Source organism: Streptomyces ruber, assembly GCF_014648075.1.
GTDB lineage: Bacteria > Actinomycetota > Actinomycetes > Streptomycetales > Streptomycetaceae > Streptomyces > Streptomyces ruber.
Map to the genome: position 1 here is coordinate 1 of NZ_BMQK01000001.1, position 109,457 is coordinate 109,457.

107 protein-coding genes, 1 tRNA gene, 3 pseudogenes and 1 riboswitch (1 of these 112 running past the window's edge) are annotated in these 109,457 nt (G+C 72.1%); of the genes and pseudogenes, 65 read left to right on the forward strand and 46 right to left on the reverse strand.

The features are described 5' to 3' along the window. Nucleotides 1-149: 149 nt before the first annotated feature. The 4 genes from IEZ04_RS00005 to mshD all read right to left on the reverse strand — a co-directional run bounded on the left by IEZ04_RS00005 (nt 150) and on the right by mshD (nt 3,489). Entirely contained in the window at nt 150-1,142 is a 993-nt protein-coding gene (locus tag IEZ04_RS00005; RefSeq protein ID WP_189214509.1) for an ABC-2 membrane transporter-related protein, read from the reverse strand. Next, entirely contained in the window at nt 1,139-2,035 is an 897-nt protein-coding gene (locus IEZ04_RS00010; protein ID WP_189214510.1) for an ABC transporter ATP-binding protein, read from the reverse strand. Before IEZ04_RS00010 ends, IEZ04_RS00005 begins: the two co-directional genes overlap by 4 nt. After that, entirely contained in the window at nt 2,032-2,433 is a 402-nt protein-coding gene (locus IEZ04_RS00015) for a GntR family transcriptional regulator (RefSeq protein WP_189215319.1), read from the reverse strand. Before IEZ04_RS00015 ends, IEZ04_RS00010 begins: the two co-directional genes overlap by 4 nt. A gap of 129 nt (nt 2,434-2,562) precedes the next feature. Continuing rightward, nucleotides 2,563-3,489, reverse strand: coding sequence for a mycothiol synthase (mshD, locus tag IEZ04_RS00020; protein WP_189214511.1), 927 nt, complete (start codon nt 3,487-3,489; stop codon nt 2,563-2,565). Nucleotides 3,490-3,683: 194 nt separating this feature from the next. Here mshD and IEZ04_RS00025 point away from each other — a divergent pair, with 194 nt between their 5' ends. Continuing rightward, the gene (locus tag IEZ04_RS00025; RefSeq protein WP_189214512.1) at nt 3,684-5,504 is read left to right on the forward strand and encodes a bifunctional metallophosphatase/5'-nucleotidase; all 1,821 of its coding nucleotides are present in this window, start codon (nt 3,684-3,686) and stop codon (nt 5,502-5,504) included. Between the two features lie 71 nt (nt 5,505-5,575). Here IEZ04_RS00025 and IEZ04_RS00030 read toward each other — a convergent pair whose 3' ends face one another. From IEZ04_RS00030 to IEZ04_RS00055, 6 genes are all read right to left on the reverse strand, one after another. After that, nucleotides 5,576-7,645, reverse strand: coding sequence for a pectinesterase family protein (locus IEZ04_RS00030; protein ID WP_189215320.1), 2,070 nt, complete (start codon nt 7,643-7,645; stop codon nt 5,576-5,578). Between the two features lie 126 nt (nt 7,646-7,771). Further along, nucleotides 7,772-11,179: a protein kinase domain-containing protein gene (locus IEZ04_RS00035; protein ID WP_189214513.1), complete on the reverse strand. Its 3,408-nt coding sequence runs from the start codon at nt 11,177-11,179 to the stop codon at nt 7,772-7,774. Between the two features lie 138 nt (nt 11,180-11,317). Then, on the reverse strand, nt 11,318-11,557 hold the full coding sequence (locus IEZ04_RS00040; protein WP_189214514.1) for a hypothetical protein: 240 nt from the start codon (nt 11,555-11,557) through the stop codon (nt 11,318-11,320). Next, the gene (locus tag IEZ04_RS00045; protein ID WP_189214515.1) at nt 11,554-11,880 is read right to left on the reverse strand and encodes a DUF6247 family protein; all 327 of its coding nucleotides are present in this window, start codon (nt 11,878-11,880) and stop codon (nt 11,554-11,556) included. Before IEZ04_RS00045 ends, IEZ04_RS00040 begins: the two co-directional genes overlap by 4 nt. Before the next feature lie 96 nt (nt 11,881-11,976). After that, nucleotides 11,977-12,264, reverse strand: a complete 288-nt coding sequence (locus IEZ04_RS00050; RefSeq protein ID WP_189214516.1) for a hypothetical protein — start codon at nt 12,262-12,264, stop codon at nt 11,977-11,979. Then, nucleotides 12,261-12,584, reverse strand: a complete 324-nt coding sequence (locus IEZ04_RS00055) for a hypothetical protein (protein WP_189214517.1) — start codon at nt 12,582-12,584, stop codon at nt 12,261-12,263. Before IEZ04_RS00055 ends, IEZ04_RS00050 begins: the two co-directional genes overlap by 4 nt. 127 nt (nt 12,585-12,711) lie before the next feature. Between IEZ04_RS00055 and IEZ04_RS00060 the strand changes: the two are divergent. Then, nucleotides 12,712-13,521 (forward strand): annotated as a pseudogene (locus tag IEZ04_RS00060) (helix-turn-helix domain-containing protein). Then, nucleotides 13,518-13,712 carry a DUF397 domain-containing protein gene (locus IEZ04_RS00065; protein ID WP_189214518.1) on the forward strand — a complete coding sequence of 65 codons (195 nt, stop codon included), beginning with the start codon at nt 13,518-13,520 and terminating at the stop codon, nt 13,710-13,712. The pseudogene IEZ04_RS00060 and the gene IEZ04_RS00065 overlap by 4 nt, the downstream one beginning before the upstream one ends. On the opposite strand, the gene IEZ04_RS00070 is transcribed toward IEZ04_RS00065, so the two are convergent. Continuing rightward, nucleotides 13,699-14,703, reverse strand: coding sequence for a helix-turn-helix transcriptional regulator (locus IEZ04_RS00070; RefSeq protein ID WP_189214519.1), 1,005 nt, complete (start codon nt 14,701-14,703; stop codon nt 13,699-13,701). The genes IEZ04_RS00065 and IEZ04_RS00070 overlap by 14 nt on opposite strands. A gap of 133 nt (nt 14,704-14,836) precedes the next feature. Between IEZ04_RS00070 and IEZ04_RS00075 the strand changes: the two genes are divergently transcribed. From IEZ04_RS00075 to IEZ04_RS00085, 3 genes are all read left to right on the forward strand, one after another. Beyond that, nucleotides 14,837-15,304 (forward strand): VOC family protein, encoded by a 468-nt coding sequence (locus IEZ04_RS00075; protein WP_189214520.1) that lies wholly within the window; start codon nt 14,837-14,839, stop codon nt 15,302-15,304. A gap of 90 nt (nt 15,305-15,394) precedes the next feature. Next, nucleotides 15,395-16,432: an aldo/keto reductase gene (locus IEZ04_RS00080; protein WP_189214521.1), complete on the forward strand. Its 1,038-nt coding sequence runs from the start codon at nt 15,395-15,397 to the stop codon at nt 16,430-16,432. A gap of 27 nt (nt 16,433-16,459) precedes the next feature. Continuing rightward, entirely contained in the window at nt 16,460-17,587 is a 1,128-nt protein-coding gene (locus IEZ04_RS00085) for a winged helix DNA-binding domain-containing protein (protein ID WP_189214522.1), read from the forward strand. Here IEZ04_RS00085 and IEZ04_RS00090 read toward each other — a convergent pair. The 5 genes from IEZ04_RS00090 to IEZ04_RS00110 all read right to left on the reverse strand — a co-directional run bounded on the left by IEZ04_RS00090 (nt 17,562) and on the right by IEZ04_RS00110 (nt 22,996). Next, nucleotides 17,562-19,043, reverse strand: coding sequence for a sensor histidine kinase (locus IEZ04_RS00090; protein ID WP_189214523.1), 1,482 nt, complete (start codon nt 19,041-19,043; stop codon nt 17,562-17,564). The two genes, IEZ04_RS00085 and IEZ04_RS00090, sit on opposite strands and share 26 nt — an antisense overlap. Then, nucleotides 19,040-19,780 carry a response regulator transcription factor gene (locus IEZ04_RS00095; protein WP_189214524.1) on the reverse strand — a complete coding sequence of 247 codons (741 nt, stop codon included), beginning with the start codon at nt 19,778-19,780 and terminating at the stop codon, nt 19,040-19,042. Before IEZ04_RS00095 ends, IEZ04_RS00090 begins: the two co-directional genes overlap by 4 nt. 156 nt (nt 19,781-19,936) lie before the next feature. After that, complete coding sequence (locus tag IEZ04_RS00100) at nt 19,937-21,001, reverse strand: S1C family serine protease (RefSeq protein ID WP_189214525.1); 1,065 nt, start codon at nt 20,999-21,001, stop codon at nt 19,937-19,939. 94 nt (nt 21,002-21,095) lie between these two features. Next, nucleotides 21,096-22,118: a LacI family DNA-binding transcriptional regulator gene (locus tag IEZ04_RS00105; RefSeq protein WP_189214526.1), complete on the reverse strand. Its 1,023-nt coding sequence runs from the start codon at nt 22,116-22,118 to the stop codon at nt 21,096-21,098. A 92-nt stretch (nt 22,119-22,210) separates the two neighbouring features. Next, the gene (locus IEZ04_RS00110) at nt 22,211-22,996 is read right to left on the reverse strand and encodes a response regulator transcription factor (protein ID WP_189214527.1); all 786 of its coding nucleotides are present in this window, start codon (nt 22,994-22,996) and stop codon (nt 22,211-22,213) included. Nucleotides 22,997-23,700: 704 nt separating this feature from the next. Between IEZ04_RS00110 and IEZ04_RS00115 the strand changes: the two genes are divergently transcribed. The 7 genes from IEZ04_RS00115 to IEZ04_RS00140 all read left to right on the forward strand — a co-directional run bounded on the left by IEZ04_RS00115 (nt 23,701) and on the right by IEZ04_RS00140 (nt 28,258). Continuing rightward, nucleotides 23,701-23,955 (forward strand): MoaD/ThiS family protein, encoded by a 255-nt coding sequence (locus tag IEZ04_RS00115; protein WP_189214528.1) that lies wholly within the window; start codon nt 23,701-23,703, stop codon nt 23,953-23,955. Nucleotides 23,956-23,963: 8 nt separating this feature from the next. Continuing rightward, nucleotides 23,964-25,367, forward strand: a complete 1,404-nt coding sequence (locus tag IEZ04_RS00120; RefSeq protein ID WP_189214529.1) for a single stranded DNA-binding domain-containing protein — start codon at nt 23,964-23,966, stop codon at nt 25,365-25,367. Nucleotides 25,368-25,506: 139 nt separating this feature from the next. Next, complete coding sequence (locus IEZ04_RS00125) at nt 25,507-26,241, forward strand: LmeA family phospholipid-binding protein (RefSeq protein WP_189214530.1); 735 nt, start codon at nt 25,507-25,509, stop codon at nt 26,239-26,241. Nucleotides 26,242-26,484: 243 nt separating this feature from the next. Next, nucleotides 26,485-26,568 (forward strand): putative leader peptide, encoded by an 84-nt coding sequence (locus IEZ04_RS35900; RefSeq protein WP_350807544.1) that lies wholly within the window; start codon nt 26,485-26,487, stop codon nt 26,566-26,568. Between the two features lie 157 nt (nt 26,569-26,725). Continuing rightward, the gene (locus IEZ04_RS00130; protein ID WP_189214531.1) at nt 26,726-27,565 is read left to right on the forward strand and encodes a sulfurtransferase; all 840 of its coding nucleotides are present in this window, start codon (nt 26,726-26,728) and stop codon (nt 27,563-27,565) included. Between the two features lie 45 nt (nt 27,566-27,610). Further along, complete coding sequence (locus tag IEZ04_RS00135) at nt 27,611-27,898, forward strand: DUF1416 domain-containing protein (RefSeq protein ID WP_189214532.1); 288 nt, start codon at nt 27,611-27,613, stop codon at nt 27,896-27,898. Nucleotides 27,899-27,997: 99 nt separating this feature from the next. Then, on the forward strand, nt 27,998-28,258 hold the full coding sequence (locus IEZ04_RS00140) for a DUF3099 domain-containing protein (RefSeq protein ID WP_189214533.1): 261 nt from the start codon (nt 27,998-28,000) through the stop codon (nt 28,256-28,258). 26 nt (nt 28,259-28,284) lie between these two features. On the opposite strand, the gene IEZ04_RS00145 is transcribed toward IEZ04_RS00140, so the two are convergent. Continuing rightward, complete coding sequence (locus tag IEZ04_RS00145; RefSeq protein ID WP_189214534.1) at nt 28,285-28,647, reverse strand: DsrE family protein; 363 nt, start codon at nt 28,645-28,647, stop codon at nt 28,285-28,287. Nucleotides 28,648-28,933: 286 nt separating this feature from the next. On the opposite strand from IEZ04_RS00145, the gene IEZ04_RS00150 reads away from it, so the two are divergent. The 3 genes from IEZ04_RS00150 to ygfZ are packed head-to-tail and all read left to right on the forward strand — an operon-like array spanning nt 28,934 to nt 30,953. After that, a complete protein-coding gene (locus IEZ04_RS00150) occupies nt 28,934-29,509 on the forward strand; it encodes a heme-binding beta-barrel domain-containing protein (protein ID WP_189214535.1) in 576 nt (191 codons plus the stop codon). 15 nt (nt 29,510-29,524) lie between these two features. Next, nucleotides 29,525-29,974 carry a Fur family transcriptional regulator gene (locus IEZ04_RS00155; protein ID WP_189214536.1) on the forward strand — a complete coding sequence of 150 codons (450 nt, stop codon included), beginning with the start codon at nt 29,525-29,527 and terminating at the stop codon, nt 29,972-29,974. Nucleotides 29,975-29,984: 10 nt separating this feature from the next. After that, nucleotides 29,985-30,953, forward strand: a complete 969-nt coding sequence (gene ygfZ, locus IEZ04_RS00160) for a CAF17-like 4Fe-4S cluster assembly/insertion protein YgfZ (RefSeq protein ID WP_189214537.1) — start codon at nt 29,985-29,987, stop codon at nt 30,951-30,953. Between the two features lie 25 nt (nt 30,954-30,978). Here ygfZ and dtd read toward each other — a convergent pair whose 3' ends face one another. After that, nucleotides 30,979-31,404, reverse strand: a complete 426-nt coding sequence (gene dtd / locus IEZ04_RS00165) for a D-aminoacyl-tRNA deacylase (protein WP_189214538.1) — start codon at nt 31,402-31,404, stop codon at nt 30,979-30,981. A gap of 269 nt (nt 31,405-31,673) precedes the next feature. Between dtd and IEZ04_RS00170 the strand changes: the two genes are divergently transcribed. From IEZ04_RS00170 to IEZ04_RS00200, 7 genes are all read left to right on the forward strand, one after another. Next, nucleotides 31,674-32,351, forward strand: a complete 678-nt coding sequence (locus IEZ04_RS00170) for an RsiG family protein (RefSeq protein WP_229820735.1) — start codon at nt 31,674-31,676, stop codon at nt 32,349-32,351. Between the two features lie 400 nt (nt 32,352-32,751). Next, on the forward strand, nt 32,752-33,732 hold the full coding sequence (locus IEZ04_RS00175; protein ID WP_189214540.1) for an asparaginase: 981 nt from the start codon (nt 32,752-32,754) through the stop codon (nt 33,730-33,732). 442 nt (nt 33,733-34,174) lie between these two features. Next, nucleotides 34,175-35,089: a winged helix-turn-helix domain-containing protein gene (locus IEZ04_RS00180; protein WP_189214541.1), complete on the forward strand. Its 915-nt coding sequence runs from the start codon at nt 34,175-34,177 to the stop codon at nt 35,087-35,089. A gap of 216 nt (nt 35,090-35,305) precedes the next feature. Next, entirely contained in the window at nt 35,306-36,187 is an 882-nt protein-coding gene (locus IEZ04_RS00185; protein ID WP_189214542.1) for a GntR family transcriptional regulator, read from the forward strand. An 83-nt stretch (nt 36,188-36,270) separates the two neighbouring features. Beyond that, complete coding sequence (locus IEZ04_RS00190; protein ID WP_189214543.1) at nt 36,271-37,134, forward strand: winged helix-turn-helix domain-containing protein; 864 nt, start codon at nt 36,271-36,273, stop codon at nt 37,132-37,134. Then, nucleotides 37,083-37,925, forward strand: a complete 843-nt coding sequence (locus tag IEZ04_RS00195; protein ID WP_229820737.1) for an HAD family hydrolase — start codon at nt 37,083-37,085, stop codon at nt 37,923-37,925. Before IEZ04_RS00190 ends, IEZ04_RS00195 begins: the two co-directional genes overlap by 52 nt. An 11-nt stretch (nt 37,926-37,936) precedes the next feature. After that, on the forward strand, nt 37,937-39,067 hold the full coding sequence (locus IEZ04_RS00200) for a phosphotransferase family protein (protein WP_189214544.1): 1,131 nt from the start codon (nt 37,937-37,939) through the stop codon (nt 39,065-39,067). Between the two features lie 241 nt (nt 39,068-39,308). On the opposite strand, the gene IEZ04_RS00205 is transcribed toward IEZ04_RS00200, so the two are convergent. Beyond that, a complete protein-coding gene (locus IEZ04_RS00205) occupies nt 39,309-40,169 on the reverse strand; it encodes a nitroreductase/quinone reductase family protein (protein WP_189214545.1) in 861 nt (286 codons plus the stop codon). 703 nt (nt 40,170-40,872) lie between these two features. Here IEZ04_RS00205 and IEZ04_RS00210 point away from each other — a divergent pair. From IEZ04_RS00210 to IEZ04_RS00225, 4 genes are all read left to right on the forward strand, one after another. Then, a complete protein-coding gene (locus IEZ04_RS00210) occupies nt 40,873-41,208 on the forward strand; it encodes a YidB family protein (protein ID WP_189214546.1) in 336 nt (111 codons plus the stop codon). Nucleotides 41,209-41,527: 319 nt separating this feature from the next. Continuing rightward, a complete protein-coding gene (locus tag IEZ04_RS00215) occupies nt 41,528-42,064 on the forward strand; it encodes a helix-turn-helix domain-containing protein (protein ID WP_189214547.1) in 537 nt (178 codons plus the stop codon). A 136-nt stretch (nt 42,065-42,200) separates the two neighbouring features. Further along, the gene (locus IEZ04_RS00220) at nt 42,201-42,866 is read left to right on the forward strand and encodes a hypothetical protein (RefSeq protein WP_189214548.1); all 666 of its coding nucleotides are present in this window, start codon (nt 42,201-42,203) and stop codon (nt 42,864-42,866) included. Between the two features lie 148 nt (nt 42,867-43,014). Then, nucleotides 43,015-43,353 carry a DUF2516 family protein gene (locus tag IEZ04_RS00225; protein ID WP_189215322.1) on the forward strand — a complete coding sequence of 113 codons (339 nt, stop codon included), beginning with the start codon at nt 43,015-43,017 and terminating at the stop codon, nt 43,351-43,353. A gap of 122 nt (nt 43,354-43,475) precedes the next feature. Here the strand turns inward: IEZ04_RS00225 and IEZ04_RS00230 are convergent, their stop codons facing one another. The 3 genes from IEZ04_RS00230 to IEZ04_RS00245 form a co-directional block, all read right to left on the reverse strand. Further along, nucleotides 43,476-44,996, reverse strand: a complete 1,521-nt coding sequence (locus tag IEZ04_RS00230; RefSeq protein ID WP_229820824.1) for a PP2C family protein-serine/threonine phosphatase — start codon at nt 44,994-44,996, stop codon at nt 43,476-43,478. An 851-nt stretch (nt 44,997-45,847) separates the two neighbouring features. Then, nucleotides 45,848-46,978, reverse strand: a complete 1,131-nt coding sequence (locus tag IEZ04_RS00240) for a C40 family peptidase (protein ID WP_189214549.1) — start codon at nt 46,976-46,978, stop codon at nt 45,848-45,850. Between the two features lie 275 nt (nt 46,979-47,253). Next, the gene (locus tag IEZ04_RS00245) at nt 47,254-48,108 is read right to left on the reverse strand and encodes a class I SAM-dependent methyltransferase (protein WP_373296228.1); all 855 of its coding nucleotides are present in this window, start codon (nt 48,106-48,108) and stop codon (nt 47,254-47,256) included. Between the two features lie 351 nt (nt 48,109-48,459). Between IEZ04_RS00245 and mshA the strand changes: the two genes are divergently transcribed. Both mshA and IEZ04_RS00255 read left to right on the forward strand, forming a co-directional pair. Then, on the forward strand, nt 48,460-49,806 hold the full coding sequence (gene mshA / locus IEZ04_RS00250) for a D-inositol-3-phosphate glycosyltransferase (RefSeq protein WP_189214550.1): 1,347 nt from the start codon (nt 48,460-48,462) through the stop codon (nt 49,804-49,806). A gap of 32 nt (nt 49,807-49,838) precedes the next feature. Further along, entirely contained in the window at nt 49,839-50,333 is a 495-nt protein-coding gene (locus tag IEZ04_RS00255) for a type III secretion system chaperone family protein (RefSeq protein ID WP_189214551.1), read from the forward strand. A gap of 2 nt (nt 50,334-50,335) precedes the next feature. On the opposite strand, the gene IEZ04_RS00260 is transcribed toward IEZ04_RS00255, so the two are convergent. Continuing rightward, on the reverse strand, nt 50,336-51,169 hold the full coding sequence (locus tag IEZ04_RS00260; protein WP_229820739.1) for a helix-turn-helix domain-containing protein: 834 nt from the start codon (nt 51,167-51,169) through the stop codon (nt 50,336-50,338). Between the two features lie 49 nt (nt 51,170-51,218). Here IEZ04_RS00260 and IEZ04_RS00265 point away from each other — a divergent pair, with 49 nt between their 5' ends. Next, complete coding sequence (locus IEZ04_RS00265; protein ID WP_229820741.1) at nt 51,219-51,668, forward strand: DUF2000 domain-containing protein; 450 nt, start codon at nt 51,219-51,221, stop codon at nt 51,666-51,668. Between the two features lie 131 nt (nt 51,669-51,799). Here IEZ04_RS00265 and IEZ04_RS00270 read toward each other — a convergent pair whose 3' ends face one another. Then, nucleotides 51,800-52,168 carry a hypothetical protein gene (locus IEZ04_RS00270; protein WP_308429757.1) on the reverse strand — a complete coding sequence of 123 codons (369 nt, stop codon included), beginning with the start codon at nt 52,166-52,168 and terminating at the stop codon, nt 51,800-51,802. Nucleotides 52,169-52,644: 476 nt separating this feature from the next. Here IEZ04_RS00270 and IEZ04_RS00275 point away from each other — a divergent pair, with 476 nt between their 5' ends. After that, nucleotides 52,645-53,901: an NsdA family TPR-like regulatory protein gene (locus IEZ04_RS00275; protein WP_189214554.1), complete on the forward strand. Its 1,257-nt coding sequence runs from the start codon at nt 52,645-52,647 to the stop codon at nt 53,899-53,901. Nucleotides 53,902-54,010: 109 nt separating this feature from the next. On the opposite strand, the gene IEZ04_RS00280 is transcribed toward IEZ04_RS00275, so the two are convergent. Together IEZ04_RS00280 and IEZ04_RS00285 are read right to left on the reverse strand one after the other, a co-directional pair. Further along, the gene (locus tag IEZ04_RS00280; RefSeq protein ID WP_189214555.1) at nt 54,011-55,282 is read right to left on the reverse strand and encodes an MDR family MFS transporter; all 1,272 of its coding nucleotides are present in this window, start codon (nt 55,280-55,282) and stop codon (nt 54,011-54,013) included. Nucleotides 55,283-55,438: 156 nt separating this feature from the next. Then, complete coding sequence (locus tag IEZ04_RS00285) at nt 55,439-55,816, reverse strand: VOC family protein (protein ID WP_189214556.1); 378 nt, start codon at nt 55,814-55,816, stop codon at nt 55,439-55,441. A gap of 89 nt (nt 55,817-55,905) precedes the next feature. On the opposite strand from IEZ04_RS00285, the gene IEZ04_RS00290 reads away from it, so the two are divergent. The 4 genes from IEZ04_RS00290 to IEZ04_RS00305 all read left to right on the forward strand — a co-directional run bounded on the left by IEZ04_RS00290 (nt 55,906) and on the right by IEZ04_RS00305 (nt 59,984). Further along, nucleotides 55,906-56,367 (forward strand): MarR family winged helix-turn-helix transcriptional regulator, encoded by a 462-nt coding sequence (locus tag IEZ04_RS00290; protein ID WP_189214557.1) that lies wholly within the window; start codon nt 55,906-55,908, stop codon nt 56,365-56,367. Between the two features lie 104 nt (nt 56,368-56,471). Beyond that, a complete protein-coding gene (locus tag IEZ04_RS00295) occupies nt 56,472-57,233 on the forward strand; it encodes a phosphoglyceromutase (RefSeq protein WP_189214558.1) in 762 nt (253 codons plus the stop codon). Between the two features lie 386 nt (nt 57,234-57,619). After that, on the forward strand, nt 57,620-59,416 hold the full coding sequence (locus IEZ04_RS00300) for an ATP-binding SpoIIE family protein phosphatase (protein WP_229820743.1): 1,797 nt from the start codon (nt 57,620-57,622) through the stop codon (nt 59,414-59,416). Between the two features lie 334 nt (nt 59,417-59,750). Next, nucleotides 59,751-59,984 carry a YozE family protein gene (locus tag IEZ04_RS00305; RefSeq protein WP_189214560.1) on the forward strand — a complete coding sequence of 78 codons (234 nt, stop codon included), beginning with the start codon at nt 59,751-59,753 and terminating at the stop codon, nt 59,982-59,984. Nucleotides 59,985-60,224: 240 nt separating this feature from the next. Here IEZ04_RS00305 and IEZ04_RS00310 read toward each other — a convergent pair whose 3' ends face one another. Together IEZ04_RS00310 and IEZ04_RS00315 are read right to left on the reverse strand one after the other, a co-directional pair. After that, nucleotides 60,225-60,689: a GNAT family N-acetyltransferase gene (locus tag IEZ04_RS00310; RefSeq protein ID WP_189214561.1), complete on the reverse strand. Its 465-nt coding sequence runs from the start codon at nt 60,687-60,689 to the stop codon at nt 60,225-60,227. 52 nt (nt 60,690-60,741) lie between these two features. After that, nucleotides 60,742-61,980 carry an erythromycin esterase family protein gene (locus IEZ04_RS00315; RefSeq protein ID WP_189214562.1) on the reverse strand — a complete coding sequence of 413 codons (1,239 nt, stop codon included), beginning with the start codon at nt 61,978-61,980 and terminating at the stop codon, nt 60,742-60,744. 58 nt (nt 61,981-62,038) lie between these two features. Here IEZ04_RS00315 and IEZ04_RS00320 point away from each other — a divergent pair, with 58 nt between their 5' ends. The 3 genes from IEZ04_RS00320 to IEZ04_RS00330 are packed head-to-tail and all read left to right on the forward strand — an operon-like array spanning nt 62,039 to nt 63,409. After that, nucleotides 62,039-62,869, forward strand: a complete 831-nt coding sequence (locus tag IEZ04_RS00320) for a TioE family transcriptional regulator (RefSeq protein WP_229820745.1) — start codon at nt 62,039-62,041, stop codon at nt 62,867-62,869. Then, nucleotides 62,866-63,129 carry a hypothetical protein gene (locus tag IEZ04_RS00325; RefSeq protein ID WP_189214564.1) on the forward strand — a complete coding sequence of 88 codons (264 nt, stop codon included), beginning with the start codon at nt 62,866-62,868 and terminating at the stop codon, nt 63,127-63,129. Before IEZ04_RS00320 ends, IEZ04_RS00325 begins: the two co-directional genes overlap by 4 nt. A 1-nt stretch (nt 63,130) precedes the next feature. Further along, nucleotides 63,131-63,409, forward strand: coding sequence for a hypothetical protein (locus tag IEZ04_RS00330; RefSeq protein ID WP_189214565.1), 279 nt, complete (start codon nt 63,131-63,133; stop codon nt 63,407-63,409). Between the two features lie 534 nt (nt 63,410-63,943). On the opposite strand, the gene phoU is transcribed toward IEZ04_RS00330, so the two are convergent. Then, nucleotides 63,944-64,618, reverse strand: coding sequence for a phosphate signaling complex protein PhoU (phoU, locus tag IEZ04_RS00335; protein WP_189214566.1), 675 nt, complete (start codon nt 64,616-64,618; stop codon nt 63,944-63,946). 461 nt (nt 64,619-65,079) lie between these two features. Here phoU and phoR point away from each other — a divergent pair, with 461 nt between their 5' ends. Together phoR and phoP are read left to right on the forward strand one after the other, a co-directional pair. Beyond that, nucleotides 65,080-66,333, forward strand: coding sequence for a two-component system sensor histidine kinase PhoR (gene phoR, locus IEZ04_RS00340; protein ID WP_189214567.1), 1,254 nt, complete (start codon nt 65,080-65,082; stop codon nt 66,331-66,333). 5 nt (nt 66,334-66,338) lie between these two features. Further along, nucleotides 66,339-67,010 (forward strand): two-component system response regulator PhoP, encoded by a 672-nt coding sequence (gene phoP, locus IEZ04_RS00345; RefSeq protein WP_466437636.1) that lies wholly within the window; start codon nt 66,339-66,341, stop codon nt 67,008-67,010. Between the two features lie 466 nt (nt 67,011-67,476). Here phoP and IEZ04_RS00355 read toward each other — a convergent pair whose 3' ends face one another. Continuing rightward, nucleotides 67,477-68,157: a copper chaperone PCu(A)C domain-containing protein gene (locus tag IEZ04_RS00355; RefSeq protein WP_189214568.1), complete on the reverse strand. Its 681-nt coding sequence runs from the start codon at nt 68,155-68,157 to the stop codon at nt 67,477-67,479. A gap of 761 nt (nt 68,158-68,918) precedes the next feature. Here IEZ04_RS00355 and IEZ04_RS00360 point away from each other — a divergent pair. The 6 genes from IEZ04_RS00360 (at nt 68,919) to IEZ04_RS00385 (ending at nt 75,634) form a co-directional block, all read left to right on the forward strand. Then, the gene (locus IEZ04_RS00360) at nt 68,919-69,401 is read left to right on the forward strand and encodes a CarD family transcriptional regulator (RefSeq protein ID WP_010472787.1); all 483 of its coding nucleotides are present in this window, start codon (nt 68,919-68,921) and stop codon (nt 69,399-69,401) included. 401 nt (nt 69,402-69,802) lie between these two features. After that, nucleotides 69,803-70,573: a 2-C-methyl-D-erythritol 4-phosphate cytidylyltransferase gene (gene ispD, locus IEZ04_RS00365; RefSeq protein ID WP_189214569.1), complete on the forward strand. Its 771-nt coding sequence runs from the start codon at nt 69,803-69,805 to the stop codon at nt 70,571-70,573. Then, nucleotides 70,563-71,072: a 2-C-methyl-D-erythritol 2,4-cyclodiphosphate synthase gene (ispF, locus tag IEZ04_RS00370; protein ID WP_189214570.1), complete on the forward strand. Its 510-nt coding sequence runs from the start codon at nt 70,563-70,565 to the stop codon at nt 71,070-71,072. Before ispD ends, ispF begins: the two co-directional genes overlap by 11 nt. Before the next feature lie 169 nt (nt 71,073-71,241). Continuing rightward, nucleotides 71,242-72,642, forward strand: a complete 1,401-nt coding sequence (cysS, locus tag IEZ04_RS00375) for a cysteine--tRNA ligase (RefSeq protein ID WP_189214571.1) — start codon at nt 71,242-71,244, stop codon at nt 72,640-72,642. Nucleotides 72,643-72,767: 125 nt separating this feature from the next. Beyond that, nucleotides 72,768-73,709: a 23S rRNA (guanosine(2251)-2'-O)-methyltransferase RlmB gene (gene rlmB / locus IEZ04_RS00380; RefSeq protein WP_189214572.1), complete on the forward strand. Its 942-nt coding sequence runs from the start codon at nt 72,768-72,770 to the stop codon at nt 73,707-73,709. A 77-nt stretch (nt 73,710-73,786) separates the two neighbouring features. Next, nucleotides 73,787-75,634, forward strand: a complete 1,848-nt coding sequence (locus IEZ04_RS00385; protein ID WP_229820746.1) for a DoxX family protein — start codon at nt 73,787-73,789, stop codon at nt 75,632-75,634. A 97-nt stretch (nt 75,635-75,731) separates the two neighbouring features. On the opposite strand, the gene IEZ04_RS00390 is transcribed toward IEZ04_RS00385, so the two are convergent. The 3 genes from IEZ04_RS00390 to IEZ04_RS00400 form a co-directional block, all read right to left on the reverse strand. Then, complete coding sequence (locus IEZ04_RS00390) at nt 75,732-76,463, reverse strand: nucleotidyltransferase family protein (RefSeq protein WP_189214573.1); 732 nt, start codon at nt 76,461-76,463, stop codon at nt 75,732-75,734. A 167-nt stretch (nt 76,464-76,630) separates the two neighbouring features. Continuing rightward, nucleotides 76,631-77,098, reverse strand: a complete 468-nt coding sequence (locus IEZ04_RS00395; protein ID WP_189214574.1) for a hypothetical protein — start codon at nt 77,096-77,098, stop codon at nt 76,631-76,633. A gap of 219 nt (nt 77,099-77,317) precedes the next feature. Beyond that, nucleotides 77,318-78,454: an ABC transporter ATP-binding protein gene (locus IEZ04_RS00400; protein WP_189214575.1), complete on the reverse strand. Its 1,137-nt coding sequence runs from the start codon at nt 78,452-78,454 to the stop codon at nt 77,318-77,320. A 312-nt stretch (nt 78,455-78,766) separates the two neighbouring features. Between IEZ04_RS00400 and IEZ04_RS00405 the strand changes: the two genes are divergently transcribed. From IEZ04_RS00405 to IEZ04_RS00420, 4 genes are all read left to right on the forward strand, one after another. After that, nucleotides 78,767-78,840: transfer RNA gene (locus IEZ04_RS00405), tRNA-Thr, on the forward strand. 85 nt (nt 78,841-78,925) lie between these two features. Next, nucleotides 78,926-79,585 carry a PadR family transcriptional regulator gene (locus tag IEZ04_RS00410; protein ID WP_189214576.1) on the forward strand — a complete coding sequence of 220 codons (660 nt, stop codon included), beginning with the start codon at nt 78,926-78,928 and terminating at the stop codon, nt 79,583-79,585. Next, entirely contained in the window at nt 79,582-80,592 is a 1,011-nt protein-coding gene (locus tag IEZ04_RS00415; RefSeq protein ID WP_189214577.1) for a hypothetical protein, read from the forward strand. Before IEZ04_RS00410 ends, IEZ04_RS00415 begins: the two co-directional genes overlap by 4 nt. A gap of 32 nt (nt 80,593-80,624) precedes the next feature. Then, entirely contained in the window at nt 80,625-81,506 is an 882-nt protein-coding gene (locus tag IEZ04_RS00420) for an aminoglycoside phosphotransferase family protein (protein WP_189214578.1), read from the forward strand. A 33-nt stretch (nt 81,507-81,539) separates the two neighbouring features. Here IEZ04_RS00420 and IEZ04_RS00425 read toward each other — a convergent pair whose 3' ends face one another. Beyond that, nucleotides 81,540-82,514: a zinc-binding dehydrogenase gene (locus IEZ04_RS00425; protein WP_189214579.1), complete on the reverse strand. Its 975-nt coding sequence runs from the start codon at nt 82,512-82,514 to the stop codon at nt 81,540-81,542. Nucleotides 82,515-82,648: 134 nt separating this feature from the next. Between IEZ04_RS00425 and IEZ04_RS35735 the strand changes: the two are divergent. After that, nucleotides 82,649-82,747, forward strand: a pseudogene (locus IEZ04_RS35735) (pentapeptide repeat-containing protein); the annotation flags it as partial. On the opposite strand, the gene IEZ04_RS00430 reads toward IEZ04_RS35735, so the two are convergent. Beyond that, on the reverse strand, nt 82,747-83,247 hold the full coding sequence (locus IEZ04_RS00430) for a hypothetical protein (RefSeq protein WP_189214580.1): 501 nt from the start codon (nt 83,245-83,247) through the stop codon (nt 82,747-82,749). The pseudogene IEZ04_RS35735 and the gene IEZ04_RS00430 sit on opposite strands and share 1 nt — an antisense overlap. Nucleotides 83,248-83,254: 7 nt before the next feature. Here IEZ04_RS00430 and IEZ04_RS00435 point away from each other — a divergent pair. Beyond that, nucleotides 83,255-84,725 (forward strand): annotated as a pseudogene (locus tag IEZ04_RS00435) (M1 family metallopeptidase). An 84-nt stretch (nt 84,726-84,809) separates the two neighbouring features. On the opposite strand, the gene IEZ04_RS00440 reads toward IEZ04_RS00435, so the two are convergent. Further along, nucleotides 84,810-85,385: a TerD family protein gene (locus IEZ04_RS00440; protein ID WP_189214581.1), complete on the reverse strand. Its 576-nt coding sequence runs from the start codon at nt 85,383-85,385 to the stop codon at nt 84,810-84,812. A 270-nt stretch (nt 85,386-85,655) separates the two neighbouring features. On the opposite strand from IEZ04_RS00440, the gene arfB reads away from it, so the two are divergent. Beyond that, complete coding sequence (arfB, locus tag IEZ04_RS00445; protein WP_189215327.1) at nt 85,656-86,093, forward strand: alternative ribosome rescue aminoacyl-tRNA hydrolase ArfB; 438 nt, start codon at nt 85,656-85,658, stop codon at nt 86,091-86,093. Between the two features lie 12 nt (nt 86,094-86,105). Here the strand turns inward: arfB and IEZ04_RS00450 are convergent, their stop codons facing one another. Further along, on the reverse strand, nt 86,106-86,672 hold the full coding sequence (locus IEZ04_RS00450) for a flavin reductase family protein (RefSeq protein WP_229820749.1): 567 nt from the start codon (nt 86,670-86,672) through the stop codon (nt 86,106-86,108). Between the two features lie 509 nt (nt 86,673-87,181). Here IEZ04_RS00450 and cdgB point away from each other — a divergent pair. Both cdgB and IEZ04_RS00460 read left to right on the forward strand, forming a co-directional pair. Next, nucleotides 87,182-88,921: a diguanylate cyclase CdgB gene (cdgB, locus tag IEZ04_RS00455; protein WP_189214582.1), complete on the forward strand. Its 1,740-nt coding sequence runs from the start codon at nt 87,182-87,184 to the stop codon at nt 88,919-88,921. A 162-nt stretch (nt 88,922-89,083) separates the two neighbouring features. Continuing rightward, a complete protein-coding gene (locus tag IEZ04_RS00460; protein ID WP_189214583.1) occupies nt 89,084-90,034 on the forward strand; it encodes a CBM35 domain-containing protein in 951 nt (316 codons plus the stop codon). A gap of 16 nt (nt 90,035-90,050) precedes the next feature. Here IEZ04_RS00460 and IEZ04_RS00465 read toward each other — a convergent pair whose 3' ends face one another. The 3 genes from IEZ04_RS00465 to IEZ04_RS00475 form a co-directional block, all read right to left on the reverse strand. Then, nucleotides 90,051-90,977 (reverse strand): 1-phosphofructokinase, encoded by a 927-nt coding sequence (locus tag IEZ04_RS00465; RefSeq protein WP_189214584.1) that lies wholly within the window; start codon nt 90,975-90,977, stop codon nt 90,051-90,053. Nucleotides 90,978-91,160: 183 nt separating this feature from the next. After that, nucleotides 91,161-92,291: an N-acetylglucosamine-6-phosphate deacetylase gene (nagA, locus tag IEZ04_RS00470; protein ID WP_189215329.1), complete on the reverse strand. Its 1,131-nt coding sequence runs from the start codon at nt 92,289-92,291 to the stop codon at nt 91,161-91,163. A gap of 218 nt (nt 92,292-92,509) precedes the next feature. Next, a complete protein-coding gene (locus tag IEZ04_RS00475; RefSeq protein WP_229820750.1) occupies nt 92,510-93,457 on the reverse strand; it encodes an ROK family protein in 948 nt (315 codons plus the stop codon). A 113-nt stretch (nt 93,458-93,570) separates the two neighbouring features. Here IEZ04_RS00475 and IEZ04_RS00480 point away from each other — a divergent pair, with 113 nt between their 5' ends. The 3 genes from IEZ04_RS00480 to otsB all read left to right on the forward strand — a co-directional run bounded on the left by IEZ04_RS00480 (nt 93,571) and on the right by otsB (nt 96,145). Beyond that, nucleotides 93,571-94,839, forward strand: a complete 1,269-nt coding sequence (locus IEZ04_RS00480; RefSeq protein ID WP_444545447.1) for an extracellular solute-binding protein — start codon at nt 93,571-93,573, stop codon at nt 94,837-94,839. A 73-nt stretch (nt 94,840-94,912) separates the two neighbouring features. After that, nucleotides 94,913-95,167 carry a DUF3263 domain-containing protein gene (locus IEZ04_RS00485; RefSeq protein WP_189214587.1) on the forward strand — a complete coding sequence of 85 codons (255 nt, stop codon included), beginning with the start codon at nt 94,913-94,915 and terminating at the stop codon, nt 95,165-95,167. 105 nt (nt 95,168-95,272) lie between these two features. Continuing rightward, nucleotides 95,273-96,145, forward strand: a complete 873-nt coding sequence (gene otsB / locus IEZ04_RS00490; RefSeq protein ID WP_189214588.1) for a trehalose-phosphatase — start codon at nt 95,273-95,275, stop codon at nt 96,143-96,145. Between the two features lie 55 nt (nt 96,146-96,200). Here the strand turns inward: otsB and IEZ04_RS00495 are convergent, their stop codons facing one another. Both IEZ04_RS00495 and IEZ04_RS00500 read right to left on the reverse strand, forming a co-directional pair. After that, on the reverse strand, nt 96,201-97,637 hold the full coding sequence (locus IEZ04_RS00495) for an alpha,alpha-trehalose-phosphate synthase (UDP-forming) (protein ID WP_189214589.1): 1,437 nt from the start codon (nt 97,635-97,637) through the stop codon (nt 96,201-96,203). 130 nt (nt 97,638-97,767) lie between these two features. After that, nucleotides 97,768-98,724, reverse strand: coding sequence for a glucosyl-3-phosphoglycerate synthase (locus IEZ04_RS00500; protein WP_189214590.1), 957 nt, complete (start codon nt 98,722-98,724; stop codon nt 97,768-97,770). 157 nt (nt 98,725-98,881) lie between these two features. After that, a riboswitch (SAM riboswitch) is annotated at nt 98,882-99,054 on the forward strand. Nucleotides 99,055-99,071: 17 nt separating this feature from the next. Here IEZ04_RS00500 and thrC point away from each other — a divergent pair. From thrC to IEZ04_RS00525, 5 genes are all read left to right on the forward strand, one after another. Further along, on the forward strand, nt 99,072-100,403 hold the full coding sequence (thrC, locus tag IEZ04_RS00505) for a threonine synthase (RefSeq protein ID WP_189214591.1): 1,332 nt from the start codon (nt 99,072-99,074) through the stop codon (nt 100,401-100,403). A gap of 53 nt (nt 100,404-100,456) precedes the next feature. Then, entirely contained in the window at nt 100,457-100,732 is a 276-nt protein-coding gene (locus tag IEZ04_RS00510; protein ID WP_189214592.1) for a ubiquitin-like small modifier protein 1, read from the forward strand. A 442-nt stretch (nt 100,733-101,174) separates the two neighbouring features. Beyond that, entirely contained in the window at nt 101,175-101,378 is a 204-nt protein-coding gene (locus IEZ04_RS00515; RefSeq protein WP_037653356.1) for a cold-shock protein, read from the forward strand. A gap of 347 nt (nt 101,379-101,725) precedes the next feature. Continuing rightward, the gene (groL, locus tag IEZ04_RS00520) at nt 101,726-103,348 is read left to right on the forward strand and encodes a chaperonin GroEL (protein WP_189214593.1); all 1,623 of its coding nucleotides are present in this window, start codon (nt 101,726-101,728) and stop codon (nt 103,346-103,348) included. A gap of 295 nt (nt 103,349-103,643) precedes the next feature. Continuing rightward, entirely contained in the window at nt 103,644-104,774 is a 1,131-nt protein-coding gene (locus IEZ04_RS00525; protein WP_189214594.1) for an NADH:flavin oxidoreductase, read from the forward strand. Nucleotides 104,775-104,804: 30 nt separating this feature from the next. Here IEZ04_RS00525 and IEZ04_RS00530 read toward each other — a convergent pair whose 3' ends face one another. The 3 genes from IEZ04_RS00530 to IEZ04_RS00540 all read right to left on the reverse strand — a co-directional run bounded on the left by IEZ04_RS00530 (nt 104,805) and on the right by IEZ04_RS00540 (nt 107,627). Next, nucleotides 104,805-105,389: a hypothetical protein gene (locus tag IEZ04_RS00530; RefSeq protein ID WP_189214595.1), complete on the reverse strand. Its 585-nt coding sequence runs from the start codon at nt 105,387-105,389 to the stop codon at nt 104,805-104,807. 124 nt (nt 105,390-105,513) lie between these two features. Then, nucleotides 105,514-106,497: an N-acetylmuramic acid 6-phosphate etherase gene (gene murQ / locus IEZ04_RS00535; RefSeq protein ID WP_189214596.1), complete on the reverse strand. Its 984-nt coding sequence runs from the start codon at nt 106,495-106,497 to the stop codon at nt 105,514-105,516. Nucleotides 106,498-106,709: 212 nt separating this feature from the next. Continuing rightward, nucleotides 106,710-107,627 carry a MurR/RpiR family transcriptional regulator gene (locus tag IEZ04_RS00540; protein ID WP_189214597.1) on the reverse strand — a complete coding sequence of 306 codons (918 nt, stop codon included), beginning with the start codon at nt 107,625-107,627 and terminating at the stop codon, nt 106,710-106,712. A 57-nt stretch (nt 107,628-107,684) separates the two neighbouring features. Here IEZ04_RS00540 and IEZ04_RS00545 point away from each other — a divergent pair, with 57 nt between their 5' ends. Both IEZ04_RS00545 and IEZ04_RS00550 read left to right on the forward strand, forming a co-directional pair. Next, entirely contained in the window at nt 107,685-108,068 is a 384-nt protein-coding gene (locus tag IEZ04_RS00545) for a DUF8819 family protein (RefSeq protein ID WP_189214598.1), read from the forward strand. Continuing rightward, nucleotides 108,065-108,358: a DUF4031 domain-containing protein gene (locus IEZ04_RS00550; protein ID WP_189214599.1), complete on the forward strand. Its 294-nt coding sequence runs from the start codon at nt 108,065-108,067 to the stop codon at nt 108,356-108,358. Before IEZ04_RS00545 ends, IEZ04_RS00550 begins: the two co-directional genes overlap by 4 nt. Here the strand turns inward: IEZ04_RS00550 and IEZ04_RS00555 are convergent. Further along, on the reverse strand, nt 108,355-109,457 hold the 3' portion of the coding sequence (locus tag IEZ04_RS00555; protein ID WP_229820752.1) for a GNAT family N-acetyltransferase. 10 nt of this gene lie beyond the right edge of the window; 1,103 of the gene's 1,113 nt are visible here — the last part of the coding sequence; its start codon lies beyond the right edge, outside the window; it ends in the stop codon at nt 108,355-108,357. The genes IEZ04_RS00550 and IEZ04_RS00555 overlap by 4 nt on opposite strands.

Here is a 109,457-nt window from a genome sequence, read left to right on the forward strand (position 1 = left end):
CCACCCCCCAGGTCATTGGTTCGACAGGGGGGAACAGTCATGCCGGGCCCGGAGGCCAGCGGCCCTCTTGCAGGACCGCGAAAAACATAACGGGGGGTACGTCCCTCCCCCGTGGAGGAACGTACCCCCCGCGCGCACGGGCGCCGCCGTCAGGCCGTACGACGGCGGAGCAGGGCGAACGCGGCGACCGTGAGCGCGGCGGCGACGGCCAGGACGATGCCGGTCTCGACGAGCTGGAGTGGCCAGAAGTGGGAGGCCGGGTGGTAGTCGCGGTAGAAGCCCACGATGTCGTGCCGGGCGAGGCAGGCGGCGTCGTCCACGCAGAGCGGGTCCTCGACGCGGGCGCCGGTGGAGGTGAGGGCTCCGTCGCCCAGCACCATGTCCGTGTCCCTGTAGGGCGGGTAGCCGTCCGTGCCGGTCAGCGTCTTGACCGGCCACAGGTGGGGGCGCAGGTCGCCGAGTACGTACAGGGCGGCGAACAGGCTCACGAGGGCCGTGACGAGCGCGGGCAGGGCGCGCCGCGCGAGCAGTCCGGCGAGGGCGCCGACGGCCAGGGCGAGCAGGGCGTAGGCGGTGAGCAGGGTGCCGTTGGCGATGTAGACGTTCTCCTGGTGCCACTGTCGGCCCACCGACTGCCACAGCGTGCCGTTGGCGGACCAGACCGTGCGGTGCAGCAGGGTGAGGGCGACCGTACCGGTGACGAGGAGCGCGGCCGGCACGGCGAGCTTGGCCGCGAGCCAGCGGGCCGGCGAGACCGACTGGGTCCAGGCGAGGGCCGCCGTGCCGTTCTCCAGCTCGCGGCCGATCAGTGCCGCGCCCGCCCAGGCGGCGGTCAGCAGTGGCGCGAGGCTCAGCAGGCCGGTGGCGAGGGCGGACACCGTGTCGTAGCGGTTGATGGCGGAGCCCGGCTGGAAGTGGCACGAGTCCACGCCGGGAGCGGTGCAGCTCTCCGGTTGGTACAGGTGCCACATTGCGTCGCCCCCCGGCCCGTACATCCACAGCAGCGCCCCGGCGGCCACGACGAGGAGCAGCACCCAGAACCACAGGGCCGAGCGGTGCAGGCGCAGCGTCGTGCGGACCAGGCCCCGGAAGGCGGTGGGCGGAGTGTCCACGGTCGTCGTCTGCACGGTCGTCGCGGTCATGCGGCGGCCTCCTCGGGGGCGTCGGTCAGGGTGAGGGCCGGGGCGTCCGGTGCGCGGAGGTGGGCGAGGACCAGTTCCTCCAGCGTCGGTTCGCTGCTCGTCAGGCCCGCGCCGACCGGGCCGCGCGGGCGGACGAGCGCGGTGAGCTGACGGCCCGTCACACGTGACTCGACCACCGTGTGCGGGGCGAGGTCGCCGTGGGGACCGGTGACGAGGGCGTGCGCGGCGAGCAGGTCGTCGACGGGGCCCGCGAGCCGGACCCGGCCGCCGCCGAGGAGCAGCAGGTGGTCGCAGGAGCCCTCCAGCTCGGCGATCACGTGCGAGGACATCACGACGGTCGTGCCGTGCTCGGCGGCGTCCGCCATCAGGGCGCCCATGAGCTGGTGGCGCGCGAGGGGGTCCAGGTCGGCCATCGGCTCGTCCAGGAGCAGCAGTCTGGGCCGCTTGCCGAGGGCCAGGGCGAGGGCGACGCGGGTGCGCTGGCCGCCGGAGAGGGTGCGGACCTTGGCGTCCGGGGCGAGGCCGCCGTCCGCGACGATGCGCCCGGCGGTGGCCGCGTCCCAGCGCCGGGGGTTGAGGTCCCGGCCCATGCGCAGGGTCTCGGCGACGGTGAGCTGGGGGTGCAGGGGCTTGTCCTGGGCGACGTACGCGATCTGCTCGCGGGCCGCCGCCGGGGTCGTGCCGAGCACGGTGACCGTGCCCTCGGTGGGCCGCAGCAGTCCGGCCGCGAGGGCGAGCAGGGTCGACTTGCCCGCGCCGTTCGGCCCGGCGAGCGCGCACACGCGTCCCGTCGGCAGCCGGAAGTCGCACCCGTGCAGCGCCCGCCTGCTCCGTCTGCCCCGCCCACCGAACGTCCTGCCCAGTCCGGCCGCCTCGATGGCGGTGTCGGTCATGTCGTGTCCCCCTTGCCGTGGTCGTGCGGGAAGTGCTGGTCCAGTACGGAGGTGAGGAGCGCCGCCACGTCGTCCCGTTCGAGTCCGGCAGCGCGGGCCCGGTCCGCCCAGGCGTCGAGCTCCGCGCGGAGCGGGGAGTCGGCCGGGGCGGAGCCCAGGGACCTCCGTACGAAGGTGCCGAGGCCGCGGCGGGCTTCGACGAGGCCCTCGCGCTCCAGCTCCCGGTAGGCCTTGAGCACGGTGTTCGGATTGATCGCGGTGGCCTCCACGACCTCGCGGGCCGTGGGCAGCTTGTCGCCTGGCCGCAGCAGGCCCAGGCGCAGGGCCTGTTTGGTCTGCTGGACGATCTGTACGTAGGTGGCGACGCCACTGCGTCTGTCGATGCGGTACTCGACCACTCGCTCCACCACCCTTTCACTAATTGAGTAGTGAAAGGGTGGTGCAAGGGAGGGGGCGGGGTGGTGCAAGGGAGGGGGCGGCGTCAAGCTCGCCGTCCCCTCGGGGGTGTTCGCGGTATTCCGTACCGGTCAGCTCTCGGTGCGGTACATCAGGTCCGTCTCGTGCGTGACGAAGCCGAGCCGCTCGTACACGGTCACCGCGGCCTTGTTGTCCGCGTCGACGTACAGCATCGCGGTCGGCAGGCCCCGGCCGGCCAGGTGGCGCAGGCCGATGGTGGTCAGGGCCCGCCCGAGGCCGCCGCCCTGGGCCTCGGGGCGCACGCCGACCACGTACACCTCGCCGAGTCCCTCCTGCTCGTGCACCTTGGTCCAGTGGAAGCCGATCACCTCCCCGCCGCGCTCGGCGAGGAAGAAGCCGGCCGGGTCGAACCACGGCTCCGCCTTGCGGTCGTCGAGGTCGCGCTGGGTCAGGGAGCCCTGCTCGGGGTGGTGGGCGAAGGCCTCGGCGTTCACCGCGAGCCAGGCGGCGTCGTCCTTGCCGGGGACGAAGGCGCGGACCGTGACGCCCTCGGGCAGCGCCGGCTCCGGCGGGTCGAAGCCGTCCAGCGGGCGGCGCATCTGGCGCAGCTCGCGGAACAGGGTGAGGCCCAGGACCTGCGCGAGGTGCCGGGCGGCGGGGTGCCCGCCGTGCGCCCAGACCCGTACCCGCTTGCCGGACTCGGCGAGCAGCGCGGCGCCGAGGGCCCGCCCGTGGCCGCGTCCCCGGTGGGCGGGGTGGACGACGAGCTCGGCGGCCGGGGCCTCCACCGGGTCGGTGTCCTCCAGCTGGGCGTAGCCGACGAGGGTGTCGTTCGAGGTGAGCAGCAGGTGCCGGACGCCCGCCCGCGCGCCGCCGCGCAGCTGGAGCCGGCCCTGCTCGGACACCGCCATCTGACCGTCGGCCCCGGCCGCCTCCGTGAGCAGGGCGGACACGGCCTCGATCTGGTCGGCGCTCGGCGTGGTGAGGCTTTCGATGCTGCGGGCGGGGCCCTGGGGAGCGGTGTCGTGGCTGGTCATGACTATGAGGGTAGGCCCGGTGGGGTGCGCGGGGACAGCATGGGGATGCGCCCGGGCGCGGTGACCGTCCCCGGTGGTCACCCGTCCGTAACCCGGCACCCCCTGTCGCGCTACGCGCGTTGACCTTAGGCTGCGCCGGACGGGTCCTTACGCCCCGTTCGCTCATCGCACACTCGTATCCTCCAGGGGAGCAGATGTCAGCCGCCACACCTCGCCCGGAACGCCGCGGACGGCGTACGCGCCGCCTGCTCGCCGGGGCCGCCGGTATCGCCACCGTCGGCGCCCTCGTCGCCGCGCTCCCGGCCTCCGCCGGTGAGACGAAGGCGCACGGCCACGGCAAGCCCGGTCCCGCGTGGCCCGGCCGCTACCAGGACGTGCAGCTGCTGTCCTTCAACGACCTGCACGGCAACCTGGAGCCGCCGTCCGGCTCCTCCGGGCGCGTCACGCACCGGCACGAGGACGGCACGACGGAGACCGTGGACGCGGGCGGCGTCGAGTACCTGGCGACGCACCTGCGCGAGGCGCGCAAGGGCAACGGGTACTCGGTCACCGCGGCCGGCGGCGACATGGTCGGCGCCTCCCCGCTGCTGTCGGGCCTCTTCCACGACGAGCCCACCATCGAGGCGCTGAACAAGCTGGACCTCGACGTGACGAGCGTCGGCAACCACGAGTTCGACGAGGGCGCCAGGGAACTGGCCCGGCTGCAGAACGGCGGCTGCCACCCCACCGACGGCTGCTACGAGAAGAAGAGGTTCAAGGGCGCCGACTTCCCGTACCTCGCGGCGAACGTGCTGGACGAGAAGACCGGGAAGCCCGTCCTCAAGCCGTACTGGGTGTGGAAGAAGAACGGCGTCAAGGTCGGCTTCATCGGGGTCACCCTGGAGGACACGCCGGGCGTCGTCTCCGCCGAGGGCGTCAAGGGCCTGAAGTTCAAGGACGAGGTCGAGACGATCGACAGGTACGCCAAGGAGCTGGAGCGCCAGGGCGTCAAGTCGGTCGTCGCGCTGATCCACGAGGGCGGCCAGCCCGCCTCGTCGTCGTACAACTACGACTGCGACTCCCCGGGCGCCGGCGACGGCATCTCCGGGCCGATCGTGGAGATCGCCAAGAACATCACGCCGAAGGTCGACGCGCTCGTCACCGGCCACACGCACAACGCGTACGTCTGCACGATCGACGACCCGGCGGGCAAGCCGCGCACGGTCACCTCGGCCGCGTCCTTCGGCCGTCTCTACACGGACACGACGCTGACGTACGACCGCTGGACCGGCGACATCGCCCGTACGTCCGTGAAGTCCGCGAACCACGTGGTCACCCGGGACGTCGAGAAGGCGCCCGACATGACCCGGCTGATCGACAAGTGGAGCGAACTCGCCGCCCCGATCGGCAACCGCGCCATCGGCCACATCTCGGGCGACATCGGCAACTCCGGTACGGAGTCCCCGCTCGGCGACCTGATCGCGGACGCGCAGCTCGCCTACGGCAAGGAGCTGGACCCGGAGACCGACCTCGCGCTGATGAACCCGGGCGGCATCCGGGCCCCGCTCACCTACGCGGCCTCGGGCGCCGAGGGCGACGGCGTGGTGACCTACGCGGAGGGCTTCACGGTCCAGCCGTTCGCCAACACGGTGAACCTGCAGACCTACACGGGCGCCCAGCTCGTGCAGGTGCTCAAGGAGCAGGTGAGCGGCTCCAACGCGGCCTCGCCGAAGGTCCTCCAGGTGTCGGCCAATCTGACGTACACCCTCGACCTGACGAAGTCGGGCGCCGACCGGGTGGTCACCGACTCGATCCGGCTGAACGGTGAGCCCGTCGACGAGACGGCCACCTACCGGGTCGCGATGAACAGCTTCCTCGCGGGCGGCGGCGACGGCTTCACCACGCTGGGCGCGGGCACGGACCCGCTGGTCGGCGCGGACGACCTCACGGCGCTGGAGCGGTACCTGCTGGCGAACTCCTCGGCGGACAGCCCGCTGGCGCCTCCGGCTGCGGACCGGATCACGATCGTCGGCTGACGGCGACATGACGGCGAAGTCCCCCGCCTCCGGAAGGAGCGGGGGACTTCGCCGTACTCGGGTCCCGGGGGTCAGGACGCCGTCGGCGTCCAGTCCCCCAGCCAGACCGCGACCTCCTGGCCGGCGGCCTGCGAGTCCGTCAGGTGCGGACGGTTGCTGCTCGCGGCGCCCGAGCCGGGACCGGTGTTCCGGTACTCGGCGAACCGGTCGTCCTTCCACGAGAAGCCGCTCATGTCGGTCCACGGCGTGGACTTGATCGCGGCGCTCAGCGTGCTCTCGCGGACGGTGGTCTGCGGGTCCAGCGCGGCGTCGCCGCCCGCGTGCCAGGGACGGCCCAGGTAGAAGCTGGACGCGGACACGTCGCCGTTCACGGTGGACCGGTTGATCAGGAAGCCCTTGCGGTTCGCGGCCGTGCTGGGCGCGGTGACGTACCCGCCGGACGACCCGTCCCAGCGCTTCTTCAGCGTCAGGACCGACCGGTCGATCACCGCGGTGGCCCGCCCGAAGACGAAGTCGACGTTGCCGGTGACGTACGAGTTGGTCAGGTAGACCCGGCCCGGCCTGTCCTTGGCCGCGGTGTCCAGGAGCAGGGTGTCCTGGTCGCCGTTGACGATGACCGAGTCGAGGAACACCTTGTCGGCGGCGGTGCGCAGGGCGACCGCCTGGTGCCCGCTCAGGCTCTGGTTCCTCGCCTCGTCGAAGTCGTTGGTGATGGTGAGGTTGCGGGCCTGGAAGTCGTCGGCCTCCACGGCGACGGTGGCGCTGCCGCTGGTGCCGTACGTGCCCGAGCCGTCGGGCTTCTGTGTGCCGGCCGCGTTGTTGTACACGATCACCGTGTCGTTGCGGCTGCCGCCGGTGCCCCGGATGGTGACGTGCGGCTTGTTCGAGGGCACCTTGACCAGCTCCCGGTAGGTGCCCGGCCTGACGGCGATCACCACGCGGGAGGGGTTGTTCGCGGGCACGGCGTTCACGGCGGCCTGGACGGTCGTGTACTGGCCGCTGCCGTCCTTGGCGACGGTGAGGGTGGTGGCCGAGGCCGCGGCGGCGGTCGTACCGATGGTGCTGCGCGGTCCCGTACCGGACCTGACGACCGACGGCACGTCGGCGGCCGCGTCGAGCGTGTAGTCGTAGTACGACTTCGGATCGAAGGCGGTGCCGCCGCTCTCGTTGCGCCCGCTGGTACCGGAGAAGACGTTCCCGCGCTGTACGAGGGCCGCGGTGCCGTCCTTCTGCACGGGGTTCCTGAAGCCCTGGAAGTAGGAGTTCTCCAGGACCATCTTCGTGCGGCCGCGCGCGTAGTTGCCGTACGAGGAGTTGATGCCCGTCCCGGCCACGTCCTCCAGGTAGTTGTTGTAGAGGTGCGCGTGGGCGATGTTGTCGGCCGAGGGGTTGCGCTGCTCGACCTCCTGGAACCAGTTGTGGTGGATGGTCAGGTCGGCGGTGACGTTCTCCGTCCAGCCGATGCCGAAGGCCTTGTTGTTGTTGCTCAGCCGGTTCCAGGACACGGTCACGTACGTGGTGTCCTTGCGGCTGTCGATCAGCCCGTCGGCCATGCTCCGCAGGTTGTTGTGGTCGATCCACACGTGGTGGGCGCCGTCCATCTGGACGGCGTCGAAGTCGTGGTCCTTGTCGTTCCAGGTGCCCTGGTACGTGTCCCGGATCGTGAGGTTCCGGATGATCACGTTGTGGACGCCCTCGCCGAGGAAGAACCCGCCGCCGACGATCTGCCCCGAGGTCCCCGAGCCCACGATCGTCTTGTCGGAGGCGACCCTGATCTCCCGGCCGACCGGGTTGATGTCGATGGCCGCCGCGACGACGATCACGTACGGCTCGGCGGCGGTCGCGTACTTCTCCAGGTCCGCCTGGGTCCTCACGGTGACGGTCCGGCCGCCCCGCCCGCCGTACGTCCCGTCCTGCCCCAGGGCGTCGACCGACGCGAAGCCGTCGGCCACGTCGCTCGCCCACGCGGGCGCCGCGGCGACGGCGGCCGCGGCGGCCCGCGCCTGCACGCCCTCCTCGACGACTCCCGACACGTCGCCGGACGCCGGCGTCGCGGCGAGGACCAGCGCCAGCGGGACGCCGGCCATCAGGGGGGCGGTGCTCCGTCTGCGGTGCAGTGTCCTGCCGCGGATCTCAGTCATGCGCGCCATGCGCCGAACTCCGTTCCGTGCGGGGGGATGGGGGCCCGTGGTGCGGGGCGGGCCGTCCCTTGGTGGGAGCCGGGCGCGGAAAGGTTGCCGGGCTCGGGAAGAGGAGTCCGGGGCGCGTCAGGTGCAGACCGGGGCGACGGTCTGGCCTTGCAGGTACGTGGACCGTTCCTCGTCCGTGAAGTCGCGCCGGAGGGCCGCGCAGATCCTCTGCTCCGCCTTCCGCACGTCGAAGTGGCGCACGGTCCACAGCCGCACGGTCCTGTCCCAGCCGCCGGCGGCGAGCGTGGTGCCGTCGGGGCTGTACGCCACCGAGGTCACGGCGTTGGTGTGGCCGGTGAGTGTGGTGCGGAGGGTGCCGGTGGCCGCGTCCCACAGCCGTACCGTTTGGTCGTCGCTGCCGGTGGCGAGGGTGGAGCCGTCGCGGCTGTACGCCACCGAGGTCACGGCGTTGGTGTGGTCGGTGAGTGTGGTGCGGGTGGTGTCGGTGGCCGTGTCCCACAGTCGCACCGTCTGATCCTCGCCGCCGGTGGCGAGTGTCCTGCCGTCGGGGCTGTACGCCACCGCGAGTACGAAGTCGGCGTGACCGTTGAGGGTCCTGCGAAGGGTGCCGGTGGCCGTGTTCCACAGCCGTACCGTGCGGTCCTCGCCGCCGGTGCCGAGGGTGGCGCCGTCGGGGCTGTACGCCACCGCCCTCACGGCGCCGGTGTGGCCGGTGAGGGTGGTGCGGAGGGCGCCTGTCGCGGTGTTCCACAGCCGTACGGTCCTGTCCCGGCCGCCGGTGGCGAGTGTTCTGCCGTCGCGGCTGTAGGCCACCGCGAGCACGGCGTCGGTGTGGCCGGTGAGGGTGGTGCGGAGGGCGCCGGTGTCCCTGTCCCACAGCCGTACGGTCCTGTCCCGGCCGCCGGTGGCGAGGGTGGTGCCGTCGGGGCTGTACGCCACCGCGAGCACCGGACCGGTGTGACCGGTGAGGGAGGCGCGGGGGGCGTTCGCGGTCAGGTCCCACAGCCGCACGGTCTTGTCCCAGCCGCCGGTGGCGAGGGTGGTGCCGTCGGGGCTGTAGGCCACCGCGAGCAGGGAGCCGGTGTGGCCGGCGAAGGTGGTGCGAGGGGTGCCGGTGGCCGCCTCCCACAGCCGTACCGTCTTGTCCGCGCTGGCGGTGGCGAGGGTGGTGCCGTCGGGGCTGTACGCCACCCGGTTCACGGCGTTGGTGTGGCCGGTGAGCGTGGTGCGGAGGGCGCCGGTGGCCGCGTCCCACAGCCGTACCGTCCTGTCGTCACTGCCGGTGGCGAGGGTCTTGCCGTCACGGCTGAACGCCGCTGAGTTCACGTTGTCGGTGTGGCCGGTGAGCACTCTGCGGGTGGTGCCGGTGGCCGTGTCCCACAGCCGCACCGTTCTGTCCGCGCTGCCGGTGGCGAGGGTCCTGCCGTCACGGCTGAACGCCACCGCGTAGATGATGTCGGTGTGGCCGGTGAGCACTCTGCGGGTGGTGCCGGTGGCCGTGTCCCACAGCCGCACCGTCCGGTCGTTGCCGGCGGTCGCGAGTGTCCTGCCGTCGGGGCTGAACGTCACCGTGTTCACATCGGCGGTGTGGCCGGTGAGGACGCGGCGGGTGGTGTCGGTGGCCGTGTCCCACAGCCGCACCTTGGCGTCCTTGCTGCCGGTGGCGAGGGTACGGCCGTCAGGGCTGTACGCCACCGCGTACACGCGGTCGGGGTAGCCGGTGAGGGTCCGGCGGAGGGTGTCGGTTGCCGTGTCCCACAGGCGCACCGTCCTGTCGTAGGCGGCGGAGGCGAGAGTCCTGCCGTCGGGGCTGAACGCCACGTTGAACACCGTGTCGGTGTGGCCGGTCAGGCGGTGCCGGAGGGGGAGCTCCGCGGCTGCGTACAGGCTGGCGGCGGCTTGGGCGGTGGGACTGGTGCGGTAGGCCTGGATGGCCAGGAGGGAGGCCAGGTCCGGGTTGGTGCCGATCAAGTCGTCGGACTGGACGACGAGTTGGTGCGACAGCCGTGACTGTGCCTCGTGCTGCGCGTCCACCGCGGTGTGCCGGAGCCACAGCGCGAGTCCGGTCGCGATCAGCGTCAGGACGAGCGCCCCGGCCAGGACCGCGTTGAGGCGGCGGGCGCGGCGCCCCCGGCGGGTCTCGGCGGCCTGGCTGGCCTGCAGGAACGCCTGTTCCACCGGGTCCGGGCGCAGCCGGGCGGGGGCGGCGGCCGCCCAGCCCAGGGCGATGCGCAGGGCGGTGCCGCGCTCCAGGTCCTCCGGACGCCGTCCGTGGTGCTGCCAGGTGCGGGCGGCCCGGCCGAGGCGGCGGTGGACCTGGAGGGCGGTGCGGTCGGTGTCGGTCCACTGGCGCAGCCGGGGCCAGGCCCGCAGCAGCGCGGCACTGACCGGGCGGAGGACGGCTTCCTCACGGTCGAGCACGTCCGCGTCGGCGAACACCGTGAGCACCTGACGTACGCGGTCCTGTTCCTCCGCCGGGCGGCCGGCCAGCAGTTCGTCGGGGTGGGCGGTGCGGACGCCGTCGTGGGAGCCGTCCGCGGCGCTGCCCGGGACGACGAGACGCAGCCACACCTCCCGGGCCGTCGCCCGCGCCTCGGGGGACAGGGACTGGTAGGCGGCCTCGGCCGCCTCGCCGAGATCCGGCACCGAGTCCGGCACCACGGGAGGGGCCCCGCGGGCCGCGGCACTGGCCCCCGCCCGCAGCGCCTGGAGGGTGTCGTGGTCGACGCCGAGCAGGCGCAGCAGCAGGGCGGCGGCACTGGGCCGGTCCTCGGGCCGCTTGGCCAGCGCGACGTCGGCCAGTGGCTGCAGGAGCGGGGGGAGGGCGGTGAGATCGGGGTGGTGTTCCATGGCGCGGACGACGGTCTCGCCGAGGTTCTCGCCGCGGAACGGTTCGGTGCCGGTCGCCGCGTACAGCACCACCGCGCCCCAGGCGAACACGTCGGCCGCGGGGTTCGCGGGCCGGCCCAGCAGGGTCTCCGGGGCGAGGTAGCCGAGGGTGCCCATGATGGCGCCGGTGTCGGTGAGCGTCGCCTCGGTGATCCGGGCGATGCCGAAGTCGATGACGCGCGGGCCGTCCGGGCCCAGCAGCACGTTGCTCGGCTTCAGGTCCCGGTGCACCACCCCCGCCCGGTGGATCGCGGCCAGCGCGGTGGTCACCCCGGTCGCCAGCCGCACCAGGGCGTCCCCCGCGAGCGGACCCGCCGCCCGCACCGCCGAGTGCAGGTCGGGGCCGGGCACGAACTCACTGACGATGTACGGACCGTCCGCCTCCGTGTCGGCGTCCAGCACCCGGGCCGTACAGAACGACGCCACCCGCTGCGCCGCCCGCACCTCCTTGGCGAACCGGTCCCGCGCCTTCGGCCCCGAGGCGACCCACGGGTGCAGCACCTTCACCGCCACCCGCGCCCCGGCCGGGTCGTACGCCTCGAAGACCACACCCTGCGCGCCGGACCCCAGCCGGGCGGCCAGCCAGTACGGCCCGACGTGCTGCGGATCCTCAGGGAGCAGACTTCGGCGTCCCATCACAGACCCCTCCGCCCCGGGTCGCGGGGCTGTACTCACCGTCCCACAACCGCTCCGGGCACGCACGGACTCGGCAGCACGTTCGGACGGGTGGCCCACGAGACGGCCGGGCGGTGCCTGCCGGAGTGGACAACGTGATCAGAGAGCCACCAGGTCAATGACGTTGATCACCACATGGCGGTTGGACACGACGTAGGTGATGAAGCCGCCCTCGAACGACGCCGACCAGCTGTTGTCCCGGTTGCTGAGCGCGGGCGTGCCGAACGGGTTGAGGCTGAGGCGCTTCTCCAGCGCTTCGAGCGAGGCACGGCGGGGCGTGCTCAGGGCGGCCCTGCGCCGGGCCGCGCGCTCGACGTATCTGGTCGCGTACGGGTTCATCCCGACCTGCCGGCGTCGATGGGCCGGTTGTCGGAGTCGTAGGCGTGACCGTCCGCGTCGCGGAAGAGCATGCCCTCGGTGTCGCCGTCGGTCATCCGCCTGACCGTCTGCTCCACCTCGTCCAGATAACCGGGCGTCGCACAGGCGCAGGCGAAGGGGAACCACCGGTCGGTCACGGAGTCGAGCGCCGGCCGGTCGAAGTCCGCCGCCGCGCTGAGCCAGTCCTGTTCGAAGGCCCGCAACCAGTCGGGCCGCCGTTGCAGGGCCGCGCGGATCGCCTCGGGCGTTCTCTCGCAGGAGCTCGGATCCACCTCGTGGGCCATGATCGGTTTCTCTTCTCCGGCGGGGGGCGGTGTGGCTGGACCGGAGGTACACGGTAGAGCGTGATGGGTGCCTGCTGGAGGACGACAGCGGCGGTGTCACCGTTCGTCTCCTGGGACGCGCTCGCCCCGGCTGACCGAGATCCGGATGACGTCCTCCAGGCACTCCGTCGCCCTGGTGAGCGCGAAGCGCATCGCCCGCTCACCGGCCTTGGGATCGGCGAGTACGGCTCTGGATCCTGCGAGCACCTGCTCGCCCGAGGCGAGCTGGGCCGCCTCCACGTCGTCGGCGAGCCGGGACAGGGTGCCGTCGCCGCCGTCGGAGCTCAGGTAGCAGGGTTTGCCTTCGGGTGTGGTCCAGGGCAGCAGGCGGAGATTCGTGGTCATGCGGAGACCTCCATCCCGTGGATGTGGCGGGGGCGGGGCCCGACGTCGATGCCGTGGGCGGCCGGCCAGAGGGCCTGGCGGCGCCGGCGTTGCAGCTTGCGCTCGCGGCGCTCGTCCGGGGTGAGGAGGTAGGGGCGTACGAGGGGGGTGTCCCACTCCTGCGGTTGTGCGTCGCGGGTGGCCTGTGGATGTACGGGCGGGGAGCAGGCCGGGGACGGGGCCGGTACGGCGTCGGCCCGGTGGCGTCCCTGGGCGGGCAGCAACGCCCGCAGGAGGAACAGCAGGACGAACTCGCAGGCTTCGGCGAGGCGTACGCGCATGGGTGTTCCCTGCTCGGTGCCGTGACAAGCGGCGATTACGGTTTGTGCTCCGATCGTCACTGGTGGCACGTACGCTGCGGAAGAGGTCCGGTGTTGTCTGGCGCGCCAGGCAACGGGGAGGGGTGACGTGGGGGAAAAGGTTGACGATGGGCTTGCTGGACTGGGGCGGGCGCTTCGATATCTGCGGGAGAAGGCGGGGAAGTCGCTTGGGCAATTGGCTCAGGAGACGTCCTACGACAAGAGCTATCTGAGCCGTCTGGAGTCCGGGCAGCGGCTGGCGAAGATGTCGGTCATGGAGGAGCTTGATCGGTTCTATGGGTCGGGCGACCTGCTGGTTCAGCTCTGGAAGGTGGCGCGGCACGACGCTTACAAGGACCAGTACAAGCAGTACATGCGCCTTGAAGCCGAGGCGCGGATCGTGCACGTGTTCACGTTGGGGTTTCCTGGGCTGTTGCAAACCGAGGACGTCGCTCGAGAGGCGTTGTCTGGAGCTCAGGCAACGGGTGAGACCGACGAGGCGGTTGACGAACAAGTGGCCGCGCGCATGGGTCGGCAACTGATCCTGCACCGCAATTCGGCGCCAACCGCCCGCTTCATCATCGATGAGTCTGCTTTCCGGCGCCGCTTTCCCACCGCGAAGACCTGGGAGGAGCAACTTCTGCACATCGAAGCCGCCGGTCTGTGCCCCAACGTCACTGTTCAAGTGCTTCCGTTCGCCGCTTAACCGCACCACATGGAGGGATCACTGACCCTGTTGTGGCTCAAGGACGGGGATGGTGTTGCCTACAAGGAAGGCAACACCGGTGGCGAGTTGTTGGACGATTCGGGAGACGTCATCTCCCATCGCCTGTCCTACGATCGGCTCAGAGACATGGCGCTGCCCCCGTCGGACTCACTGACGTTCATCCGGGGCATTCTGGAGGAGTTCAGGTCATGACCCACACCCCTGACCTCAGTGCTGCTGTGTGGCGCAAGTCGAGCTACAGCGACGGGGGAGCCAACAACTGCGTCGAGGTCTCCGACGGCCACCCCGGCATAGTTCCCGTCCGCGACAGCAAGGTTCCCGGAGCACCCCCGCTGATTTTTCCCACCGCCTCCTGGTCCGCTTTCGTGCTCATGGCGAAGTAGCAGTGGACCCCCTCGCCGTACGCAGGAAACGGCTGCCGAGCTGAGCGAAGGCATCCATGAGTTCCGGCGGCCCGACCACCTCGATCTCGGCGTCGTACTTGGCAAGAGCTGAGGCCAGGCCCGTCCAGGACCATGACCCGAGGGTGAGCCGGCAGCGGCCGTCGTCTAGCTCCTCGACCAGGCCCTCGCGGGTATAGAGGGACACGGTGGCGGCGTCCAGGCCTAGGATCACCGTCCCCCGGCACGGCCAATCCCCGGAGTCGTCGGTGGAGCCGCGGAAGACGCCGGTGACGTAGGTGGTGATGTCGCCGCCGGGAAGCTCGCGCCGGGTGAACCGGGGGCCGGTGGGGGTGCGTGGGGTGATCCGGTCGGCGCGGAAGGTGCGCCAGTCCTGCCGGTCGAGGTCGAAGGCGATGAGGTACCAGCGCCCGTCCCACGTGATGACGTGGTGGGGTTCGACACGGCGCGGCGACTCCTCGGTCGTCTGCCCGCTGCCGCTGACGTAATCGAAACGCAGGACCTCGCGGGCGTGCACGGCGGCGCTGACCGCGAGCAGCACGTCGCTGCCGACCGCGGCGGACGGCCGGGTGGTGGGCGGTTCGACGGCGGTGACCCGCAGGGCGTCGATGCGGTGGCGCAGCCGGGCGGGCATGACCTGGCGGATGGTGTGCAGCGCCCGCGCGGCAGGTTCGGCAAGGGTGTCGTCCGGCCGGGTCGCGGTGACCCGCAGGGCGACGGTGAGTGCGGCGACCTGTTCGTCGTCGAACAGCAGTGGCGGCAGCTCGGTGCCGGCGCCGAGCCGGTAGCCGCCGTCGGGTCCCTTCACCGCGTCGATGGAGTAGCCGAGCTCGCGGAGGCGGTCGACGTCGCGGCGCACGGTGCGCAGGCTGATGCCGAGGCGGCCGGCCAGCAGGGTGCCGGGCCAGTCGCGGCGGGTCTGCAGCAGTGACAGCAGGGTCAGCAGTCGGGCAGATGTCTTCGGCGGCGGCATGGAGCCGATTCTGCCCCGAGTAGGTGCCACAACCTGGCACCTACCCCTGCGAATCTTGCTCTCGAACCGGCCGGCACCGCGCGTGCCGGGCGGACGACCACGAGCAATCCCCCCTGGAGTCACAGGAGTCACCATGGCTTTCGCCACCACCGCCCACCTCAACTTCCGGGGCGACGCCCGCGAGGCGCTGGAGTTCTACCGGTCCGTCTTCGGCGGCCGGCTCACCGCCGTCACCTACGGCGACTTCGGCATGCCGAGGGAGCTGCCCGACGCCGACAAGATCGTCTTCGGTGAGGTCGTCGCCGACGACGGCTTCCGCGTCATGGCCTACGACATCCCCAGCCAGGCCGGTGCCGAGGCGGGCCCGGCCGGCACCACCCGGCGCGAGCACGGCATGACGCTGACCCACGAGCCGTTCTTCCTGTCCGTCCGCGGTGACAGCGCGGAGGAGGTCGGCGAGCTGTGGAAGAAGCTGTCCGAGGGCGCCACCGTCGTCGAGGAGTACGGGCCCGCGCAGTGGGCGCCGGCCTTCGGGATGCTGACCGACCGGTTCGGCGTCACCTGGGTGCTGGACGTGGCCGCCGAGTACAGCGCCGGCTGACAGGGCGTTCCTCCAAGGGGTGCACGCCACTGCGGGTGGCGTGCACCCCGGGCCCCCAGCCTCCCAGCCTCCCAGCGAAGGAACCTCCCCATGCGCACGCGCCCCTTGGGCCGCACCGGCATCCACGTCAGCCCCTACTGCCTGGGCACCATGATGTTCGGCCCCGCCGGTAACCCCGACCCCGACGACTGCACCCGGATCATCCACCGGGCGCTCGACGCCGGCATCAACTTCATCGACACCGCCGATGTCTACGGCGGCCACGGCGAGACCGAACGCATCGTCGGCAAGGCACTGAGGGGCCGCCGTGACGACGTCGTGCTCGCCACCAAGTTCAACGGGCCGATGGGCACCGACCCCAACCGGCGCGGCAACTCCCGCCGCTGGATCGTCACCGCCCTCGAGGGGTCCCTGCGGCGCCTGGGCGTCGATCACATCGACCTCTACCAGGTCCACCACCTCGACCACGAGACCGACACCGAGGAGACCCTCGCCGCCCTCACCGACCTGATGCGCGCCGGCAAGATCCGCGCGATCGGCCACTCCAACATGCCCGCCTCCGAGATCGTCGAGGCGCAGTGGGCCGCCGAGCGGCGCGGACTCGCCCGCTTCCGCACCGAACAGCCGACCTACTCGATCCTCAACCGCGGCATCGAACGCGAGATCCTCCCGGTCTGCGCGCGCCACGGCCTCGGCACCCTCGTCTGGAGCCCCCTGGCCATGGGCCTCCTCACCGGCCGCTACCGCAAGGGCGCGAAGCAGGAGATCTCCGGCGCCCGTATGCACTGGGTGCCCAGGCACATGACCGACGAGCGCAAACTCGACGCGGTCGAGCGCCTCCTTCCGATCGCCGAAGAGGCCGGTCTGCCGCTCACCCACATGGCCGTCGCCTTCGCCATCAGCCACCCCGCGGTCACCTCCGCCATCGTCGGTCCACGCACCACGGCCCACCTCGACGATCTGCTGGCCGGTGCCGGAACCGCCCTGGGCGACGATGTCCTCGACCGGATCGACGAGGTCGTCGCGCCCGGCACCGACCTCGGCACCATCGACGTCGCCCACGTGCCGCCGTCCCTCACCGAGCCCGGGCTGCGCCGCCGCCCCACCGGAGAACGCACGGCCGCCTGAATCCCCGGCCCACAGAACGGATCACCCGTGACCGCCCGCCTCAGCCCCCGGGCCCTCAACCGCGCGACCCTGGCCCGTCAGTTCCTGCTCGACCGCACCGGCGCCGGCCTCCCCGATACCGTCACCCACCTCGGCGGACTGCAGGCCCAGGAACCCCAGGAGCCGTTCGTCGGACTCTGGTCCCGGGTACGGGACTTCGACCCCCACGAGCTGTCGCGCCTGCTCGAACAGCGGACGCTCGTCCGTCTCCACCTCATGCGCCGCACCGTGCACCTGGTCACCGCCGACGACGCGTGGCACTGGCGGCCCCGCCACCACACTCTGCTCCGCCAGCGCACCCTCGGCACGTACCGCCGCGACCTCGCCGGCCTCGATCCGGACGTCCTCGCCGCACGGGCCCACGACCTCATGGCCGACGGCCTGCCCCGCTCCCTCGGCGACATCGGCCGGGCCCTCGCCGCGCACTGGCCCGGCATCCGGCCCCGGGTCCTGGGCGAATCCGCCGTGGCCGCACTCGTCCCCACTGTCCAGCTCCCGCCGCGCGGCACCTGGCGCAGCAAGGCCGGAGCGTCGTACCTGCCCCTGTCCACCTGGCTCGCCCGTACCGACCCGCCCGCCCCCGGCGGCGTCGACGCCGAACTCGTCCGCCGGTACCTGCGCGCCTTCGGTCCCGCCACCAGCACTGACCTGCGCGCCTGGTGCGGCCTGGCCGGCCTGCCGGGGGCCGTCGCCGCCCTCCGCGATGCCGGCGAGCTGATCAGCTTCCGCGACGACCGGGGCCGCGAACTGCTCGATCTCCCCGACGCCCCGAGACCCGACCCGGACACCCCCGCCCCCGTACGCTTCCTGCCCGCCTTCGACAACGCCGTCCTCGGCTACCACGACCGCACCCGCCTCATCGACGACACCCACCGCGGCCTCTCCGTCGCCGGTGAACGCCTCGTCCTCGTCGACGGCCGGGTGGCCGCCACCTGGACCACCGACAACAGCACTGGCACCGTCACCGTAAACCCCCTCCGCCCCCTCACCCCCGCCGACCACACCGCGATCAACAACGAGGCCGACCGCCTCGCGGCCTTCCTACGGGAACCCGTCCGTCCGTGGCACGACGCGCAGGGAGCCGTACCCCCTAAGGAAGCTCCGGCGGTGCCGTAGGCGCCCCCGGCAACCGCACCGTCGCCACCGTGCCGCCCCCCTCCGCGCGCGCCAGCGCGACCTCACCTCCCGACTGCCGCACCGTCCTCGCCACGATCGACAGCCCGAGGCCCGAACCCGGAAGGGCCCGCGCGCTGGGTGAGCGCCAGAAGCGGTCGAAGACGTAGGGGAGGTCCTCGGCGGGGATGCCGGGGCCGTGGTCGCGGACGGTCAGGACGCCCTCCGTGAGGGACACCTCGACCGTCCCGCCCTCCGGGCTGAACTTCACCGCGTTGTCCAGGATGTTGACGATCGCCCGTTCCAGGGCCGCCGGTTCGGAGCGGACGTACCAGGGGGCGAGGTCCGCCGTGATCGTCAGTTCCGGGCCGCGCAGGCGGGCGCGGCGCAACGCCGACTCCACCGTGTCCACGAAGTCCACCACCTGGACGCGGTCGCCGTGCCGGTCCGTGTCCGAGTCGGAGCGGGACAGTTCCTGGAGGTCTCCGATGAGCGAGGCCAGTTCGGTCATCTGGGCCTTCACCGAGGCGAGCAGCGCCTTGCGGTCCTCCGCCGGGATCGCCCGGCCCGTCTCCTCGCTGCGCGCCAGCAGCTCGATGTTCGTGCGCAGGGACGTGAGGGGGGTGCGGAGCTCGTGCCCCGCGTCCGCGATGAGCTGTTGCTGGAGCTCGCGGGAGTTCGCCAGCGCGCTCGTCATGGAGTTGAAGGACCGGGACAGGCGAGCGATCTCGTCCTCCGCCTCGTCCTCCACCGGGATACGGATGGTCAGGTCCTCCGTGCGTGCGATGTGTTCGGCGGCCTCGGTCAGCTTGTCGACGGGACGCAGGGCCGCACGGGCCACCACCAGACCGGTCGCGCCCGCGCCCACGACCCCGATGCCGGAGACGAGGAGGAGCAGCAGGGCCAGGTCGTTGAGGGTGTCCTGAGTGCCGGTCAGCGGCGCGGCGATCACCAGGGCGTACCCCTCGACCGGCACCGCACCGTTCAGGGGCTGGCCGGCTGTCAGGGGCATGGTGAGCACCCGTACGGGATTGCCGTCGCTGTCCGTGCCGTTGCGGAACACGGCCGTCTCGTGCTCGGAGTCGCCGGCGATCCGCTTGTCGTCGCCGGTGACCTCGACCGAGCCCGCCGAGTCGACGAACACGCAGACGGCGCCCTCCGCGTCGACCACCTGGTAGTACATGGACCTGGCCTGCGGGCCGAAACCGTTGTCGCTGCCGGACTGACCGGACGGGGTCTGGGGACAGTTCCGGAGCAGGTTGCTGATCTTGGACGTGGGCAGCGGCTGTTTGGCCGCTCCCTGCAGATCGTCCCCGATCTCGTCGTACAGCTTCTGCTGCACCACGAACCAGCAGCTCACCGACACCGCCGCCACCGCGAACGCCACCGCCGCCGCCACCAGCAGCGACAGCCGGGCCCGCAGGGGCAGGGAGCTGTACCGGCGGACGAGTTTCCTCACTCCGCGCCGCCCGAGCGCAGCACGTAGCCCACGCCGCGCACCGTGTGCACGAGCCGGGGCTCGCCGCCCGCCTCGGTCTTGCGGCGCAGGTACATCACGTACACGTCGAGGGAGTTCGAGGACGGCTCGAAGTCGAAGCCCCAGACCGCCTTCAGGATCTGCTCGCGGGTGAGCACCTGGCGCGGGTGCGCCATGAACATCTCCAGGAGCGTGAACTCGGTGCGTGTCAGCTCCACCGGGCGGCTGCCGCGCGTGACCTCCCGGGTCGCCAGGTTCATGGTCAGATCGCCGAAGGCCAGCACGTCCTCCGGCGGCGCCCCCCGGTCCGCGGCCCTCGCCGCCGCGTACGTGCTGCGCCGCAGCAGCGCGCGGATCCGGGCGAACAGCTCGTCCAGCTCGAACGGCTTGACGAGGTAGTCGTCCGCTCCCGCGTCCAGACCGGTGACGCGGTCGCCGACCGTGTCGCGCGCCGTCAGCATCAGGATCGGCGTCAGGTCGCCCGCGCCGCGGATCCGGCGGGCGGCGGTCAGCCCGTCCATGCGCGGCATCTGGATGTCCAGGACGACCAGGTCGGGCCGGTACGCGGCGGCCTTCTCCAGCGCGTCCGCGCCGTCCACGGCCACCTCGGTGCCGTACCCCTCGAAGGCGAGGCTGCGCTGGAGTGCTTCGCGCACGGCCGGCTCGTCGTCGACGATCAGGATGCGCTGGGGTTCACGGTCGCCTTCGGCGGGGCTCATGGTGGTGTCGTTCCTCGGGTGCGCGGGGACATGTGGACGGGGCGGGCGGGCACGGGGCGGGCGCCTCCGGCCTCAGCCTCGCACGTCCGGCGGCCCGGCAGCAGGGACCCCCGGACGGTACGGCCCGTACGGACGGCCCGTTCGGACGGACGATGCTCAGCTGTCCGCGCCGCCCGCCCGCAGCGTGCTCAGGTCCGACTTCACGGTGTTGATCGGAATGGCGAAGCCGAGGCCGACGCTGCCCGCGGAGGCGGAGGACGACGAGCCGCTCGCCGAGTACATCGCCGAGTTGATGCCGATGATGTTGCCGTTCATGTCGATCAGGGCGCCGCCGGAGTTGCCCGGGTTGAGGGAGGCGTCCGTCTGGAGCGCCTTGTAGGTGGTGGTGGAGGAACCGGTGTCGCCGTTGAACTGGCGGCCGCCGAACTCGAAGGGCCATCCGCCGCCCTGCTGTTGCTGCTGCCCCTGGCTCTCGTCCGTGGAGACGGTCACGTCCCGGTCGAGGGCGGACACGATGCCGCTGGTGACGGTGCCGGTCAGACCCTCGGGGGAGCCGATCGCCACGACCTCGTCGCCGACCTGGACGTCGTCCGAGTCGCCGAGGGAGGCCACCGTCAGGCCGGAGGCGTTCTCCAGCTTGATCAGGGCCAGGTCCTTGGCGCTGTCGGTGCCGACGACCTGCGCGGAGTACTCCTTGCCGGCGTCGGTCGTGACCGTGATCGAGGAGGCGCCGGAGACCACGTGGTTGTTGGTGATGATCTCGCCGTCGGTCGTGATGATCACGCCGGACCCGGTGGACGCACCGGCGTTCGAGGTGGCGCTGATCTCCACGATGCTCGGGCTGACGGCCTTGGCGACCCCGGCGACGGTGCCCTTCTCGCTGGTCGGGACCACGCTGGTGGTGCGGCTGGAGGCGGCGGCGACCGTGTCGTTGCCGGTCAGCTCCTGGATGCCGTAGGCGGTGCCGCCGCCGATGGCGGCGGCCACGATCGCCACGGCGGCGAGCAGGGCCACCGGACCGCGGGCGCGCTTCCTGGGCTTCGGAGCCGGTTCGTGTCCGACCGGCGCCGCGTCCGGCTCGTACGCCGGCGGGGGCGGCCACTCCGGGTTGACGGGAGCGACGGGAGTGGCGGCCGTTACGGGAGTGCAGGTGTGCTGTGCGTGTCCCTGGGGGTACTGCTGCTCGTACTCGCCGCTGCGGCGGAAGCTGCTCTCGGTCATGTCCATGAGCCTCGCGCCCGACCATGAGAGCTTCCTGAGCGAGAGCTGAGAAGCCCGAAAGAACCTCGTTCGCCCGATAGGAAGACGTACGGTCCTACCGGCACCCGCACGAACGCCGGACCACCAGCCGCGACGGGAACAGCTTCACCCGCTCCCGCCGGGAGCCCGCCACCCGCAGCCCGTCGTCGAGCACGAGGTCCACCGCCGCCCGGGCCATCGCCGGACGGTCCGTCCCGACCGTCGTCAGCGGCGGGTCCGTCAGCCCGGCCTCCTTGACGTCGTCGAAGCCGGCGACCGCCAGCTCCCCGGGCACGTCGATGCGCAGCTCGCGCGCCGCGCGCAGGACGCCGATCGCCTGGTCGTCGGTGGAGCAGAAGATCGCGGGCGGCCGGTCGGGACCGGCCAGCAGCTCCAGGGCGATCCCGTACGCGTCGTACCGGTTGTACGGCGCCTGGAACAGACGCCCCTCCGTGGGGATGCCCGCCTCCCGCATCGCGCGCCGCCACCCCTCGACGTGGTCGGAGACGGGGTCGCCGACCAGCGGGGTCTCCGCGACACCGCCCATGCAGGCCACGTACGGGTGCCCGTGCTCCAGCAGGTGGCGCACCGCGAGCTGGGCGCCGCCGATGTCGTCCGTGACGACCGCGACGTCGTCCATCGCCTCGGGCCGCTCGTGCAGCAGGACCACGCGGGCGTCCCAGGCGTCTATCTCGGCGGCGGCGTTGTCGGACAGGGCGTGGCTGACGAGGATCAGCCCGGAGACCCGCATTCCGAGGAAGGCCCGCAGGTAGTGGACCTCGCGCTCGGCGATGTAGTCGGAGTTCCCGACGAGGACCATCTTGCCGCGCTCGGCGGCCGCCTGTTCGACCGCGTGGGCCATCTCCCCGAAGTAGGGCTGGCGCGCGTCCGGCACGATCAGGCCTATGAGCTCGGTCCGCCGCGACGCCATGGCCTGGGCCACCCGGTCCGGCCGGTAGCCCAGCTCCTTGATCGCGGCGAGGACACGCTCGCGCGTGGCCGGGGCGACCGGCCGGGGTCCGTTGTTGATCACGTAGCTGACGACGGCGGTCGACGTCCCCGCCAGCCGCGCCACGTCGTCCCGAGTCACCTTGGCCACGCGCGGAGTCTACGCGGATTGCAATGCTCTGGGCAGGGCGTACCGGTTCCTCGTACGCGCCCGGTGCGCCCCCGCGCGGGGAGCGCGGGGCGCTAGGCCTCCGCGCGCACCCCGGCGGCGTCCGCCGCGGCTGTCTCCTCGGCGGGGGCGGCCTCGGACTGCCGCTGAGCGGACGCGGCCTTGGCCTCTCCCGCGGAGCGGTCCCCCTTCTCCGGGGTCACGAAGCGGTAGCCCACGTTCCGCACGGTGCCGATCAGCGACTCGTGCTCGGGGCCGAGCTTGGCCCGCAGCCGCCGTACGTGCACGTCGACGGTCCGCGTGCCGCCGAAGTAGTCGTAGCCCCAGACCTCCTGGAGCAGCTGCGCGCGCGTGAAGACGCGGCCCGGGTGCTGGGCGAGGTACTTCAGGAGCTCGAACTCCTTGAAGGTCAGGTCGAGCACGCGGCCCTTGAGCTTGGCGCTGTACGTCGCCTCGTCCACCGACAGGTCGCCGTTGCGGATCTCCATCGGCGAGTCGTCGTTGACGATCTGCTGGCGGCCCATGGCGAGCCGCAGCCGGGCCTCGACCTCGGCGGGACCCGCGGTGTCCAGCAGCACGTCGTCGATGCCCCAGTCGGCGGTGACGGCCGCGAGGCCGCCCTCCGTGACCACGAGGACGAGCGGGCAGCCGGGCCCGGTCGACCGCAGCAGCTGGCACAGGCTGCGCACCTGCGGGAGATCGCGGCGGCCGTCGATCAGGATGACGTCGGCGCCGGGGGTGTCGACCAGGGCCGGGCCCTCGGCGGGGGCCACGCGCACGTTGTGCAGGAGCAGGCCGAGGGCGGGGAGCACCTCCGTCGACGGCTGGAGGGCGTTGGTCAGCAGCAGCAGAGAGCTCATCGCGCCCCTCCCCCGTGCGTGCGGCCTCGCTCGGGCATCCGGGTCGTCGTCGGTTCGTGCACGGTTCGCTCGCCCATAACGTTCGGTTCCTCCTCGGTCCCTGCGATGGGGCACCTCCCACGCCCAGGAAGGCGGTGGGGGAGTCTGCGGCACTGCTTCGTACGGTGCGAATCCCGCGCCCCGGGGACCCGCCGCGCCACGAACACGCCGTACACCTGCGGTTTCCCGCGTCGTATACAACGCTTCCGAAAGCACAAAAGGACCCGGAGGCAACGTTGCCCGAGTCCTTCGCCCAGCAGAATAGCCCACATGAGCACTGGTCCGGCAGGTCATATGACGTCGCGGCCCGTCGATCCGCGCTCCGGGACGGGCGGGCGCACGCCGCCGCGGAGGTTTCCGCGCACGTACGACGGGGTGTCGCGCGCCGTCGTATACGAGCCGGGTTCCCTCGTATACGACCCCTGAACGCCATCCTCGCGTCACCCGGTGTTCGTGGTCCCACGCGACTCCCCGGGCGCATGAGGGGCGCACGGATGCGTATCGGGGCGCGCACACAGTCTCGCGGCGTCCGGTGCGTCCCGCTTTCGTACGGTGTTCGATCGCCGTTCGGTCCCCGGGCCCCCTTGCGCGGCGCGGGCGGCTAGCCTGGCGGTGTTCACAGCGCGTACCGGCACCGGTGTGCGTCACGACGATCGAGGGACGAGATGGCAAAGGGCACGGTGCGGTACTGGGCCGCGGCCAAGGCCGCCGCCGGGACCGCCGAGGAGCCTTACGACGCGGGCACGCTCGCCGAGGCGCTGGACGCGGTCCGCGAGCGACACCCGGGCGAACTGGTCCGCGTGCTGCGGCGATGCTCGTTCCTCGTCGACGGCGATCCCGTGGGCACCCGCGGGCATGAGACGGTACGGCTGGCCGAGGGCGGCACGGTCGAGGTGCTCCCCCCGTTCGCAGGAGGGTGAACCAGACCATGAGCAACCAGCCCCACGGCTCCTCCTACGAGGGGTACGACCCGTACCGGCAGCAGCCCGGTCAGCAGCACTCCGCCCAGCAGCAGCCGGCCCAGTCCGCCTGGCAGTACGCGGAGGCGCACGACCAGCAGTACGCCCAGGAGTGGTCGGGCCAGACCTGGGAGACCCAGGTGCAGCCACCGGTCCCCGCGGTGGACGCGACGGAGACGGCCTACCTGCCGCCCCAGCAGTACGGGCAGCAGCAGCCCCATGCCTCCCAGGGCTACGGCACCGACCAGTGGCAGCAGTACGCCGCGCAGCAGCAGCCGCCGCACCCGCAGGCCGGAGCGCAGCACGTGCAGAGTTACGGCGGGCCCCAGGGGTACGCGCAGCCCCAGCCCCAGACGCACGGTCAGCCCCAGACGCACGGCCAGCCCCAGACGCACGGCCGGCCGCACGCGCAGGGCCGTCCTCAGCCGCACGCCCAGCCCGCCATGCAGCCGCAGCACCAACAGCACCAACAGCACCTTCAGCAGCACCAGCCACATCAGCCGCAGACCCAGTCCCAGACCCAGCCCCAGCCGTCACCCGCCCCCGCCGCGGCTGCCGCCGCCGAGGAGGAGCAGGAGCCCTCGTACGGTCCCGCGACCCTCACCGGCAACGCCCGGATCACCGACGCCCAGCGCGCCCGCGCCGAGGGCCGGTCGCCGATCATCGATCCCGGCATGCAGCCGGCGCTGCTCACCGCCGTCCTCGGGGCCCTGCTCTCCGTGACGGCTGCGGTCGGCGAGTTCGCCCTGGTCGTGCCGCTGGTGATCCTGCAGGCGGTGACCGCGGCCGGCTGGTTCCGGCTGAACGGGATGTGGCCCGCCCGGCAGGGCATCGCCCTGGCCTTCGCCGGCGCGCTGACCGCCGACGTGGCCCTGCTCGCGGCCGGCCGGGAGAACGCGCCGGCCGCCATCCTCGGCACCCTCGGCGTGTGGGTCCTGCTGGCGCTGGTGCTCCAGCTGCGCAGCCACGCCGACCCTGACGAGCGCATGTACGGCCTGACGGCGACGGTCGCGTCGGCGGCCCTGTCGATCATCGCCGCCGGGCACCTGGCGGCCGAGCCCGACGCGGTGACGGCGGGCGCGGCGGCGGTGGCCGTGGCCATGGTGGCCCGCGCCCTGCCCCTGCCCACCGCGGGCTCCGTGGTCCTGGCGCTGCTGGCCGGTGCGGGCACCGGGACCGCGGTCGGCTCGATGACGGACCTGGGCGGGCAGGGCGCCCTCCTGGGACTGGGCGCGGCCGTGTGCGCCCTGGTCGGCCATCGCGTCGCCGCCTACGACTACCCGTCCCGCTTCGTGCACTTCACCGCCGGTGTCGCCCTGCCCCTCGCGGCGGCGGCGCCCGCGGTCTACCTGCTGGGCCGCGCGCTGGGATAGGCGCGGTGCGCTCACTGTGTGATCGACGACTCCCCGGTGGGCGCCGTGTTCCGGGCCCCGCCGGGCTAGGGTCACGGGCAGCGGCCGGCCACATGGGTGGCCGACCACGGAGCAGCGGAGAACGGGGCGGAGCAGGGACATGCGGGCACTGCGCACATTGATCATCGTCGTCGTGGTACTCGGCGGCCTCTTCGTGATCGCGGACCGCGTCGCGGTCAACTTCGCCGAGAACGAGGCCGCCGACAGACTGCGCGCCAACGAGGGCCTGGCGAGCACACCGGACGTGTCCATCAAGGGCTTCCCGTTCCTGACCCAGGTCGTGGGCGGCGAGCTGGACGACGTCGAGGTCGGCATACCGGACTACGAGGCGTCCTCCGGCGACGGCGGTGACACCGTCCGGATCACCGGGCTCAAGGCCGACATGCGCGGCGTCGTCTTCTCCGGGGACTTCAGCTCGGCCACCGCCCGCTCGGCCACCGGCAGCGCCACCATCCCGTACGACGAACTGCTCAAGGCCGCGCAGTCCGAGCCCACCGAGATCGCCCCCGGGGTCACGGCGCGGGTGGTCGGCCTCTCCGACGGCGGCAACGGCAAGATCAAGATCGAGCTCGACGGGACCGTCCTCGGCGTCGACCTGCCCCGGCCGGTCTCCGTGCTCAGCTCGGTCGCCGTCGAGGACGGCACCGTCCGGCTGCGCGCCGACTCCCTGCCGAACCTGGGCGCGGACCTGGGCGAGGAGTCGGTCCGCTCGCTCACCGACTTCCAGCAGGCCATCGACCAGCTCCCCGGCGGCATCCAGCTCGACAAGGTCGAGGGCGCCGCGGACGGCGTGAGGATCACGGTGAAGGGTTCGGACGTCAAGCTGGCGGGGTAGTACGCCCCGTCGAGTGAGGTGAACGTCCCGGCCCGGGCGGCGAGCCGCCGTCCGTAAGGCGAGACGCGGCCGTCCGTACCGCGGTTGCGGCGGCCGGTACGCCCGTCCGGGAGTCCGGCGGGACGCGCCGACCCGCACGAGCCCGGGCCGATCCCGATCGGAAGTCCCGCATCGTGGACGATCCTGTCTCACCATCCGAACCATCGGTGACACGCCCGCCCGTCCGTCCTTACGATCGGGCACATGAAGCAGCGACAGGCGGACCTCACGAAGCGGCGGGCAGTAGACCTGTGCCGCGTCGCCGCCATGCTCTGTCGCGCCGTCTGACGGGAGCGTCGGCTCCCGTTCCCCGGGCCCTGGTCCGTTCCGTTCCGGACCTCCAGAGCCGCCCCGTGCGCCGTGTCGCCGCCCGAGGGCCCGAACCGCGCACCCTTCCTCTTCGTTCACGCACAGCCCCGCCGCAACTGCCCCGGAGGAGAAAAGCATGAGCCGCAGCGACGTCCTGGTCGACGCCGACTGGCTGCAGGACCACCTGGACGACGAGAACCTCGTCGTCGTCGAGGTGGACGAGGACACCACCGCGTACGACAAGAATCACATCAAGAACTCGATCAAGCTCGACTGGACCAAGGACCTGCAGGACCCGGTCCGCCGCGACTTCCTCGACCAGGAGGGCTTCGAGAAGCTCCTCTCGGCCAAGGGCATCGCCAACGACAGCCTGGTCGTCCTCTACGGCGGCAACAACAACTGGTTCGCGGCCTACGCCTACTGGTACTTCAAGCTGTACGGCCACGAGAACGTCAAGCTCCTCGACGGCGGCCGCAAGAAGTGGGAGCTGGACGCCCGCGAGCTGGTCGAGGAGGTGCCCGAGCGCGCCGCCACCCAGTACAGGGCCAAGCCGCAGGACACCTCGATCCGCGCCTTCCGTGACGACGTCGTCGCCGCGATCGGCAACCAGAACATCGTCGACGTGCGCTCGCCCGACGAGTTCTCCGGCAAGCTGCTCGCCCCGGCCCACCTGCCGCAGGAGCAGTCGCAGCGCCCCGGCCACGTGCCGACCTCGCGCAACATCCCGTGGTCGAAGAACGCCAACGACGACGGCACCTTCAAGTCCGACGAGGAGCTCAAGGCCCTCTACGAGGACGAGCAGATCGACCTCTCCAAGGACACCATCGCCCTGTGCCGCATCGGTGAGCGTTCCTCGCTGACCTGGTTCGTGCTGCACGAGCTGCTCGGTGTCGAGAACGTCAAGAACTACGACGGCTCGTGGACCGAGTACGGCTCCCTCGTGGGTGTGCCGATCGAGCTCGGCCCGGCCAAGTAAGCAACCCGCCCCCGGCCAGAACCCGTCAGACCCCTGGAGAGACACATGTGCGGAGCGAAGCCCGGCGGCCCGGACGCCTCGACGATCAAGCCCGGTGAGACCACCATCCAGGGTCAGGTGACCCGCGACGGCGAACCGGTGACCGGCTACGTCCGGCTGCTGGACTCGACCGGTGAGTTCACCGCCGAGGTGCCCACCTCGGCGACCGGACAGTTCCGCTTCTACGCGGCCGAGGGCACCTGGACCGTGCGGGCCCTCGTCCCCGGTGCCACGGCGGACCGCACCGTGGTCGCCCAGCGGGGCGGCCTGGCGGAGGTGGCGATCGCCGTCTGACGGCGACCGCCGGCAGGCGACATCCGCAGGGCCGCGTGCACGGGCCGGACACCCGTCGCCGCGGCCCTGCGGCGTGCGTACGGGCCTACGCTGGAAGGCATGTACGCACAGCGTCGGCACGTGTACTTCGCCATGATGGGGATCTGCCTGACGCTCTTCGTCCTGGGCGGCGCCGTCGTGCGCCTGTGGTCGGTCCCCCTGGCCGTCGGCATGTGCGTGGTGGCCATGGTCATCCCCCCGCTGGCCGCGATCGTGGCCAACCGCAGAGGCCCCGAGGACCGCTGGTGGGACGATCCCTCCGGTGATCCGGGATCCGACGAGTGGTGGGACGAGCTGGACGGCAGGAAGCGGCGCCGGTAGCCGGGAGCGGCCGGCCCGGTACCGGCTCAGTACACGAGCGCCTGGGTGCCGTCCGCCATCGCCTCCTGCACGAACACCTGGGCGCCCGCGATCCGCACGCCCTTGATGACGTCCCCCTCCGTGATGTCGCGACGGGCCGCGCACTGCGTGCACAGGGTGACGCGACCGCCGGACAGGAGCGAGTCGAGCAGATCGGGCAGCGGGGCGGCGTGCGGAAGGTCGAACTCGGCGGCACGCCCCGGCAGCGCGAACCAGGCGGACTCACCGGTCAGCCACAGGGACACCTCCACCCCGCTGGCCACGGCCACCGCCGCCACGGTGAACGCCTGCGAACAGCGTTCGGGAGCGTCCGCGCCGGCCGTCACCTTGATCACGAGCTTCTTCGCCATGCCGGAATGGTAGTCCGCGCGGTGATCCGTCCGGTGGCCGCGGAGCCGTCTGCCCGGCTGAGCCCCACCTCACGGAGAAACCCGGACCCCCGCCGCGTAAGCTGGGGCCCGGCCCCGTGTACGTGGAGACACCGCTACACCCGCTCAATCGAGGAGCACCCCGTGGAGATCTTCTTCGAAGTCCTGCTGGTCCTGGTCGCCGTCGGCGTCCTCGCCTTCACCGGACTGGCTGTGAAGAAGCTGTACCAGGGCCAGCTCTGACCCCCATCGAGGAATTTCCGAACTCATGATCGAGATCCCGTCCGACCTGCACAAGGACCTCGTCCCGCTCGCCTTCCTGCTCGGGAACTGGGCCGGCGCGGGCGTGCACGACTTCCCCGGCGACGAGAAGTGCAACTTCGGCCAGGAGGTCACCTTCACCCACGACGGCCGGGACTTCCTGGAGTACCACTCGCACACGTGGGTCCTCGACAAGGACGGCAACAAGGTGCGTCCGCTGGAGACCGAGTCCGGTTTCTGGCGCATCGACGCCGAGCGCAAGGTCGAGGTCACGATGGTCCGTGACGACGGCGTGGTCGAGGTCTGGTACGGCGAGATGGCGGACAAGAAGCCGCAGATCGACCTGGCCACGGACGCGGTGGCCCGGACGGCGGCCTCCGGCCCGTACAGCGGCGGCAAGCGGCTCTACGGGTACGTCAAGAGCGACCTCATGTGGGTCGGCGAGAAGCAGACCCCCGAGGTCCCGCTGCGCCCCTACATGTCGGCCCAGCTGAAGAAGGTCGTCACGCCCGAGGAAGTGGAGCGCTGGGCCAAGGCCCTCCCGGACGACATGCCCGACGACGGGATCGCCTTCTTCAAGTAGCCCTAGACTTCCAGTGTGGTGAGCACCGACTGGAAGAGCGACCTCAGGCAGCGCGGCTACCGGCTGACGCCTCAGCGTCAGCTGGTCCTGGAGGCCGTGGACACCCTGGAGCACGCGACCCCCGACGACATCCTCGCCGAAGTGCGGAAGACGGCGTCGGGGGTCAACATCTCCACCGTGTACCGCACGCTGGAGCTGCTGGAGGAGCTCGGGCTGGTCTCGCACGCCCATCTGGGGCACGGTGCGCCCACCTACCACCTCGCGGACCGGCACCACCACCTGCACCTCGTCTGCCGCGACTGCACGAACGTGATCGAGGCCGATGTCGAGGTGGCCGCCGAGTTCACGGACAAGCTCCGCGAGACGTTCGGTTTCGACACCGATCTGAAGCACTTCGCCATCTTCGGCCGGTGCGAGGAGTGTGCCCGCAAGGCTTCGGCCGGGGATTCAACTACCAAGTCGTAGGCTTGCTCCCATGAAGAGCCCCCTGCTGTCCCTGCCCGGCGCCGTCCCCGCCGAAGGCGTGGACGAAGGCGTCGCCGCCCACTACGGCGATCTGTTCCGCGAGCAGCGCGCCCTCGCCGACGGAAGCGGTTTCGTCGACCTCTCCCACCGGGGGGTCGTGACCGTCACCGGCGAGGACCGGCTCAGCTGGCTGCACCTGCTGCTCACCCAGCACGTCAGCGATCTCCCGGCGCACCAGGCCACCGAGGCGCTCGTGCTGTCCGCCAACGGTCACGTCGAGCACGCGCTGTACCTCGTCGACGACGGGCAGACCGTCTGGGCCCATGTGGAGCCCGGCACGCAGGGCGCGCTGGTCGCGTACCTGGAGTCGATGAAGTTCTTCTACCGGGTCGACGTGGCCGACCGCACGGACGACATCGCGGTCGTGCACCTGCCCGCCGGGTCCATCGCCGAGGCCCCCGAGGGCGTCGTCGTCCGCGAGACGCCGTACGGCCGTGACCTCTTCCTGCCCCGCCAGGACCTGGAGTCGTACGCGGCGGACGCCGGCCCGGCCGCCGGGCTGCTCGCGTACGAGGCCCTGCGCGTCGAGCACCACCGGCCCCGTCTCGGCTTCGAGACCGACCACCGGACCATCCCGCACGAGCTGGGCTGGATCGGCACCGCGGTGCACCTGCAGAAGGGCTGCTACCGCGGCCAGGAGACCGTGGCCCGCGTGCAGAACCTGGGCAAGCCCCCGCGCCGCCTGGTCTTCCTGCACCTGGACGGCAGCGAGGTGCACCTGCCCGCGCACGGCACGGAGATCCGCGTCGCCGGTGAGGGGGAGGCCGAGGGCCGGAAGATCGGCTTCGTCACCACGTCCGTACGCCACCACGAGCTCGGCCCGGTCGCGCTCGCGCTGGTCAAGCGCAACGTCCCGGTGGACGCGCGCCTGCTGGCCGGGGACACGGCGGCGGCGCAGGAGGTCGTGGTCGAGCCGTAGGGCCAGCGGTCCCGCCTCGCCGCCGTCAGACCTCGATCAGCACCGTGAACGGGCCGTCGTTCGTCAGCGACACCCGCATCTGCGCGCCGAACCGGCCCGTCGCCACCGTCGCGCCGAGCGCGCGCAGCCGGGCGACCACCTCGTCCACGAGCGGCTCGGCGACCTCGCCGGGCGCGGCGGCGTTCCAGGTGGGGCGGCGGCCCTTGCGGGCGTCCCCGTACAGCGTGAACTGGCTGATGACGAGCAGGGGCGCGTCGATGTCGCTGCACGACCTCTCGTCCTGCAGCATGCGGAGCGACCACAGCTTGCGCGCCAGCCGGTCCGCCTTCTCCTTGGTGTCCTCGTGGGTCACGCCGACGAGGACGCACAGTCCCTCGCCGTGGATCTCCCCGACCGTCTCGCCGTCGACGACGACGCTCGCGCCGTCCACCCTCTGCACCACCGCTCGCATGGGGACCATGATGCCGTGAGATCCGGTGTCACCCGTTCGGGGGGCAGGGCGGGGGTCGGCGTGAGCGCCGGTGCGCGCCGCGCACAATCGTTTCGCCTCGGCTGTTACCGCTGGACCGCGAGGATGGTCGTTCTTAATATCCTCAACCGGCCATCTGGGCCGATCAAGGGCACTCGGTCACATAGCGTCCACTTCTGGTGGCACCATGCGGGTGTTGCGGTGCCCGCCTGACGCGGACCGCGCCGGTCGAGGGGACGGTTGACACCAGCATGAGCACTTCGAGGGCGAGCACGACGAGTACGACCAGTCCGACGAGCACGTCGAGTACGTCGAGTACGACTGGGAGCGCGGGCTTGGGCGCGGGGGTGTGGTCCGCGGAGTGGGTGGCCGCGGGAGCACCCCGCCCGCCCGCTCAGCGCACGGACAGCACGCCCCTGCCCTCCCGCCCCCCACGCCCCTGCCTGTCCGGGCTCCGGCTGTCCGAACTGCGGGTGCTGCGCCGGAACGCCCAGCGGGACGAGGCCGACCTCAGCTATGTGCGGCGGCTGCTGCAGGGGCGCATCGACATCCTGCGCGCGGAGCTGTCCCGACGGGGCGGCCGGGCGGGCGGTCCGGCGGCGCCCGTGGGCCTGGTCGACCGGCTCCCGGAGATCCTCCGGGACGCGCCCGCCCGCCAGCGCTCCTCCGTCCGCCATGTGACGGTGGGCACACCGCGCAGCGAGGAGTGCCGGGCGCTGGCCGCCGAGATGCTCGGCGAGGTGGAGCTGTCCGACCTCAAGGCCCGTACGGACGAGGAGCTGACCGCCGGACTCGTCCGGCTGGCCCGCTACGAGCGGCAGATCTCCCGCCGGCGGCAGCAGCTCCAGCGCACGGCGGACGACTGCAGCGCGGAGATCGCACGCAGGTACCGTGAAGGGGAAGCACAAGTAGACGACCTGCTCATGTGACAGTCCACGTGACAGCCGTGACATCAGTGTCGGCCGTATCGGTCGTACCAGCCGTGCCGGCCGCACCGCGGCCCGTGCCGGCCGGGGGAACGGGGAGCCGCCTCGTTCCGCTCGCCGGCGGGACGCGGCCCGCCGGCCTCACCGGGCCGACGGACCACGCGTCCCGGCGCTGCGGGTACTCCGTATCGACGGTACGCGGGGCCGCGGTCCCGGTTCCGCGGATCGGTGCCGCCGGTTCCGCGGATCGGTGCCGCCGGTTCCGCGGAACCGGACCCCCGGTCCCGCGGACCCGACGGACGGCGCCGATGTCACGGACGTCACCTCCGTCACCGCGGTGCCGGACGGGAGATCCCCGGCCGGGTCCAGGGAGCGGGTCCCCGTTCCGGAAGGCCAGCCGCCGATGACCGCCGCCCCTGCCACGACCCCTGTCATACCTCCCGCCGCACCTCCCGTCCTCGCCGAGGTCGTCCGCTCCGGATTCGTCGAGGGACGGCACCGGGGCAGCCTGGTGCTGCTGGCCGCGGACGGCTCGGTGGAGCTCGCGCTGGGGGACGTGACGGCACCCGTCTTCCCCCGGTCCGCCAACAAGCCGATGCAGGCGGCGGGCATCCTGCGGGCCGGCCTGGACCTCGCGGGCGAGCGTCTCGCCCTGGCCGCCGCCAGCCACTCCGGGGAGCCCTTCCACCGGGACCTCGTGCAGAAGATGCTCGCCGAGCGGGGGCTCACGCCGGCGCAGCTGCAGTGCCCGCCGGACCTGCCGCTGGACACGGAGGAGGCGGAGACGTACCTGGCCTCGGGCGCGGCCCGCGACCGGGTCACCATGAACTGCTCCGGCAAGCACGCGGCGATGCTCGCGGCCTGCGTCCTGAACGGCTGGCCCACCGAGACCTACCTGGACCCCGGCCATCCCCTCCAGCGGCTGATCCACTCCGTGGTCGAGGAGGCGGCGGGCGAGCCGGTCGCGGCGGTGGGCACGGACGGCTGCGGGGCGCCCCTGATGGCGATCGGCCTCACCGGGCTCGCCCGCGCCTTCCGCTCCTTCGTCCTCGCGGCCCCCGGCTCCGCCGAGCGCCGCGTCGCGGACGCCATGCGGGCCCACCCCGAGTACGTCGCCGGCACCCGGCGGCACGACACCTGGCTGATGCGCGAGGTGCCGGGGGCGCTGTCCAAGATGGGCGCCGAGGCCGTGCAGGCGGTGGCGCTGCCGGACGGCCGGGCGCTGGCGGTCAAGGTCGACGACGGCGGTACCCGGGCGCTGCGCCCGGTCCTCGCCCGCGCCCTCGCCCTCATGGGCCTGGACGCGCCGGTGGTCTCCCGGATCGGCGCCGTGCCGCTGCTGGGCGGCGGCCGGGAGGTGGGGGAGATCAGGGCGACGTTCTGAGCGCGCCCGTCCGCGCCGGGACGTGCGAGGAGGGCGCCGCCTGACGGGCGGCGCCCTCCTCGCGTCGTCGTGCTCCTTCCGTGCGGGTCGCTGACGGGCGGTGCCCGGGCCGCCGTTGTCCCCCGGCGGCGCGGGCACCACCGCGCTGATCCGTAGCCGCGATGACGCGGCCTGCAGGCTCCCCTTGTTCAGTTGTGCGGTCCCGGTCGTGCGGACCTTCAGTTGTCACCGTGTGAAGTTGTCCCCGTATGCGGTTGTGGCTGTGCTGGGGGCCGGCCGGGCTCCCCACCTCCCTCCCGTGGGGAGCGCGGTTACCAACCCTCGGTAAGTCTGACCATGTTGCCGGAGTTGGCGACCAACTCCTTCTTGGTTATCTCCTCCGGGAGTCGTCTCATAACCACCTTCCCATCAACTGCCGCAAGATGGCGCGAAGTTGTAGGGTTTGGTCGTGGAGCCGGAACGCACCGCCGTCAACGGGCGGAAGAGGGCACAACGGCCACAGTGGTCTCACCGCGAGGTGGCCGACGAGCTGCGCAGCCGGATCAGGACCGGCGTGCTGCGGCCGGGGCAGCGCATGCCCACGCAGGCCAAACTGGCCGACGAGTTCGGCGTCGAGCGGGGCGCCGTACGGCAGGCGCTGCGCATCCTGCAGTCGGAGCGTCTGCTGACCAACGTTTCCAAGGGCAGCCCCGCCACCGTGGCGGCGAACCCGGGGGAGGCCCTGATCGGGCCCGAGACCCCGCCGCAGCCCACGATGGTGGCGCTCGCTCCCCGTATCTCGGCGGCCTTCGCCGCCGAGCACGTACGGATCGACGCGCTGTGCCTGACGTCCGTCTCGCTGACGCTCGCCATGGGGGAGTCGTTGCGCGAGATTCACGCGGGACGTACAGAACCGGCCAGGGTCGACGTCCGGGTGCTGCTGCCCAGCCGCGAGATCGATCTCGCCTTCCCGACCCCGACCTCGGTGGACCCCTCGGCCGACCGCCGGCTGCAGCGCCGCTGGCTCGCGCAGCGCAACGCCCAGGGGCAGGTGCTCCGGCACAACCTGCTCACCCTGCGCGCGACGCACGGCATCGACGTCCACGTCACCTTCCGGGCGCTGCCCTTCACTCCGCCGGTGAAGCTGTACCTGCTGGGCGGCTCGGAGGCGCTGTTCGCGTACTACACCGTGCAGCGGCGCGAGCGGGAGGTGGACAGCGAGAACCTGGAGACGTACGACGCCGAGGGCATGCAGTCGATGCTGTTCGCCTTCGAGCGGACGGCGAGCCTGCGGGACAGGGCCTTCGTGGAGCAGTCGCAACTGTGGTTCGACGCGCTGTGGGAGACGATCAGCACCGAACTGACGCTTTCGGACTGACCGGCCCCCGGACGGCGTTCGGCTGGTCGTACGAGGCCGGTCGTACGACCGGGGCGGTCACCGCCACGGCGAGGGCCACGGTGCCGACCGAGCTGCACAGCGGTCCGCCAACTCAAGGAAGTTGGCAGCCAACCTCTCGCAGGCCGTGCCCAGTTGGTCGTGCCGCGGAAACGGCCAGGGAGCAAGTCAACCGCGTCGCAGGGGGGTTGTACCGTCGTGGCCGTGACCCAGGAGAACGCCGCGGCGAACGGCCGCAGGAGACTGTCGCCCCAGGAGATCGCCGACATCCTGCGCGACCGCATCCGCACCGGCGGCCTCAGGACCGGCGAACGCCTGCCGACCCAGGCCGAGCTCGCGTCGGAGTTCGGCGTGGAGCGCGGCACCGTCCGCCAGGCCCTGCGCTCGCTCCAGGCGGACGGGCTGCTCAGCAACGTGAGCAAGGGAAGCCCGCCGCGCATCGCACCGCGCACCCCCGCCGGGACCGGACCACAGCCGACACCGGTCGGGCTGGCACCGCGCCTCACCGAGGCGTTCGCGGCGCCGCACGTACGGATCGACGCGGCCTGCCTCACGGCCGAGACCCTGATGCTCGCCCTGGGCGAACCGGTTCGCCTGATCCACGAGGGCAGCCTGCGTCCCCGGTCGGTCGACGTCCGAATACTGCTGCCCTCGCGCGACATCGACCTGGCGTTCCCGGTCCCGGTGGACCGCGGCGAGGAGAACCACGCCCCGGTCCACCGGCGCTGGCTGGCCCAGCGCAACGCCCAGGGCCAGGTCCTCCAGCACAACCTGGTGTCCCTGCGCTCCTCCCACGGCATCGACGTCCGGGTGTCCTTCCGCGCGCTGCCCTTCACCCCGCCGGTGAAGCTGTACCTGCTCAACGACGCGGAGGCGCTGTTCGCGTACTACCGCCTGACCCGGCGCGAGGAGGAGACGGACGGCGGGACACTGGAGCTGTACGACGCCCTGGGGCCCACGTCCCTGCTCTTCTCCTTCGCCAGGGCGGCCGGGGAGAGGGACGCCGCGTTCGTGGACGAGTCCCGGAAGTGGTTCGACGCCCTCTGGGACACCATCACCACGGACCTGACGCTGGCCTAGGGGCTCCGCGGGAGTTGGCCGCCAACCGACGTACAGTTGCCGGAAGTCGGCAGCATCCGGCCGGGACCCGGGAGAACGTGGACGTGAACGGCAGCACGGAGCGACCCTCCCAGAGGATCGCCGACGCCCTGCGGGAGCGCATCCGGACGGGCGAGCTGAGGGCGGGCGACCGGCTGCCCACCCAGGCCGAGCTGGCGGAGACGTACGGGGTCGAGCGCGGTGCCGTACGGCAGGCGCTGCGCCTCCTGAAGCGGGACGGCCTGCTCGGCGAGGCCTCCCGAGGCAGGCCGCCGGAGATCGCCGCGCCGCACCGTGCCCTCCGCGACCCCCGGCAGCCGGGGCCGGCGGCGGTGACGCTCTCCGACCATCTCAGGGCGGCGTGCGAGCAGCCGTACGTGCGGATCGACGCCGTCTGCTTCACGGCGGAGACGCTCATGGAGGCGCTGCACTCGGTGCGGCTGCACGCCCAGGCGGGCCGGGTGCGGCCCGACTCCGTCGAGCTGCGCTGTCTGCTGCCCGACCCGGAACTCACCCCGGCCTTCCCCGTGCCGGTCGACGGGGACCCGGAGAAGGCCGCGGAGATACACCGCGAGCTGGCCGCGCAGCGCACGTCCCAGGCCCGGGTGATCGACCTGACCATGCGGCGGATCCGCGCCGAGAGCGGCATCGACGCCCGGGCCGTCCTCCGGTTGCTGCCGTTCACCCCGCCGGTCAAGCTCTTCGTGCTGAACGGCCGGGTGGCGCTGCTCGGGTACTACCGGGTCGGCAGGCACACCAAGCACCTGCCGAGCGGCGAGGCCGAGGTGTACGACGCCTGGGGCAAGCAGTCGCTGCTGTTCCGTTTCGAGGGGGAGGCGGCCGGGCGGGACACGGCGTTCGTGGAACAGTCGCAGATTTGGTTCGACGCCCTCTGGGAAACGATCGCCGGGGAATCGACACTCACCTAGTGGATTCCGAGACGATGGACGCCGGGCCGGTGCCGGACACCGCCGGGCGGGTGCGCGGCGCCGCCGGGCCGGTGACGGAGCCGGGTGAGGAAGTCCGGCGGCTGCTGCGCCGGGTGCGGCACGTGGTGTTCGACTTCGACGGCCCGATCTGCTTCCTCTACCCGGGCCGTGCGGCGGAGCGCATCGCCAGGGCGCAGGCGGAGTGGCTGAGGGAGCGCGGACTGTACGGGCTCCTCACCGAGGAGGAACGCGCCCACCCGGACCCGTACCTGGTGCTGAGCGCCGTGGCGGGCCGTCACCCCGGCAGCGACCTGGTGGCCGAGCTGGAGGAACGGCTCACCCGGCAGGAGTTGCGGGAGGTGCCGAAGGCGTGGCCCACCCCGTACGCGGACGTCCTGATCCGCACCTGGGTGGCCCTGGGGGTCCGGCTGGCCATAGCCACCAACAACTCCGAGCGCCCGGTGCTGTCGTACCTCGCCGACCGGGGGCTCACGGCCTGCTTCGCCCCGCACGTCTACGGCCGCACCAAGGACCTCCGCCTCCTCAAGCCCCACCCCCACACCCTGCACCGGGCGCTGAACGCGCTGGGGGCCTCCCCCGGGGCGGCGCTGATGATCGGTGACACCCCGTCGGACTTCGCCGCCGCGCGGGAGGCGGGCATGGCGTTCGTCGGCTACGCCCCCAACGAGCGAAGGGAGCACCGGCTGCTGACGGCGGGCGTGCCGCGGGAGTGGCTGGTCGGTTCCCTGGAGGTCCTGCTGCGGGCGGTGCGGGGCGCGGCTTCGCCCTAAGGTGACCGATCATGGCACCACCCCGGCCCCACGCGGCCCTCGCGCCACTGATCCGCCTGCTCGCGGAGGTACGACGCCGCCGCCCCGGGGGAGTCACCGTCGCCGGGCACCACCACCGCAACTATGTCATCGCTCTGGGGCAGCCACTGGCGCGGCTGCTCGGCGAGGAGTCCGGCGCGGTGCGCGCCAAGTTCCGTACGCCCCTGGGAACGGGCGGCACGGGAGACGTCCTGCCGCGGCTCTGGCGGCGCGAGTCGGACGTGCTGGCCGCGCTCGCGGAACGGCTGGGCGCGGCGGTGCCCCGCTGCCTCGCCGACTTCGGCGGCTGGTCCGTGCACACCTACGTCGAGGGACGCCCCCTCGCGGCGGAGGCTCCGGCGGGCCGGCCCGTGGGCGAGGCGCGCCTCGCCGCGTTCGCGGACTTCTTCGCCCGGGTGGCGGGCGTCCCGGCGGACGGCCTGCCGGGCCTGCCGGCCGACTGGCCGGCGGACGGGGACACCCACGGCTTCCTGCGCCGGCTGGCCGGCTTCGCGGAGGGCGTGCACCAGCGGAACCGCCCCCGCTTCGGGGCGCTGTTCGACGCGGTCGGAATGCCGCGCGACGCGGTGGCCCGGTTCCTGACGTCCGTGCCGCGCCTCGCCGAGCGGCCGTTCGCGCTGCTCCACACGGACGTGCACCGGGCCAACGTGGTGATCACGGGACGGGCGGGGGCCGAGCGCCTCGTCGTCATCGACTGGGAACTCGCGCTGTACGGGGACCCGCTGCACGACCTGGCCACCCATGTCGTCCGCATGGACTACGACGCGTACGAGCAGACCACGATGATCCGCTTCTGGGAGGACGCGATGCACGCGGCGGATCGTCCCGGTACGACCGCGGGCATGGCCCGTGACCTGCCCGTCTACCGTGACTTCGAGTACGTGCAGTCGGTGTACCCGGACCTCATGCGCGCGGCGCTCGCCCTTCCGGCGGTGCCCGTACCGGACGACTACACGCGCGCCGCGCGCCGTGTGTGCCGGGCGCTGGACCGGGCGTGGAAGCCCCTCGCGCTGGACGGTGCGCCGGTGGACCGGCGCACCGCGGAGGAGGCGCTGCGGGCCTGGCACAGGACGGACCGGACACGGGAACCGAGGGGCAGGTGAGGAAGAGCCGAGGAAGGACCGAGGAACCGAGGAAGGACCGAGGAAGGACCGAGGAAGGACCGAGGAAGGACCGAGGGAGGACCGAGGGGACGTTACGAGAAGGCGACGGTTTCATGACCATGCACGCACCTTCTTGATCGTTTCCATGGCTAACGTGAGGTCGCCGGTGAGCGGCGGACTCTCCCGGGCCCGTTCCCTCCCCCCAGGGCCCGCCGCCGCTCACCGGTGACGCCCGTGGGACCTAGCTCGTGACGGAGTCCAACACGGGTATCAACTGCTCCTCCTCGTACGTCAGATGGGCCTCCAGCTCGACGGCCAGCCGCTCGGCCTCCCGGCGTACGCGTGCGGGGTCGGCGACCCCGGACGCGGCGTCGGCGACCACCCGCCGCAGGTCCTCCAGGAGCTCGGCGATCCGCTCGTGTTCCTCGCGGAGACGGTCGAGGGCGGGGGCCAGTTCGGGGTGACGGCCGGCGAGGAACGGGAACAGGCCGGCCTCCTCGCCGGTGTGGTGGTTGTGCAGGCCCTGGCACAGGGTCAGGCAGTTGATGCGCAGCTGCGCGCCGAGCGTGCCGCCGCCCCTCTCGTCCGCCAACTCGTCCCTGATCAACGACAGTTCGCGACGGAAGGCGTCGTGGACGACCTTCACGGCCTCGCCCACGGAGCCGGCGTTGACGTTCGGGGGACCGTCCTTCGGCAGCTCCCGCAGCGCGACCACGGGAATGACGCGCTCGGTCTTCCGCTGGTACTCGGCCCACCCCGGATCGCTCTCCACGGCCCGCGCGAAGGCCCGGTCACGGTCCTCCCCGGTCAGTACGACGGCCTCGGCCTCGTACGTGAAAGCGCCACTCTCCACGGTCACGCGCGGGTGGGCGAGCAGGTTGCGGTACCAGTCCGGGTGCCGGGGCGATCCACCCGCGGAGGCGATGACCAGGACCTGTCCGTCGAGGTCGGGGAGGTAGCCGACGGGGGTCGTGTGCGGGGTGCCGGTACGGGCACCGGTGGTGGTGAGCAGGAGCAGCCGGCCACCCTCGAAGGGGCCGCCGACCCGTCCGTGGTGGGCGCGGAACTCGTCGATGACATGCTGGTTGAAGGGGTTGGGCATTCTCGGCTTTCTTTTCGCGGGGCGGTGAGGTGACGCCGTATCCCGTGTGTGTTTCCGGGCAGGGGTGAATAGCGAATTGACGCAGATGTCCGCCCGCCGGGACAGGGCGTCGAAATGGTGCGCGCATGGTGCGCGCATGAGGTGAACCTGCTGGCCAGGACGGCGGCGACAGCGCACGCCGGGCGTCCGGCAGAACCAGCGGAACCGGCAGAACCGGCAGAACCGGCAGAACCGGTAAAGGGAACAGCGGAGAATCAGAAGGCGGGCCTCTGGCCCGCGCCCGCCTCACTCGGAGGCCGGGCAACCAACTCGCTCACGGCACAAGGCCGACCCGGCAGTCATGGGAAAACCGTAAGGCCATGCGAATGAAGAAATCAAGGAAGGCGGTGTGTCGAATTGTCGATGTCCGGTCTCGCTGCAAGTAGGGCAGGGCGGTGCTCTGACCTGCATGCCTCGGAATGAGCGAGACGGCATGCATCCGCCCGTCTCGCTTCACCTGGGGAACGCGGCCCGGATGGCTCGCCGTCGCACCGCAACCAGTGCAAGGCTCACGCGGATGGTGTGACCGCCGAGCCCGCCTGTCCGTGCTGGTGCCGCTTGGCTTGTTCCCCCGTAGCGGCATTCTGTGTTCTGCCACGATCACGCTGAGCCGCAGCCCAACCAGATCGTCGTGGACGTTGGGCAAGCGGAAGGGGAGCTGACCATGGCCGAGGCGCAGGATGAACTCGCCCGTCTTTTGGTCCACCTCACGGATCAGGGGCTGGGTGATCAGGTCGAGTCGTGGATCGACCCGTCGGCGGACAACGAGGGGGTGTCCGCAGCCCAGCTGCAGGCGGCGCTGCCGGCGCAGGTCTTCACCGAGGTGGCCGGGAAACAGGGGATGACCGCTGCCCAGGTGGCCGCCGAGTTCGCCGCGTTCCTGCCCGAGTTCATCGACTCCCTCACTCCCCGGGGAGACCTGCCTGCGGATGACGAGTTCGACGACTTCCTGGCCCAGTGGGGCTTGGCCTTGGAGCAGTCGGTCTCGGCTTGCCGCTGACGAGCACCCTCCCGGTCGAGCCGCTGCCGCAAGTGACGTGCGTGCCGCTGCGGGTCCAGGTCTCCGGGACTGCCCATGGGCAGTCCCGGAGACCTCCCATTTTTTCAGGGGTCACGACAGCAGCCGAGGGGCGGCACCCGGCAACGCAGGTGCCGGGTGCCTCGGATTGACAGAGGCACACGACCAGATGCCCCACATGGACCGAGACTGCCTCCCCTTGGGAGAGGCGGGACAGTCGAGCGGAGCGGGGCGGCCCGTTCCGGCACACTCCTGCAAGCGGTCGCTTGCAAAAGTTAGCGGGGCGGGGCATGGTGGAGGCATGGCATCGCTCAACGTCGGCAATCTCGGTGAGTACCTCCGCGAGCAGCGGCGCAACGCGCAGTTGTCGCTCAGGCAGCTCGCCGACGCCGCGGGGGTGTCCAATCCGTACCTGAGCCAGATCGAGCGCGGGCTGCGCAAGCCCAGCGCGGAGGTGCTGCAGCAGGTCGCGAAGGCGCTGCGGATCTCCGCCGAGACGCTGTACGTGCGCGCCGGCATCCTCGACGCCGAACGGGACAGGGAAGAGGTGGAGACGCGCGCCGTCATACTCGCCGATCCCACCCTCAACGAGCGTCAGAAACAGGTGCTGCTGCAGATCTACGAGTCCTTCCGCAAGGAGAACGGGTTCGGGATCGCGGAGCCGGCGGCGGACGAGGACGTGCAGGGCGCCAGACGCGACGCTCAGGATGCTCAGGGCGCGCAGCAGACGGAGGGCGTGCGCACGGGCATACGCGCCGTCCGGGACACCGGCACCGACGGCCCCGGCCCCCGCACGGACGACGGGAGCGATGCCGGTCCGCAGCAGACGGCCAGCTGACCCGACGACGTACAGGGCGGCACGGCGGTCGCCGCGCACCCTTCGAGAACTCCCAGCTCTGAACTCCCAGCTCTGAGAATTCTCAGCTCAGCTCTGAAAACCCTCAGCCGAAAGCCGAACCGGGAGGACCATCACCATGGCCATCACCGACGACCTGCGCAAGACCCTCAGCGACCCGACCCCGCTCTACTTCGCCGCCGGCACCGCCGACCTCGCCCTCCAGCAGGCCAAGAAGGTGCCGCACCTGGTCGAGCAGCTGCGCGCCGAGGCCCCGGCCCGCTTCGAGGCCGTGCGCAACACCGATCCCAAGGCCGTCCAGGAGAAGGCCAGCGCCCGGGTCAGGGAGACCCAGGAGAAGGCCGCGGCCCGCGTCAAGGAGACGCAGGAGACCATCCAGACCAAGGTCGGCGAGTTCCTCGGCACGCTGGACACCGACCTGAAGAAGCTCGGCGAGACCGCCCAGGACCTGGCGCTGCGCGGTGTCGGCTTCGCCGCCGAGTACGCGGTCAAGGCCCGGGAGACCTACGAGAAGGTCGCCGAGCACGGTGAGCAGACCGTGCGGCACTGGCGCGGCGAGGCCGCCGACGAGATCGAGGAGCTCGCGATCGCGGTCGAGCCGGAGGCGAAGCCGGGCGAGGTCAAGGAGGAGGAGAAGCCGGCCGGGGCCGCCGAGGTCAAGGCCGTGCCCGCCCCCGCCAAGAAGCCCGCCCCGGCGGCGAAGAAGGCCCCGGCCGCCAAGAAGCCGGCCGACAAGCCGGCCGACAAGCCGGCTGCCAAGAAGACCACTCCGTCGGCCAAGTGACCGGGGAGCGGTAGGCGCACACCGGAGTACTCCGAGTGCCGAGGGGTACGTGGGGCACTTCCGGGGACGGGCCGGGGCACTTCAGGATGTCCCGGCCCGTTTCCCGGGTACGGTGGCCGTAAGACGACACGATCGGGTGGTGGGCATTGTGCTCCTGACGGCATTCGGCGGCCTCATGTGGCTGCTCTTCACCGCCATTCTGGTGCTTGCTGTGGTGGCGCTGGTGATGGCCGCACTGGCGCGCGATGACGCGTATCGCGCCGCCGACAAGCAGACCAAGACGTTCTGGCTCGTCATCCTGGGCGTCACGGTCGCCGTGAACGTCTTCGTACCGTTCATCTTCCTGCAGATCGCGGGCCTCATCGCGACGATCGTCTTCTTCGTCGACGTCCGGCCCGCGCTCAAGCAGGTCTCCGGCGGCGGTCGCAGCGGCCGCCGCGGCTCCAGCAGCGACGGACCGTACGGGCCGTACAACGGCGGGCGCTAGCCGCTGCCGCGGCCACCGCGGCGCAGCGCGCGGCACGTGTCGACGACCGGGTCACCGCCCGCGGGCGGTGACCCGGTCGTCGTCGCGGTTCCGCCCCCGGTCACCAGCCGGCGCTGTGACGGTCACCGGTCGAGCAGCAGTACCGCCACGTCGTCCGTCAGCTCGCCGCCGTTGAGGTCGCGGGCCTCGTTCACGGCGGCCCGCAGCAGTTCCTCGCCGTGCAGTCCCCGGGCGAGCAGGCGGTGGACCAGGTCGACCATGCCGTCCTGGCCGAGGCGGTCGCCGCTGTCGCCGACGTGGCCCTCGATCAGGCCGTCCGTGTAGAGCATCAGGCTCCAGGAGGCGCCCAGCGCGATCTGCGTACGCGGCCAGCGGGCGTCCGGCAGGAGGCCGAGGGCGGGGCCGTTGTCCTCGCTCGGCAGCAGTTCGGCCACGGGGACCGCGTCCTCCGGCCGGCCGCCGGGGCGGACGATCAGCGGGGCCGGATGACCGGCCAGACACAGACCCGCGCTGCGGCCGTCCGGTGTGATGTCGACCGTGCAGAGCGTCGCGAAGATCTCCTCGCTCTGCCGCTCGTGCTCCAGGACCTGCTGCAGGGTGGAGAGCAGCTCGTCCCCGCACAGCCCCGCGAACGTCAGCGCCCGCCAGGCGATGCGCAGCTCCACGCCGAGCGCGGCCTCGTCGGGCCCGTGCCCGCAGACGTCGCCGATCATGGCGTGCACGGTGCCGTCCGGGGTGCGGACGGTGTCGTAGAAGTCACCGCCGAGGAGGGCGCGGGAGCGGCCCGGGCGGTAGCGGGCGGCGAAGCGGAGCGGGGAGCCCTCCAGCAGCGGGGTGGGCAGCAGTCCGCGTTCCAGGCGGGCGTTCTCCTGGGCACGCAGCCTGGACTCGGTGAGCCGGCGCTCGGCCGTGTCGGAGCGTTTCCGCTCCACGGCGTAGCGGATCGCCCGGCTCAGCAGGCGGGCGTCCAGCTCGTCGCGGAAGAGGTAGTCCTGGGCGCCGACGCGCACCGCCTCGGCGCCGCGCTCGGCGTCACCGGACGCGGTGAGCGCGAGGACGGCGTGCCGGGGCGCGAGCCGCAGGACGTGCTTGAGCACGACCAGCTCGTCGGCGTCGGCGTCGGCGTCGGCGTCGGTGGGGGACGGCTGCGTACGGGCCGGGCCGGCGGACCGTTCCGCGCCCGGGGCCGGGGTGGGCAGCGCGAGGTCCAGGAGGATGCAGTGGACGTCGTCGGTGAGCAGCCGCTCCGCCTCGGTGAGGTTCCGGGCGGTCCGCACCTTGATCGGCTTGCCCGCGGAGTCGAGCAGCTCGGGCACGCTGAGCGGCCCCGAGGGGTCGTCCTCGATCAGCAGCACGGTGAGGTTGGTGCCGCTGTCGGCGGGAACGGCGCCCCGGGCACCCACGCCCGCCCCCGCGTCGGCCCCACGCGCACGTCCACCCGGCGGCCGCGCGGCGGTCCCGGACGGGGCACCCCCCGGGCTCCCGCCCTGCCCGTACGGGCTGCCGACCGGCCGTACGACCGGGCCGGCCGGGGCCCCGGCCGACCTCCCGTCCCGACCAGGACCGGCGGGATCGGCGGGATCGGCGGGATCGGCGGGATCGGCGGGATCGGCGGGATCGGCAGGGCCACCGTCCGGGGGCATGGGCTGCTCGGCCGGGTCACCGGGTGCGGTCGGGTTTTCGTCGGTACCGGTCGGGTTCTCGTCGGTACCGGTCGGGTTCTCGCCGGTACCGGCCGGGTTCCCGGCCGGGCCGTCGACACGCGTGGCAGGGGTCCCGCCGCGGGCGGCAGGGCTCCCGCCACGCGCCGCCGGGCCGTCGCCCGGGTCCCCGCCTCGTGCGTGCGGGGTGCCGACCGTATGCGCGGCTGATCCGGCCGGCACGCCGACCGGGCTGCCGGCGGGCCCGGCGGAGTGGTCGGTCAGGTCGCCGGGCCGTTCGGCCGGGCCGTCGCCCGGGGGTTCCGCGGGCGGGGCCGGCGGGGCTCCCGGTGGCTGTTCGGGCGGGGCGCCGGGTGTCGGTGCGGCGGGCGCCTGACCACTCTCCACGGCCGGGATCGCCCTCTGCCGCGGTACGGGTACGGGCATCGTCTTGGGTTCCTTCCCTCCCCCCGAGGGCACGGTGGGCCGAAGGACGTCGATCCACCGACGGGGACCATAGCGTCAGGCGGCGCCGCCGCGGAACGACCCGCGGCGAGCCGACTGGCATTCGGCCACCGGCATATGCCGCAAGCCAGCACGCACTTGGACACGGCCCGGAGAGGCGAGGGATGAGGAATGTCACGCGCCCGGGCGCCCGGCGGCGCGCGAGGGCGTGCCGGGCGTCACGTGGGGCGGGTCACGTGTGACTGTCGTTGATTCGGGATGAGTGAGAGGCGTCTGTGAACGCCCCGCTCGGGAGGGAGCGGCCGGGGCGAGGGCTGCCCGCCTCCCCCGGCGCCGTACTCCGTCGCGCCCCCGGCGTACGCGGCGTGCGCGGTGTGTCGATGGCCGGTTCACGCGTCCGGCCGTACGACCCCCAGTATCGGCATGGAGCCCGCCCCCGCGGTCGTCACCGACCGCCCCGGACGCGGGGCGTGGACGATCGTGCCGTCGCCCACGTACAGGGCCACGTGGCTCGCGTCCTTGTTGTAGACGATCAGGTCGCCGGGGCGTATGTCCGCGATGTCGACGCGCTCCAGCTGCTTCCACTGCTGCTGCGAGGTGCGCGGGATGGCCACACCGGCGGCGGCCCAGGCCTGGGAGGTCAGACCGGAGCAGTCGTACGTCGCCGGCCCCTCGGCCCCCCACTCGTACATCTTGCCGATCTGCTCCGTCGCGTACTCGACCGCCTTCATGCCCGGTGCCGTGGCCGTGCCGGTCCCGTCGTCCAGCACGCCGGAGCGCAGCCACGCGGCCTGCGCCTTGCGGGCGGCCGCCTCCTCCAGCTGCTTCAGCCGCTCCTTCTCCTCCTTCGCCAGCCGGGACTCCAGCTTCTCGGCCGCGGTGATCTGTTTCTCGATCTCCTTCTGGGCCTCTGCCTTCGCCCTGCGGTCGGCCTCCAGCTCCTTCTGCTGCACGGAGGCGTCCTTCGCGTACTGCTCCAGGTCCTCCTGCGCACGTTCCTGCTCGACGAGCAGACCCTCCGAGGCGTGCTGCCCCTGGCGGACGCGCCCGGCGCTGTCCAGGAACTCCTGCGGGTTCTCGCTCAGCCAGAGCCGCACCTCGGGCGGGAGCCCCGTACCGCGGTACTGGGCCCGGGCCGCGGCACCCATGAGGTCCTTCAGCCGGTCCAGTTCCGCCCTGCCCCGGACGATCTCGCGGTTCAGCTCCGCCACCTCGGCGGACTGCTCCTCGGCCTTCTCCGCGGCGGCGTTGTACGCGTCCGTGGCCACCGCCGCCGCGTGGTACAGGGCGTCCAACTGCCGCCGGACGGCCTCCAGTTCCTCGTCGTCGACGGTCACCGGGCCGGTCGGGTCCGCGGTGCCCGTGGCGCCCGCGGTGTCCCTGGGGGACGACGCGCCGGGGGCGGGGACCGGCTGAGGTTTGGCCTGGCTCGCGTACGCGATGCCCGGTGCGCCCAGCACGGTCACCGCGCAGACCAGGGCCACGGCCGCCGTGGTCGCGTTCCGCTTGCGGGTTCCCATCCCCTTGCCCCCAACCTGCCAACTGGCGACGCGTCAGATTAACTCTCGGTAACTTGTGAACGTGCGAGGAAGCGTGTCACGCCGCCGCGCCGTACGACAGAGGGGTACGGGAACTCTGCCCGCCCTTCCCCTCCCGACAGCCCGCAGGACGCCCCCGGTTGTCCCGGACGTCTTCCCCGGCTTCCCCCGGAGCTCTTTCCGCCGATGTGACGCGTGACTCCGGGGCGGCGTTCCCCGCGGGCGCACCCGGAGGGGGCCCGAGGCCCGGAACGGGCTCATCCGCGCGGCGCCAACGCCTCCCACGCCACGGTGACCTCGCCCTGGCGCCAGCGTGCGCCCCCGTCGAGGACCGGCCAGTCGGCGGTCAGGTCCCGTACCGCCCGGATCCACCGCTGGCGTGCCCCGTACGAGGCGTACGGGGCGGCGGCCGCCCAGGCGCGGTCGAAGTCGCGGAGGAAGGCGTGTACCGGCTCGCCTGGGACGTTGCGGTGGATGAGCGCCTTCGGCAGGCGTTCGGCGAGGTCGGAGGGGCGGTCCAGGGAGCCGAGCCGGGTGGCGAAGGTGACCGTGCGGGGGCCCTCCGGGCCGAGCGCGACCCAGACGTGCCGGCGGCCTATCTCGTCGCAGGTGCCCTCCACGAGCAGTCCGCCCCGGGAACGCCCGGCCGCCGGGGCGAGCCGGGCGCACAGCCGCTCCCAGACCGCGGCCACCTCGTCCTCGTCGTACTGGCGCAGCACGTTGGCCGCCCGGATCAGCGTCGGCCGGCCCGCCACCGGCACCTCGAAACCGCCGTGCCGGAAGACCAGGCCCTCCCGCTCGTACGGCAGCGCCGCAGCGACCCGGGCGGGCTCTATCTCGACGCCGACGACGCGGGTCCGGGGCGCGACCGTGCGCAGCCGCAGGAGCAGTTCGACCGGGGTCCAGGGAGCCGCCCCGTACCCGAGGTCGACGGCCAGCGGGTCGGCGGCGCGGCGCAGTTCGGCGCCGTGCACCGCCGCGATCCAGCGGTCCATGCGGCGCAGCCGGTTGGGGTTCGTGGTCCCGCGCGTCACCGTGCCCACGACAGGGGTCCCCCGGCCCGGACCCGAGCGGAGCCGGGAGTGGGGGAGGGACGCTGCGCGGCTTGCCATGCCTACGAGGGTAGGCGGCGGCCCGCGGCCCCCGTGCCGGGGCGGCGGCGGCCTGGCGCCCGGTGGCCGGGGTAGACGGTGATCCGTGACGGCCGCGACCACTCGTACGGATCCCGCGGACACCCCTGCGGACAACCGCTGCGGACACCCCCGCGAACACCCCCGAAGTCGAACTATTGAGCGATCTCCGTAATAATTCAGCAAAGTGGAAATGGAGCGGACCGTTCCGGTGTTCCCCCTCCTCGGAGGGGACCGTGCGCCCTCCGACCGGCACGCCCGCCTTCAGCGCCCGCACCAGGACGCAAAATGTCCACAGAGGACGCAAGGCGCCCGTACAAGGAGGAACGCCACGTGAGCCAGTACGTCAGCAGGCTCGGGCGTCGCTCTCCGGCGGCGTCCCCGCGGCTCCGGCTGCCGTCCCGCAGGCCCCGCCGCGTCGCCATGCTCTCCGTGCACACCTCGCCGCTGCACCAGCCCGGCACGGGCGACGCCGGCGGCATGAACGTCTACATGGTGGAACTCGCCCAGCGTCTCGCCGCGATCGACATCGAGGTCGAGATCTTCACCAGGGCCACCACGGCGGCCCTCCCGCCGTCCGTCGAACTAGCCCCCGGCGTCCTCGTCCGGCACGTCGACGCGGGCCCGTACGAGGGCCTGGCGAAGGAGGACCTGCCCGCCCAGCTCTGCGCCTTCACACACGGCGTGATGCAGGCGTGGGCGGGCCACCGCCCCGGCTACTACGACCTGGTCCACTCGCACTACTGGCTGTCGGGCCACGTCGGCTGGCTCGCCGCCGAACGCTGGGGCGCCCCGCTCGTCCACGCCATGCACACCATGGCCAAGGTGAAGAACGCCTCGCTCGCCGAGGGCGACACCCCCGAGCCGGCCGCCCGCGTCATCGGGGAGACGCAGATCGTGCGCGCGGCCGACCGCCTCATCGCCAACACCGCCGAGGAGGCCGCCGACCTGGTGCGCCACTACGAGGCGGAACCCGCCAAGGTCGCCGTGGTCCACCCCGGCGTCAACCTCGACCGCTTCCGCCCCGCGGACGGCCGCGCCGCCGCCCGCGCCCGCCTCGGCCTCCCGCAGGACGCGCTGATCCCCCTCTTCGCGGGCCGCATACAGCCCCTCAAGGCCCCCGACATCCTCCTCCGCGCGGTCGCCGTACTCCTCGGCGAACGCCCGGAACTGCGGTCGAGGATCCTCGTCCCGGTCGTGGGCGGCCCCAGCGGCACCGGCCTCGCCAAGCCCGAGGGCCTGCAGAAGCTCGCCGCCCGGCTCGGCATCGCCGATGTCGTCCGCTTCCGGCCGCCCGTACGGCAGGACGAGCTCGCGGACTGGTTCCGGGCCGCGTCCGTCCTGGTCATGCCGTCCTACAGCGAGTCCTTCGGACTGGTCGCCATCGAGGCGCAGGCGGCCGGTACGCCGGTGCTCGCGGCCTCGGTCGGCGGCCTCCCCGTCGCCGTGCGCGACCAGAAGACCGGTTTCCTCGTCGACGGACACGATCCCGTGCGCTACGCGCGCGTGCTGCGCCGTTTCGCCGACCACCCGGAGCTGGCCGGCAGCATGGGCGCGGCGGCGGCCCGGCACGCCCGGTCCTTCGGCTGGGACGCCTCCGCCGAGGCCACGGCGGACGTCTACGCGGAGGCCGTCCAGTCCCACCGCCGCAGGCGCCGCGCGGGCGCCCACCGGGGCTGATCCGGCCGGAACGGCTGACGTACGCTCCCTGCATGGCTGACGCAGCGTCGATCATCGAGCGGTTCCTCACCGAGGCGGACCTCGAATGGGAGAACCCCGCCCCCGGCTCCTACGCCGTGAAGCTCCCCGGCACCCGGAAACTCTCGACGACCGTCTCCCTCATCGCGGGCAGGCACTCGCTCTCCGTGAACGCCTTCGTGATCCGGCACCCGGACGAGAACGAGGAGGGCGTGCACCGCTGGCTGCTGGAGCGCAACCTCAGGCTGTACGGCGTCGGTTACGCGGTCGACCCGCTCGGCGACGTGTACGTGGTGGCGAAACTCCCCCTGTCCGCCGTCACCCCGGAGGAGATCGACCGCCTGCTCGGCTCCGTACTGGAGGCGGCCGACGGCGCCTTCAACACCCTCCTGGAACTCGGCTTCGCGTCCGCGATCCGCAAGGAGTACGCGTGGCGGGTGTCCCGCGGGGAGTCGACGCGCAACCTGGAGGCGTTCGCCCACCTGACGCGCCCCGCCGCGGACGACTGAAATCACCGGACGGCGGCGGTCCGCGCGTACCGCCCGGGCGGCACCCCCACCAACCGCTTGAAGTGCCGGGTGAGGTGGGCCTGGTCGTAGAAGCCGGTCGCGGCGGCCACCTCGCCCGGCGGCACCCCGTCGAGCAGCAGCCGCCGGGCGCGGTCGACCCGCCGTGACGTCAGGTACTGGTGCGGCGCGATCCCGAAGGCGGCGCCGAAGGCCCGTACGAGGTGCGCGGGGTGCGCGTGCACGAGCGCGGCGGCCTCTTGCAGGGTCACGCCCTGTGTGACGCGCTCGTCGAGCAGCTCACGGAGCCGTCCGGCCAGCGGGCGGCCGCCGGACGGCGTACCCGGTGAAGCACCGCCGTGGTCACGGGGCCGCAGATGCCCCCGCAGCCGTTCCCCGACGAGCGCCAGCCGGCTCTCCGCCTCGAACGCGTCCCCGGGGTGCGCGAGCGCTGCGTGCAGCTGCCCCACCCGCCGCCGCAGCAGCGGATCGCGCAGGTCGGGCCCGTCGACCGCCGCCCCGACGAGACCGGCGTCGAGCACGGTGGAGTCCAGGTACAGCACCCGCTTACGGAACCCCGCCTCCGTGACCGGCGACCCGTTGTGCGGCACGTGCGGCGGCAGCAGCGACACCGTGCCGTACGGGGTGCCGTGCTCGTGCCGGTCCAGGTCGTACCGCACGGCACCGTCGTCGACGATGAGCAGGGTCCAGGCGTCGTGCACGTGCATGGGGTACGCGTACGCGGTGTAGTGCGCGTGGAAGACCTCGACGACGCCCGGGACGCGGGGGCGCCAGGCGGTGACGTCGCGGATCTCCTTGCGACCCTGAGGCACACGCATGCGAAAAACGTACAAGACCCCCGCGCGGGGCGACCGGCAGTCTCGAGGCATGAGCACGACGACGCCCCCCGACAGCGCCCCTGCCCCCGTCCGCTTCGACACCAAGATCGCGGTCCTGCTGCGGGACGACCTGGAGACCTGGCAGCGCCTCAACGTGACCGCCTTCCTGGTGAGCGGCCTCGGCCCGCAGCTCCCGGAGGTGATCGGCGAACCGTACGAGGACGCGGACGGCGTGGCCTACCTGCCGATGTTCCGCCAGCCGGTCCTCGTCTTCCAGGGCACCAAGGAGACGCTGCGGACCGCCCACGCGCGCGTACTGTCCCGCGCCCTCCCGCGCGCGGTGTTCACGTCGGACCTCTTCACCACGGGCCACGACGCCGACAACCGCGCGGCGGTACGCGCTGTACGGACGAACGACCTGGACCTGGTGGGTCTGTCGGTGTACGGCCCGCGCAACGCGGTGGACAAGGTGCTGAAGGGGGCGCGGATGCATCCGTGAACCTTCCGCTGCGCTGCGCGGAGAGGGGGCACGGACGCACCCGTGACTTCTGCTGCGCGCTGCGCGCCGCGCGGAAGCCGCGGAGAAGTCGGCGGGGCGGCTGCGAGCGACACCGCAGCCGCCCCGCCCGGTCATTCCCCGCCGCCCGTCCGGGCCCCGCGGCTCTCCGCGATGCGCAGACTGTCCCGCAGGGCTTCGGTCAGCCGGGCGGTCAGGTAGCGCAGCTCGGGCATCCCGATCTCCGCGTTCCTCTCCAGCAGAGCCTCGGAGTGCCCGATGAGCCGGTGCCCCATCTCGATCTGCGTGACCTCGACCGCGTCGGCCCTGCGGGAGAGGTGACCGCCGTGCCCGTCGGTGAGGAGGTAGGCCGGCTTGCCCTCGGCCGACGCCCACGGCAGAAGCCGAACGACGGTCCCGGCCCGGGACTCACGCGCCTCACGCGCCTCGCATTCCTGGCACCTCTCGCAGCTCTTGCACCTCTCACACCTCTCGCACCTCATACGGTCACCTCCACACCGTGGATGCGCCGGGGGCCCACGTCGACCCCGTACGTGGCGAGCCAGAGGGCGCGGCGGCGGTGGCGTTGCTGTCGGCGGAGTTGCTTGTGGTGGGCGAGTTCGGCGGGCGTGAGGAGATAGGGGCGGACGAGGGGAGATGCTTCGCCGGGGAGGAGATACGGCGGGGGAGAGACCGGTGGGCGCGGGGGAGTGGTCCGAATGGCCTCCCCGCGTACGCATGGAGGAGCCGACGCCCTCGGCGCTGCCCTGTGCCGGCCCCGCGACGGCAGCAGCAGCCTCAGCAGCCAGATGAGAGGGAGAACGATAAAGTCCGGCATGTCTACCTGCTTCCTTCAGGTGGGCCATGCCCCCGGGCCGCATGCGACGCGGTCGCGGGGGTCCGTTGCGTGTCAACCATCGGGTGATTGCCCGCTCGTTCCCATCCCGGAGCGCTATAGGGCCGCCCTATATTGCGCGACATGGGGGACTCCGACATGCGCCTTTGGTCTCATCCGCGACTCGTCGCGGCAGTCACGAACGAGGACTGGGGTGCGGCCTTCCGCGCCTACCGGCACCTCACAGGCACGAGCCAGATGAAACTCGGTGAGCGGGTCGGGCTCGTTCAGCCAGACGTCTCCGACATCGAGCGAGGCCGCCGCCGTGTGACGTCCACCGAGGTCAGGAAGCGCATCATCGCCGGGCTCGGCATCCCGGACGAGCTGCTGACCTGTCCCGGGTCCCCGTCGCACAGGCCGCCGGTGCCGGTCCCGTCCATGGCGCAAGCAGGTACCGCACCGGACGAGGAACTGCTCACCCGCGTGACCAACACCGTCAACGGTCAGCAGCGCGTGGACACGGTCACGCTCGACTGGCTGGACCGGCTCCTGGCCGAGCACAGGAGAGCCGAGGACTTCATCGGTTCCAGACCGCTCGTCGACATCATGCGTCAACAGCTCCGTACGGTGGTCGACATCTACGCGGGTGCCAGAGGGCCCCTGGAGCAACGCGTCGTCCGGCTCGCGGCCGAACACGCCCAGTTCCTCGCCTGGATGGCACAGGACCAAGGCAGCTCCGCCGCCGCGCTCGCCTGGTACGACCGCTCCCACGAGTGGGCGCTGGAGGCCGGGGACGCGGACATGGCGGCGACGACCCTCAGCATGAAGGCGCACATGGCCTGGTCCGGTGGGAGGGGCGCCCGATGCGTGCGGCTGGCCGAAGCAGCTCGCTGGTCCGCTCCGGGTGCCTCACTCGGCGTGCAGGGCATGGCGGCACAGATGGAAGCACGGGGACACGCCCTGCTGCGTGACGAGAACCGGGCACACAGGCTGCTGGACGAGGCCCAGGCCCTGATCGGCCGAGCCGGCGAGAAGCCCGAGGACGAGCCGCCGTGGATGTACTTCTACGACGAGACGTGGTTCACCCTGCAAAGGGGCATGGCCGCCTTGCACCTACGTGACTGGCGAGGAGCAGCACAGCGACTCTCCGCGGGCCTGGACGCGTTGGCGGAGAACTACCGGCGCGATCGGACCTGGTACGGCTCCTGCCTGGCCCACGCGCTCGCGGGCGGCGGAGAGCCCGAGCAAGCACTGGCAGTGGCCCTGGACACCGTCCCTGACGCCGCCGAGGTCGGGCGCCCCCACGCCTGGGACGAACTGCACGTCACGGCTGCGGTCCTGCTGCGGCTGGGTGCGCCGGAAGGGCACGCGTTGGCCGATGCCCTGCGGCAGCACGACTGATACGACCGACACGGCTGACCGTGGGTAACGCGCTCATGCACCAGGGACTCGGCCTTGCCGTCCGCTTGTCGTTGATCGTGAGGCGCGCGGAATCGCCGCGACCATGCGATCAGACAGCACTGACCTCTGACTTCCCCGTCGTCGCCGGACGACCGTCCGCAGACACGGGTTCCTCCTGCTCCCGCGGCAACCCCCGCATCAACACCCAGTACCCCGCCCCCGCCACGCTTCCGACGACCGCGCACAACCCCCACAGCCACTCCGCCCCCCACCGGTCGATGACGAACCCGGACATCAGCGGGGCGACCAGCGCCGCAACGGACCAGGACATGGAGTACATGCCCTGATAGCGCCCGCGTCCGTGCGTGGGCGACAGCCGCACGACCAGCCCGGTCTGCGTCGGCGCGTTCACGATCTCGGCCAGCGTCCACACGCACACCGTCAGCGCGAAGACCCCGACCGACCCGGCGAAGGCGGTGAGCCCGAACCCGTACCCGGCGAGGAGTGACGACACGACGAGCAGACGACGCGGATCACGGTGCTCGATGAACCGCGTGACGGGGATCTGCAGGGCGACGATCAGCACACCGTTGACCGCGACGGCCAGCCCGTAGTCGGCGGGCGTGAACCCGGCAGCGCCCATCGCGACCGGCAGCCCGATCGAACCCTGCTGGAAGATGAGTGCGACGAGGAAGGACAGCCCGACGACGCTCATGAACCGCCCGTCGCGCAGCACGGTGCCCAGCCCGACCCCGTCCCCGGATCGCTGCTTGTCCGCGACCGGCGCGGGCCGCGACTCCGGCAGCTTCACGAACACGACGATCGCGCAGGCCATCGTCATTCCCGCCTCGATCAGGAACCCGGCGAGATAGCTGACCTCGGCGATGAACCCCGCCGCCATGGACGAGATCGCGAACCCGAGGTTGATCGCCCAGTAGTTGAGGGAGAACGCCCGCACCCGGTCCTCGGGCCGCACGATGTCCGCCATCATCGCCTGCACGGCGGGCCGGGACGCGTTGCTGGCCGCGCCGACCAGGAACGCGACGGCGGCGATGGCGACGGGATCACGCATGAAACCGAGCAGCGCGACGGAGATGGCCGTCGACGCCTGCGCGACGAGCAGCGTGGGCCGCCGCCCGAGCCGGTCGGCCATGACCCCGCCGGCGAGCGAGGAGATCACCCCGCCGAGCCCGTGCAGGGAGGCCACCAGACCGGCGTACGAGGCGGAGTAACCGCGGTCGAGCGTCAGGTACAGCGCCATGAACGTGGCGACGAACGCCCCGAGCCGGTTCACGAGCGTGCTGGTCCACAGCCACCAGAACTCACGCGGCAGCCCGGAGACGGTCTCCCGGACGGCGCGTCTCATGGCGGTGACTGGCATGAAGGTCCCCCAGGGTGCGTGTAAGCGGCTGCGGCAGCGAGCACACCTTACGAGGAGGTCCGGCGCTCAGGCCACTCAATTAACGGCAGTGGTCGACCAGACAGGAGGGCGCAGTGGCAGGGGGTGCAGCTGTCGCCCGGGACGAAGCGGTGGCGATCAGTCCCCGTGCACGGTGAGCCGGTAGCCCTCGGGGCCGGTGAAGGAGAACGTCGGGCCGAACGGACCGTCCTGCACGGGGCTGACGTCCTGCGTGCCCGCCCGTACCAGTTGCTCGCGCAGCGCCCTCGCGTCCGAGGCGCGCAGCCACAGCGCCACGCCCAGGCCGGGACGTGCGTCGCCGGTGAGGTCGGTGCCCGGCAGGGGCTCGCGGACGGCGAACGGGATCGGGCTGGTGGTGAAGACCACCGCCCCGGGCGGTGAGGCCGCGGCCCGGCGCAGCCCGAGGTGCTCCTCGAAGAAAGCGGCCGCGGCAGGCACGTCCTGTACCTGCAGGGCGACGAAGTCGGGCCCTTCGACGGTGGCGGTGGCGGACATGGTTCCTCCAGAAGGCGATGCCGGAAAGATGTCAGGACTTTGACATGTGGACTGTAGGTCCGCGGGCTCGCGCATGTCAAAATGCTGACATGGAAGATCGTGTACCCGTGCCCTCGCCCCATCCGGCCCAGGACATCACCGAACATGTGGGGTACCGCCTCAAGCGCGCCGCCGCCGCTCTGCGGAGCGCCATGGACAAGGCCCTGCGCGAGCACGACCTCACCGTCCCGCAGTACTCCTGCCTCGAACTCCTCGACGAGCAGCCGGGCCTGTCCAACGCGGACCTGGCCCGAGGCACCTTCGTCACCCGCCAGTCCGCCAACGTCGTCCTGCGCGGACTGGAAGACGCCGGTCTCGTCACCCGGGCGGCCACCACCGACCACGGCCGCGCGCTGCCCGTCCACCTCACCGTCGTCGGTCAGCAACGCCTGCACGCCGCACGCGGCGCCGTCTACGCCATCGAGGAACGCATGATCGAAGCACTCCCGGCGCGGCGCCTGGCAGCCTTGCTCACCGATCTCGACGCCATGGCCGAAGCCCTCGACGAGTGAGACCGCGGGCCCCACAGTGGTCCGCGAACCGCGCGCCGCGCGGGCCGGTGGACGCCCTGGCCCGCCCGCGCGGTGAACGAGAGGGTTCCATTACGCTCAGGAGCATGGCCGACGCACCGTACAAGCTGATCCTCCTCCGCCACGGCGAGAGCGAGTGGAACGCGAAGAACCTGTTCACCGGCTGGGTGGACGTCAACCTCAACGAGAAGGGCGAGAAGGAGGCGGTCCGCGGCGGTGAGCTGCTCAAGGACGCCGGCCTGCTGCCCGACGTGGTCCACACGTCCGTCCAGAAGCGCGCGATCCGCACCGCCCAGCTCGCGCTGGAGGCCGCCGACCGCCACTGGATCCCGGTCCACCGCTCCTGGCGCCTGAACGAGCGCCACTACGGTGCCCTCCAGGGCAAGGACAAGGCGCAGACGCTCGCCGAGTTCGGCGAGGAGCAGTTCATGCTGTGGCGCCGCTCGTACGACACGCCCCCGCCGCCGCTCGACACCGACGCCGAGTACTCCCAGTTCCACGACGCGCGCTACGCGACCCTCCCGCCGGAGCTGCGCCCCCGCACGGAGTGCCTGAAGGACGTCGTCCACCGCATGCTGCCGTACTGGTTCGACAGCATCGTCCCCGACCTCCTCACCGGCCGCACGGTCCTGATCGCCGCCCACGGCAACAGCCTCCGCGCCCTGGTGAAGCACCTGGACGGCATCTCCGACAAGGACATCGCCGGCCTGAACATCCCCACCGGCATCCCGCTGACCTACGAGCTGGACGCCGAGTTCAAGCCCCTCAACCCGGGCGGCACCTACCTCGACCCGGAGGCCGCGGCGGCGGCGATCGAGGCGGTCAAGAACCAGGGCAAGAAGAAGTAAGTTTTTTGATCATGCCCCTGAGCTGCGCATACGGCGCGTCTCAGGGGCATTTTCACGGCCTGGGCCCTCTCTGGGCCCTCAGGCCCCCGAGTCCTGCGGCCGGATCGCTCGCCTGAAGGGCGGTCCTTCGGGCGGTCGGAACCGACACCCTTCGCGCGAATTCGGAAACGTTTCACCAAGTTGCGGTCAAGACCGTGTTGGCCCCGGCCCGCCGGGGGACAGTGGCGTGATCGGATCGGGTCATTACTACCTGCGTGGTCGAGATGAAGCTCACTGATCGGCGCATCGCTGCCTCGCACGACAGGAAGCAGCGCATGACCGCCGCTCCCGGGGCGGGACGGTCGCTCCCACCGCCTTGTCTTCTACCTCTGTCGCTGGGAATCTGCGTGCTGATCGCCGCGCTGGACGTGCTGGTTGGCGCCCGGCCACAGGTCATCGCGCTGCTGGTGCTCGGCCCGCTGCTGGCCAGTGCCTGGCTTGACGTCCGGCACAGTGTGCTGGTCGGCGGCTGGGCCGCACTGTCCGGCTTGGTGGCCGGCCTGCTGGACGGCACCTTCCTGACGGTCGGCTTCACCGTGCGGTGGTGCGGGCTGCTGCTGGGCTGTGCGCTCGTTGTCCATGTGGCGCGGCGCCGTGCCGCGGCTGAGATGGCGCTCAGATCACTGGACCTGGCCCGCCGGGTCACCCGGGGCGACCACGACCTCGCCGCTCTGGTGGAGTCCTCGCACGACGCGATCCTGGCGACAACCCTGGACGGACGCATCACCTACTGGAACACCGCCGCCCAACAGCTGTACGGCTACACGCCGCAGGAGGCCATCGGCGCCCACGTGTCCATGCTGGCACCGCCGGAGCGCGGGCACGAGACCGCGATGCTGCTGCGCCGGCTGAGCCGCGGTGAGAGGATCGAGCACTTCGAGGCCCGGCGCGTCTCCCGCACCGGGCGGCGGATTCACGTGGATCTCACCCTGTGGCCCAACCGCACGCCCAATGGCCGGCTCATCGGTGCCTACGCCATCGCACGGGATCTCGAGCAGAAGCGGGCCGCGGCCGAACTCGCCCAACTGTACGAGGAGCAGCGGCACGTCGCCCTGACCTTGCAGCGCAGCCTGATGGGTGTCCCGCCGAAGGTGCCCGGGATGCCCACCGCCCACCGCTATCTGCCCGCCACCCAGGGCCTGGGGGTCGGCGGCGACTGGTTCGACCTGGTGCCGCTGGGCGCCCGCCGGGTCGGTGCCGTGATCGGGGATGTCATGGGGCGCGGCCTGGAGGCGGCCGCCGTCATGGGCCGGCTGTACTCTGCCGCCCATGCGCTGGCCAAGAGCGGGCTCCCGCCGTGGCAGGTGATGCAGACCCTGGACGCCGTCGTGGCTGATCTGCCCGACCAGTTCATCACCTGCTGCTATCTGGAGATCCATCCGGATGCCGGTGAGGCCACCGTCTGCTCCGCCGGCCACCTGCCGGCACTGCTGGTCGCTCCCGACGGCAAGGTCCGCACCCTACCGGTGCCGGTGAGTGTGCCGCTGGGCGTGGGCGCGATACCACACCAGCAGGTCACCGTCGCCCTGCCGCCCGGCTCCACCCTCGCCCTGTACACCGACGGCCTGGTCGAATCCCCTGGCCATGACATCGACACCCGACTGGACGCCCTCGCGACGGCGCTGGGTGCGGCGCTGGCCACCACGCCGGACCTGGAGCAGGCCGCCGACCAGGTGCTTGCCGCCTTGCTGCCCGGGCCCGCCAAGCACGACGACGACGTCACCCTCCTGCTCACCCGCCTCCCGCAGGCCCCGCTGGCCACCGCCGGACGCGAACTGGATGCCACACCCGCCGCCGTGCCCGCAGGGCGCGCCTTCCTCACCGACACCCTGACCGCCTGGCACCTGGCCGGCATCGCCGACGACGCCTGCCTGCTGGCCTCCGAGATCCTCACCAACGCCGTCTGCCACGCCGCGGGCCCGATCCGGCTGCTGCTGCGCCGCACCGAGTACGACCTCACCATCGAGGTGACCGACCGCAGCCCGCACCTGCCCCAGCCGCGGCAGATCAACACCGCCGACGAATCCGGCCGCGGCCTCGCCCTCGTCGACGCCCTCGCAGCCGCCTGGGGCACCCGCCCCGCCGAGGACGGCAAGACCGTCTGGTTCACCCTGGCCACAAGCAACCACAGTGCGGAGGCGTAGGCCGCCCCCTGCGAAGCGTTGCTACGACTGCGGCTCGTCTTCCTCCGGTCCTGCGTCCATGACCACCCACTGCACCGGCCGGCCCGGCGGCCCTACGAGTGAGTACTTACGTCCGTGATCTGCAACTTCAGTGAGCGGGTCCGCTTGTCGCGTCGCTTGTCGTCCCTCTTGTCGTGCGGCTTGTCGCTTGTCTTGTCTTGTCGCTTGTCGGATCCCAGGGCATAACCGGTTCTGGGCGTCTGCGCACTGGAAGCGTCTTAGTCCCTTGGGACGCGCGGCTGTAGGCCGCTCCCCACTGGGGTCGGCCCCGACCCGGCGGCGGAAGGATGCGCACATGCTCAAGCCGAAGAGCTTCACCGCATGGCTGAAGACCCAGGTCGATCAGCGCAGCGCTATCGGGGACCTGGCCCGGGACGTCTCCGCTGATCCTGATTGGCCCTCACGCAAGGGACTGTCGGGCCAGCGTGACTACTTCGAAGAGTGCGGCGCCATCCCCGCGACTGTCGGGGCACTGGAACGTGCGTGGGTGCAGCACGAGGCGTACCGGGCGGCTCAACAGGATGCCTGAGCGGCTGAGGCTGGGCCCTCTCTGGGCCCTCCGACGACGACCAACGACGACAGACAACGCCGCTGACGACGGCCCGACCGCAGGTCAGGTGAGGTACCCGACCCGCTGACCAGGGGCAGAAAACGGGCCCGCCAGACCCAGGGCAAGAAGAAGTAAGCCCAGATGAAGAGGCCCCCACCCGCGGATCAGCCATCAGGGAGGGGGCTCTTCCGTTTCTGCCGTGCTCATCGAACGGTGGGCTCAGGCGAAATCCTCGGCGAGCACCATCATGATGTGCTCATGCTCGCCGTGTCGCATGATCCCGGTACGGCGGAAGCCGTGTTTCTCCAGCAAGCGCACCGAGCCGGTGTTCCCGGCGAAGGGATCGGCGTGCAGGGGGCGGATCCTCTCCCGCTCCATGAACAGTGCCAGCGCCCGGGTGCCGATACCCCGCCCCCAGTACTCCCTGCCGAGCCAGTACCCGATGAAGCGCCGCCCCTCGTCCCACCATGCCACCGCGTTGCCCGCCAGCTCTCCGTCCACGGTGACGGCCTGTACGAAGACGGTGGAATCCCCAAGGACCTTCGTCGTCCAGTGGGCCATGAAGGCATCCCGCTCCCGGGGCGGGAACTTCGACCGCTGCACGGCCTCAGGATCGTGCTCCTGAGCGAAGAACACCTCCAGATCGGCCGGTTCGACGTCTCGTAAACGCACCTGATCACTCATGCCGACGGAGTCTGCCCCCAGCCACTGACACTCCCGGGGCCGCCAGGTCCGTTCAGGAAACGTCCTTGACGAACACGACGCCGTCACTGTCCGCCAAGTGAGCCGGATCGAGCGGGGCGTAGCCGAACCAGGGGGACACGCGGGGCGGGGGAAGCGGGTCGCCCAGGGCGGTGGCCAGGCGCCGGGCGTCGATCAGGCAGCGGTCCTGCGGGAGTGCGTACAGGAAGCCCTCCACGGTGTCCGGCGGGGGCGTGTCCACCCCCTGGTGGCGGATCGTGCCGAGGGCCGTGACCATGTAGGCGTACTCCTCGCCGAGTCGGGTGCTCAGCAGTGCGCCGGCGCTCCACCACTCCGCCGGTCCCTGCCACATCCGGATCCTCCTCTTGCCCCGTTGGAGGTGGGAGTTGTGGGCGTGCACGAGCGCCGGGCCCCGGGCGGCGACGGCGAGGAGGTTGTGGGCCATCATCTGGTCCCGCACGGTCAGCAGCCGGGTCATGCGGGACGGCGAGGTGTCGGCCATCCCGTGGTGGTAGCGGAGCAGCCCGGTCGCGGTGCGTCCGTACAGGCACGCCCGTTCCCAGTCGTCCCGCGAGGTCGCAGTGATCAGGTGCGGTGCCTGTGCGTCGAGCAGTGTCACCAGGTCGTCGGCCAGCAGCCGCAGTTCGCGTGCCTCCGCCGACCGGCCCACGGAACGGGACGGGTCCGTCATCGCGGAGGGATCGGTCCACCGGCTGTCGGTGCCGAGCAGGCGGTCGAGCGTTTCCCGGGTGCAGGCGAGCAGGTCCGCGTCCACCCGGGCGGCGAGGTAGCCGTGGAGTGCGGTGAGGGCCTGGCGGGGGCTCGCGGCGCCCGTGATCTCCAGGGGACCGTCGACACCGGCGAAGCGGAGCCGCTCGGACGCTGGCCGGCCGTCGTTGTGGGCGCGCATCCAGCGCACCAGCTCGCGGTTGGCGGCGGAGGCGCCCCAGCCGTGGCTGAAGCCGTGCTCCATGACCTCGTCGAGCGTCACCGTGTCCGTGTCTGCAGTGGCGTAGGTGACGTAGTCGTCCACGAGCAGGCCCCTCATGCAGTCGCTCTCGATCGCGATCGTCCGGTAGCCCTCCTGCTCGACGAGCTGCCGGAACAGTTCGTTGCGCAGGTCGAGCAACGTGTCCTCGCCGTGGGTGGGCTCACCCAGGGCGAGCACGCGCGGCCGGGTCGGGAGTAATCCCATGACGGCGGCGGCCTCGACGGCATGAACGGTGTGAGCGGTGTGAGCGGTGTGTGGGGTGTCCGCGATGTCAGGAGCCATGCCTTCGACGGTATCGTTGAACCTTCGGTTGAGACTTGTGCGCGAGCTGGGCGGGGAGATGCGGACTGCGAGCGGGAGACACTCTCAAAAGGGCGTGCGGCTGAGGCCCGTCGATCTCGCCCGTGGGCACGGCCTGTCCACGCAGGCGGTCAGGAACTACGAGGAGGCCGGCATCCTCCCGGCCGCCGACCGCACCCCCAGCGGCTACCGCACCTACACCCCGCTGCACGCGCTGGCCCTGGGCACGTTCCTCGCCCTGGTGCCCGGCCACGGCCACCGGACGGCGACGTCGATCATGCGGGCCGTGAACCGGGGCGCGGTCGACGAGGCGTTCCGCGTCATCGACGAGAGCCACGCCCAGCTCCTCGACGACCGGCGGACCCTCCAGGCCGTGGAGAGCGCCCTCCGTGACCTGGAATCCACCGCCACGCCCGAGTCCGTCTCAGCCCCCGGACCCACCGCGGCCCCCGGACCCGGCGACACGTTCATCGGCCCCCTGGCGCGGCAGCTCCACATCCGGCCCGCGACGCTGCGCAAGTGGGAGCGCGCCGGGCTGGTACGCCCGCGCCGCGACCCGCTGACCGGGTACCGCGTGTACGACGAGGCCGACGTACGGGACGCCCGGCTGGCCCACCAGCTCCGGCGGGGCGGTTACCTGCTGGAACAGATCGCCCCGCTGATCGCCCAGGTGCGGGCGGCCGGCGGACTGGAGCCGCTGGGGGACGCGTTGCGTGACTGGCACGGTCGGCTGTCCGCCCGTGGACGGGCGTTGCTGGCCGGGGCGGCGGAGCTGGAGGCGTACCTCCGTGAGCGCGAACGCGAACGCCAGCCGGCGCCCGTGCCGCGCGCAGCAGCCAGCCACCTATCCCAGAGCAGGGGCACGCCGTGACCGGGGCGGACGGGGCCACGGCGGTCAACGCCATCCCGGTCGGTGGGCAGGCGGCGTCCGTCGCCATGTTCGCCCTGGCGGCGGCGCAGGCCGTCATGATCATTGACAGGTTCGCCGATCTGGTGAAGGCGTTCGACGCGACCATGATCGGCATCGCCTTGCTCGGAGCGGCCATGTCCGGAGCGATCGGCGGCTTCTCGGCGGCTGACGGCTTCCCCGAGGCCGACTCCGCCTCCTACGACAACCGATTGGTCTCCTGAGATGCCCTTCGCTGGTTCGAACGACACCCTGGAGCGGTTCCTCAACAACGCCCGGCTGTTCAGTTTGATGATCGTGCCGGTGTACCTGATCTTTCTTTTCAATTTCACGAGGGAGGAGGGCTGGCGCTGGAGCTTCCTGGCGTTCTGCGTCCTGCCGCCCGCCGGCGCGGTGGCGGGCTTCCTGGGGAAGCGGGACGTCCGGCCGAAGCTGGCTGCGCTGGCACTGGTCCTGGCGATCGCCCCGCTGCCGCTGATCGGGGCGCTGGAGACGTTGTTCTAGGACCTCGACGCGGCGTACGGGTCCCGAGAGGAAGCCGCTGAGCGTGACGCCGCGTCGGCGGGCCAGTCATGTTCGGCGGCTTCCTTGCTGGTGAAGGGTCCTGGAACTTCCCGGGACCCTTCACGACGTACACCGTCAGCCGCACTGACAGGGCCCGCCCGACTGGCAGCCGCAGCCGCAGCCCGAGCCGCAGCCGCAGGCGCTGACGAGGGGCAGTGTCCTCGCCTCGGCCGGCTGCTGTGTCTCGCGTGATTGGGTGGGGTCGGGGGTGGGGATGGGGAGTTCGGCCATGGTTCCTCCTCGGAACGCGGGACGCGGAACGTGGTCCCTACGCCCATGGAATGCCCGTTCGGCCGGGAGCGGGAACGGCGCGTGCGGCGGCGCACGGAGGCTTCCCCGCATCGCGATCGGCCACCGGCATCCGCCTGCTCGCCCCCGGCCGCTCCCGGCTCGCCCCTGGCCCGCTCCCCTCCCGCTCGCCCTCGGTCGGCTGGATCCCGGCTGGATCCCGGCTGGATCCCGGCTGGATCCCGGCTAGATCTCCGGCTGGATGTCCGGCTGGATCTCGTCCGCGTGCTCACCCGTCACCAGGTACACCACCCGCTTGGCGACCGACACCGCGTGGTCGGCGAAGCGCTCGTAGTAGCGGCCCAGCAGGGTCACGTCGACCGCCGTCTCGATGCCGTGCCGCCAGCGGTCGTCCATCAGGTGCTGGAAGAGGGTGCGGTGCAGCAGGTCCATCTCGTCGTCGTCCTGCTCCAGCTGCAGGGCCAGGTCGACGTCCTTGGTGACGATGACCTCGGCGGCCTTCGCCATCAGGCGCTGGGCGAGCTGGCCCATCTCCAGGATCGTGGCGTGCAGGTCGTGCGGGACCGCGCGCTGCGGGAAGCGCAGCCTCGCCAGCTTCGCCACGTGCTGGGCCAGGTCGCCCGAGCGCTCCAGGTCCGCGCTCATCCGCAGCGACGTCACGACGATACGGAGGTCCGTGGCCACCGGCTGCTGGCGGGCCAGCAGGGTTATCGCGCGCGCCTCGAGCTCGTGCTGGAGGTCGTCGACCTTCTTGTCGGCCTCGATCACGTTCTCCGCGAGCTTCAGATCGGTGTCGAGGATCGCCGTCGTGGCGCGCCCGATCGCCGATCCGACCAGCCGGGCCATCTCGACCAGGCTCTCACCGATCGAATCGAGTTCCTCGTGGTAGGCGTCACGCATGCTGGGGTCCCTCTTCCTCTTGTCCTCGTGCGTCGCTTCCGGGGCTTCCACATTCCCGGCCGACGGTCTTCCTTGTTCCCGGGCAGGGGGGTCCTGAGTCTGTGGTGCGACCGGCGAACCGCCGCTCCCGCAGGACCGGTCACCGTGTCCGGCGCGCTCCCGGCGCTCCGGGTACGACCGGCGCCCCCTGGGCCACGACCGGCGCTCCCGCCCCCCGCCGGTACAGTGCCGGTGCCGGGCGCCGACGACAGGTCGGACAACAAGTCGGACGACAGGTCCGACGACGTCACGTCCCCTCCGGCCCTCTGGCCCCCACGGTCCCACGTTCGGCCCTGTGCGCGTCCGTTTCCGGCATCCCGAATGAACCACTTCTGGCTGCAAGGTGAACTCTGGGCGACGAGTGCTTCAGCTCCCACACGGATGGCTGTGGACGGGCTCGATCTCGTGCCTAACCTGGATGCATGGACGTGAACGCGGCGGTCGCCGCAGTCGCAGCGATCGCCGGAGTGCTCACCGGTGTGATCGCCGTGCTGGCGTTCCGCTTCAGCGAGCGCGAACAGCGACGTCCGACCCGGTCCTCGCTGCACACCGACCCGGTGCTGCCGCCCGGCGTCGACACCGTGCTGTCCGTGCTCCGCTCCTCCGCCGTCGTGCTCGACGAGGCCGACTCCGTCGTGAAGGCCAGCTCCGCCGCCTACGCCCTCGGGCTGGTGCGCGGCGGGCGGCTCTCCGTCGAGCCGATGCTGCAGATGGCCCGGGACACCCGCAGGGACGGGGAGATACGGCAGGTCGAGCTGGACCTGCCCCGGCGCGGCACCGGTCGCGGCGAGGCCCTCGCCGTGTCCGCGCGCGTCGCCCCGCTCGGCTCCCGGCTGGTCCTGCTGCTGGTGGAGGACCTGACCGAGGCCCGCCGCATCGAAGCCGTACGACGCGACTTCGTCGCCAACGTCAGCCACGAGCTCAAGACACCGGTCGGCGCGCTCTCCCTCCTCTCCGAGGCCGTCATGGACGCCAGCGACGACCCGGAGGCCGTGCAGCGCTTCGCCGGACGCATGCAGATAGAGGCGACCAGGCTGACCAACCTGGTGCAGGAGCTCATCGACCTGTCCCGGGTGCAGAACGACGACCCCCTGGAGGACGCCGAGCCGGTGCGCGTCGACGAACTCGTCGCCGAGGCCATCGACCGGTGCCGCCACCAGGCCGGTACCAAGCAGATCACCATGGCGGCCGGCGGGACGGCGGACCTGCACGTGTGGGGCAACCGCGGCCAGCTCGCCGCCGCCCTCGGCAACCTCGTCGAGAACGCCGTCAACTACTCGCCCGCCCGTACCCGCGTCGGCATCGCCGCGCGCCGGGTGGCCGCACCGGGCGGCGAGCTGATCGAGCTGGCGGTGACCGACCAGGGCATCGGCATCTCGGACAAGGACAAGGAGCGCATCTTCGAGCGCTTCTACCGCGTCGATCCGGCCCGCTCCCGCGCCACCGGCGGTACGGGACTGGGGCTCGCGATCGTCAAGCACGTGGCCGCCTCGCACGGCGGGGAGGTCACGGTGTGGAGCTCCGAGGGCCAGGGCTCCACCTTCACCCTGCGGCTGCCGGAGGCGGGTGCGGCCCGCGACCGAACGCAACAGCAGGCCCGCCTCGACGAAGAGGCCGGGCAGTCCCACGAGTCATCCCCGTACGTTTCGCTTCCCGCCCCGGAGGTCCTTCCGTGACCCGAGTGCTCGTCGTCGAGGACGAGGAGTCCTTCTCCGACGCCCTGTCCTACATGCTCCGCAAGGAGGGCTTCGAGGTCGCCGTCGCGGCCACCGGCCCCGACGGCCTCGACGAGTTCGAGCGCAACGGCGCCGACCTCGTCCTCCTCGACCTGATGCTGCCCGGCCTGCCGGGCACCGAGGTGTGCCGCCAGCTCCGCGGTCGTTCCAACGTCCCGGTGATCATGGTCACCGCCAAGGACAGCGAGATCGACAAGGTCGTGGGCCTGGAGATAGGAGCCGATGACTATGTCACCAAGCCGTTCTCCTCACGCGAGCTGGTCGCGCGCATCCGCGCCGTACTGCGCCGCCGCGGCGAGCCCGAGGAGGTCACCCCGGCCGCGCTGGAGGCCGGTCCGGTCCGTATGGACGTCGACCGGCACGTGGTCACGGTCGCGGGCAGCAAGGTCGACCTGCCCCTCAAGGAGTTCGACCTGCTGGAGATGCTCCTGCGCAACGCCGGACGTGTCCTGACCCGTATGCAGCTCATCGACCGGGTGTGGGGCGCCGACTACGTGGGCGACACCAAGACCCTCGACGTCCACGTCAAGCGTCTGCGCGCCAAGATCGAGCCGGACCCGGGCGCGCCCCGCTACCTGGTGACCGTCCGCGGCCTCGGCTACAAGTTCGAGCCGTAGACCGACCCGGGCCACCCGGCCACCGGGCCGCCCGGCCACCGGGCCGCCCGGCCACCGGGCCGCCCGGCCACCGGGCCGCCCGGCCGCCCGGCCACCCGGGCCATCTGGCCGCCCGGCCGCCCGGGCCATCTGGCCGCCCGGCCATCTGGCCACCCGGGCCACCTGGGCCGCCCGGCCATCTGGCCACCCGGGCCACCCGGGCCACCCGGGCCATCTGGCCACCCGGGCCACCTGGCTATCTGGCCACCCGGACCCGGCCATCCGGACACGAGAAAGGGCGGCACCCCCGGTGGGGTGCCGCCCTTCGTTCGTACGACTCGACCGGTACGACTCGACGCCGGCTCGACCCGTACGACTCGACTCCGGCTCGACTCGACTCCGGCTCGACTCGACTCCGGCTCGACTCGTACGGCTCGACTCGTACGGCTCGCGTGCGACGGGACCGGTGCCCGCGCGGACGCCGCCGTTACTCGGTGCCGCCGTCGGCGCCGCCGTCGACCCCGTCGATCTGCGTGTCGGGGTCCGCGTCGCCGGCGCTCTCGCTCGCCGACGGCGAGCTCTCGCCCGAGGGGGACGCGGAGGGCGAGCCGGACTCGGCGGACCCGGCGGACTCGGAGGGCGAGGCGGACGGCACCTCGCTCGGGCCCCATCCGGTGAAGTAGCTCTCGGCCGGGACAACGAGCGCCGGCAGGCTCACGTCACCGGTCGTGCTGAAGGTGAACGTGATCTCCTGGGCGTTGCCGTCCTGGACGGCGTCACGGCTGCTCGGCAGCACGGCGGAGGCGTTGCCCTCGCCGCCGAGGACGACGTGGCCGCCGGCCGGGACGGTCAGCTTGCCGCCGCCCTCCGCGGGGTGCAGCTCGGCGGTCTTGCCGGTGCCGTCCACCGTGATGGCGTCGACCGTCTGGTCGCTGCTGCCGTTGTTGAAGAGGGTCGCGGAGACGACGGCCGGACCCGTCGACTCACGGTCCGGCTGCGTGATGACGACCGCGTTCTGGATCTTGATGTCGCCGACGGACGTCGCCGCCTGGTCCGGCTTGATCTCCAGGGTCTGGGCGTTGTTGCCGGCACCGCACGCGGCGAGCGAGGCGATCGAGAACGCGATGGCGGCGGCGGCGAGGGCGCCGCGTCGAAGGCTGCTGCTCACGGCGGCGGCAACTCCTTGAACGTGGGCGATACGGGGACCGGGCGGCCGTACCGAGGTAAAGCCGCCCTAAGGGTTAGTCAGCGGCCTCAGGTTACCGAGCCGTTCCCCGGCCGCGGCACCCGACCCTCCCCAAGTGCGCGGCTTCCCCCGCACAGGGGCCCGCCATTCACCGTCCGGGCGCATCCCGGGAACGGCACCGGGATGTCCGTCGTCCGTCACTCGTCGCGCATTCGTATTCGATCCCCTTCGGTGCCGGTGGCCCCTTGTGCATCCGTCCCGCGCATTTCTTCCGTAAGGAATGCACGGCGCTTCGAGAAATCGATCACACAGAAGACGGCAGGGGACCACAGGGGAGATCGGCGTCCGGACGGCAACCGGAAGATCGACGGCACAACGGCGGCCATGTGAGTGGCAGGAACGCTGGTCGCACAACGGCCGGAACGCCATGTGGCTTGATCAATTCCGGATTCGGCTCGTACCCGACTCCGGTCGCCGAACGGAGTAGCGCGGCTCGCACGCCTGGGGGTGGACAAACCGGGACGTTCAGGCGTCGCCAGACGGCTCCGGATGTGTGTAACGTACGCGTTTCACCCCGCCCGCAGAGACGCTCCGACCTGCGAATACCCTGTTCCGTTCGCCGTCCGAAGCACGTTCCTGTTGCTGTTGTCAAGCCCCGAGATATGCCCTGACCTGCGAAAACGCCATTCAGAAGACGCCGTATCCGTGTTACCCTGGATAGCCACGGAAGGGGTACCTGTCACATGACGTTCAAGGTTGGCGACACCGTGGTCTATCCCCATCACGGGGCCGCGCTGATCGAGGCCATCGAAACTCGCCAGATCAAAGGCGTGGACAAGACCTACTTGGTGCTGAAGGTCGCCCAGGGTGACCTGACGGTACGTGTGCCAGCGGACAATGCGGAGTTCGTCGGCGTGCGTGATGTGGTCGGTCAGGACGGGCTGGACCGGGTCTTCGAGGTGCTGCGCGCGCCGTATGCCGAGGAGCCCACGAACTGGTCGCGTCGCTACAAGGCAAATCTGGAGAAGCTCGCCTCCGGTGACGTCATCAAGGTCGCGGAGGTCGTGCGTGACCTGTGGCGCCGGGAGCGTGAGCGCGGGCTCTCCGCCGGTGAGAAGCGGATGCTGGCCAAGGCACGCCAGATCCTGGTGAGCGAGCTTGCCCTCGCGGAGAACACGAACGAAGACAAGGCCGAGACCCTCCTCGACGAGGTCCTCGCGTCCTGACGCGGACGAGATCCGCTCAGCACACACCGAAATGCCGCGGTGCCCGATGACGCACGAAGCAGTCGCCGGGCGCTGCGGCATGTCCGTACCCGTGCACGTGACGTCCCGTCCCCCTCGTCCCTGAACAGGGGCGGCGGCGTCGTACAGGACGGCCGACGCAACCCCCGCGTCCGCGCGTCCCGTACCCGACGACCGAAGCCGTACCGCGGTGTCGGACGCCGACGGAAAAGGGAACCGGTGCCGACGTGCCGGGCCCCGGGCAGCCGACTCGACCAGGTGTCACGGAAGGGTCCGGTCGAGGCTCGCGCCCGGCGCATCCCCCAGCCCTCGGCAAAGCCCGAGCAGGGGGCACCTCCAGGCCATACCCACGCACACCGAGTACACAAACCTGACAGGAACCGATGTCTGACGAAACGCGCCCTTCGCCGTCACAGGCCCGTACGGCAGCCGTCATCCCGGCCGCGGGCCGCGGCGTGCGCCTCGGCCCCGGAACCCCCAAGGCGCTCCGCGCGCTGAACGGCACCCCCATGCTCATCCACGCGGTACGCGCCATGGCCGCGTCCCGCTCCGTCTCCCTCGTGATCGTGGTGGCCCCGCCCGACGGCGCCGCCGAGGTCAAGTCCCTGCTCGACGCCCACACGCTGCTGCCCGGAGGCGTCCACGGGAAGAGCGCCGACTTCCTCGTCGTACCCGGCGGCGAGACCCGCCAGGAGTCCGTGAAACTCGGCCTGGACGCACTGCCCCCCGGTTACGACATCGTCCTGGTGCACGACGCGGCGCGACCGCTGGTGCCCGTGGACACCGTGGACGCCGTCATCGAGGCCGTACGGGAAGGAGCGCCCGCGGTCGTCCCCGCGCTGCCCCTCGCCGACACCGTCAAGCAGGTAGAACCGGCGGGCACGCCCGGCGAGCCGGAACCCGTGGTCGCCACTCCCGACCGGTCGCGGCTGCGCGCGGTGCAGACCCCGCAGGGCTTCGACCGCGCCACGCTGCTCCGCGCGCACGAGACGGTCACCGAGGACGTCACGGACGACGCGAGCATGGTGGAGCAGCTCGGGCTGCGGGTCGTCACGGTCCCCGGGCACGAGGAGGCCTTCAAGGTCACCCGTCCCCTCGACCTGGTCCTCGCCGAGGCGGTCCTGAACCGCAGGAGGCTGAACGATGGCTTCTGAGACCTCCGCCGGGCCGGCCGCCGTGCTGCCGCAGGTCGGCATCGGCACCGACATCCATGCCTTCGAGGAGGGCCGCGAGCTCTGGTGCGCGGGACTCAGGTGGGAGGGTGAGGGACCCGGGCTGGCCGGCCACTCCGACGCCGACGTCGTCGCGCACGCCGCGTGCAACGCGCTGTTCTCCGCGGCCGGGCTCGGCGACCTCGGACAGCACTTCGGCACCGGCCGCCCCGAGTGGTCCGGCGCGTCCGGCGTCACGCTGCTGACCGAGGCCGCGCGCATCGTCCGCGAGGCCGGCTTCACCGTCGGCAACATCGCCGTCCAGGTCGTCGGCCCGCGCCCCAAGATCGGCAAGCGCCGGGACGAGGCGCAGAAGATCCTGTCGGAGGCGGCGGGCGCGCCCGTGTCGGTGTCCGGCGCCACGACGGACGGCCTGGGCTTCCCGGGGCGCGACGAGGGACTGATGGCGGTGGCCACGGCGCTCGTCGTCCGTACGGGCTGAGTCCGTACTGGCTGCGTCCGTACTGGCTGAGTCCGTACGGGTTGAGTCCGTACGGGCTGAACCGGGCCGCGGCCGCGGCCCGGAGCCGCCCCGCCGGCGACGTCACGATTACGTGCCCCTTGACGCCACTGGTCATGGGGCACTGCCGTCCGCCCACTACCCTGGAGTGGTGACTATTCGCCTGTACGACACCGGTGCCCGGCAGATCCGTGACTTCGTCCCGCTGCGGCCGGGCTGTGTCTCGATCTACCTGTGTGGCGCGACCGTGCAGGCCCCGCCGCACATCGGGCACATCCGGTCCGGACTGAACTTCGACATCCTGCGCCGCTGGTTCGCCCACCGCGGCTACGAGGTGACGTTCGTCCGGAACGTGACGGACATCGACGACAAGATCATCACCAAGTCGGCGGACCAGGGCCGCCCCTGGTGGGCCATCGGCTACGAGAACGAGCGCGCGTTCAACGCCGGTTACGAGGCGCTGGGCTGCCTGCCGCCGACGTACGAGCCGCGGGCGACCGGCCATGTGCCGGAGATGATCGAGATGATGCGCGGCCTGATCGAACGCGGCCACGCCTACGCCGCCGACGGCAACGTCTACTTCGACGTGAAGTCCTTCCCCGACTACCTGCGCCTGTCCAACCAGGAGCTGGAGAACCTCCTGCAGCCGGCCGGCGAGGGCGAGACCGGCAAGCGCGACCCGCGGGACTTCGCCATGTGGAAGGCGGCCAGGCCGGGCGAGCCGAGCTGGGAGACGCCCTGGGGCCGGGGCCGGCCGGGCTGGCACCTGGAGTGCTCGGCGATGGCCCACAAGTACCTGGGCCGGGCCTTCGACATCCACGGCGGCGGACTGGACCTGATCTTCCCGCACCACGAGAACGAGATCGCCCAGGCCAAGGCCTACGGCGACGACTTCGCCACGTACTGGCTGCACAACGCCTGGGTGACGATGAGCGGCGAGAAGATGTCCAAGTCGCTGGGCAACTCGGTGCTCGTCTCCGAGATGGTCAGGCGCTGGCGGCCGATCGTGCTCCGCTACTACCTGGGCACCCCGCACTACCGGTCGATGATCGAGTACAGCGAGGAGGCGCTGCGCGAGGCGGAGTCGGCGTTCGCGCGGATCGAGGGCTTCGTACAGCGGGTGGTGGAGAAGGCCGGTGGCGTGGTCGAGGCGGCCGCCGAGGTGCCGCCCGCGTTCGCCGAGGCCATGGACGACGACCTGGGCGTGCCGCAGGCCCTCGCCGTGGTGCACACCACGGTCCGGCAGGGCAACAGCGCGCTGGCCGCCGACGACAAGGAGGCGGCCGTCGCCCGGCTGGCCGAGGTCCGCGCCATGCTCGGCGTCCTCGGCCTGGACCCGCTGGACGAGCAGTGGGCCGGTGACAACGAGCGCGGCGACGACCTGCACGGGGTGGTCGACACCCTGGTCGGCCTGGTGCTCCAGCAGCGCGAGGCGGCCCGGGCGCGCAAGGACTGGGCCACCGCCGACGCCATCCGCGACCAGCTCGGCCAGTCCGGCCTGGTGATCGAGGACAGCCCGCAGGGACCACGCTGGACCCTCGGCCCGCGCTGAGGCTCCCCGGCCGCTCTTGATCGAGTGTGCCGTCCGGGACTCCGGACGGCACACTGCAAGGGCGACAGCCAACAGACGTACGTACACAGCGCCCGCACGGGGCGCTCGACACAGACAGGTGGATCATGGCCGCGAACAACCGCCGCATGTCCGGCAAGAAGGGCGCGCAGGTCGGCAGTGGCGGCCAGCGACGCCGGGGCCTGGAGGGCAAGGGGCCGACCCCGCCCGCCGAGATGCGCAAGGGCCACGCCAAGCAGCGCGCCGCGCAGGCCAAGGTCCGCCGCTCCCAGGGCCGCCCGCAGGCCAGGGGCCGCGGCGGCAGGTCCGCCGCCGAGCTGGTCGTCGGACGCAACCCCGTGGTCGAGGCGCTGCGCGAGGGCGTGCCCGCCTCCACGCTCTACGTCCAGCAGTTCATCGACAACGACGAGCGGGTCCGCGAGGCGCTCCAGCTCGCGGCCGAACGCGGCGGCATCAACCTCATGGAGGCCCCCCGCCCCGAGCTCGACCGCATGACCAACGGTCTCAACCACCAGGGTCTCGTCCTCCAGGTCCCGCCGTACGAGTACGCGCACCCCGAGGACCTCGCCGCCGCCGCGTACGACGCGGGCGAGGACCCGCTGATCGTCGCCCTCGACGGCGTCACCGACCCGCGCAACCTGGGCGCCGTCGTCCGCTCCGTCACCGCCTTCGGCGGTCACGGCGTGGTCGTGCCGGAGCGGCGCGCGGCCGGCATGACCGCCGGCGCCTGGAAGACGTCCGCCGGCACGGCGGCCCGTACGCCCGTCGCGCGGGCCACCAACCTCACACGCGCCCTGGAGGCGTACCAGAAGGCCGGGATCATGGTCGTCGGCCTCGCCGCCGACGGGGACGTCGAGATCGGCGAGCTGGAGGCCCTGGAGGGCCCGGTCGTCATCGTCGTCGGCAGCGAGGGCAAGGGCCTGTCCCGCCTCGTGGGCGAGACCTGCGACTTCCGGGTGCGCATCCCGATGCCCGGTGGCGCGGAGTCCCTGAACGCCGGTGTCGCGGCCGGAGTCGTGCTGTACGAGGCCGCCCGGCGACGCGGCTGAGCGTGTGATGATCTTGACGGGGTCCGGACAGATCGGGACGGTCAAGGCAGTGTCCTAACGACTCGTCACTCGGTTAGATGAGTGTGGACACCAGAACACCCCGCACACCCACGGGGGACCGTTCGTCGGGATACGACGACGCTCCCGCGCTGAGCATGGTGAAGGTGCCGAGCGATCCGGCCCAGGTCATCGTGAACCACGCGAGTTTCCGGGTGCACCTGGCCCCCGGCCCCGGGGCCAGGTCCCCGGGCGCCGCACGGCATTCGAGCGTCACCGAGGACACCGCGCGCATCCCCGTCGTGGACCCGGCCAGGAGGCCGGTGGAGACCGCCGGGTCCCGCCGCCGGGCGCCCGTCGTCTGGAGCGGGAGGTCCGCACCGGACGACACCGGCGCCCACCGGCTGCTCCAGGCCGTGCGGAACTCGAGCGTGGGCCATGGTTCCGCGGAGCAGGCCGGCGACGCCAGCACCACGCAGGTCATCCCCCGCGTCGACGCGGACGGACCCGCCCGGTACGCCACCCAGGGGCAGCGTTACGGCGACGACCAGACGCACCCGTACGGGACCGCGACCGACCCTTACGGCACCGGGGCCGACGCGTACGGCGACGAGGACTACGACGCCGATCCGACCGTGGAGACGGTGGAGACCCCCGTCCTCGGCGCCCAGCGCACCCACGACGACCACCACCCCGAAGGCACCCGCCTGCTGCCCGCCATGCGCACCGTGGGCAGCGCGTACGACGAGGAACCGGCCTACGCCGACGACGACGCGTACGCCGGGCACACCGACGCCGACGAGGACGTCGACGCCGCCGAGGCGGACGGACCGGACGGCACGGGCGCCCGGCGTCACGCGGGCGAGCCCGTACGGCACGCCTACTATCCCGGCCGCCGGATGAACCTCGGCGTGGTACTGCTCCCGCTGCGCGTCTTCCTCGGCTTCATCTCCATCTACGCCGGCATGGGCAAACTGTGCGACCCCGTCTACTTCGACGGCGGCGAGCGCGGCTCCATGGTGAAGTGGCTCAACACCCTGCACCCCTGGGAAGTGGCCGAGCCGCTGCGGCAGTTCGCCCTGGCCCACCCCGTCGGCGCGGGCCTCGTCATCGCCTTCCTCCAGGTCATCGTCGGCGTGCTGACGGTCCTCGGCCTGTGGCAGCGGCTCGCGGCCGTCATCGGCGCGCTGCTGTCGGCCGCGCTGATCGTCACCGTCAGCTGGAAGACCGTCCCCGCCTACGACGCCCCCGACATCATCTACCTCGCCGCCTGGTCCCCGCTGATCACCGCCGGCGCACCCGTGTACTCCGTCGACGGACGCCTCGCCGCCGGTGCCTGGCGCACCCTCGGACCGCGCACCGACATCTGGCGGCTGCGCCGCTACGTCCTGCGCCGCGGCGCCCTGGTCACCACCGTCGTCGTCGGCCTCACCCTGCTCGTCGGCTCCCTGCTCGGCGGCGCCGTACGGGACGCCGACCGGGTGGTCGTCCCCGGCCCCGGCGAGGCCCCCCGCAACGAACTGCCCGGCTCCCCGCTCCCCCAGGAGCCCAGCAGGCAGGAGCGGAGGAGCCCCGCGGCGGCCTCCGGCTCGCCCACCCAGGGCGCCACCGGTTCCGCCAGCCCCTCGCAGGGTGCCTCCAGCCCCGGCGCCGCCGAGGAGACGGGCGCCGCCACCGGCGGGCGGCCCAGCCAGACCCAGGGCACCGCGGGCCAGGCCCCGCCGCCCGCGCGGACGGCCCCCGCCCAGCAGGCCCCGAGCACCAGCTCCGGTATGGCGTCCGGCGGCGGCGCGACGTCCGGCAGCGGTGCCACCTCCGGCGGCGGCGCGACCGGCGGCGCCACCGGAAGCGCCCCGGGCGGCACCGGCTCCGGCGGCTCGTCCAACGGCGGCGAGCGGAACAGCCTGGTGGGTGGGCTGCTCGGGTAAAGCCCGCGTCCGCTACGCAGTCGGGCCCCGCGCATCATGCGCGGGGCCCGACTGCGTAGCGGACGCGGACCGCCTGCGTACCCGCGATCGCGGGGCCTCAACGCCCCAGCGCCGCCAGCTCCTTCGCTGCCTCCGACAGGTCCTTCGCCGTGTCGATGGCGCGCCAGTACGCGCCCTGCGGGATCGGGAAACCGGCCAGCCGGCGTTCCCGGGCGAGCCGCGGGAAGGTGCTGCGCTCGTGGTCGCCGCGCTCCGGCAGCAGGGGAGTGAACTCCGGGGAGAAGACGTAGACGCCCGCATTGACCTCGTACGTGGTCGGCGGAGCCTCGATGAAGTCGGTGACGTGCCCGAAACCGTCCGTCTGCACCGCGCCCCACGGAATGCGCGGGCGGGCGAGGGCGAGCGTGGCGAGGGCGTCGCGGCCGGTGTGGAAGTCCGCCATGTCGCGCAGCGAGAAACGGGTCCAGATGTCACCGTTCGTCGCGTACCAGGGCAGGTCGGGGTGGGGCAGATGCGCGGCCGCGTGCCGGAGGCCGCCGCCGCGGCCCAGCGGCTCCGTCTCGACGACGGTGGTGACGCGGACGGGAAGGTCGGCCGTCTCCAGCCACTTCTGCAGTACGTCCGCGAGATGGCCGCAGGACACGACCACGTCGGTCACGCCCTCCTCGGCGAGCCACGCGAGCTGATGGCCGATGATCGGGGTGCCCGTGCCGGGGATCTCGACCATGGGCTTGGGCCGGTCGTCGGTGTACGGGCGCAACCGCGACCCCTGGCCACCGGCCAGGACGACGGCTTGAACGGGGCGCGACGCGGCGTTCGGATCGGTCATGACCGGAACTGTACGTGGCGCCCCGTTCGTAGGAGCACGGCCCCGGGGATCGGTGCCTGGACGGCTGCCGGGAGCCCGACGGACGGGTGGCGGGAGTGCGGGGTACGGAGGTGCGGGATACGGAGGTGCGGGATACGGAGGTGCGCCGGTCGATGCGGCCCGGCGGCTCAGCCGTGCTGGGCCGCCACACCCGACGCGAACGACGTGTCGCAGACGGGGCGGGCGTAGGACTGGGCACGGGACGGGCCGTACACCTTGACGGCCGCGCGGCCCAGGGCACGGGCGATCGACGCGCAGTGCCGTGCCAGCGACGGGCGCCCGTTCACCGCCCGTTGAAGATGGGTCAGGGCGGCCTCCGGGTCCTGTTCCTGCAGTTCCAGCAGCAGTTCGTCGCGGAGGAGCTCGTGCGGGGCGCGGGGCCCGGCGGAGCCGGTGACGTCCTTGCCGGTGACGGGGGCGGCCTCGGCGGCGGTGGTGAGCACCGAGTCCGAGGAGTCTCCCGACCAGTCGACTCGGGTGACCGCCAGCGTGCCGGACAGCACCATGACGACGGGCAGGACGAAGGCGAGGGAGCGCCCGATCCGGCGGGCGGGGCCCGGGCCGCGCCGGGTCCGTGGGGTAGTGGTGTGCTTCACGCGAGTGAGAGTAGCGCGGGGTAGTGATATGGCGACATTTGGTCACCGGTTCGGGTGATGTCGGAGTGGCCCGATATGGGCGACGAGTTGACGTACAGAGCTCGAAATACCCCAGTTGGACAGGGAATTGAGGCACACCGAAGAGGGCCCCGCAGCGGTCTGCGGGGCCCTCTTCGTCAACCTGGGTGATTTCTCCGGGTCGCTGCGCCGGTGACCGGATCAGTCGGAGAGGCGCTCGCCGGTGGAGGTGGAGAAGACGTGGGTCTCGCCGGCGCGCGGCACGACGTGCAGCTGGGAGCCCTTCTCCGGGACCTGGCGGCCCCCGACGCGGACGACGAGGTCCTTGGTCTCGCCGCCGACCTCGGCGGTGCCGTAGACGTATCCGTCGGCGCCGAGCTCCTCGACGACGTTGACGGAGACCGCGAGACCGGCCGGGGCGTCGGCGCTGTCCTTGGCCAGCGCCGCGGCGGCGCCCCCGTTGTGCTCCACCACGTCGAAGTGCTCCGGGCGGATGCCGACCGTGACGGTGCGGTCGCCCTTGTCGGCGGCGGCCTTCAGCGCGTCCCGGCTGACCGGCACCACGCTGTTGCCGAACTTCACGCCGCCGTCGGTGATCGGCACCTCGACCAGGTTCATCGCCGGGGAGCCGATGAAGCCGGCGACGAACAGGTTGGCGGGCCGGTCGTACATGTTGCGCGGCGAGTCGACCTGCTGCAGCAGCCCGTCCTTGAGCACCGCCACCCGGTCGCCCATCGTCAGGGCCTCGACCTGGTCGTGGGTGACGTAGACGGTGGTGATGCCCAGCCGGCGCTGCAGCGAGGCGATCTGGGTACGGGTGGACACGCGCAGCTTGGCGTCCAGGTTGGACAGCGGCTCGTCCATGAGGAAGACCTGCGGCTCGCGGACGATGGCCCGGCCCATCGCCACACGCTGGCGCTGACCGCCGGAGAGGGCCTTGGGCTTGCGGTCCAGGTACGGGGTGAGGTCGAGGATCTTCGCGGCCTCCTCGACCTTCTTGCGGATCTCCGCCTTGTTCACGCCGGCGATCTTCAGGGCGAAGCCCATGTTGTCGGCGACCGTCATGTGCGGGTAGAGCGCGTAGTTCTGGAACACCATGGCGATGTCCCGGTCCTTGGGCGGCAGGTGGGTGACGTCGCGGTCGCCGATGCGGATGGCGCCGCCGTTGACGTCCTCCAGCCCGGCGAGCATCCGCAGCGAGGTGGACTTGCCGCAGCCGGACGGACCGACCAGGACGAGGAACTCCCCGTCCGCGATGTCGATCTCGAGCTGGTCGACGGCGGGCTTCTCGGAACCCGGGTAGACGCGGGTCGCCTTGTCGAACGTGACTGTGGCCATGGTGATGGGCCCCCTTCTACCGGCAGGAACGTGCCGGACGATCCGTTGTGGAAGGTGGTGCCACTACGGGGAGTTCCGTTGTGGTGTAGTCCACACGCGTGGATTGGCAGGACCGTACCTGGTGTTCACGTGATCTGTCAGTAGGTCGGGACGTGTGAACTTGGAACAGCACGTCGGACCGGGCACGGAAACGGGTGCGCGGTCGGTTGCGCCGCGTTGTGGGCGCGGGGTGACTGCGGAACTTCGTGGTCCTGCGAAACGGTGGCTGTGTAGAGTGGAGCAGCCTTCGCGTGCGGCTTCGTCGTGCGCGGTGCCTCCTTAGCTCAGATGGCCAGAGCAGGTCACTTGTAATGATCAGGTCGTCGGTTCGAATCCGACAGGGGGCTCACGCAAGCCCAGGTTAGAACGCCTCTGACCTGGGCTTTTTTCATCCCCCTGGTAATAGTTCAAATAGACCAGTACGATTCGACTATGCCGCGTCGTACCCTTGACAACCCGATCGTGCTAGCAGTCCTGGGCCTCCTGCTGGAGGGCAGCTCGCACCCGCACCAGATGCTGGCCGAACTTCGGAAACGCAGCGACAACCATGCGGCGGTGATCACGCGGGGCACGCTCTACAACACGGTCGCCGCGCTGACCGAAGCGGGATGGATCGCCCCGCAGGGACGGGAGCGTTCGGGGAACCGTCCCGAGCGGACCGTCTACGCCCTCACCCGGGCGGGCCGCGACGAGCTCGTGCGGCGGCTGGACGCGCGGATCCGCACTCCGCAGCGGGAGTTCTCGCAGTTCCTGGGCGCTGTCACGTACCTCGGCGCGCTGGACCCCCGGAGGGCCGAGGAGGCGTTGCTCGAGCGTGTCCGGCGCCTTGAGGAGCGCACGGCAGCCGATGAGGCGCGCCTCGTCGCTGCGCTGGCTGCCGGTGTCCCTCGCCTGCATGTCATCGAGGCCGAGTACGCGCTCGCTCTCGCCCGCGCGGAGACGGAGTGGATCGGCTCCGTCGTCGACGGCATCCGTACCGGGGCGCTGACATGGCCGCCCGGTGCGGTGGCATCTCCCGTCGCTCCCGCCGCTGCCCCCGAACCGCCCACATCACTGCCCACATCCTCGGCCCGGAAGGAATCGAGCACATGACGCCGACTGCACAGGACGGCTTACTCTTCGGGATCTACCCCGGCGGAGTCACCGGTGACGATGCCGGAGGACTGGCCGACGGCCCACCCGACGACCCGGCCCGGGTGTCGAGTGCCCTTGACGACCTCCAGGGCCGACCGGGCCGTCCGTTCCTGGTACGCGCCTATGCGACCTTCGACGACGACACCCGGCCGGGGACACCGCACGCGACCGCGACTCCGGCCGACGCGGCGCGGTACGCCGTCCGGGGGCGCCGCCTGGACCTCGTGGCGCAGTACCGGTCCGGTGCCGGGGACGTCGACGGTTACTGCGTCTTCCTGCGCGAGCTGGTCGAGCAGTACGGCGAGGTCACCGGCACCTTGCAGGTGACGGAGGAACCGAACGTCACCTCGAATCCCGTGCTGGACGGCTTCTACCCGAGGGTGGACGAGGCGATCGTCCGTGGGGTGCCGGTGGCCAAGGCGCGGGCGCGTGAACTCGGGTACGGGCACCTGCGGGTCGGGTTCAACACCACTCCTCTCTTCGGGCCGGCCGCCTCCTTCATCGGTGACCTGGCAGATCGTGGCGGGGAGGGTTTCATCGCCGGCCTGGACTATGTGGGCCTGGATCTCTTCCCCGACGTCTTCCGGCCCGTCGCTGCTCCCGACCTTGCGCAGGCCGTGGAGGGGCTGCTGCGCCACCACCGCGACGAGGTGCTGACGCCTGCGGGTCTGGGGCACCTGCCGCTGCACATCACGGAGCACGGCTGGCCCACCGGGCCGGAGCGGCCCGCGCATCGCCAGGCCGAGGTGGTGGAGACCGTGGTGCGCGTCGTCGCGCGACACGCGGAGCGGCTCGGGCTGAGCGGTTACACGCACTTCGCGCTGCGGGACGCGGACAGCTCCGGCCCGGGGCTGTTCCACCGGTTCGGGCTCACGACGGACGACTACACCCCCAAGCCCGCCTTCGAGGTCATGCGGAAGCTCGTTGAGCAGTTCGCGGGGGACGCGGGGTGGAAAACCGGGTGAAGAAGCGCCCGAGGGCCCGTACGGTCGGTGGGGTGATCGACGTCCCGGACGAACTGGCCGCCTCGCAGCACAAGGCCAACGGAGAGGCCGGACGCGCCTTCATCACGGCCCTGCCCGGGCTGGCGGCCGACTGCCTCGACCGTTGGGACCTGCGGCTCGACGGCCCCTCCATGTACGGCATGTGCGCGCTGGTGCTGCCCGTGGTCACCGCCGACGGCACCCCGGCCGTGCTCAAGCTGCAGATCCTCGACGAGGAGAGCGTGGGGGAGCCGGTCGCGTTGCGGGTGTGGGGCGGGGACGGGGCCGTGCGGCTGCTCGCGTACGACGAGAGCGACGGGGCGCTGCTGCTGGAGCGGCTCGATCCGGGGCGGATGCTCTCGCACCTTCCCGACACCCGGGAGGCGGTGCTGCACGTCGCGCGGCTGCTGGCCCGGCTGACCGCCGGGCCCGCGCCCGAGGGGCTGCGGCGGCTGGGGGACATCGCCGCGGACATGCTGGAGCGTACGCCCGCCGTGCTGGGCCGGATCGCGGACGCCGGGGAGCGTGCGCTGGTCGCGGACTGTGCGGCGGCCGTGCGGGAGGTGCTGGGCGAGCCCGGTGACCGGCTGCTCCACTGGGACCTGCACTTCGAGAACGTGCTCGGCGCGGAGCGGGAGCCGTGGCTCGCCATCGATCCGAAACCGCTGGCCGGTGACCCGGGCTTCGAGCTGTGGCCGGCGCTGGGCAACCGTTTCGACACGGACGAGGTGCTGTGGCGGTTCGACGCGATGACGGACGTGCTGGGGCTGGACCGGGAGCGGGCGCGGGCCTGGACGCTGGGCCGGGTGCTGCAGAACGCGGTCTGGGAGGTCGAGGAGGGGCGCCCGCTGGAGCCGGACGACATGGAGATCGCGCGGCGGCTGCGAGGCCGGTGACGCGGTCGCGCGGCGTCGCGCCCCGTCGGCCCGTCAGGGCTCCAGGACCACCTTGCCCACGGTGCCTCGGGTCTCCAGGGCGCGGTGGGCGGCGGCCGCCTCGGCGAGGGGGAAGCGGTGGACGGCGGGGGTGAGGCGGCCCGCGGCGGCTTCGGCGAGGGCACGGAGTTCGAGGGTGCGGACGGGGTCGGGGCCGCCCGCCTTCTCCAGCATCACGGGGCCGAGGACCTGTTCGGTGACGCCTTCGACGACGTACGGGCCGCCGTCGTGGATGCCCTCGGCGGACCAGCCGAAGACGATGTGCCTGCCGCCGGTCGCCAGGAGGTCGACGGCCGTGCGGGCCACGTCGCCGCCCACGCCGTCGTACACGATCGTCACCCGGCCCCGGTACGCCTGGATGTCGTCCTGCCATGAGGGGTCTCGGTAGTCGAGGGCGAGGTCGGCGCCGTTGGCCCGGACCCTGGCCGTCTTCTCCGGGCCGCCGGCGAGGCCGACGACCGTGGCGCCCGCGTGCTTGGCGTACTGCACGAGAAGGGTGCCGATGCCGCCGGCCGCGGCGGGGACGAGGACCACGTCGCCGGGGCCCGGTTCGGCGAACTGGAGGATGCCCATGGTCGTACGCCCGGTGCCGATCATGGCCACGGCCTCGGCGAAGTCCAGGACGGCGGGGATCTCGTGGAGGCGGCCGGCGCCGGTGACGGCGAGTTCGGCGTAGCCTCCGGGGGCGAAGCCGAGGTGGGCGACGACGCGCCTGCCGAGCCAGTGGGTGTCGACGCCGTCACCGAGGGACTCGACGACGCCGGCGACCTCGCGGCCGGGGATGGTCGGAAGGGTGGCGGGCGCGGGGCCGGGGCCCTGCTGTCCCTCTCTCAGCGCGGTGTCCAGGAGGTGCACGCCGGCGGCGGTGACGGCGATACGGACCTGGCCCGGGCCCGGCTCGGGGTCGTCGGCCTTCTCGTAGGTGAGGTTGTCGGCCGGGCCGAAGGCGTGCAGGCGGACGGCGTGCATGGGTGGCTCCCCGTGGTCGCGTGCGTGCGGAGTGGCGTGGCGCTGCGTTGCGTTGCGTGCAGCAGCCTGTGACCTCGACCGGGCTTGAGGTCAAGCGCGCCCGGTCACGGGGTGGACTTCGTCGGGCAGGACGCGGCGGGGGCGCCCGCTTCATGGACTGCGCGCTGACCGGGTGCGCGCTGACCGGGTGTGCGCTGGACGAGACGCGGCTGGGCGGAGTGCGGGAGGGCGGTCACCGCACTCGGGGGAACCGGGCCTCCAGGGTCCAGATCGCCGGGTTGTCGCGGAGCCCCTCGTGCAGGTCCGTCAGGTCGGCGATCAGGTCGTGCAGGAAGTCGCGGGCCTCGCGGCGGAGTTCGGCGTGCGAGAAGGTGAGCGGCGGCTCGTCGGCCGGCATCCAGTCGGCGTCGATGTCCACCCAGCCGAAGCGTCGCTCGAAGAACATGCGGTCGGTCGACTCGGTGAAGTCGAGTTCCGCGTGCTGCGGGCGGGCGGCGCGGCTGCCGCGCGGGTCCTTGTCGAGCTGTTCGGCGATGTCGCAGAGCGCCCACGCGAAGTCGAGCACCGGCACCCATCCCCAGGCGGTGGACAGTTCCCGGTCCGCCTTGGTGTCGGCGAGGTAGACGTCGCCGGCGAACAGGTCGTGCCGCAGCGCGTAGACGTCCGCGCGGCGGTAGTCGGTCTGCGGGGGGTCGGGGAAGCGGGTGGAGAGGGCGTAGCCGATGTCGAGCACGTAGGTGATGGTGTCATGTCTGTTTAGGATCTCCGCCGTGTCCCGATCCGCACCGGTTGTCCGCACGGTTCCGTACGTCCTCGCTCTGGTCGTCGCCCTCTCCGGGTGTGCGGGGGAGGGGGGGAGTGCGGGGCGCGCCCGGGTCGTCGGGGCTGCGTGACCCGTACTTCCCGAAGGCGGGCAACGGCGGCTACGACGTCACCCACTACGGGCTGACCCTCGACTACGACCGGGACGGCGGCGGCCGGCTGGAGGGCACGGCGGTCGTCACCGCCCGTGCCACGCAGGACCTGAGCGCCTTCCAGCTGGATCTGGAGGGTCTGGACGTGCGGCTGGTGGCGGTCGACGGGCGTGAGGCGCGCTGGGACCGTGCCGGTCAGGAGCTGGTCGTCTGTCCGCCCTCCGCGCTGCGGGAGGGCGCGGAGTTCCGTACGACCGTCCGTTACTCCGGCCGGCCGCGCGTGATCACCGATCCGGACGGTTCGCGGGAGGGCTGGCTGCCGACGGCCGACGGCGCGCTCGCCCTCGGTGAGCCCGTCGGTTCGATGGCCTGGTTCCCCGGCAACCACCATCCGTCCGACAAGGCCGCGTACGACGTCTCGGTCACCGTTCCCGAGGGGCTGCGCGCGGTATCGAACGGGGTGCTGGCGGACGAGTCGACCGAGGGGGGCCGTACGACGTTCGCCTGGCACACGGCCGAGCCGATGGCGAGCTATCTGGCGACGGTGGCCGTCGGTGAGTTCGAGACGCGGGCGTACGAGACGCGGGCCACGGCCGCGGAGGACGGTCTGCCGGTGTACGTGGCGGTCGACCCGTCCCAGGCCGGGGCGAGCGGCGAGGTCCTCGGCCGGATTCCCGAGGTGGTGGCGTGGGCGGAGGGGATCTTCGGGCCGTATCCGTTCTCCTCGGTGGGAGCGATCGTCGAACGGCCGGGGGACGCCGGGTACGCGCTGGAGACGCAGAACCGTCCCGTCTTCCCCGGCGCCCCGGACGTCGTGCTGCTCGTCCACGAGCTGGCCCACCAGTGGTATGGCGATTCGGTGACGCCGAGGACCTGGCGGGACATGTGGCTGAACGAGGGCTTCGCCACCTACGCCGAGTGGCTGTGGCAGGAGGAGCACGGCGGGGCCACCGCTCAGGAGATCTTCGACGGGCTCCACGCCGGGAAGGTCTTCCCGGGCGGCATCGGCGGTCCGTCGATCTGGGCCTTCCCGCCCGCCGAGCCGCCGGGCGCCGAGCACATCTCCGACAGCCCGGTGTACCAGCGGGGCGCGATGGTGCTGCACAGGGTCCGCGAGACGGTGGGCGACGACGGCGCCTTCCGCGCCCTCCTCAGAGGCTGGGCCGCCGAGCACCGGCACGGCAACGCGGCCACGGTCGACTTCACGGCGTACGTCGAGAGGTCCGTCCCGGAGAAGGACTTCGGCGCCGTCTGGGAGGACTGGCTGTACGGGGACGGGAAGCCGGAGCGCCGTTGAGGCCGGGCCCCGCCCGGGCGACCGGGCGGGGCCCGCGGGTGCGTCGCGTACGGCTCAGCCGTACGCGACCGCGTCGCTCACGGCTCAGACGTTGACGCCGAAGTCCTGGGCGATGCCCGCCAGGCCCGAGGCGTAGCCCTGGCCGACCGCGCGGAACTTCCACTCCGCGCCGTTGCGGTAGAGCTCGCCGAAGACCATGGCGGTCTCGGTGGCCGCGTCCTCCGAGAGGTCGTAACGGGCGATCTCGGCGCCGCCCGCCTGGTTGATGATGCGGATGTAGGCGTTGCGGACCTGGCCGAAGTTCTGCGAGCGCGACTCGGCGTCGTAGATGGAGACCGGGAAGACGATCTTGTCGACGTCGGCGGGGAGGCCCGCCAGGTTGACGTTGATCGCCTCGTCGTCGCCCTCGCCCTCGCCCGTGCGGTTGTCGCCGGTGTGGACGATGGTCTGGTCCGGGGTCTGCTTGTTGTTGAAGAAGACGAAGTGGGCGTCCGAGTAGACCCGGCCCTGGTTGTTGACCGCGATGGCGGAGGCGTCCAGGTCGAAGTCGGTGCCCGTGGTGGTGCGGACGTCCCAGCCGAGGCCCACGGTGACGGCGGTCAGGCCCGGAGCCTCCTTGGTGAGCGAGACGTTGCCACCCTTGGACAGGCTTACAGCCATTGTTGGGAGTCCCTTCCCTAGTTCGCGTGCCCCGCTGTGGTGCGGTGCGTCGGTGTCGATGGGCTTCGCTTCGTGACCTGTGGGCTCCGTGGCCTACGGGTGCCTGCGGGCTCGTACGGCCATGAAGCTACAGCTACCCGTATGAACGCGGCGCGGGGTGCCGAAGGTTCCTGCCGCCTTTACTTTCTTTACCCGGGCCACCCGGACGGGCCTTCCGGGGCCGGTGTGCCTGCGGAAAAGTGCGTGACGGAGCGGGGCGGACGCGCGACCATGGACGGCATGTCCGGTCCCTATGTCGTCCGCGGCTCCGTCTCGCTGCCCGAGGCCGAGCTCATGTGGCGTTTCTCGAGGTCCTCCGGACCCGGCGGACAGCATGTCAACACCACCGACACGCAGGTCGAGCTGCGGTTCGACCTGGCCGCGACCGAGGCCCTGCCCGAGGTCTGGAAGGCGCGCGCCCTGGAGCGGCTCGCGCCGCGTCTCGTCGACGGGGTGGTGACCGTGCGGGCCTCGGGGCACCGGTCCCAGTGGCGCAACCGCGAGACGGCGGCACTGCGGCTCGCCGGGCTCCTCGCCGAGGCGACGGCGCCCCCGCCGAAGCCGCGCCGGCCGACCCGGATACCCCGGGGCGTCAACGAGCGCCGGCTCCGGCAGAAGAAGCAGCGTTCCGACACGAAACGGGGCCGCTCGGGGCGCGACTGGGGGTGAGCGCCCGGGGGGTCAGGCCAGCTGGCGGTAGCGGCCCCGGAAGTAGGCGAGGGGGCCGCCCTCCGCGCTCGGGATCGAGGCGGTCAGGACGTGACCGATCACCAGTGTGTGGTCCCCGGCCGCCACCCGCTGCTCGGTGCGGCACTCCAGGGTCGCCAGGGCGCCGCCCACCAGCGGGGCGCCGGACGCCTCGCCGCGCTCGTACGGGATGTCCTCGAAGAGGAGGCGGTCGCTGACGCGGCCCTTCATGGCGAACCGGCCCGCGATGTGGCGCTGGCTCTCGGCCAGTACGGAGACGGCCCACAGGGGCTGTTCGGCCAGCAGGTCGTCCATGCGGGAGCCCTCGCGCAGGCTGACCATGGCCAGGGGCGGGTCCAGGGACACGGACATGAAGGCGGTGGCCGTCATCCCGACGTCCTCACCGGGCGGCCCCTCCGGGTCCAGCGGGGGTTCGTGCGCGGTCACCAGGACCACACCGGCCGCCAGCCGGCTCATGGCGGCCCGGAACTCGTCGTCGCTCACCCCTTCAGCATGCCCGGCGGTCAGCGAAACGGATGAGGTGGGGAGAGTCTTCAGCACACTCCGACGCTACGTGTCGCCCGTCGGCCGCCGCATCGGACCGCGGTCCGGGACCGGACCTAGGACCTCGGGCGGACACGGCGCCGGGCGCGGCGCCGGGAGCGGGCGTCGTCTCACATGCGGGACGGCTACCCTCGAAGCGGCCGACCGGGGCCGGTCGGCTGACCGGCCGACCGGCCGGCCCGGCCCACCCGGCCGATCGACCGACCGAGCTGCCGCGGTAACCCCGCCGACCAGCATGGACGGCCATTGCTGCCCCCGGCCGACCCGGCCGCGAGTCGACCCGGACGACTCGGTCAACCCCACGATCATGGACACTTCCGGTCACGGAGCTTTCACAGAACCCTGAATTGTGTTCAGTAATTGGAAGCCGGAAACGCAGAACACCCACCTAAGTGTTCAGCTTTCGCTGTGACTTGAGTCACAGGCGGCTTTTTTTGTTGACCCTGTGTACCGAGGGGGCAGCGCGCTGTGATTCAGTGGCGGGAACGCTTACGAGTGGTACGCCGATGAGTACGCCGAGACAACCCTGGAGTTGCCGCGACACCTCGGGGGGAGGGCGAGTGGAGACCGAGCCGTACGTCCAGCTAACGTCCCTGCGGCAGCTGCACCAGGTCATGGCGGACATGAACACCGCACGGAGCCTGGCCGACACTCTTCAGACCGTCGCCGACGGCGTGGTCACCGGACTCGGGTACGAGCTGTCCTGCGTCAACCTCGTCCGCCCGGACGGCGACCTCGTCGTCGCCGCGGTCGCCGGCAACTCCGCGGCCGAGGCGCTGATCATCGGCCGCGTCGGTTCGCGCGCCGCGTGGGAGCGCCGGCTCAACATGGGCCAGGCGTGGGGCGATCTGCGGTTCATCCCGCACACCGAGGGCTGGATCCTCGACGACGACGACGTCCCGCAGTGGTTCACCGACGGCCCCGCGCCCCGCTTCGAGGACGAGTGGCACCCCGCGGACCGGCTCTACGCGCCGATGTACGCGTCGGGCGCGCAGGGCGGTGAGCTCCTCGGGGTGATCTCCGTGGACCGCCCGAGCAAGGGGCGGCTCCCGGGCGCATGGGGCCGCGAGGCGCTCCAGATGTACGCGTTCCAGGCCGCCATCGCCATCAGCAACGCGCGTCTACGCGCGAATATGCAGCGTGCGCTGGTCCGTCTCGAGCGGGAGCAGCAGGCGCTGCGGGCCAGTGAGGAATCCTTCCGGCAGGCCTTCGAGTACGCCCCGTCCGGCATGGCGATCGCCGAGATGGGCGGCGACCAGCACGGCCGCATCCTGCGGGCCAACGACGCCCTGTGCAGACTGCTGGGCCGCCCGGCCTCCGCGCTGCGCCGCTTCTCGTTCGCCGACCTCGTCCACCCCGAGGACGTCGGCACGCTGCTGCGGACCTCCGCGGAGGGCGGGCGCGCCGAGCTCAGACTGGCCCGGCGGGACGGCAGCCACGTCTGGGTCAGCCTGCGCAACTCCGTCGTGGCCGACGCCGCCGACGGCCCGCGCTTCCTGCTCACCCACGTCGAGGACATCGAGGAGCGCAAGCGGCGCGAGCTCCAGCTCGCGCACCGCGCCTCGCACGACTCGCTCACCGGCCTGCCGAACTCGGCCGAGCTGCGCGCCCGGCTCTCCGCCCGCCTCTGCGAGCGCCCGTACGCCGCGCCGCCCGGCCCGGTCGACGCGATGGACGCGGCGTTCGAGCGGTACGAGCAGTCCGGGGAGCAGCTCCCGGCGGAGCAGCATCCCGCGTACGACGTGAACGGCCACGCCTTCGCCTACCCGGCGCACGCCGGGGCCTACGACGCGTACGACCACCATGTGCACTCCGTCGCGCCCGAGGACGACCAGGAGGACGACGGGACGAAGGGGCTCGCGGTGCTCTTCTGCGACCTGGACGGCTTCAAGTCGATCAACGACCGGTTCGGGCACAACGCGGGCGACGCCGTGCTGATCGAGGTGGCCCGGCGGCTCAGCCACGGGGTGCGCGACGGCGACACGGTCGCCCGGCTCGGCGGCGACGAGTTCGTGGTCCTGGCCGACGGGCTCGGCCGCGCCGACGCCCAGGACCTGGCCGTACGGCTGCGCAACGAGATCATCCAGCCGATCCGGGTGGACGGCCGCGCGATGCGGGTCGGCGCCAGCTTCGGCATCGGCTGGGCCGCCTGCGGCATGACGGCGGACGAGGTGTTGAAATCGGCCGACGAGCGGATGTACGTCGAGAAACGATCTCGTCCCAAACAACACAGACGTGCTGGGTGAACGACACGTGAATAACCGCGATTCCGCAGGTCAATGTGGTGATCGGAGCATTGTCCCGCGAGATGATGCGATCCGGGTCACTCATTCGGGTCACCCGATGGCTGTAGGCTCGCCATTCGCACACCAGGAACTCATGTACCGCATCGCTGAGGAGACCAAGGGATGACGCCCGGTAACAACGGCGCGAGCACGCCCGAGGACGACGACCCGTTCGGCTACCTGTACGCCGACGGTCAGGCCCGGGGAGCACAGCCGCCGTCCGGTGGCTACGGCTACCCGAATGCGGTCAACCGGGTGCGTACCGTCGGCGAGCGCCGTTACGGCCAGCAGCAGACCACCTACGGCCAGGTCCCGCAGCAGGGGGCGTACGGGCAGCCGAACGCGCACTACCAGGCGCCCGAGACCCTGCCCGGCGGCGCGCAGCCGCCCCGCCAGCAGGCGCACGGCTCCGTCGGACACGGCGGCGGAGGCGGCCGGGGCCGCGGGCCCAACACCAAGGGGCTGCTCATCGGCGCGATCGCCGTGGTCGCCGCCGTGGTGATCGGCATCAGCGTCGCCATGATGAACGACGACACGGACGACCAGGCCACCGGCGACACCGGGTCCTCCAGCGCCCCGACGGCCGGGGAGAGCGCCGATCCCAGCCCGTCGGCCGGCGAGTCCGCCGGTGAGGGCGAGGAGGAGGCGGAGCTGCCGAAGATCGACGCCAAGGCGCTGCTGCTCGGCGGCGATGCCACCACCGCCTCGGACGTCTCCGGCGCGAAGGCGGACGGCGGTGTCTACGTGGGCGGCTTCAACTCGGTCGGCTCCTCCCTGACGTGGAACGTCAGCGGGATACCGGAGGACGGCAAGTACACGCTGCACGTGGCCTACGGCGTGCCCGGCAAGGACGCCGACGCCACCCTCTCGATCAACGGCACGGCCCAGACCCGGCCGCTGAACCTCTCGAACTTCGCGCAGGCCCCGGAGGGCGACTACGAGAAGGGCTGGACGAACACCTGGTCGAACATCCAGCTCAACAAGGGCAGCAACGAGATCAAGGTTTCGTGCGAGCAGGGCAACTCCTGCGACGTGAACTTCGACCGGATGTATCTGGTCAAGGGCTGGAAGTAGCGGGACGGCGCGCGGCTCAGGCCGCGTTCGCCTCCGCCGTCACCGTCACCCGGCCCACCAGGTCCTCGTACGCAGTCCGGTCGAACTCGCCCGCCACCGGGGCCAGCACCGTCGCCGCCGACAGCGCGACCGCGCGGGCCAGCCGGTCGGGCCACGGCAGCTCCTCCACGAGCCCGGACAGCAGCCCCGCCACCGCCGAGTCGCCCGCACCCGTCGGGTTGCCGCGCAGCCGCCGCGGCGGCGTCGCCCGCCAGTGACCCTCCGCCGTCCGGGCCAGCAGGCCGTCCGCGCCGAGCGAGGCCACGACCGCGTGGGCGCCGCGGCGGCGGGCGTCCCGGGTGGCGCGGGACGGCTCGTGGGAGCCGGTGAGCTCGGCCAGTTCCCCGGCGTTCGGCTTCACCAGGTCGGGGCGGGCGGCCACCCCCCGGCGCAGCGGCTCGCCGCTGGTGTCGAGCAGCACGGGCACCCCCGCCGCGTGCGCCGTCCTGATCAGTCCCGCGTACGCGCCGACCGGCACCCCCGGCGGGAGGCTGCCGCACAGGGCCACCGCCGACGCGGCGCCGAGCAGGTCCCCGTACGCCTCCTGGAAGGCGGTCCACTCCGCGGGCGCTATGACCGGGCCGGGCTCGTTGAGCTGTGTGCTGTCGCCGCCCGCGTCGACCACGGCAACGGTGCGGCGGGTGGCGCCCTCGACCGGGACCAGGGCGTCCAGGACGCCGGTGGTGTGCGCGAGACGGTCCTGCAGGGCGCGCCCGGTGGCGCCGCCCGCGAAACCGGTGACCGTCACCTCGTGGCCGAGGGCCGCCAGGACACGGGCCACGTTCAGGCCCTTGCCGCCGGGGCGTTCGGTCACCTCCGTCACCCGGTGGGTCGCGCGGGGGGTGAGGTCCCGTACGCGGTAGGTGATGTCGAGAGCGGTGTTCAGCGTGACCGTGAGGATCACCGGCCGACCTCCCCCAAGGTTCGTTCGGCGCGTTCCCGGTGTGCGGAGCGCGCTTGTCGTACAAGTGGTGCCCAAGTACCGCCAGTTAGGTCAGGTACCGCGGAGGGTCGATCATGCCAAACCGAACGTCAGAACGGTGCGCGGTCGGCCCAGCCCGGCAGGCCGCCCGTCACACCCACCATCTCAGCCGATGACCGGTTCGACCACCCACTCGCCCCGGCGCATCACGCCCTTCAGCGCGAACGAGGCGTCCAGGACGACCAGGTCCGCGTCCTTGCCCGGTTCCAGGGAGCCGACCCGGTCGTGGATGCCCAGCACCTTCGCCGGGTTGGCGGAGATCGCCGCCACGACGTCCCCGACCGGCAGCCGGTCCACGAGGACCGCACGCTGGAAGGCGCGGTCCAGGGTCAGCGTCGAGCCCGCGATGGAACCGCCCTCCACCAACCGTGCCACGCCCTCGCTGACCTCGACCTCCAGCGGGCCGAGCTGGTAACGGCCGTCGCCGAAGCCCGCCGCGTCCATCGCGTCGGTGATGAACGCGACCCGGCCGGCGCCCGCGTGGTGGAAGGCGAGCTCCAGGGAGGCCGGATGCAGATGGGTGCCGTCGTTGATCAGCTCGACGGTGACGCGTTCGTCCTCCAGCAGCGCCGCGATGGGTCCCGGCGTGCGGTGGCCGAGCGGGGGCATCGCGTTGAACAGGTGCGTCGCCACGGTGGCGCCCGCGTCGATCGCCTCCACCGTCTGCTCGTACGTGGCGTCCGTGTGCCCGATCGCCGCGATGACGCCGTGCTCGGTGAGGAGCCGTACGGAGTCGACGCCGCCCGGGAGTTCGGTGGCGAGCGTGACCATGACGGCCCGGCCCCGGGCCGCGTCGATCAGCTTGCGTACCTCGGCCGGGTCCGGGTGGCGCAGCAGCTCCGCGGAGTGCGCGCCCTTGCGGCACGGCGAGATGAACGGCCCCTCGAAGTGGATGCCCGCGATGTCGCCCTGTTCGGCCAGTTCCGACAGCCGGCCCGCGTGCCGGGCGAGGGCGTCCATGCGGCCGGTGACGGTCGAGGCGACGAGCGTGGTGGTGCCGTGCAGCCGGTGGGTGCGGATGCTCTGCAGGGCCTCGTCGGCCGTGCCGGAGAAGGAGGCGCCGCCGCCGCCGTGATTGTGGATGTCGACGAAGCCGGGGACCAGCCAGTGGCCGGTCAGGTCGAGCACGTCGGCGTCCTCGGCGGCCGCCTCGGCGATGCGGGAGCCCTCGACGACGACCCGGCCGCCGTCCACGGTCCCGGAGGGCAGCACCACCCGCGCGCCGGCGAGGACCAGGCCGCGCGTCCGGCGGGGAGCGCTCCCGGCGGGCGAACCGGGTGACGCGCCGGGCGACGCGCCGGGCGACGTGACAGGTGAGGTGACGGGTGCGGTGCCGGGGCCCGACGGTGGTGCGACGAGCGACGCGACGGGTGGCGCGACGGGTGGGACGACGCTGCGCGACCCCGCCGGGGCCTGCTTCAACACCGGTTCGAACCGGTCCCGCTCACTGGCCGTCACGTGGGTACCTCCGAGGTCGTAGGAATGGTGGTCAGCAGGTCCCAGGCCATGAGCCCGGCGCCGAGACAGCCCGCGGTGTCGCCGAGGGCCGCGGGCACGACGGACGGCAGGGTCTGGAAGGTGACGCGCCGCCCGACGGCGGCCCGCAGGGGTGAGAACAAGGTTTCCCCCGCTTCGGCGAGGCCGCCACCGATGATCAGGACACGCGGGTCCAGCAGGGTGAGCGCGGTGACCAGCCCGTCGGCCAGCGCGTCCACCGCGTCCGTCCAGACCTGTACGGCCCGCGGGTCGCCGGACGCCACGGCCTTGGCACAGTCCGCCGCGTCCGCCTCCGGGTCGCCGGTGGCCGCCGCCCAGGCCTCGCTGACGGCGGACGCGGACGCGTACCGCTCCAGACAGCCGCGCTGCCCGCACGGGCACGGCACACCGCCGGGCCGTACGACGATGTGGCCGATCTCGCCCGCGAAGCCGTGCGCGCCCGTCTCGACCGTGCCGCCGATGCCGATCGCGCCCGCGATCCCGGTGCCCAGCGGCACGAACAGGAACCGGTCGGCGCCCCGGCCCGCGCCGATCCGCCCCTCGGCGAGCCCGCCGGTGCGCACGTCGTGGCCGAGGGCGACCGGGACACCGTCCAGCCGCTCGGCGAGCAGGGCGCGCAGGGGGACGTCGCGCCAGCCGAGGTTGGCCGCGTAGACGGCCACGCCGCGGCCGGTGTCGACGATGCCGGGCACGGCGATCCCGGCCGCCGCGGCGGGTTCGCCGAAGCGGCGCTCGCCGTACGCGCGCAGCTCGGCGGCGAAGTCGAGGACCGACGCGATCACCGCGTCCGGGCCGCGCTCGCGACCGGTGGCCCTGCGGGCCAGGTGCAGCAGCTCGCCGTCGGCCCCCGCGAGAGCGGCCTTCATCCCGGTGCCGCCCACGTCGAGGGCGATGACATGTCTCACGGGGAACAGTGTGGCGCGTACACCCTGAAGAGGTCTAGTCCACTCTTGTGCTGTAGACATTGTGTCAACAGCCAACTGAACGACGAGACAGCAAGATGTGGGGCGGAACAGCGGTGCAGCGACGTTGGGCAGGGACGGTCGCGGTGGTGTCCGCGCTGGGTACGGCGGCGGCCCTCGGCGGCTGCGGCTCGGACTCCGGGTCCGAGGACGTGACCTTGAGGCTGGTCGCCGCCGACTACGGCAGCTCGAAGGGCGACAGCTCGCAGAAGTACTGGGACGACCTGGTCGGACGGTACGAGAAGGAGCACCCGGGAGTGCGGGTCGACGTCAGCGTGTACTCGTGGGAGGACGTCGACGCCAAGGTCAGGGAGATGGTGGACGCGGGCGAGGCGCCCGACATGGCCCAGATCGGCGCGTACGCCGACTACGCCGCCAAGGGGCTGCTGTACCCGGCGTCCGAGGTGCTCTCCATCCCCGTGCAGGCCGACTTCCTGCCGCAGCTCGCGGACGCGGGGACGGTGAACCGGCTGCAGTACGGGCTGCCGTTCGCCGCGTCCACGCGGGTGCTCGTCTACAACAAGAGCCTGTTCGCCGACGCCGGGATCGACTCCGCGCCGAGCACCTGGAAGGACCTGGCCGAGGACGCGGCCGCGCTGAAGGACGCGGGGGTCGAGACCCCGTACGCGCTGCCGCTGGGACCGGAGGAGGCGCAGGCCGAGGCCCTCCAGTGGCTGCTGAGCGGCGGTTCCGGCTACATCGACGACGTGGGCTCGTACGACCTCGACTCCGAGCAGAACGTGAAGACGCTCACCTGGCTCAAGGACGAGCTCGTGGACAAGGGGCTGACCGGGCCGACGGCCCCCGCGGAGCTGAACCGCGCCGAGGCCGCCGCCGCGTTCGCGCGCGGTGAGGTCGGCATGACCAGCGCCCACCCCGCCCTGCTGCGGGCCGCCGCCGAAAAGGGGGTGGAACTCGGCACGGCGACCATGCCGGGCGAAAGCGGGCGGTCCGCCACCACCCTGGGCGTCGCGGACTGGATGATGGCCTTCAAGGAGAACGGCCACCGGAAGGAGATCGGCTCGTTCCTCGACTTCGTCTACGACGAGGAGAACGTGCTCGCCTTCTCCCGCGCGTACGACGTGCTGCCGGTGACGACGTCCGCATCCGAGGCCATGGGCGACGACGAGGCGGACGCCGCCCTCGCCCCGTTCCTCCAGAGGCTCCCCGAGAGCCGGTTCTACCCCGTCGGCAAGGTCTCCTGGGCCGCGGTCAGCGCCGCGGTCAAGCAGCGCATCGGCGAGGCCGTGGCACCGGGCGGCAACCCCGTCAAGGTGCTGCAGCAGTTGCAGGAAGTGGCGCTGGAGGCGGACAGCGCGGCGTGATGCGCCGGCGGCCGGGGCCGGGCGGACCCTCCGTGAGGGCGCGTTGTCAGTGGCGGGGGCTACGGTTCGGTGCATGGACGTGGACGAGCGTGAGCAGGGAGAGGAAGGACTCGGCGCGCGGGAGAGGGCGGTCCTCGCCCTGGAGCGCCGCTCCTTCGCGGGCCCCGGCGCCAAGGAGCGGGCGATACGCGAGCGGCTGGGCCTGGCGCCGGTGCGCTACTACCAGCTGCTCAACGCCCTGCTCGACGACCGCCGCGCCCTGGAGCACGACCCGGTGACGGTCAACCGGCTCCGCCGGGTACGGGACGCCCGGCGCGCGGAGCGCTGAGGTCCCGCGGCGGTGCGGGAGCGGCACGGGGACCGGGGGCCGTCCCACGGATACGGGGGGCCGTCCCACGGATACGGGGAGCCGTCCCTGGATAGACGTCACCGTATGGGCATCAACACGGACTCCACGGACTCCACAGGCCACCAGGACTCGCTGCCGGCGCCCGCGACGCCGGGCGGGCGCGACGGGCTGGACGCGCTGCTCGCCCGGCCGCGCAGGGCGGTCCTCGCGTTCGACTTCGACGGGACCCTCGCCCCGATCGTCGCCGACCCCGAGCGGGCGCGGGCACACCCCGACGCCGTCCCCGCACTGGCGGCCCTCGCCCCGAAGGTCGCCTCCGTCGCCGTGATCACGGGCCGCCCCGCCGAGGTCGCGGTCCGCAACGGCGGCTTCGCGGGCGCCGGCGGCCTGGAGCACCTGGTCGTCCTCGGCCACTACGGCGCCGAGCGCTGGGAGGCCGCCACCGGCGAGGTCACCGCCCCCGCCCCGCACCCGGGCGTCGCCGCGGTCCGGGCCGAGCTGCCGGGCGTCCTCGACCGGGCCGGCGCCGGGGAGGGCACGTGGATCGAGGAGAAGGGCCGGGCGGTCGCCGTCCACACCCGTCGCGCCGCCGACCCCCAGGCCGCCTTCGAGGCCCTGCGGGAGCCCCTCGCCTCGCTCGCCGCCCGGCACGGCCTCGTCGTCGAGCCCGGCCGGCTGGTCCTGGAACTGCGCCCGCCGGGCGTGGACAAGGGCGTCGCCCTGCGGGAGTACGTACGCGACACCGGTGCCGAGGCGGTGCTGTACGCCGGCGACGACCTCGGCGACCTGCCCGCCTTCGCCGCGGTCGAGGAGCTGCGCGGCGAGGGTGTCCCCGGCCTGCTGGTGTGCAGCGGCAGCGACGAGGTCCACGAACTGAAGAAGCGCGCCGACCTGGTGGTGGACGGCCCGGCGGGCGTCGTACGCCTGCTGCGGGCGCTGGCCGGCGCGATGGGGTGAGGTGCCGGAAGGGGGGAGTCCGGGCCCGGCACCGCCGGGCCCGGACTCCCTACCCTCAGCTCTCCAGCGCGTGCAGCTGGTCCAGGAACCACTTCGCCGGGGGCAGCGCGGTCGCCGCGGCGGCCAGCCGCTTGCCGCGTTCGGCGCGCTCGTCCTCCGGCAGGGTCAGCGCGGTGTGCAGCGCGTCGGCCGTGCCGACGATGTCGTACGGGTTCACCGCGACCGCGTCCTCTCCCAGCTCCTCGAACGCGCCCGCCTCCCGCGACAGCACCAGCGCGCAGCCCGCGTCGGAGACGACCGGCACCTCCTTGGCGACCAGGTTCATGCCGTCCCGGATGGGGTTGACCAGCGCCACGTCCGCCAGCCGGTACGCGGCCAGCGAGCGCGCGAAGTCGTCCTGGACGTGCAGCACGACCGGGGTCCAGCCCGGTGTCCCGTACTGCGAGTTGATCTCGTCGGCCAGGCGCTGCACCTCGGCCGTGTAGTCGCGGTAGACGGCGAGGTCCTGCCGGGACGGGTACGCGAACGCCACGTGCACCACCCGCTCGCGCCACTCCGGCCTGTCCTCCAGCAGGTGCCGGTACGCCAGCAGTCCGCGCACGATGTTCTTCGACAGCTCGGTCCGGTCGACCCGGACGATCGTCTTCCGGGTGCTGCCGTCCGGGGCGGTGCCGATCTGCTCCCGCAGCGCGGCCATCCGCTCGTCCACGTCCGCCTCGTGCGACCGCTTCCGCAGGAAGTCCGCGTCGGCGCCCAGACCGTGCACGCCGATCCGGGTGCCCGAGGGGATGCCGGGCCCCAGCACGGCGTGGCAGCACTCCGTGAACGCGTCCGCCCACCGCTGGGTGAGGAACGCCGCCCGGTCCGCGCCCAGGATGCCGCTCAGCACCTGCGCCGCGATGTCGTCGGGCAGCAGCCGGAAGTACTCCGGCGGCGCCCACGGCGTGTGCGAGAAGTGGCCGATGCGCAGGTCGGGGCGGAGCTCCCGGAGCATACGGGGCACCAGCACCAGGTGGTAGTCCTGCACGAGCACCGCCGCGCCCTCGCCCGCCTCCTCGGCCAGCGCCTCGGCGAACGCGCGGTTGTACGCCTCGAACGACGCCCACTGCCGCCGGAACTCCGCGTCGAAGGCCGGCTCCAGCGGCGTCTGGTACAGCATGTGGTGGACGAACCACAGCACCGAGTTGGCGATGCCGTTGTACGCGTCCGCGTGCACGTCGGCGGCGATGTCCAGCATGCGGACACGCTGACCGCCGGTGTCCTCCGTGGGCAGGGCGCCGTCGGCGCGCCGCGCGGCTTCGCGGTCGCCGTCGCCCAGCGCCGCGCAGACCCATACGGCGTCGGCGTCGGGGCCGATCGCGGAGAGACCGGACACCAGCCCGCCACCACCGCGTTTGGAGGTGAGCTCACCGCTGTCGGCCAGCGAGTACGAGACGGGGCCGCGGTTGGACGCGACCAGGACACGAGCGCCGGTGGGGGATGGGGAAGCCATACGCCTCAACTAGCCCGAGGTCGGAAAACTCAAACGTCTGTCCCATCCGTATACGAGCCGGAAAGGGACACGGGCGGGACGGCGGTGCGCGGGCGGAGCGGCGGTGCGCGGCGGGCCGCGCCGGCTGCGCCTACGCCGCTCTCCTCGCCGCGTACTCCTCGATCTCCACCATCGGCGGCCGCTCCTCCGTGTCCACCGAGTACGTACGCGGCTCGAACCCCTCCTCGCCCCGCTCGAACTGGGTGAGGGCCGGGCGGACCAGGTGGCCGCGGGCGAGGCGCAGCTGGGCCGTGCGGTAGATCGCGGCGGCCATGCGGCCGAGCGCCTGTCCGTCCTGGTGCCGGTGCTTGCGGACGCCGACGTCGACCTGGGCGAGGGCGTCGAGGCCCACCAGGTGCAGGGCGTCGACCAGCATGCCCAGCTCGACGCCGTACCCGACCGGGAACGGCAGCCGCTCCAGCAGGGAGCGCCGGGCCGCGTACTCGCCGCCGAGCGGCTGGACGAAGCCCGCGAGCTGCGGCCAGTGCATGTTGAGCAGCGGCCGGGCCATCAGCTCGGTGACCCGGCCGCCCTGCCCGGCCGGGACACCCGCGGAGGCGGCGAGCGGCCGGTCGTACATCGCCTTGACCAGGTCGACCCCGGGATCGGTGAGCAGCGGGCCCACGATGCCGGTGACGAAGTCGGACGAGAACTCCCGCAGGTCCGCGTCGACGAAACAGACGATGTCCCCGTGGGTGACGAGCAGCGAGCGCCACAGCACCTCGCCCTTGCCGGGCACGGCCGGCAGGCGCGGGAGGATCTCGTCGCGGTGGACGACTCTGGCGCCCGCGGCGGCGGCCACCTCGGAGGTGCGGTCGGTCGACCCCGAGTCGACGACCACGACCTCGTCGACGAGCGGTGTCTGTTCCACCAGGTCGTGACGGATCGCGGCGACGATCTCGCCGACCGTCCGCTCCTCGTCGAGCGCGGGCAGGACGACGCTGACCGACTGTCCCGTGGCGCGTTTCGCGGCCATGAGCCGGTGCAGTGGACGATCGGTCACGGACCAGGAGCGTGTGCTCAGCCAGTGTTCGACTTCTTCCAGCACAGCCTGCGGCTCCTCCCTCTTCGATCACACAGGGGGCACATGTGATCCATCTCGCGGTTCGGACGTCTATCTCAACTGTCCTGGCCGTCGGTTACAGTCTTGAACAACGCGGATGACCATCGCATGTCGGGGGTCACCGCTGTTCACAACCGAATACCGCTCATCCAGAGGGGCAGAGGGACACGGCCCGATGAAGCCCCGGCAACCCTCCAGCCGGCTCTCGTAGCGATCAACCGGTCACTGGCGACCGCGATCGACTCCGCGGGGCTCCCGGCTAGGGAAGGTGCCAAATCCGTCTCACGGCGAAGTGCGTCGTGAGGAAGATGAGGAGAAAGGGCCTCGCCTCCATGGCTGCGCAGACAGTTGCCACCCCCGCCGACCCGGGCACCACGGACTCCGCCACCGCCGAGTCCGCCACCGCGAACCCCGGCTCCGTCGACCTCGGTCCCGCCGCAGCGCTCTCCTGTCGCGAGTGCGGCCACCGCGTCCCGCTCGGCCCGGTCTTCGCCTGCGAGGAGTGCTTCGGGCCGCTTGAGATCGCCTACGACTTCTCCGCGTACGACACCGAGGAACTGCGCCGGCGCATCGAGTCCGGCCCCGCCAACATCTGGCGCTACGCGCCCCTGCTGCCCGTCCCCGCCGACGTCGCCGACAAGCCGAACCTCAATCCGGGCTGGACCAAGCTGGTGCAGGCCGACAACCTGGCCCGCGAGCTCGGTGTGACCGGTGGGCTGTATGTGAAGGACGACTCCGGCAACCCGACGCACTCGTTCAAGGACCGGGTCGTCGCGCAGGCGCTGGAGGCGGCGCGCGCCTTCGGTTTCACCACCCTCTCGTGCTCCTCCACCGGCAACCTCGCCGGTGCGGTCGGCGCGGCCGCCGCCCGCGCCGGGTTCCGCTCCTGCGTGTTCATCCCGCACGACCTGGAGCAGGGCAAGGTCGTCATGGCCGCCGTCTACGGCGGTGACCTCGTCGGCATCGAGGGCAACTACGACGACGTCAACCGCTTCTGCTCGGAGCTCATCGGCGACCCGGCGGGCGAGGGCTGGGGCTTCGTCAACGTCAATCTTCGGCCGTACTACGCCGAGGGCTCCAAGACCCTCGCGTACGAGATCTGCGAGCAACTCGGCTGGCGGCTCCCCGACCAGATCGTGGTCCCGATCGCCTCCGGCTCCCAGCTCACGAAGATCGACAAGGGTCTGCAGGAACTGATCGAGCTCGGTCTGGTCGAGGACCGGCCGTACAAGATCTTCGGCGCCCAGGCCCGCGGCTGCTCCCCGGTGTCCACGGCCTTCAAGGACGGCCACGACGTCGTCCGCCCGCAGAAGCCGGACACCATCGCCAAGTCCCTCGCCATCGGCAACCCCGCCGACGGCCCGTACGTCCTGGACATCGCGCGCCGCACGGGCGGCGCCGTGGAGGACGTCGACGACGCGGAGATCGTGGACGCGATCCGGCTGCTGGCGCGCACCGAGGGCATCTTCGCCGAGACGGCGGGCGGTGTGACCGTCGGCGTCACCCGCAAGCTGATCGAGAGCGGCCTGCTCGACCCGGCGAAGACGACCGTCGTCCTCAACACCGGCGACGGCCTCAAGACGCTGGACGCGGTGGCCGGCACGGGCCTGACCGCGACCATCCGCCCCAGCCTCGACTCCTTCCACGAGGCCGGCCTCGCGTAGCCGTTCCGCACGGCCGTCCCCCCTCGTACAGCCAGCCCCAGGAGGTACCACCCATGAGCGTCACCGTCCGCATCCCGACGATCCTGCGCACCTACACCGGCGGCCAGGCGGAGGTCGGCGCCGAGGGCGCGACGCTCGCCGAGGTCCTCGCCGACCTGGAGAAGAACCACCCGGGCATCGGCGCCCGCGTCCTGGACGACCAGGGCAAACTGCGCCGGTTCGTGAACGTGTACGTCAACGACGACGACGTCCGTTTCGAGAAGGGTCTGGAGACGGCGACCCCCGACGGCGCGGGCGTCTCGATCATCCCGGCCGTCGCGGGTGGCTGATTAGCACCTCCGGTGGCTTCCCTTACCGCCAGTCTCTTTGATTGCCCCCTCCGTGAGAGAAACGGAGGGGGCAATTCAACATGGTTGAGCGCGGTACAGTTGGGGAACCCGGTTCGTTTCTCACATGAGATGCGGAGTCGGCGCATATGAGTTCCCCGGTTCGGGTCCGACGCGATGTAGCCAAAGTGTGCAGGGCTTTTGCGTCTTTTGTTCCCTTTGTCAGGTCCGACTTGCCCTGAAATCAGGGTAATTCTCCCTACATTACCGACCGCCGGTGTCCAGAATTCTCGTCCGATTGACCTGTTGCAGACGGCAGTTGGGCAGATACATTCAGCCGCGGTCGACGCGTTCCGGCGCACACCCCCAACCGTTGGGGGGTGAGGTCTGACCCGGATCCGCGAAGTGTGGATCTGCGCAAGGGCCAGTAATAGGGGAGTTAGGCATGGCTCAGGGCACCGTCAAGTGGTTCAACGCGGAGAAGGGGTACGGCTTCATCGCGGTCGACGGTGGTGCGGATGTTTTCGTCCACTACAGCGCGATCCAGATGGACGGCTACCGCACTCTGGAAGAGGGGCAGCGGGTCGAGTTCGAGATCTCGCAGGGCCAGAAGGGGCCGCAGGCGGACATGGTCCGCGTGGCCGTCTGAAGCGCGCCGACCGCATCGTAGCGACGTCCTCGCCTGGGCGTTCTGCGTTCGTCTTCGAAGGGCTCGTGTCCCAGGGTGCCCCTGGGACACGAGCCCTTCGCCTTGCCCGGGTGGAGGGCTCCCGCGGGGGGCGCAGGCCCTCCGCTTCGCGGGCGCGTCTTGCACTCTCATGGGTCGAGTGCTAATCATTGCGTTAGCACTCTGAAGGTGAGAGTGACAACGAAGGACCGGGTCGGTGAGGCCCGCAGGCCGGGTGGGGCAAGGAACCACGAAGCCTGCGAGCCGTCCGTCGCGGGCGCGGGCGCGGTCCGAAGGAATCACCCCCAGTCCTGGAGGGACCACTTCACATGGCCAAGATCATCGCGTTCGACGAGGAGGCACGGCGCGGCCTCGAGCGCGGCATGAACCAGCTCGCGGACGCCGTCAAGGTGACGCTCGGCCCCAAGGGTCGCAACGTCGTCCTCGAGAAGAAGTGGGGCGCCCCCACGATCACCAACGATGGTGTCTCCATCGCCAAGGAGATCGAGCTCGAGGACCCGTACGAGAAGATCGGCGCCGAGCTGGTCAAGGAAGTCGCCAAGAAGACGGACGACGTCGCCGGTGACGGTACGACCACCGCGACCGTTCTCGCCCAGGCCCTGGTCAAGGAGGGCCTGCGCAACGTAGCCGCCGGCGCCAACCCGATGGCCCTGAAGCGCGGCATCGAGAAGGCCGTCGAGGCCGTCTCCGGTGCCCTGCTGGAGCAGGCGAAGGACGTCGAGACCAAGGAGCAGATCGCCTCCACGGCCTCCATCTCCGCCGCCGACACCCAGATCGGCGAGCTCATCGCCGAGGCCATGGACAAGGTCGGCAAGGAAGGCGTCATCACCGTCGAGGAGTCGCAGACCTTCGGTCTGGAGCTCGAGCTCACCGAGGGCATGCGCTTCGACAAGGGCTACATCTCGGCGTACTTCGCCACCGACATGGAGCGTATGGAGGCCGTCCTCGACGACCCGTACATCCTGATCGCCAACTCCAAGATCTCCAACGTCAAGGACCTGCTCCCGCTCCTGGAGAAGGTCATGCAGTCGGGCAAGCCGCTGCTGATCATCGCCGAGGACGTCGAGGGCGAGGCCCTGTCGACCCTGGTCGTCAACAAGATCCGCGGCACCTTCAAGTCCGTCGCGGTCAAGGCCCCGGGCTTCGGTGACCGCCGCAAGGCGATGCTGAACGACATCGCCATCCTCACGGGCGGCGAGGTCATCTCCGAGGAGGTCGGTCTCAAGCTCGAGAACGCCTCCCTGGACCTCCTGGGCAAGGCCCGCAAGGTCGTCATCACCAAGGACGAGACCACCATCGTCGACGGCTCCGGCTCCGCCGAGCAGGTCGCGGGCCGCGTGAACCAGATCCGCGCCGAGATCGAGTCCAGCGACTCCGACTACGACCGCGAGAAGCTGCAGGAGCGCCTGGCGAAGCTGGCCGGCGGCGTGGCCGTCATCAAGGCCGGTGCCGCCACCGAGGTGGAGCTCAAGGAGCGCAAGCACCGCATCGAGGACGCCGTGCGCAACGCCAAGGCGGCCGTCGAGGAGGGCATCGTCGCCGGTGGTGGCGTGGCCCTGCTGCAGGCCTCCCAGGTGTTCGAGAAGCTGGAGCTCGAGGGCGACGAGGCCACCGGTGCCGCCGCCGTCAAGCTGGCGCTCGAGGCCCCGCTGAAGCAGATCGCCGTCAACGCCGGCCTCGAGGGCGGCGTCGTGGTGGAGAAGGTGCGCAACCTGACCCCGGGTCACGGTCTGAACGCCGCCACCGGCGAGTACGTCGACCTGGTCAAGGAAGGCATCATCGACCCGGCCAAGGTGACGCGCTCCGCGCTGCAGAACGCCGCTTCGATCGCCGCGCTGTTCCTCACCACCGAGGCCGTCATCGCCGACAAGCCGGAGAAGGCCGCCGCGCCGGCCGGCGGCGGCATGCCGGGCGGTGACATGGACTTCTGAGCCTGATCTTCCGATCCAGGCTCGGACCCGGTCCGTAGGTACCGAGGGCGGCATCCCCCGAACGGGGGGTGCCGCCCTCGGGCGTTCCCGGGGCCGGGGGCCGGGGGCCGGGGGCCGGGGGCCGGGGGCCACGGGTTACGGGCTGCGGGTCACGGGCTGCGCGCCGCGCCGGTGTGGCCGGGATCACGTCCGGTCGTGGAGGCGGGCGGAATGGCCGTGCGGTCCGGCGGGTTGACCCGTGCAGTACGTCCCATGCATGTGCACATACCTACCGGTATCCCCCGAGGAGCACCACGTGACCGTCACTGCCCCCGACACCGCCTCCCGCGCAGCGGACATCCTCTCCCGGCCCGCCCGGATCAACGGCCTGACCGTTCCCAACCGCATCGCGATGGCCCCGATGACCCGCATGTTCTCCCCCGGCGGCATCCCCGGCGAGGACGTGGTGTCGTACTACTCCCGCCGGGCCGCCGCCGGTGTCGGCCTGATCGTCACCGAGGGCACCTACGTCGGCCACGAGTCGGCCGGGCAGAGCGACAGCGTGCCGCGTTTCCACGGCGAGGAGCAGCTCGCGGGCTGGGCGAAGGTCGCGGAGGCCGTGCACGCGGCGGGCGGGACGATCGTGCCGCAGCTGTGGCACATCGGCATGGTGCGGCAGGCGGGCGAGCCGCCGTTCCCGGACGCCCCGGCGATGGGCCCCTCCGGGCTGCGCACCGACGGCACCGAGGGCACCGGCAGGGCCATGACGCAGGCCGACATCGACGACGTCGTCGCGGCGTTCGCCAAGGCGGCGGCGGACGCCGAGCGCATCGGCTTCGACGGTGTCGAGCTGCACGGCGCGCACGGCTACCTGATCGACCAGTTCCTGTGGGAGGGCACCAACCGCCGCACCGACGCCTACGGCGGTGACCTGGTGGCCCGTACGAAGTTCGCGGCGGAGATCGTCGCGGCCGTGCGCGCGGCGGTGTCCCCGTCCTTTCCGATCATCTTCCGCTACTCGCAGTGGAAGCAGGACGCGTACCAGGCCCGGCTCGCCGAGACCCCCGAGGAGCTGGAGGCCCTGCTCACCCCGCTGGCGGCGGCGGGCGTCGACGCCTTCCACGCCTCCACGCGCCGCTACTGGGTCCCGGAGTTCGACGGCTCGGACCTCAACCTCGCGGGCTGGACGAAGAAGCTCACCGGCAGGACCGCCATCACGGTCGGCTCGGTCGGCCTGGACGAGGACTTCATGAAGGCCTTCCAGGGCGAGAGCGCCGGGGCCCGGAGCATCGACGACCTGCTGGACCGGCTGGAGGCCGACGAGTTCGACCTCGTCGCCGTCGGCCGCGCCGTCCTGCAGGACCCGCAGTGGGCGGCCAAGGTCCTCTCCGGCCGCTTCGACGAGCTGGAGGCGTACGACGCGGCCTCGCTGCGGAAGCTCACCTGAGCATCCCTCCCGCACCGCCGCCCCCGCCCGCTACGGGTTCCCCAGCGGTTCCGTGTCGCTCCGCAGCGGCTCGCCCCATATCCGCAGCACCTCGTAGTCCGTGAACTCGTGGACCAGGCGGTACGCCGTGGCCGGACGCGGGCCGCGGCGCTGGGCGGCGAGGTAGAGCTCGGCCTCGCGGCGGTCGCGCCGCGGGGTGCCGCACAGCTCCCACACCTGGCCGTTCCACGCCTCCGGGAGCCAGCGCTGCTGGGGCTGGGGGCGGTCGCCCCGTACGCCGTAGCGCGACGGGGCGGGCCCGGCGGCGGAGGCCGGGGCGGAGCGCGGCGGCCCGTACGCGCCGTTGAGCTCCGCCCGGCGGGCGGTGCGGCGGCGGGTCTCGCAGAGCAGGCAGCGGTCCGGGGCGTCCTCGTCCACCGGACCGTTCGGATGCTCGGCGCAGCGCGTGGCGGGGGCCGCGGTGGTGACCGTCTCGTCCAGCAGGTCGAGGGCGCGCTTCAGATCGGCCTTGTACTCGTGCAGCCGGGCGTCCGGCGTCTCGGTGGTCAGTTCCTCGCCGTGCTCGCCGAGAAGGCGCAGAGCGCGGCCGAGAGCGGTGAGCTGGGCGTGGTTCACGGCGTGCGGTCCCTTTCCCTTTCCGTCTTCCTGCCTGTCTCCATGGTCCGTCCTCCTGCGTCCACCGTCGCACACGCCACTGACAGACACCGGGCCCCGGCCCCGCCGCCCCGGCCCCGCCCCGTCAGCCGGTCGCCGTCGCCCGCAGCGCCGCGCGCAGGTGGCCGTCGCTCTCCCGGAGGAGGCGGGTCGCCGTGGGGCCGTCGACCTCGCCGAGGATCATGAGGATCGCGTTCTTCACCTCGCCATCCGTCGCGGCCAGCGCGTCCTCGATCTCCTTGTCGGCCGCGCCGGTCGCCAGGGACACGATGCGCCGGGAGCGGGCGCGCAGTTTCTCGTTCGAGGCGCGGACGTCGACCATCAGGTTCCCGTACGTCTTGCCCAGGCGGATCATCGTGATCGTCGAGAGCATGTTGAGGACCAGCTTCTGGGCCGTGCCCGCCTTCAGCCGGGTGGAGCCGGTGAGCAGTTCGGGCCCCACGACCACCTCGATGCCGTGGTCGGCGGCGGCCGCGAGCGCGCTGTCCGCGTTGCAGGCGAGGCCCACCGTCAGGGCGCCCCGCGCGCGGGCGTGCTCCACCGCGCCGATCGCGTACGGGGTGCGCCCGGAGGCCGAGACGCCGACCACCGTGTCGTCGGCGGTCAGCGCGAGGGCGTCGAGGTCCCCGGCCGCCAGCTCCCTGGAGTCCTCCGCGCCCTCCACCGAGGTGATCACCGCGTCCCGCCCGCCCGCGATCACGCCGACGACCTGCTCCGGGTCGGTGTTGAACGTCGGCGGGCACTCGGAGGCGTCCAGCACGCCGAGGCGCCCCGCGGTGCCCGCACCCGCGTAGATCAGCCGGCCGCCCCGCGACATGCGCGCGGCGATCGCGTCGATCGCGGCGGCGATCCGCGGGAGCTGCGTGGCGACGGCGGGCGGCACGGTGGCGTCCTCGCCGTTCATGATCTCCGCGATCTCCAGCGTGGGCAGCCGGTCGATCTCGGAGAGCTCGGGGCGGAAGGCTTCGGTGGTCATGCTCTCCAACTCGGCCTGGAGGGCGCGGTAGTGGGGGCCCGGCCCGGCGGGCTCCGGGGCGGAGGCGTCGGTGGCGTCGGCGCTCGAGGTCATGTGCGGGTCTTCCTCCGGTGCGGGTGCGTGTCGTGCGAGTCGTGCGTGTTGATGTCGTGCGTGTCGCGCGTGTCGTGCGTGTGCGGGAAGGGGCTGGTGGGGGAGGAGAGGCGGGTGACACGCGTACGCCGGGGCCGCGGCCGGACACGCGGACCGCACCCGTCCCCGTCCGCCCGGTCACCGTTTCCCGCGCACCCCCACCCGGCGCCGTCCTACCGTGAGGTGCTCCGGTGGCGGTGGGCCAGTGCCTCGTACGACGCCGACAGGGCCGGTGCCGCCGTCTCGTACGTCCGCTGTGCCACCCCGATGAACAGGCAGTCCACGACGAGCAGCTGACTGGTCCGGGACGACATCGCCGCCGGGCGCAGCTCGCTCTCGCGGGCCGTCGAGGTGGTCAGGATGTGGTCGGCGTACTGGGCCACGGGGCCGTCCGGACGGCCGGTGACCGCGATCGTCGTCGCGCCGTGGTCGAACGCGACCCGCAGCGGCTCGATGACGTCCCCGGTGGAGCCGGAGTGCGTGATCGCGACCGCCACGTCCTTGGCGCGCAGCTGCACGGCGTTGGTCACCGCGAGGTGCGGGTCGCTGTGCGCGTGGGCTATGAGCCCTATGCGCAGCAGCTTCTGCGTGAGGTCCTGGGCGACGAGTCCGGACGCCCCGACGCCGTACACGTCGACGCGCCGGGCCGCCGCCAGCGAGGCGACCGCCGCGCCGAGCTGCACGGTGTCGAGTCCGGCCGCGGTGTCGGCGAGGGTCTGCTGCTCGTCGTACGCGAGCTTCGCCACCACGTCGGCCAGGGGGTCGTCGACGGCTATGTCGGCGGTGACGGCGGGCGCCCGGCCCGACTGCTGCTGGGCGGCGAGCCCGGCGAGCGCGAGGCGCAGGTCCCGGTAACCGGGGTAGCCGAGGAGGCGGGCGGTGCGCACGACCGTCGCCTCGCTGGTGCCGGTGAGCTCGGCGAGCCCGGTGACGGTGAGCGCCGCACAGCCCGCCGGGTCCGCGGCGACGGCCTCGGCGACCCGCTGCATGGATCTGGTCATCGAGGGGGCCAGGGTGCGTACCTTGGCCGCGAGGGCGGCGGGAGCGGGCGGCGTCCCCTTGGCGAAAGTTTCCTTCACCTCGTTGCTCACACGGTGGAAGGTATTTTCGGTTCCGCCGTGGGGTCAAGGGTCGCGCACAATGGATGCATGAACACCATCAGTCCCCTGGAGCAGGCGCTGCACGCGGCTCGTGCGCTGGTCCTCGCCGATCTCGTGGCGGGCGATGTCGCCGAGGCGGACGTGGTCTCGCTCGTGGAGGACTCGATCGTCCAGCGCCGCTGGTGGGTCGAGCAGTGGCCGGACGGCGCGGACTACGTGGCCGGGCTCGTCGCCCAGGACGTCCAGGACGCCCTGCTGGAGCGGTACGGGCGGTGGCCCCTGTGCCCGGCCTGCGGCTCCGGCGACCCGCACGCCCTCGACATCGAGCCGGAACTGGGCCCCGACCCGCACTGGGTCTGCCACAAGGCGGGCGTGAAGGTCGCCGCGGTGGGGGACCTGGCGTCGGCGACGGGCGGGGCGCCCTCTTCGTGACCGTCTACATCGACCCGCCCACCTGGCCCGGACACGGCCGCATGTGGTCCCACCTCGTCAGCGACGTCTCGTACGACGAACTGCACGCCTTCGCCCGGACGTTGGGCATTCCCGAGCGCGGTTTCGAGCGGGACCACTACGACCTCCCGGCCCACCGGTACGCGGACGCCGTGCGCGCGGGGGCCGTCGAGGTGGGCTGCAAGGAGCTGCTGCGCAGGCTCACCGCGGCGGGGCTGCGCCGTCCCAAGCACCGCGGTCGCCGCGGGCACCGCGAGGTCGGCGCCGGCTAGTCCGCCTCCGCCGCTGCCTCCGCGCCCTGCGGCAGTCGCAGTTCGTACGCGAACTGCTCGCCCTCCTCGTCGACCCGCCGGAAGCCGGACCGCTCCACCACGCGCTGGCTGGCCGTGTTGGAGGTGTCGACGACCGCCCACAGGCGCCGCACGTCCCCGGTCTCGCGGGCCCGCCGTCCCGCCCAGTCCGCCAGCGCGCGCACCGCCTCGGTCGCGTAGCCGTGCCCGCGGGCCGCCTCGACGAGGTCGTAGCCGATCTCGACGTGGCCGTCCTCGTCGGGCGCGGAGTGGAAGCCGAGGGCGCCGAGCGCGCGGCCGTCCTCGGTGCGGACCAGCGCGAACGTGCCCCACTCCGGGTGCAGCGCCCCGGCCTGGTACGCGGTGAAGACCAGGCCCGCGCCCACGCGCGTGCCCTCGGCCGGTCCGCCCCCGAGCCACTCGAAGCCGCCCGTGCCGCCCGCGGCGAGGTCGGCGGCGGCCGCGGGGGTGACGGCGTGCAGCTCAAGCCGCTCGGCCGGGATGACCAGCGGGTTGAACCAGCGCCACTCGGTGAGGGGCGTACGGTCCGGCAGGTCGCCGCGGCCGGTGGCCCACAGCAGCGTCGGCCAGGGCTCCTCGTCGGGCCGGACGTGCGGGAAGAGCCGGGCGAGGACGTCCACGCACAGCTCTGCGGGCGGCTCGTACGGCAGGCCGAGGCCCTGGGCGATGTCGTGTGTGTGCAGCAGCACCTCCGTGACGCCCATCGCGGCGAAGCCCTCGCGGCCGGCGGAGCGGAAGGGGGCCGGATGGAAGGCGCGGACGCCGGCCGGTGTCGTGCGCAGGACCGCCGTGAGCAGGGCGCCGGTCGTCTCGACCACGTCCACGAGGCCCGCGTTGTCGGCGTCGTCGTCCAGGGCCAGGTCGAACGGGACGTACCCCTCGGTCGCGCGTCCCGCGAGCTGGCTCGCGTACGCGAGGAGGCAGCCGGCGACGTGCTCCGCGGTCTCCCGGCAGCTCCACGTGAGGCCGCCCGCCTTGGTCCCCGCCCAGTCCCGGCCGACGGCCGTCCGCAGGAACGCGCTCGCGTGCCCGACGGCTTCCCGTACCTGATCCCCGCCCA

What these genes read in the sequence shown, in the direction of transcription:
- IEZ04_RS00495 (WP_189214589.1), bottom strand. Translation starts at nt 97,637, where the DNA reads ATGGCTTCCCCATCCCCCACCGGCGCTCGTGTCCTGGTCGCGTCCAAC.
- IEZ04_RS00010 (WP_189214510.1), bottom strand. Translation starts at nt 2,035, where the DNA reads ATGACCGACACCGCCATCGAGGCGGCCGGACTGGGCAGGACGTTCGGT.
- IEZ04_RS00080 (WP_189214521.1), top strand. Translation starts at nt 15,395, where the DNA reads ATGCGCACGCGCCCCTTGGGCCGCACCGGCATCCACGTCAGCCCCTAC.
- IEZ04_RS00110 (WP_189214527.1), bottom strand. Translation starts at nt 22,996, where the DNA reads ATGAGCTCTCTGCTGCTGCTGACCAACGCCCTCCAGCCGTCGACGGAG.
- ispF (WP_189214570.1), top strand. Translation starts at nt 70,563, where the DNA reads ATGGCTTCTGAGACCTCCGCCGGGCCGGCCGCCGTGCTGCCGCAGGTC.
- IEZ04_RS00320 (WP_229820745.1), top strand. Translation starts at nt 62,039, where the DNA reads ATGCGGACTGCGAGCGGGAGACACTCTCAAAAGGGCGTGCGGCTGAGG.
- groL (WP_189214593.1), top strand. Translation starts at nt 101,726, where the DNA reads ATGGCCAAGATCATCGCGTTCGACGAGGAGGCACGGCGCGGCCTCGAG.
- IEZ04_RS00135 (WP_189214532.1), top strand. Translation starts at nt 27,611, where the DNA reads ATGTGCGGAGCGAAGCCCGGCGGCCCGGACGCCTCGACGATCAAGCCC.
- dtd (WP_189214538.1), bottom strand. Translation starts at nt 31,404, where the DNA reads ATGCGAGCGGTGGTGCAGAGGGTGGACGGCGCGAGCGTCGTCGTCGAC.
- IEZ04_RS00485 (WP_189214587.1), top strand. Translation starts at nt 94,913, where the DNA reads ATGGACGTGGACGAGCGTGAGCAGGGAGAGGAAGGACTCGGCGCGCGG.
- IEZ04_RS00030 (WP_189215320.1), bottom strand. Translation starts at nt 7,645, where the DNA reads ATGACTGAGATCCGCGGCAGGACACTGCACCGCAGACGGAGCACCGCC.
- ygfZ (WP_189214537.1), top strand. Translation starts at nt 29,985, where the DNA reads ATGAAGAGCCCCCTGCTGTCCCTGCCCGGCGCCGTCCCCGCCGAAGGC.
- IEZ04_RS00260 (WP_229820739.1), bottom strand. Translation starts at nt 51,169, where the DNA reads ATGCGTGTGCCTCAGGGTCGCAAGGAGATCCGCGACGTCACCGCCTGG.
- IEZ04_RS00545 (WP_189214598.1), top strand. Translation starts at nt 107,685, where the DNA reads ATGAACACCATCAGTCCCCTGGAGCAGGCGCTGCACGCGGCTCGTGCG.
- IEZ04_RS00035 (WP_189214513.1), bottom strand. Translation starts at nt 11,179, where the DNA reads ATGGGACGCCGAAGTCTGCTCCCTGAGGATCCGCAGCACGTCGGGCCG.
- IEZ04_RS00265 (WP_229820741.1), top strand. Translation starts at nt 51,219, where the DNA reads ATGAGCACGACGACGCCCCCCGACAGCGCCCCTGCCCCCGTCCGCTTC.
- IEZ04_RS00050 (WP_189214516.1), bottom strand. Translation starts at nt 12,264, where the DNA reads ATGACCACGAATCTCCGCCTGCTGCCCTGGACCACACCCGAAGGCAAA.
- IEZ04_RS00315 (WP_189214562.1), bottom strand. Translation starts at nt 61,980, where the DNA reads ATGGCTCCTGACATCGCGGACACCCCACACACCGCTCACACCGCTCAC.
- IEZ04_RS00360 (WP_010472787.1), top strand. Translation starts at nt 68,919, where the DNA reads ATGACGTTCAAGGTTGGCGACACCGTGGTCTATCCCCATCACGGGGCC.
- IEZ04_RS00310 (WP_189214561.1), bottom strand. Translation starts at nt 60,689, where the DNA reads ATGAGTGATCAGGTGCGTTTACGAGACGTCGAACCGGCCGATCTGGAG.
- IEZ04_RS00400 (WP_189214575.1), bottom strand. Translation starts at nt 78,454, where the DNA reads ATGGCCACAGTCACGTTCGACAAGGCGACCCGCGTCTACCCGGGTTCC.
- IEZ04_RS00305 (WP_189214560.1), top strand. Translation starts at nt 59,751, where the DNA reads ATGCTCAAGCCGAAGAGCTTCACCGCATGGCTGAAGACCCAGGTCGAT.
- murQ (WP_189214596.1), bottom strand. Translation starts at nt 106,497, where the DNA reads ATGACCTCGAGCGCCGACGCCACCGACGCCTCCGCCCCGGAGCCCGCC.
- IEZ04_RS00425 (WP_189214579.1), bottom strand. Translation starts at nt 82,514, where the DNA reads ATGCACGCCGTCCGCCTGCACGCCTTCGGCCCGGCCGACAACCTCACC.
- thrC (WP_189214591.1), top strand. Translation starts at nt 99,072, where the DNA reads ATGGCTGCGCAGACAGTTGCCACCCCCGCCGACCCGGGCACCACGGAC.
- IEZ04_RS00120 (WP_189214529.1), top strand. Translation starts at nt 23,964, where the DNA reads ATGAGCAACCAGCCCCACGGCTCCTCCTACGAGGGGTACGACCCGTAC.
- IEZ04_RS00040 (WP_189214514.1), bottom strand. Translation starts at nt 11,557, where the DNA reads ATGAACCCGTACGCGACCAGATACGTCGAGCGCGCGGCCCGGCGCAGG.
- IEZ04_RS00115 (WP_189214528.1), top strand. Translation starts at nt 23,701, where the DNA reads ATGGCAAAGGGCACGGTGCGGTACTGGGCCGCGGCCAAGGCCGCCGCC.
- IEZ04_RS00390 (WP_189214573.1), bottom strand. Translation starts at nt 76,463, where the DNA reads ATGACCGATCCGAACGCCGCGTCGCGCCCCGTTCAAGCCGTCGTCCTG.
- IEZ04_RS35900 (WP_350807544.1), top strand. Translation starts at nt 26,485, where the DNA reads ATGAAGCAGCGACAGGCGGACCTCACGAAGCGGCGGGCAGTAGACCTG.
- arfB (WP_189215327.1), top strand. Translation starts at nt 85,656, where the DNA reads ATGGACGGCATGTCCGGTCCCTATGTCGTCCGCGGCTCCGTCTCGCTG.
- IEZ04_RS00385 (WP_229820746.1), top strand. Translation starts at nt 73,787, where the DNA reads ATGAGTGTGGACACCAGAACACCCCGCACACCCACGGGGGACCGTTCG.
- mshD (WP_189214511.1), bottom strand. Translation starts at nt 3,489, where the DNA reads ATGACCAGCCACGACACCGCTCCCCAGGGCCCCGCCCGCAGCATCGAA.
- IEZ04_RS00125 (WP_189214530.1), top strand. Translation starts at nt 25,507, where the DNA reads ATGCGGGCACTGCGCACATTGATCATCGTCGTCGTGGTACTCGGCGGC.
- IEZ04_RS00275 (WP_189214554.1), top strand. Translation starts at nt 52,645, where the DNA reads ATGGGGGACTCCGACATGCGCCTTTGGTCTCATCCGCGACTCGTCGCG.
- IEZ04_RS00285 (WP_189214556.1), bottom strand. Translation starts at nt 55,816, where the DNA reads ATGTCCGCCACCGCCACCGTCGAAGGGCCCGACTTCGTCGCCCTGCAG.
- IEZ04_RS00290 (WP_189214557.1), top strand. Translation starts at nt 55,906, where the DNA reads ATGGAAGATCGTGTACCCGTGCCCTCGCCCCATCCGGCCCAGGACATC.
- rlmB (WP_189214572.1), top strand. Translation starts at nt 72,768, where the DNA reads ATGGCCGCGAACAACCGCCGCATGTCCGGCAAGAAGGGCGCGCAGGTC.
- IEZ04_RS00220 (WP_189214548.1), top strand. Translation starts at nt 42,201, where the DNA reads ATGGCCATCACCGACGACCTGCGCAAGACCCTCAGCGACCCGACCCCG.
- IEZ04_RS00440 (WP_189214581.1), bottom strand. Translation starts at nt 85,385, where the DNA reads ATGGCTGTAAGCCTGTCCAAGGGTGGCAACGTCTCGCTCACCAAGGAG.
- IEZ04_RS00100 (WP_189214525.1), bottom strand. Translation starts at nt 21,001, where the DNA reads ATGACCGAGAGCAGCTTCCGCCGCAGCGGCGAGTACGAGCAGCAGTAC.
- IEZ04_RS00140 (WP_189214533.1), top strand. Translation starts at nt 27,998, where the DNA reads ATGTACGCACAGCGTCGGCACGTGTACTTCGCCATGATGGGGATCTGC.
- IEZ04_RS00270 (WP_308429757.1), bottom strand. Translation starts at nt 52,168, where the DNA reads ATGAGGTGCGAGAGGTGTGAGAGGTGCAAGAGCTGCGAGAGGTGCCAG.
- IEZ04_RS00055 (WP_189214517.1), bottom strand. Translation starts at nt 12,584, where the DNA reads ATGCGCGTACGCCTCGCCGAAGCCTGCGAGTTCGTCCTGCTGTTCCTC.
- IEZ04_RS00170 (WP_229820735.1), top strand. Translation starts at nt 31,674, where the DNA reads ATGAGCACTTCGAGGGCGAGCACGACGAGTACGACCAGTCCGACGAGC.
- IEZ04_RS00130 (WP_189214531.1), top strand. Translation starts at nt 26,726, where the DNA reads ATGAGCCGCAGCGACGTCCTGGTCGACGCCGACTGGCTGCAGGACCAC.
- IEZ04_RS00070 (WP_189214519.1), bottom strand. Translation starts at nt 14,703, where the DNA reads ATGCCGCCGCCGAAGACATCTGCCCGACTGCTGACCCTGCTGTCACTG.
- IEZ04_RS00210 (WP_189214546.1), top strand. Translation starts at nt 40,873, where the DNA reads ATGGCCGAGGCGCAGGATGAACTCGCCCGTCTTTTGGTCCACCTCACG.
- IEZ04_RS00205 (WP_189214545.1), bottom strand. Translation starts at nt 40,169, where the DNA reads ATGCCCAACCCCTTCAACCAGCATGTCATCGACGAGTTCCGCGCCCAC.
- IEZ04_RS00510 (WP_189214592.1), top strand. Translation starts at nt 100,457, where the DNA reads ATGAGCGTCACCGTCCGCATCCCGACGATCCTGCGCACCTACACCGGC.
- phoR (WP_189214567.1), top strand. Translation starts at nt 65,080, where the DNA reads ATGGACGTGAACGCGGCGGTCGCCGCAGTCGCAGCGATCGCCGGAGTG.
- IEZ04_RS00415 (WP_189214577.1), top strand. Translation starts at nt 79,582, where the DNA reads ATGACGCCGACTGCACAGGACGGCTTACTCTTCGGGATCTACCCCGGC.
- IEZ04_RS00065 (WP_189214518.1), top strand. Translation starts at nt 13,518, where the DNA reads ATGACCCACACCCCTGACCTCAGTGCTGCTGTGTGGCGCAAGTCGAGC.
- phoU (WP_189214566.1), bottom strand. Translation starts at nt 64,618, where the DNA reads ATGCGTGACGCCTACCACGAGGAACTCGATTCGATCGGTGAGAGCCTG.
- IEZ04_RS00255 (WP_189214551.1), top strand. Translation starts at nt 49,839, where the DNA reads ATGGCTGACGCAGCGTCGATCATCGAGCGGTTCCTCACCGAGGCGGAC.
- IEZ04_RS00460 (WP_189214583.1), top strand. Translation starts at nt 89,084, where the DNA reads ATGACGCCCGGTAACAACGGCGCGAGCACGCCCGAGGACGACGACCCG.
- cdgB (WP_189214582.1), top strand. Translation starts at nt 87,182, where the DNA reads ATGAGTACGCCGAGACAACCCTGGAGTTGCCGCGACACCTCGGGGGGA.
- IEZ04_RS00280 (WP_189214555.1), bottom strand. Translation starts at nt 55,282, where the DNA reads ATGCCAGTCACCGCCATGAGACGCGCCGTCCGGGAGACCGTCTCCGGG.
- IEZ04_RS00515 (WP_037653356.1), top strand. Translation starts at nt 101,175, where the DNA reads ATGGCTCAGGGCACCGTCAAGTGGTTCAACGCGGAGAAGGGGTACGGC.
- IEZ04_RS00410 (WP_189214576.1), top strand. Translation starts at nt 78,926, where the DNA reads ATGCCGCGTCGTACCCTTGACAACCCGATCGTGCTAGCAGTCCTGGGC.
- IEZ04_RS00150 (WP_189214535.1), top strand. Translation starts at nt 28,934, where the DNA reads ATGATCGAGATCCCGTCCGACCTGCACAAGGACCTCGTCCCGCTCGCC.
- IEZ04_RS00025 (WP_189214512.1), top strand. Translation starts at nt 3,684, where the DNA reads ATGTCAGCCGCCACACCTCGCCCGGAACGCCGCGGACGGCGTACGCGC.
- IEZ04_RS00245 (WP_373296228.1), bottom strand. Translation starts at nt 48,108, where the DNA reads ATGGCAAGCCGCGCAGCGTCCCTCCCCCACTCCCGGCTCCGCTCGGGT.
- IEZ04_RS00005 (WP_189214509.1), bottom strand. Translation starts at nt 1,142, where the DNA reads ATGACCGCGACGACCGTGCAGACGACGACCGTGGACACTCCGCCCACC.
- IEZ04_RS00075 (WP_189214520.1), top strand. Translation starts at nt 14,837, where the DNA reads ATGGCTTTCGCCACCACCGCCCACCTCAACTTCCGGGGCGACGCCCGC.
- IEZ04_RS00095 (WP_189214524.1), bottom strand. Translation starts at nt 19,780, where the DNA reads ATGAGCCCCGCCGAAGGCGACCGTGAACCCCAGCGCATCCTGATCGTC.
- IEZ04_RS00200 (WP_189214544.1), top strand. Translation starts at nt 37,937, where the DNA reads ATGGCACCACCCCGGCCCCACGCGGCCCTCGCGCCACTGATCCGCCTG.
- otsB (WP_189214588.1), top strand. Translation starts at nt 95,273, where the DNA reads ATGGGCATCAACACGGACTCCACGGACTCCACAGGCCACCAGGACTCG.
- IEZ04_RS00145 (WP_189214534.1), bottom strand. Translation starts at nt 28,647, where the DNA reads ATGGCGAAGAAGCTCGTGATCAAGGTGACGGCCGGCGCGGACGCTCCC.
- IEZ04_RS00045 (WP_189214515.1), bottom strand. Translation starts at nt 11,880, where the DNA reads ATGGCCCACGAGGTGGATCCGAGCTCCTGCGAGAGAACGCCCGAGGCG.
- IEZ04_RS00215 (WP_189214547.1), top strand. Translation starts at nt 41,528, where the DNA reads ATGGCATCGCTCAACGTCGGCAATCTCGGTGAGTACCTCCGCGAGCAG.
- ispD (WP_189214569.1), top strand. Translation starts at nt 69,803, where the DNA reads ATGTCTGACGAAACGCGCCCTTCGCCGTCACAGGCCCGTACGGCAGCC.
- IEZ04_RS00230 (WP_229820824.1), bottom strand. Translation starts at nt 44,996, where the DNA reads ATGCCCCCGGACGGTGGCCCTGCCGATCCCGCCGATCCCGCCGATCCC.
- IEZ04_RS00295 (WP_189214558.1), top strand. Translation starts at nt 56,472, where the DNA reads ATGGCCGACGCACCGTACAAGCTGATCCTCCTCCGCCACGGCGAGAGC.
- IEZ04_RS00330 (WP_189214565.1), top strand. Translation starts at nt 63,131, where the DNA reads ATGCCCTTCGCTGGTTCGAACGACACCCTGGAGCGGTTCCTCAACAAC.
- IEZ04_RS00175 (WP_189214540.1), top strand. Translation starts at nt 32,752, where the DNA reads ATGACCGCCGCCCCTGCCACGACCCCTGTCATACCTCCCGCCGCACCT.
- IEZ04_RS00240 (WP_189214549.1), bottom strand. Translation starts at nt 46,978, where the DNA reads ATGGGAACCCGCAAGCGGAACGCGACCACGGCGGCCGTGGCCCTGGTC.